The organism is Agathobacter ruminis, from assembly GCF_002735305.1.
Classification (GTDB): Bacteria; Bacillota; Clostridia; order Lachnospirales; family Lachnospiraceae; genus Roseburia; species Roseburia ruminis.
In genome coordinates this window covers 1-99,048 of sequence record NZ_PDYG01000135.1, presented here as the reverse complement: position 1 = coordinate 99,048, position 99,048 = coordinate 1, and the positions used below count along the sequence as shown (strand labels likewise).

75 protein-coding genes, 2 tRNA genes and 1 riboswitch are annotated in these 99,048 nt (G+C 45.6%); of the genes, 16 read left to right on the top strand and 61 right to left on the bottom strand.

Going from position 1 to position 99,048, the window contains the following annotated elements; genetic code table 11:
* Window positions 1-332 precede the first annotated feature (332 nt).
* The 11 genes from CSX02_RS13380 to CSX02_RS13335 all read right to left on the bottom strand — a co-directional run bounded on the left by CSX02_RS13380 (window position 333) and on the right by CSX02_RS13335 (window position 10,789).
* Entirely contained in the window at window positions 333-1,526 is a 1,194-nt protein-coding gene (locus tag CSX02_RS13380; protein WP_099387042.1) for a homoserine dehydrogenase, read from the bottom strand.
* Window positions 1,527-1,534: 8 nt separating this feature from the next.
* Window positions 1,535-1,999 (bottom strand): ACT domain-containing protein, encoded by a 465-nt coding sequence (locus CSX02_RS13375; RefSeq protein ID WP_051637957.1) that lies wholly within the window; start codon window positions 1,997-1,999, stop codon window positions 1,535-1,537.
* Window positions 2,000-2,226: 227 nt separating this feature from the next.
* A protein-coding gene (gene prfB, locus CSX02_RS13370; RefSeq protein ID WP_099387041.1) for a peptide chain release factor 2 occupies window positions 2,227-3,367 on the bottom strand; the annotation gives its coding sequence in 2 pieces (ribosomal slippage) (window positions 2,227-3,291 and window positions 3,293-3,367; 1,140 coding nt in all).
* Between the two features lie 68 nt (window positions 3,368-3,435).
* The gene (locus CSX02_RS13365) at window positions 3,436-4,767 is read right to left on the bottom strand and encodes a S41 family peptidase (RefSeq protein WP_099387040.1); all 1,332 of its coding nucleotides are present in this window, start codon (window positions 4,765-4,767) and stop codon (window positions 3,436-3,438) included.
* Window positions 4,768-4,813: 46 nt separating this feature from the next.
* Complete coding sequence (ftsX, locus tag CSX02_RS13360) at window positions 4,814-5,722, bottom strand: permease-like cell division protein FtsX (RefSeq protein WP_031544486.1); 909 nt, start codon at window positions 5,720-5,722, stop codon at window positions 4,814-4,816.
* Window positions 5,712-6,395: a cell division ATP-binding protein FtsE gene (gene ftsE / locus CSX02_RS13355; protein ID WP_031544485.1), complete on the bottom strand. Its 684-nt coding sequence runs from the start codon at window positions 6,393-6,395 to the stop codon at window positions 5,712-5,714. The genes ftsX and ftsE overlap by 11 nt, the downstream gene beginning before the upstream one ends.
* Window positions 6,396-6,420: 25 nt before the next feature.
* Window positions 6,421-7,506 (bottom strand): PucR family transcriptional regulator, encoded by a 1,086-nt coding sequence (locus tag CSX02_RS13350; protein ID WP_099387039.1) that lies wholly within the window; start codon window positions 7,504-7,506, stop codon window positions 6,421-6,423.
* 139 nt (window positions 7,507-7,645) lie between these two features.
* Window positions 7,646-8,533: a YitT family protein gene (locus tag CSX02_RS13345; protein ID WP_330399616.1), complete on the bottom strand. Its 888-nt coding sequence runs from the start codon at window positions 8,531-8,533 to the stop codon at window positions 7,646-7,648.
* 5 nt (window positions 8,534-8,538) lie between these two features.
* Entirely contained in the window at window positions 8,539-9,150 is a 612-nt protein-coding gene (locus CSX02_RS13340; RefSeq protein ID WP_189281597.1) for a WecB/TagA/CpsF family glycosyltransferase, read from the bottom strand.
* Between the two features lie 4 nt (window positions 9,151-9,154).
* Window positions 9,155-9,475: a hypothetical protein gene (locus CSX02_RS13440; RefSeq protein WP_143248196.1), complete on the bottom strand. Its 321-nt coding sequence runs from the start codon at window positions 9,473-9,475 to the stop codon at window positions 9,155-9,157.
* Window positions 9,476-9,586: 111 nt separating this feature from the next.
* A complete protein-coding gene (locus tag CSX02_RS13335; protein ID WP_099387036.1) occupies window positions 9,587-10,789 on the bottom strand; it encodes a C40 family peptidase in 1,203 nt (400 codons plus the stop codon).
* Between the two features lie 571 nt (window positions 10,790-11,360).
* Between CSX02_RS13335 and CSX02_RS13330 the strand changes: the two genes are divergently transcribed.
* Window positions 11,361-11,555, top strand: coding sequence for a YjfB family protein (locus CSX02_RS13330; protein ID WP_031544474.1), 195 nt, complete (start codon window positions 11,361-11,363; stop codon window positions 11,553-11,555).
* A gap of 51 nt (window positions 11,556-11,606) precedes the next feature.
* Here CSX02_RS13330 and CSX02_RS13325 read toward each other — a convergent pair whose 3' ends face one another.
* From CSX02_RS13325 to CSX02_RS13305, 5 genes are all read right to left on the bottom strand, one after another.
* A complete protein-coding gene (locus tag CSX02_RS13325) occupies window positions 11,607-11,981 on the bottom strand; it encodes a RidA family protein (protein ID WP_099387035.1) in 375 nt (124 codons plus the stop codon).
* A 39-nt stretch (window positions 11,982-12,020) separates the two neighbouring features.
* Window positions 12,021-12,857, bottom strand: a complete 837-nt coding sequence (locus CSX02_RS13320) for a CvfB family protein (RefSeq protein WP_031544470.1) — start codon at window positions 12,855-12,857, stop codon at window positions 12,021-12,023.
* 58 nt (window positions 12,858-12,915) lie between these two features.
* The gene (locus tag CSX02_RS13315) at window positions 12,916-13,623 is read right to left on the bottom strand and encodes an acyl-[acyl-carrier-protein] thioesterase (protein WP_031544468.1); all 708 of its coding nucleotides are present in this window, start codon (window positions 13,621-13,623) and stop codon (window positions 12,916-12,918) included.
* Window positions 13,624-13,682: 59 nt separating this feature from the next.
* A tRNA-Gln gene (locus tag CSX02_RS13310) sits at window positions 13,683-13,755 on the bottom strand.
* Window positions 13,756-13,833: 78 nt separating this feature from the next.
* Complete coding sequence (locus tag CSX02_RS13305) at window positions 13,834-15,960, bottom strand: L,D-transpeptidase family protein (RefSeq protein ID WP_099387034.1); 2,127 nt, start codon at window positions 15,958-15,960, stop codon at window positions 13,834-13,836.
* 133 nt (window positions 15,961-16,093) lie between these two features.
* Between CSX02_RS13305 and CSX02_RS13300 the strand changes: the two genes are divergently transcribed.
* A tRNA-Ile gene (locus CSX02_RS13300) sits at window positions 16,094-16,167 on the top strand.
* Window positions 16,168-16,216: 49 nt separating this feature from the next.
* On the opposite strand, the gene CSX02_RS13295 is transcribed toward CSX02_RS13300, so the two are convergent.
* From CSX02_RS13295 to CSX02_RS13210, 18 genes are all read right to left on the bottom strand, one after another.
* On the bottom strand, window positions 16,217-16,510 hold the full coding sequence (locus tag CSX02_RS13295) for a hypothetical protein (protein WP_031544464.1): 294 nt from the start codon (window positions 16,508-16,510) through the stop codon (window positions 16,217-16,219).
* A gap of 28 nt (window positions 16,511-16,538) precedes the next feature.
* Complete coding sequence (locus CSX02_RS13290) at window positions 16,539-17,420, bottom strand: transglutaminase domain-containing protein (protein ID WP_099387033.1); 882 nt, start codon at window positions 17,418-17,420, stop codon at window positions 16,539-16,541.
* Between the two features lie 90 nt (window positions 17,421-17,510).
* Window positions 17,511-18,737, bottom strand: a complete 1,227-nt coding sequence (locus CSX02_RS13285) for an MFS transporter (protein ID WP_099387032.1) — start codon at window positions 18,735-18,737, stop codon at window positions 17,511-17,513.
* A 40-nt stretch (window positions 18,738-18,777) separates the two neighbouring features.
* Window positions 18,778-20,742 carry an oxidoreductase gene (locus tag CSX02_RS13280; RefSeq protein ID WP_099387031.1) on the bottom strand — a complete coding sequence of 655 codons (1,965 nt, stop codon included), beginning with the start codon at window positions 20,740-20,742 and terminating at the stop codon, window positions 18,778-18,780.
* Between the two features lie 74 nt (window positions 20,743-20,816).
* Complete coding sequence (locus CSX02_RS13275) at window positions 20,817-22,856, bottom strand: BglG family transcription antiterminator (protein ID WP_099387030.1); 2,040 nt, start codon at window positions 22,854-22,856, stop codon at window positions 20,817-20,819.
* A gap of 2 nt (window positions 22,857-22,858) precedes the next feature.
* On the bottom strand, window positions 22,859-23,287 hold the full coding sequence (locus tag CSX02_RS13270) for a DnaJ domain-containing protein (protein WP_099387029.1): 429 nt from the start codon (window positions 23,285-23,287) through the stop codon (window positions 22,859-22,861).
* Between the two features lie 11 nt (window positions 23,288-23,298).
* Window positions 23,299-25,497, bottom strand: coding sequence for a glycoside hydrolase family 3 N-terminal domain-containing protein (locus CSX02_RS13265; protein ID WP_099387028.1), 2,199 nt, complete (start codon window positions 25,495-25,497; stop codon window positions 23,299-23,301).
* Between the two features lie 111 nt (window positions 25,498-25,608).
* Window positions 25,609-26,049: a Zn-ribbon domain-containing OB-fold protein gene (locus tag CSX02_RS13260; RefSeq protein ID WP_242970490.1), complete on the bottom strand. Its 441-nt coding sequence runs from the start codon at window positions 26,047-26,049 to the stop codon at window positions 25,609-25,611.
* A gap of 10 nt (window positions 26,050-26,059) precedes the next feature.
* Window positions 26,060-27,349, bottom strand: coding sequence for a thiolase family protein (locus CSX02_RS13255; protein WP_099387027.1), 1,290 nt, complete (start codon window positions 27,347-27,349; stop codon window positions 26,060-26,062).
* Window positions 27,350-27,351: 2 nt separating this feature from the next.
* A complete protein-coding gene (locus tag CSX02_RS13250) occupies window positions 27,352-27,588 on the bottom strand; it encodes an acyl carrier protein (RefSeq protein ID WP_031544447.1) in 237 nt (78 codons plus the stop codon).
* A 27-nt stretch (window positions 27,589-27,615) separates the two neighbouring features.
* A complete protein-coding gene (locus tag CSX02_RS13245) occupies window positions 27,616-28,944 on the bottom strand; it encodes a carboxylesterase/lipase family protein (protein ID WP_099387026.1) in 1,329 nt (442 codons plus the stop codon).
* A gap of 67 nt (window positions 28,945-29,011) precedes the next feature.
* Window positions 29,012-30,580, bottom strand: a complete 1,569-nt coding sequence (locus tag CSX02_RS13240; RefSeq protein ID WP_099387025.1) for an extracellular solute-binding protein — start codon at window positions 30,578-30,580, stop codon at window positions 29,012-29,014.
* A 56-nt stretch (window positions 30,581-30,636) separates the two neighbouring features.
* Window positions 30,637-31,260, bottom strand: coding sequence for a YesL family protein (locus CSX02_RS13235; protein ID WP_031544441.1), 624 nt, complete (start codon window positions 31,258-31,260; stop codon window positions 30,637-30,639).
* 7 nt (window positions 31,261-31,267) lie between these two features.
* Window positions 31,268-32,167, bottom strand: coding sequence for a carbohydrate ABC transporter permease (locus CSX02_RS13230; protein WP_031544439.1), 900 nt, complete (start codon window positions 32,165-32,167; stop codon window positions 31,268-31,270).
* A gap of 11 nt (window positions 32,168-32,178) precedes the next feature.
* Entirely contained in the window at window positions 32,179-33,513 is a 1,335-nt protein-coding gene (locus tag CSX02_RS14085; protein WP_330399614.1) for an ABC transporter permease, read from the bottom strand.
* 239 nt (window positions 33,514-33,752) lie between these two features.
* On the bottom strand, window positions 33,753-34,865 hold the full coding sequence (locus CSX02_RS13220; protein WP_031544435.1) for a Gfo/Idh/MocA family protein: 1,113 nt from the start codon (window positions 34,863-34,865) through the stop codon (window positions 33,753-33,755).
* A gap of 36 nt (window positions 34,866-34,901) precedes the next feature.
* Entirely contained in the window at window positions 34,902-36,350 is a 1,449-nt protein-coding gene (locus CSX02_RS13215) for an FAD-dependent oxidoreductase (RefSeq protein WP_099387024.1), read from the bottom strand.
* 25 nt (window positions 36,351-36,375) lie between these two features.
* Window positions 36,376-37,338 carry a flavodoxin family protein gene (locus CSX02_RS13210; RefSeq protein WP_099387023.1) on the bottom strand — a complete coding sequence of 321 codons (963 nt, stop codon included), beginning with the start codon at window positions 37,336-37,338 and terminating at the stop codon, window positions 36,376-36,378.
* Window positions 37,339-37,552: 214 nt separating this feature from the next.
* Here CSX02_RS13210 and CSX02_RS13205 point away from each other — a divergent pair, with 214 nt between their 5' ends.
* Window positions 37,553-39,937 carry a GH39 family glycosyl hydrolase gene (locus CSX02_RS13205; protein WP_189281595.1) on the top strand — a complete coding sequence of 795 codons (2,385 nt, stop codon included), beginning with the start codon at window positions 37,553-37,555 and terminating at the stop codon, window positions 39,935-39,937.
* Window positions 39,927-42,296 (top strand): GH39 family glycosyl hydrolase, encoded by a 2,370-nt coding sequence (locus CSX02_RS13200; RefSeq protein WP_099387021.1) that lies wholly within the window; start codon window positions 39,927-39,929, stop codon window positions 42,294-42,296. Before CSX02_RS13205 ends, CSX02_RS13200 begins: the two co-directional genes overlap by 11 nt.
* On the opposite strand, the gene CSX02_RS13195 is transcribed toward CSX02_RS13200, so the two are convergent.
* From CSX02_RS13195 to CSX02_RS13140, 12 genes are all read right to left on the bottom strand, one after another.
* Window positions 42,293-43,342, bottom strand: coding sequence for a sugar phosphate isomerase/epimerase family protein (locus CSX02_RS13195; protein WP_099387020.1), 1,050 nt, complete (start codon window positions 43,340-43,342; stop codon window positions 42,293-42,295). The two genes, CSX02_RS13200 and CSX02_RS13195, sit on opposite strands and share 4 nt — an antisense overlap.
* A 12-nt stretch (window positions 43,343-43,354) precedes the next feature.
* A complete protein-coding gene (locus tag CSX02_RS13190; RefSeq protein WP_099387019.1) occupies window positions 43,355-43,813 on the bottom strand; it encodes a C-glycoside deglycosidase beta subunit domain-containing protein in 459 nt (152 codons plus the stop codon).
* 35 nt (window positions 43,814-43,848) lie between these two features.
* On the bottom strand, window positions 43,849-45,192 hold the full coding sequence (locus tag CSX02_RS13185) for an MATE family efflux transporter (protein WP_099387018.1): 1,344 nt from the start codon (window positions 45,190-45,192) through the stop codon (window positions 43,849-43,851).
* A gap of 188 nt (window positions 45,193-45,380) precedes the next feature.
* Entirely contained in the window at window positions 45,381-46,448 is a 1,068-nt protein-coding gene (locus CSX02_RS13180; protein ID WP_099387017.1) for a Gfo/Idh/MocA family protein, read from the bottom strand.
* A gap of 100 nt (window positions 46,449-46,548) precedes the next feature.
* Window positions 46,549-48,306 (bottom strand): ATP-binding protein, encoded by a 1,758-nt coding sequence (locus tag CSX02_RS13175; protein WP_099387016.1) that lies wholly within the window; start codon window positions 48,304-48,306, stop codon window positions 46,549-46,551.
* Window positions 48,299-50,002, bottom strand: a complete 1,704-nt coding sequence (locus CSX02_RS13170; protein WP_099387015.1) for a diacylglycerol kinase family protein — start codon at window positions 50,000-50,002, stop codon at window positions 48,299-48,301. The genes CSX02_RS13175 and CSX02_RS13170 overlap by 8 nt, the downstream gene beginning before the upstream one ends.
* The gene (locus CSX02_RS13165; RefSeq protein WP_099387014.1) at window positions 49,999-52,197 is read right to left on the bottom strand and encodes a diguanylate cyclase domain-containing protein; all 2,199 of its coding nucleotides are present in this window, start codon (window positions 52,195-52,197) and stop codon (window positions 49,999-50,001) included. Before CSX02_RS13165 ends, CSX02_RS13170 begins: the two co-directional genes overlap by 4 nt.
* A gap of 62 nt (window positions 52,198-52,259) precedes the next feature.
* Window positions 52,260-54,056, bottom strand: a complete 1,797-nt coding sequence (locus CSX02_RS13160; RefSeq protein ID WP_099387013.1) for a bifunctional homocysteine S-methyltransferase/methylenetetrahydrofolate reductase — start codon at window positions 54,054-54,056, stop codon at window positions 52,260-52,262.
* A gap of 1 nt (window position 54,057) precedes the next feature.
* A complete protein-coding gene (locus tag CSX02_RS13155) occupies window positions 54,058-56,514 on the bottom strand; it encodes a homocysteine S-methyltransferase family protein (protein ID WP_099387012.1) in 2,457 nt (818 codons plus the stop codon).
* A gap of 36 nt (window positions 56,515-56,550) precedes the next feature.
* Window positions 56,551-57,312 (bottom strand): vitamin B12 dependent methionine synthase, activation domain protein, encoded by a 762-nt coding sequence (locus tag CSX02_RS13150; RefSeq protein WP_099387011.1) that lies wholly within the window; start codon window positions 57,310-57,312, stop codon window positions 56,551-56,553.
* Between the two features lie 4 nt (window positions 57,313-57,316).
* Window positions 57,317-57,895 (bottom strand): histidine phosphatase family protein, encoded by a 579-nt coding sequence (locus tag CSX02_RS13145; RefSeq protein WP_099387010.1) that lies wholly within the window; start codon window positions 57,893-57,895, stop codon window positions 57,317-57,319.
* 140 nt (window positions 57,896-58,035) lie between these two features.
* Window positions 58,036-59,760, bottom strand: a complete 1,725-nt coding sequence (locus tag CSX02_RS13140) for a methyl-accepting chemotaxis protein (protein ID WP_099387009.1) — start codon at window positions 59,758-59,760, stop codon at window positions 58,036-58,038.
* Between the two features lie 256 nt (window positions 59,761-60,016).
* Here CSX02_RS13140 and CSX02_RS13720 point away from each other — a divergent pair, with 256 nt between their 5' ends.
* Together CSX02_RS13720 and CSX02_RS13135 are read left to right on the top strand one after the other, a co-directional pair.
* Window positions 60,017-60,169, top strand: a complete 153-nt coding sequence (locus tag CSX02_RS13720; protein WP_189281593.1) for a hypothetical protein — start codon at window positions 60,017-60,019, stop codon at window positions 60,167-60,169.
* Between the two features lie 13 nt (window positions 60,170-60,182).
* Window positions 60,183-60,920, top strand: coding sequence for an ion transporter (locus CSX02_RS13135; protein WP_099387008.1), 738 nt, complete (start codon window positions 60,183-60,185; stop codon window positions 60,918-60,920).
* 21 nt (window positions 60,921-60,941) lie between these two features.
* Here the strand turns inward: CSX02_RS13135 and CSX02_RS13130 are convergent, their stop codons facing one another.
* From CSX02_RS13130 to CSX02_RS13095, 8 genes are all read right to left on the bottom strand, one after another.
* On the bottom strand, window positions 60,942-61,328 hold the full coding sequence (locus CSX02_RS13130; protein ID WP_143248195.1) for a P-loop NTPase family protein: 387 nt from the start codon (window positions 61,326-61,328) through the stop codon (window positions 60,942-60,944).
* 137 nt (window positions 61,329-61,465) lie between these two features.
* Entirely contained in the window at window positions 61,466-61,693 is a 228-nt protein-coding gene (locus CSX02_RS13125) for a Lar family restriction alleviation protein (protein ID WP_031544398.1), read from the bottom strand.
* Window positions 61,694-61,695: 2 nt separating this feature from the next.
* Window positions 61,696-62,985 carry a dihydroorotase gene (locus CSX02_RS13120; protein ID WP_099387006.1) on the bottom strand — a complete coding sequence of 430 codons (1,290 nt, stop codon included), beginning with the start codon at window positions 62,983-62,985 and terminating at the stop codon, window positions 61,696-61,698.
* 212 nt (window positions 62,986-63,197) lie between these two features.
* Window positions 63,198-63,326 carry a hypothetical protein gene (locus CSX02_RS14005; protein ID WP_278278654.1) on the bottom strand — a complete coding sequence of 43 codons (129 nt, stop codon included), beginning with the start codon at window positions 63,324-63,326 and terminating at the stop codon, window positions 63,198-63,200.
* Between the two features lie 15 nt (window positions 63,327-63,341).
* Window positions 63,342-63,968 (bottom strand): ABC transporter ATP-binding protein, encoded by a 627-nt coding sequence (locus CSX02_RS13115; protein ID WP_099387005.1) that lies wholly within the window; start codon window positions 63,966-63,968, stop codon window positions 63,342-63,344.
* Window positions 63,969-64,007: 39 nt separating this feature from the next.
* Entirely contained in the window at window positions 64,008-66,719 is a 2,712-nt protein-coding gene (locus tag CSX02_RS13110) for an Ig-like domain-containing protein (protein WP_189281591.1), read from the bottom strand.
* Window positions 66,712-67,968: a L,D-transpeptidase family protein gene (locus CSX02_RS13105; RefSeq protein ID WP_189281589.1), complete on the bottom strand. Its 1,257-nt coding sequence runs from the start codon at window positions 67,966-67,968 to the stop codon at window positions 66,712-66,714. The genes CSX02_RS13110 and CSX02_RS13105 overlap by 8 nt, the downstream gene beginning before the upstream one ends.
* Window positions 67,969-68,005: 37 nt before the next feature.
* Window positions 68,006-70,873 carry a fibronectin type III domain-containing protein gene (locus tag CSX02_RS13095; RefSeq protein ID WP_099387001.1) on the bottom strand — a complete coding sequence of 956 codons (2,868 nt, stop codon included), beginning with the start codon at window positions 70,871-70,873 and terminating at the stop codon, window positions 68,006-68,008.
* 1,019 nt (window positions 70,874-71,892) lie between these two features.
* Between CSX02_RS13095 and CSX02_RS13090 the strand changes: the two genes are divergently transcribed.
* Genes CSX02_RS13090 through CSX02_RS13075 form a run of 4 tightly spaced genes read left to right on the top strand, consistent with a single transcriptional unit; the run spans window position 71,893 to window position 76,081 of the window.
* Window positions 71,893-73,062 (top strand): transglutaminase domain-containing protein, encoded by a 1,170-nt coding sequence (locus tag CSX02_RS13090; RefSeq protein ID WP_099387000.1) that lies wholly within the window; start codon window positions 71,893-71,895, stop codon window positions 73,060-73,062.
* A gap of 19 nt (window positions 73,063-73,081) precedes the next feature.
* Window positions 73,082-73,609 (top strand): DUF4358 domain-containing protein, encoded by a 528-nt coding sequence (locus tag CSX02_RS13085; protein WP_099386999.1) that lies wholly within the window; start codon window positions 73,082-73,084, stop codon window positions 73,607-73,609.
* The gene (locus tag CSX02_RS13080) at window positions 73,596-74,987 is read left to right on the top strand and encodes an MBOAT family O-acyltransferase (protein WP_099386998.1); all 1,392 of its coding nucleotides are present in this window, start codon (window positions 73,596-73,598) and stop codon (window positions 74,985-74,987) included. Before CSX02_RS13085 ends, CSX02_RS13080 begins: the two co-directional genes overlap by 14 nt.
* Window positions 74,988-75,004: 17 nt before the next feature.
* Window positions 75,005-76,081, top strand: a complete 1,077-nt coding sequence (locus CSX02_RS13075) for a DHHW family protein (RefSeq protein WP_099386997.1) — start codon at window positions 75,005-75,007, stop codon at window positions 76,079-76,081.
* 62 nt (window positions 76,082-76,143) lie between these two features.
* Here the strand turns inward: CSX02_RS13075 and CSX02_RS13070 are convergent, their stop codons facing one another.
* Window positions 76,144-79,371: an InlB B-repeat-containing protein gene (locus tag CSX02_RS13070; RefSeq protein ID WP_099386996.1), complete on the bottom strand. Its 3,228-nt coding sequence runs from the start codon at window positions 79,369-79,371 to the stop codon at window positions 76,144-76,146.
* 143 nt (window positions 79,372-79,514) lie between these two features.
* A riboswitch (cyclic di-GMP riboswitch) is annotated at window positions 79,515-79,590 on the bottom strand.
* Window positions 79,591-79,851: 261 nt separating this feature from the next.
* Between CSX02_RS13070 and CSX02_RS13065 the strand changes: the two genes are divergently transcribed.
* The gene (locus CSX02_RS13065) at window positions 79,852-82,344 is read left to right on the top strand and encodes a CHAP domain-containing protein (RefSeq protein WP_099386995.1); all 2,493 of its coding nucleotides are present in this window, start codon (window positions 79,852-79,854) and stop codon (window positions 82,342-82,344) included.
* A 256-nt stretch (window positions 82,345-82,600) separates the two neighbouring features.
* Here the strand turns inward: CSX02_RS13065 and CSX02_RS13060 are convergent, their stop codons facing one another.
* The 5 genes from CSX02_RS13060 to CSX02_RS13040 all read right to left on the bottom strand — a co-directional run bounded on the left by CSX02_RS13060 (window position 82,601) and on the right by CSX02_RS13040 (window position 89,414).
* Window positions 82,601-84,283 carry a right-handed parallel beta-helix repeat-containing protein gene (locus CSX02_RS13060; protein WP_189281587.1) on the bottom strand — a complete coding sequence of 561 codons (1,683 nt, stop codon included), beginning with the start codon at window positions 84,281-84,283 and terminating at the stop codon, window positions 82,601-82,603.
* A gap of 342 nt (window positions 84,284-84,625) precedes the next feature.
* The gene (locus CSX02_RS13055; RefSeq protein ID WP_099386993.1) at window positions 84,626-85,078 is read right to left on the bottom strand and encodes a hypothetical protein; all 453 of its coding nucleotides are present in this window, start codon (window positions 85,076-85,078) and stop codon (window positions 84,626-84,628) included.
* A gap of 11 nt (window positions 85,079-85,089) precedes the next feature.
* On the bottom strand, window positions 85,090-86,643 hold the full coding sequence (locus CSX02_RS13050; protein ID WP_189281585.1) for an LCP family protein: 1,554 nt from the start codon (window positions 86,641-86,643) through the stop codon (window positions 85,090-85,092).
* Between the two features lie 69 nt (window positions 86,644-86,712).
* Window positions 86,713-88,836 carry a hypothetical protein gene (locus CSX02_RS13045; RefSeq protein WP_099386991.1) on the bottom strand — a complete coding sequence of 708 codons (2,124 nt, stop codon included), beginning with the start codon at window positions 88,834-88,836 and terminating at the stop codon, window positions 86,713-86,715.
* Window positions 88,833-89,414 carry a hypothetical protein gene (locus tag CSX02_RS13040; RefSeq protein WP_099386990.1) on the bottom strand — a complete coding sequence of 194 codons (582 nt, stop codon included), beginning with the start codon at window positions 89,412-89,414 and terminating at the stop codon, window positions 88,833-88,835. The genes CSX02_RS13045 and CSX02_RS13040 overlap by 4 nt, the downstream gene beginning before the upstream one ends.
* Window positions 89,415-89,621: 207 nt before the next feature.
* Here CSX02_RS13040 and CSX02_RS13035 point away from each other — a divergent pair, with 207 nt between their 5' ends.
* The gene (locus CSX02_RS13035) at window positions 89,622-89,996 is read left to right on the top strand and encodes a helix-turn-helix domain-containing protein (RefSeq protein ID WP_031546022.1); all 375 of its coding nucleotides are present in this window, start codon (window positions 89,622-89,624) and stop codon (window positions 89,994-89,996) included.
* Window positions 89,997-90,163: 167 nt separating this feature from the next.
* On the opposite strand, the gene CSX02_RS13030 is transcribed toward CSX02_RS13035, so the two are convergent.
* Entirely contained in the window at window positions 90,164-94,396 is a 4,233-nt protein-coding gene (locus CSX02_RS13030; RefSeq protein ID WP_099386989.1) for a glycoside hydrolase family 16 protein, read from the bottom strand.
* Between the two features lie 185 nt (window positions 94,397-94,581).
* Between CSX02_RS13030 and proB the strand changes: the two genes are divergently transcribed.
* The 4 genes from proB to CSX02_RS13010 all read left to right on the top strand — a co-directional run bounded on the left by proB (window position 94,582) and on the right by CSX02_RS13010 (window position 98,226).
* A complete protein-coding gene (gene proB, locus CSX02_RS13025; RefSeq protein WP_099386988.1) occupies window positions 94,582-95,355 on the top strand; it encodes a glutamate 5-kinase in 774 nt (257 codons plus the stop codon).
* 13 nt (window positions 95,356-95,368) lie between these two features.
* The gene (proC, locus tag CSX02_RS13020; protein ID WP_099386987.1) at window positions 95,369-96,172 is read left to right on the top strand and encodes a pyrroline-5-carboxylate reductase; all 804 of its coding nucleotides are present in this window, start codon (window positions 95,369-95,371) and stop codon (window positions 96,170-96,172) included.
* Between the two features lie 22 nt (window positions 96,173-96,194).
* The gene (locus CSX02_RS13015) at window positions 96,195-96,776 is read left to right on the top strand and encodes a xanthine phosphoribosyltransferase (RefSeq protein ID WP_031546011.1); all 582 of its coding nucleotides are present in this window, start codon (window positions 96,195-96,197) and stop codon (window positions 96,774-96,776) included.
* A 79-nt stretch (window positions 96,777-96,855) separates the two neighbouring features.
* On the top strand, window positions 96,856-98,226 hold the full coding sequence (locus CSX02_RS13010; protein ID WP_099386986.1) for an NAD(P)/FAD-dependent oxidoreductase: 1,371 nt from the start codon (window positions 96,856-96,858) through the stop codon (window positions 98,224-98,226).
* Window positions 98,227-99,048: the final 822 nt, after the last annotated feature.

Genomic DNA, 99,048 nt, shown 5'->3' with positions numbered 1-99,048 from the left:
GGCGGTATCGAGTACTCAAAAGCGGCTTCGTTGTTTTACTTAGCAAGTGGACAGTGTTCCATACCGGTCTATATGGACAGGAAAGCGATTTGAAACACTTCAAGGTGTTTGCGACGAAAAGACCGTGCAGGAGAAGTGCAAATAGTTGAAAGAACAACCTCAATCAAAGAAGCAGTGTGCGGCTTTGCTGAGAATCTTGCTTCCGAAATGCCGTGTGTGAGGCATGGCAGAGGGTGGCGGAGCTGGAGACGGCGGAATGCACAGAAATGGGCGTGGGAAGGAATGCAAAAAAGCCGGTCGCATAAGCGGCCGGCCTGGTGGTTTGTGTGAAATTATCCGAGACGAATGCGGTTGACTACATGGATGTGCTCCGCAGCAGCTGCGAAATCTTCTTCGGAGAGTGGTCCTACGGTAAATGCGACTTCGCCGTCTACCAGTGACGGAACCTCCTCAATGCTTCCAAAGGCGCGCTTTGCATCCGCCAAATCAGATGTCGTGCGCACGAAGAATGCATTTCTGCTGTCCTTGTAATCGACGATTTGCATCTTTTCTTCGCTCCAGTCGATTACAATATGCCGATTGGTATGCTTGACCATATCCACGACATCAGCGACAACTGCGCTTGCTGTCGGAAGCTTGCCTGCGCCACTACCGTAGAACATTGCATCGCCAAGGACATTGCCATGTACGAAAATGCCATTGAAAACACCGTTGACTCCGCAAAGCGGATGCTCTGCCGGAAGCAGATACGGTGCAACCATACAGCTGTAGCTATTGCCTACTTTCTTGCTGGATGCAAGCAACTTGATGGTGCGATTCATTGCCTTTGCATATGCGATATCTTCCGGAGTGATCTTTGTGATGCCCTCACAGTGAATCTCTTCAAAATCGACCTGCTTGCCACATACCATGGAAGTCAGGATTGCAATCTTACGACACGGGTCGTGACCTTCGATATCTGCGGTAGGATCTTTCTCAGCATATCCTTTGTTTTGCGCATCCTTTAATACTGCATCAAAGTCTGCACCTTCATCGGTCATCTTGGTCAGCATATAATTGGTCGTGCCGTTCAAGATACCTGTGATTTCTTCGATCTCGTCTGCAGTCAGACATTTATTGAGTGGTCGGATAATCGGAATACCGCCTCCAACCGATGCTTCAAACTGGAAGTTGACGCCATGTTCTCTTGCAATGCGAATCAGTTCGGCGCCTTTGGCTGCCACGAGATTCTTGTTGGAAGTTGCGACCTGCTTGCCGGCTTCGAGCATTGCTTTTACAAATGTATATGCAGGCTCTACGCCACCCATGGTCTCGACAACTACCCCGACTTCCGGATCATTCACGATTGTCTGGTAATCATGAATGACACATTTTTCCATTGGATCGCCCGGAAAGTCACGCAAGTCGAGAATATATTTTACGGATACTTCTTCACCTGCTGCCTTTGCAATCTTGTCATGGTTGATTTTCAAAACATCTACAACACCGGAACCGATGGTTCCGTAACCCATCACTGCAATCTTCATTTCGCGTCTTACTCCTTAGCTAGTACTTTTACATAATGAACTCCATCGAGTTGCTCGATGCGGGATGCCAATTCATCCGGCGAGACAGAGTCCTGTGTCACATCCAGCGATAGAATCAACGATGCGATTCCATGAACAGGCACGGACTGCTGAATGGTCAAAATGTTCACATTCGAGTCACTGATGGTGCGCAATACACTTGAGAGCATGCCGCGCTCATCATCAAGCTGCATGACCATATTGGCTGTGCGTCCTCTGGAATTTTCATGAAACAAAGAGATATCATCTTTGTATTTATAATATGAACTGCGGCTGATTCCAACCGCCTCTGTCGCTTCCTGAACAGACTCCGCTTTGCCTGATTCCAAAAGGCGGTTGGCTTCTGCAACCTTGATCAGGACTTCCGGCACTGCATGTTCACGCAATACATATAAATTCTCTTTTGTCGTTCTGTCGCTTACATTTGTCTTCATGTGGAATACTTTAACATAGTTAGCCCACTCTATCAAGTGGAAGTTTTAACTAGATTCTGCTCCCCTTTTTTCGGATTGTTGTGAAAGTTTTTTTAACTCAGTCGGGGTACAAGCTCCGACTGAGTTAAACGCTCCGCGAGGATGCGCACGGATTCGGACAGGAATTTGTCTGCTGAAGCAGACCCGAATCCGGCGCGCAAGACTCGCGAGCGAGTCTTGACAACGGATTAGTCATCCTCATTTCCGCCAAGGCCTTCCGGACAGCCCAGTGACAACCATTTCAGATAACCGTTGATAAACGGATCGAGATCGCCGTCCATCACTGCGTCCACATTGCCCGATTCAACACCTGTACGGCGGTCTTTGACCATCGTATACGGCTGCATGACATAAGAACGGATCTGGTTTCCCCAGCCGATTTCGGTCACTTCGCCACGGATACCTGCAGCTTTTGCCGCCTGCTCCTCCTGCTTGAGCATATACAGCTTTGCTTTTAACATCTGCATTGCTTTGTCCTTGTTCATATGCTGTGAGCGCTCGTTCTGACAGGTAACCACAATCCCGGTTGGGAAATGCGTGATTCGGATTGCCGAAGAAGTCTTGTTGATATGCTGTCCACCTGCACCGCTTGAGCGGTAGGTGTCGATACGAATGTCTTCGTCTTTGATCTCGATGTCGATATCGTCCTCGATATCCGGCATCACATCGCAGGAGACAAACGAAGTCTGGCGTTTGCCGTTTGCATTGAACGGAGAAATACGGACAAGGCGGTGTACACCCTTTTCGGATTTCAGATAGCCATATGCATTTTCTCCGCGCACTTCAAATGTGATGGATTTGATTCCTGCTTCATCACCGTCAAGTGAATCAAGGACTTCCAATGCAAATCCTTTTTTGTCACACCAGCGTGAAAACATACGGAACAGCATCTGCGCCCAGTCACAGGATTCCGTTCCGCCGGCTCCGGCATGTAACGATACGATGGCATCATTGCGGTCGTATTCGCCCGAAAGCAGAGTCTTCATATGAATCTCTTCATAGACCTGCTTAAATTCGTCCATCATCTCCTGAATTTCCGGAATCAGTGAGGCATCATTTTCCTCATATCCCATTTCAATCATGGTTTCAATATCGCTGTAGGCCTCCTCGAGACGGCGATATGTCTCCATGTCATCCTTCATGCTTTTTAACTGTTTCATCTTTGCCTGAGATTTCTCAGGATCATCCCAGAAGTCCGGCGCTTCCATTTCGCGCTCAAGCTCCTGTATTTTTTGCTCCTTGTTCAGGAGGTCAAAGTGAATCCCTCACTTCCTGTAATGGATTTTTGTAGCTTTGCAGCTCAGTCTTGAATGCATCAAGTTCTACCAACAGGATCACCTCTTTCCTTTTTGTGTATTTGACATGAAAGATGGCCGACCAGTGCCGACCATCCCAAGTTATTTGCCTTTTGTTAAATATTCCTGCGCACGAATCAGCTGATTGTCAAGGGTCTTGTCATAGGCATCTCCCTCTTTGCCCAGGAACTTGTATTCCAATTCGATATCCGGTTCAATTCCTACCTTGTGAATAAAATTGCCCTTCGGTGTAAAATAATTGGCAGTGGTAATCTTAAGTCCGTCACCATTGCTCAGATTAAAGATGGACTGCACAATTCCTTTTCCGAATGTCTTGGTACCAATCAGAGTGCCATACTCATAATCCTTGATTGCACCCGCAAAAATCTCGGATGCACTGGCAGAATTGCCATTCACCAGTACCACCATCGGATAATCGATACATTTCTTGTCGGAAGAATAGGTTACTTTTTTGCCCATCTTGTCTTCTGTATATACGATGGTGCCTTCCGGAAGGATGCGGTCACAGATGTTGACTACCGAATCCAGCAGTCCACCCGGATTATCGCGCAAATCGATAATCATTTTTTCCATTCCCTGCTTCTCAAGATCTTCGAGTGCTTTGTCAAACTGTTCGTCAGTGTCCGACTGGAACTGTGAAATCTGGATATAGCCGATTTTGTTGTCGAGCATGCTGTATTCCACACTCGGCAGGACAATATTCTTTCGCTCAACTTCAATGGTAAAAGTTGAATCGTCACTCTTGCGATAGACGGTCAATGTCACCTTGGTTCCCTCTTCGCCACGAATCTGTGAAACCAGATCGGAAAGTTCCTTGGTCGTCGAATCAATCTCTCCGACTGTCACAATCTGATCTCCGGCTTTCAGTCCCGCTTCTTCCGCAGGGGTTCCCTCATATACTTTTACAATGGTCACTTCCTTGGTTTCTTTGTCCTGAGAGAGTGTCGCACCGATTCCGGCATATTCTCCGGTATTGCTGACCATAAAGTCTTTGTATTCGGTCTCATTAAAATATGCGGCATACGGATCGCCAAGGGAGTTTACCAGACCATGCAGCATGCCGTCACGCTCCTGATCCGCCGTATATTCACCTGTATAATACAGGTCAATATAGCTTGATATTTCGCTGATTTTAAAAGCAGTTTTTTCATCAATCAGACCTTGTTCGTCCTTATTTTGGACAACACTCAGGTCTCCCACGCCGATTGCGATATAGCTGTGTGTCACCTTGACATAAATCACGATTGCCACGGCTGCAATGACAAGAGATGATACGGCTCCGATGATTGCGCCAAGCCCCATTCCTTTTGCAAAAGTGCGCTTCGGTTTTTGTTCTGTAATATTTTGTTCTGTAATATTTTGATCTGTAATATTCTGATCAGTAGTATTCTGATCGATATGATTCTGATCCACGATATTCACTTCCTACAATAATACTATAATAGATATTCAAGTCTCGCTATACACGAAGGTGTTTGCGTACGGTAAAATAACTTCCGACCAGACCGATTCCAACACCCATAATCAGTGAAATCGGAATCAGCTGACCAAACAGCTGTGTGGTTGGAATGAAATTCAGCATTGCACCGATGAAATTGAATTTGGATGCCACAAAAGCGATAATCCAGTCATAGAGGAAATAAATCAATACAAGCGGAATTGCCGCTCCGATCAGTCCAATGATCATTCCTTCGAAAATGAATGGTGCACGCACCAGATAATCGGTCGCACCAATCAGTTTCATAATCCCGATTTCTTCGCGTCTCACTGAGATTCCGACCGTAACCGTATTGCTGATCAAAAAGATTGATACCGCAAGCAATATAAAAATAATGGCTCCGGAGATATAGGTCGCCAGGCGGTTGAATTCCGCCAAAGTATTGGCTACCTGCTCGGATTTTTTGACATTGCGCACGCCATCCATGTTTTGGATGTAGGTGACAAGTGCATCCTGCATCTCCACATCATTCAGATAGATTTCGTAATGCATGGAATTTGCAACCGGATTGTCTCCCTCAAATGCTGCGATGAGCTCTTTGCGTCCTTCGAAATAATTCTCTTTGACATATTCCCATGCGTCATCTGCCGAAATGTATTCCACTTTGGAGACCTCAGGTCTCTTTTTGATATCATTACCGATGGTATTGATCTGCTCATTCGTGATATCTTTGTTGAAATATACTGCAACAGCCACACCTTTTTCAGCTTCCTTTAACATGGAGTTAAAGTTTGTAACCACTGCAAAGAACAGACCGAACATAAAGATACAGGCGCCCATTGTTGCCACAGACGCCAGGGAAAACATTTTATTTCGGAAAATATTCTTGATTCCTTGTTTGACGGTAAACCAAAATGTACTAATTCGCATTTTCATCACCCATACGAGTGTCAGAGACAATCGTTCCTCTCTTAATGGTAATGACACGCTTTTTCATCACTTTTACGATCTCAAGGTTGTGCGTAACCACAACTACGGTGGTGCCGCGGTTATTGATTTCTTCGAGGAGTTTCATGATTTCCCATGTATTGTTATTGTCCAGATTTCCCGTAGGCTCATCTGCAAGCAAAATCTCCGGTTCATTAATCAATGCCCTTGCAATCGCGACGCGCTGCTGCTCTCCACCGGACATCTGGTCCGGGAATGATTTGTATTTCGGAGCGAGACCAACCATGGAAAGCATGACCGGTACACGCTTTTTGATATGTTTATTGGATTCACCGATGACTTTTTGTGCAAAGGCGACATTATCATAAACATTTCTATCCTTTAACAAACGATAATCCTGAAATACCACACCGATTTTGCGGCGGAATTTCGGGATTTGTCGTCTTCGTATTTTGTTCACATTGCGGCCGTTGACCGTAATGACTCCTTCTGTCGGATCAAGCTCCTTGAGCAGGAGCTTGATCAATGTAGATTTTCCTGATCCACTGTCGCCCACGATAAAGACGAATTCGCCTTTGTCGATATGCAGGCTGACATCGTTCAGCGCCGGAATACCGGCTGTATATGCCTTGCTGACATGTTCAAGAGTAATCAAAATCTGTTCTCCTAACTTTTGTCCTTTAATAATCTAAGGTTTCCATATATTTCATATATTTGACAACCATCAAAGCAATCTTGAATGTAATCGCATCCTCAAAAACACGCAGGTCCAGTCCCGTGCTCTTTTGCAGCTTGTCGAGACGATAAACCAGAGTATTGCGGTGAATGTAAAGCTGACGTGATGTCTCGGATACATTCAGGCTGTTCTCGAAGAATTTGTTGATGGTGGTAAGCATTTCTTCATCGAACTCATCCGGTGATTTGCCATCAAAAATTTCGCTGATGAACATCTTGCACAGCGGAATCGGAAGCTGATAAATCAAACGGCCGATGCCGAGTTCGGAATATGGAATGATATCCTGCTCTTCGAAGAAAATCTTGCCGACATCGAGTGCCATGCGTGCTTCCTTGTATGAGCGGGAAACATCTTTTAATTCATTGACGATGGTACCGAATGATACATGCGCATGGGTCTTTGCATCGCCCTTAAACAGATTCATAATGGATTCTGCTGTCTTAACCAGATCTGCCTGCGCTTCATTGTCCGCAACTTCTTTTACCACGATGACATTCTTCTCATCCACCGCGGTGACAAAGTCTTTCTGTTTTCCGGTGAAAAGACTGCGGATACGCTCTAATTCATTATCTTCACGGTCATGATTGGTCTCAACAATATAAACCACACGGCGCTGCTCAATCTCGATATGAAGCTTCTTCGCGCGATTATAGATATCAACCAGCAATAAATTGTCCAGCAACAGATTCTTGATGAAATTATCTTTGTCAAAACGCTCTTTGTATGCAACAAGAAGGTTCTGAATCTGGAATGCGGCGATTCTGCCAAGCATTGCATCGTCGGTATCACCGACAGCAATAATAATATATTCCACCTGCCGTTCATCAAACACTTTCATGAACTGGCATCCATTTACCACCTGCGAGTCTGCCTCCGATGCAGCAAATGATTTAACCGTATCTCCATACTTTTCCGCATCAAGAAATGTGGAAGCCATCACCTTTCCTTCCGGATCAGTTACGCATAAGTCTGTTTTTGAAATGTTTTTGAGTCCATCAATCGTATTTTGAAGTATCTGATTGGAAATCATAATCCCTCTCCTTTTCACTAGTATTTGCATATTGCATAAATACCTTAACTCATTTTAATGCAAAAACACAAAAAATGGAAGAGCAAATGTACATTTTTCACGCATTTTCTCTTCCATATTTTCTAAAACTTGTCTAATTTTACTGATGGTCCTGAAATCCCTCACCTAAAACTTCGCGAACATCGGATACAATCACAAATGCATCCTTGTCCACTTCAGCAACAATCTCTTTTAATGTCGGAATCTCTTTTTTGGCTACGACACAATAGAGCATGCATTTCTCACTATCGGTATACATTCCCTTTGCATGGATTCCGGTAATACCACGATCCAGATCGCGGAAGATCATTTGTGAAATTTCTTCATAGTGATCGGAAATAATAAATGCCCCTCTCGAAAATTTGAAACCTTCGAGAATCAAATCTGAGGTCTTTGTCGTAACAAAAATTGCGATTACCGCATACAATGTCGGCCGGATACCGAATACCAGCAGACCGATGATCACAACGATACCGTCGATAATCTGCATGATTTCTGCCACATTATAATGGCGGATAAATTTGCGGTGGATGATTGCGGATACCATATCCGTACCACCTGTCGTCGCATTCGCACGAAGCACCAGTCCGATTCCGCCTCCCGAGAAGACACCACCGAATACGGCGGCAATCAATAAATCGTTTTGCGGGATGTCATAGACCGGGATGATATACAGCCATGCCGACAACATCAATGTGCCGAATAAGGTTCTTCCGATAAAACGCTTTCCGAGTACAAAATAGGCCACAATAAAGACCGGAATGTTGAGTGCGAAGTTCGTAAACCAAAGCGGTATACCGTTTTGGAACATCGCAACCGGACAATCCTTCAGCAATGGCCCCGTCACATATTTAATGACAATGGCAAGACCTGAGAATCCTCCTGTTACCAGATTGGCCGGATCATAAATGGTCTGGATTCCGAATGCCATAATTCCTGTGCCGATAAAAATCAGCAGGAACTGCCAGATATGTCTTTTTTTAATCACACTTTTTATTTTGCCCATATTAACTTTTCCAGGGCCCTGCGCTGACGCCATTTGGAAAGGCGCTTCATCAGCCCCGGTTTTCCCTCCGATGGATCAATTTCGCCCATTCCGTACCAGAAGTTCGCCGAAATCTTCTCCTTGTGCTCCAGCAAAAAAATCTCCTGCGACGGTGATGGAAGCAGGCATATGATGGCATCGGGAGAAAGGCTGTTGATATGGTTGACCAACGCCTCGTCGGTTCCAATGCAATCCTCCAATGCACCGGTACCTGCGATTTGAATTTTTGGAAATTTGGCAAGAATCAATTGCACGCGCTCCGCAATCTTCTCTTTTGATTCCCCGAGTAAAAAGAGACGCTTTCCATTGCGTTCGAGCCGCTTCATCAATTCGTAGAAGAAGGTATGATCCTCTATCTCGAATTTGCGCTGCATACTCCCTTGATTTACAGCCTGCAGAATCGCATTGTCCGCGATCACCGTGTGATCGAGCATCTGGATTCCGTCAGCCACTTTCTCGTCCTCCTCCGCGGCGAAAAGTGTATGCATCGTAATCTCTTCCATTGCGACAAACCCCTGATCCGCAATGGCCCGCTCAACAAGCTGAATTGATTCACGCACCGTATTATTGTTTAGTTGTAGCTCCCCAATATGTAGTTCTTTTATCATAGCGAATCATAGTATAACAAATATATTTTGCTTGCGCAAGTGACCTTATTCCCACTCCATTTGTAACAAAAAATTTACGATTTGGAGTAAAGTTTATTGTTTTTTTACAAAATTTTTGCGTGGATAACTTTTGTGTTTCACGCCCTATCCACATTAAAAAGGCGTGGATAATGTGAATAAGTTCGTTTATAACTTGTATTTTCGCCCCCTTTTCACGAGTGAAAGTGGATAAATCGCATCCACTTATCCACTTGAGCCTTCCTTTTCCGTGAAACATTTCTCAATCTTTGTGCAACCTGCTATATTTCATTTTTCACTTGACATATTTTAATCAAAAAAAGAGATTTGCAATCTGCAAATCTCTTTTCAGCATTTATTTTTGTCTCAATTAGAAAATACGACGAATGGTAATCAATGATCCTTCATTAACTGATGAAACAATAATTCCGGTTCTGCTTGTGCTGGCATGAACCATGTCTCCACCACCGATATAAATTCCTACATGTCCGCTAAAGCAAAGGATATCTCCCGGCTTTGCATCACTTAAGTCGCTACCTACGGAATATCCACATGAACGCAAGCTGTATGAGCTGTGTGGCAGGCCGACACCAAACTGTGCGTAAACACTCATAACGAATCCTGAACAGTCTGTACCGTTGGTCAGGCTGGATCCACCATATACATATGGGTTGCCTACGAACTGCAATGCATATCTTGCAACAGCTGATCCGTCAGATCCATCCGGTGCATCATATGAGCGCTCGCTTCTTGAGCTTGAGCTTGAAGATGAACTGTTTGAACTGCTGCTGTTTCTGCGTGCACGTGCTTCTTCTTCGGCTTTCTTCTTTGCCTCTGCCTCTTTCTTGAGACGAGCCTTTTCTTCTTCCTTTGATTCTGCTACTTTAAAGTAGGTATGAAGTTCTACAAATTCTGCAGAAACATATCCCTTTTCTTCGCCAACCTTAACTTTTACCCATCCATCTTTGGACTCGTCAAGCACGGTAAGCTCTTCTTCTGCATCTACATATTCTACGATTTTCGCATCGGTAGATGGTTTCTTACGCACGCGCAAGGAATCAACTCCAACCTTTGCAATTCTCTTGCTGATCTTCTTGGCAGCTTCTTCATCGCCGACAATCAGATACTCTGATTTAATATATCCTTCACATCTTCCTGATGTAATATGATACCAGCCACCTGCTACTTCTTCTACCAGGGTAGCTGCTGAGTTTGCATATAACTTACCAACCACTTCACTGTCGGTATCTGCTTTGCTTCGAATGTTTACATAATCTTCTACATTCGATACTGCGATATTTGCGAATTCACTCTGAGCAGTGGTAACTGCTTCTTTTTTATTCTCAGATACATTTGCTTTTGAAGCAACCTGTACTTCTTCCTCTGTGTCAATTGCTACCTGCATAACCGTTGATGCGAATCCGGCTGTCGGCAAGGACGCCGTTGAAAGAACAGATGCTGTATAACTAGTAACTCCAGCTGTTGGGGTGTCTGCCAGTGCTGCGATTCCAGATCCTGCTGCCATAGTTGCCGCAAGCAACACTGCTGTTACCTTTAAGCTTCTTGTTTTCATGATTGAAATAACCTCCTAATAAGTCCGTTGAAACAATTTGTTTCGAAGTTCTCATTATATTGTTACGAATTTGTTACATTTATTACGAACCCATTATAACAAAGGGGCCATACGATGTCAACCCCCACATTTTCCCGTTTAGTGTCTGTTACCATTCACCGTCTTTGACATTACAGAAGCATCCTCACCCATGGCCCGGTAAGCCCTGAACCATTTTGCGAATATTTTAGGTTTTCACTATGCAAAAGGCGAGCATCACACATGTGTCTTTTGATTCAAAATTGTACAGGCATTCAAAAGACATATGGTAATCAGGATGCGAGCTTTTGCATATTAGAAAACCAAAATATTCTTGCAAAGTGAAGGGCTTACCGGGCCAGGGGTGAGGATGCCAAAAAAATGCAGACTGTGAATGGTAACAGAGCACTACAGGAGGGGGGTAGTCAATAAAATAGGGAAATAGGATAAAAGGATTAGCTAGTTTGAACAATTGACATCTATGGCGGAGGATGTCATAATAGGATAAAAGAACTATATACTAACAAGTACTATGAGAAGGGAGCTGATGCACATGAACATCGCACCAATCAACAGTGCCTTAAGTGCAGTTCAGACAGCGACCCCAACGAGTCTGACCGGAAAGGTCAGCATGGAAATGCTGGACAAAACACTCGAGAGCACCGAAAAAGAGAATGCCAACCTTGTAAAGATGATGGAGCTTTCCGTTAATCCGAATGTTGGCAGCAACTTCGACTTATCGGTTTAAAACTAGTTCAAAAACAAAGAGCTGTGCATTACACAGCTCTTTTTGTTATATCTATTTGGTTGCAATGGCTTCAATCTCAAGCATTACATTTTTCGGAAGACGCGCTACTTCCACGCAGCTTCTTGCAGGATATGGTGCCGGGAAAAATTCTGCATAAACTTCATTGATGGCAGCAAAGTCGTTCATCTCTTTGATGAAGACGGTGGTCTTGATGACATTTGCAGTGCTTGTGCCGGCAGCTTCCAGCAGGTTGCTTAAGTTTGTAAATGCCTGACGCGCCTGTGCCACAGATCCTTCCGGAATGTTTCCGGTGGCAGGATCTACAGGAATAACACCTGAGGTATATACCATGTTGTTGACTTCGATGGCCTGTGAATAAGGTCCGATTGCTGCAGGAGCCTTATCGGTTGCGATTACATTTTTCATGTTGTACTTCCTTTCTTATCTATGTTGATTCCAATAGTTTTATCTGTTCAAACGAATCTTTCCGTCGTCGAGTGTAATTTTTCTTTCTTTATATAAGTGTCCGATTGCACGTTTAAATGCAGCCTTTGACAGTCCCGTTTCTCTTGCGATGACTTCCGGCGATGCTTTTTCGGTAAACGGAAGCACGCCTGCGTATTCATTTAATAAAGAAAGAATCTTGTCTGCATCCGTATCCATTTGAATATATGCTTTCTCGCGCATGGTCAAATCCAGCTTGCCGTCCTCTTTGACAGCAACCACCTTTGCCTCAATGATATCACCGATTTTGAGATCCTGATGTCCTTCATGCTTTGGAATGCGGGCAGAATATTTGTCATCCACTGCCACGAAGGTTCCAAAGTTGTCCGAAAATTCATAGACACGGCCGCGAACCATATCGCCGGCCTCATAAGGTGCACGCTGCGAAAGCAGATGGTACAGGCCACGCATGGTTGCGCAGAGGCGTTCACTCTTGTCGATGTACATAGAGACAAGCACCTCATCTCCGGCATCGATTCGTCCGACCATCTGTTTATATGGAAGGAAGAGATCTTTCTCGAGTCCCCAATCCAAAAATGCACCGATCTTTGTGATTTCTTTTACTTTTAATACGCCGAATTTGCCAATGGTCAAAAGCGGCTCGTTGACCGTTGCAATCAAGCGGTCCTGAGAGTCTTTATATAAGAAAACTTTGAGTCGCATACCGAGCTTTGCATCTTTTGGCAATTGTTTTGCCGGCAAAAGCACCTTGTCTGCAGTATTGGTTTCCTGTGCAAGATATGCACCAAAATCCGTCATCTTAATAATGGTAAGTTCCTGAAATTCTCCTAATTTCATCATGTTTCTCCTTGTCTTTCCGTCCAATGTTTTTCCGTCCACTGTGTTTCCGTCCTTTTTACGATTGATACAGAAATTGCATGGTTGCATAAATGCCGCCCTGCGCATCTGCCATGACAACCGTATATTTGTCTTCTTCCCTGGCAATCTTAGGGAAAAACGTATCTCCCTCTCTTGCCTGTTTCTTATATTCTGCACGAACTTCCATGACATTGCAATCCTCCGGCAACAATTCCATTGCCAGTTCCACATAGCGTCCGTTGTTCACATGTCCGTTCGTGTCTATCAAATGTCTGGTCACCGGAATCGTCTCACAATCTGTCATTTCTTCCGGTACCTGCAATTTGCGTGCGCAATAGTTCATCTCGATACGTTCGTCAAATTCATAGACATCAAATTCCGGTGTCACTTTGGTCGGCAGATTGCGCTCCGTATCGATGAAGGTCCAGATGCTGTTCGCATATGCCAGACATTCCCCGTCAAGCGACTCCAGAATAAAATTACGGTATCCGAAAAAGCCTTTGATTTCATACGGTCTGGTCACAATTCGCACCTGCTCATACAGACGCGGCATCCGGTTTAGACAAATCTGCCATGCATTCAGGACCCATGCACGCTTTCGCTTTGCGAGCAAATCCACTCCCACATGCAGACTCTCCGATTGAAACACGGAACTGTCCTGAAAATAATCAAGCAGCTTGACCCATGTTAACTTTCCTTCCAGATCCACCTCGCTGTAGCGAATGCGGCTTTCAAAACTGTACATGCATTCTCCTTTATATACCACAAAACCCCAGCGATTACTCACTGGGGTCTGTCCATTAGCTGGCCCACAAGGATTCGAACCTTGGAAATGACGGAGTCAGAGTCCGTTGCCTTACCGCTTGGCGATGGGCCAATGTTGTCAACAAATGGTATTATACATACCTTCCACACCAATGTCAACAACTTTTTAAAATATTTTTTATTTTTTGCCTTATGGTATGACTTCCTGGACCATGACCGTGATGGTTACAGTGGTGGTCGCAGCTTTGTATTTGTTTGTGGCTGCAGATTTGATTGTGATGGATATGGTTGCACTCTCTCCCGGTGGCGCGTCAGCATCAATGGAGACGGAGCCGTCTGTTCCCACATGCAGCCAACTCTGACTCGGGGTTCCGATGGTATAGGTCACGGCTGCGCCGCTGTTGACCGATGCGGAGATGACAGTGGATTCGCCCGGAGCCAATGTATAATCTGTGGAAACGGTAATTTTGGCTTCTTTTAATTTTGGCTTATCCTTATCCTTGTCTTTATCCTTATCTTTATCCTTGTCTTTCTTGTCGTCCTGTTTCTTTTTCGGATCTTCCTGTACATGGATGGTCACTTCAAAATCAGAGGCTGCATATTTGTCAAATTCTGCCGCATGAACCGTAATGGTACAGGTACCGGCCTTTTTCGGTGTGACAACGCCGTCGGCGCTGACGGTTGCAACTTTCTTGTCCGAACTCTTGTATGTCAACGGTGCATCGGCATTGCCGGTGGTATCTGCATCCAATGCAAATGCCTTGCTGCCTTCCTTGACCGTGTAGCTGGCGGTACCACTCCAGGTCTGCTGCAGTTTGTCGACATATTTCACTCCGCCATGGCAGACAACATAGGTGCCGATCTCCACATTGTTATAGAGTGCCTCTGCTGCCTCAAGCGGCATATTGATGCAGCCGTGGCTGCCGCCGTAAAGATAAATACTACCGCCAAAATTGCTGCGGTAAGTTGTATCATGGAAGCCGATGCCTCCGTTAAATGCACAGAAATAATGTACCCACACATGCCAGGTCGGTCCGTTCAGATAGCGGCCTTTGTCATGGGTAAAAATCTGGTAAACACCCTCCGGCGTGGTTCCGCCGTTTGCAACGCATCCGGTAACCACATCGGTATCTACCACAAGTTTATAGTCTTTATAGACATATACATGCTGGTTAGTCAGATCAACTTCACAATAATTGCCTTTGAAATCAACAATTCCATTGGTTGAGTTGTCTTCTACGGTATGATATACCGCATCGATTGTCGCATCTTTTTTGTTTTCGATGGCCTCTTTGAGTCCGTCATAAAAGACGCTCGCATCAACTACAATTCCGTCCACCGGCGCATCAATGGAGATTTCATCTCCAAGTGTTGTTTTGAAAATCCGGTCGGACTTTTTGGTCCGGTTGTGTTCCTGCGCAAGATTGCTACAGAATTCGGACAGCGCATCCTCGGATACGATAACCTCATCGCCGGTTCGCGATACGGTCAGCCAGCTTGCGATGGTATCTTTGTCAAAATCAATTCCGACAGGGATATATCCCTCCGGGGAAAAATATACACCCAGATGTAAATTCAAAAGTGCATTGGCATTTTTGACGCCTTCCGCAACATTCGGATAATCTGCTGCCTTCAAAGCCGGAGCCGAAACCGTCTCGGTCGTCAAATTGATGGCCGTGGTCAATTGTGCAGCCTGCTTGCAGAACGCCTCTGCCGCAGATGTATAATCGAGTATATCGCAGGCTTTGCCGTTGCAGGCTTTAAAAGCATGCTTTTTGCTGTCATATTTGATATACGGACGGTTGCTGACCAGACATGCTTCCAGCGCAATCTCCGCCTCGCTTTTTTCTTTTTTTGATTCTTTGTCTTTTTTCTTTTTACCGTCTTCGGACTCGGATTCCTCAGCCTGTCCTTCCGTAGAGACACGCTCAGAGAGCGCCTCGTAATAAGCCTCCGACAAAGCAGTCTGGAGTGCATTGGCATCGATATCTGCTTTTGCAACAGATACCTGAATATCCTGCCCCGGCTCCGCTTCCTTCAATAATTTTGTCAAATCCAGCGAATCATCATAAGTCAGGTTCAGCGCGTCTTCGCCAAGCGTGATTTCATATGTGTTCATCGTGACAATTGCAGAATAATCTGCAACCGCATCGGTCAACGCTTTCTTCGCTTCCGTTTCATTCATACCGCCCACGTCAACTCCGGAAATATGGTAGTTCTCCGGAAACGTCTTGTTTTCCGTGCTCTTTGCCGCGCAACCTGTACCCCCTAATACAAGCAATGTCAAAAAAGCACAAAGCATCCATCTTTGTTTCATTTGTTTCTCTTTTCTAACTTTCTATAAATTTTCCCTTTTCTAAACCATTATAAGCACATTTTATAATTTTGTAAATGAAACCACTTGACTATTTGTCCGGTTTCTATTATGATATCTTTCGTTAGTTCCATATGGGCTTGTAGCTCAGCCGGTTAGAGCGCACGCCTGATAAGCGTGAGGTCGGAAGTTCGAGTCTTCTCAAGCCCATTATCATAAAATGCCACAGGAAATCCTGTGGCATTTTTCTTACTATATTTTACATCCATTCCGTACTCATCTTTTTGTCCGGCCATTCGGCCTTTCTCGATTCGTATTGCTCATTGATCCAGTCCACCGCCGCTTTTCTGCCTTCATCGGTAAAAGGAAACTTTGCATCCGTCTTTTTGGAATCATCCGTCTTGTCAAAGATATACGGTCCGGGCCAAACCCATGCGTGAAATTCGTCCGCCTCAGGCTCCTTGCCCAGGACAAACCGCATTCCACCCATCCAGCCGGTAAAGTCCGTCTTCTTATAATAGTTCATATTTAATGCATCATCATATGTCAGCATGTAAACACCTGCCTTTTGGTCTCATTCCTTATTCATCCCCGTAAGTTTTTGGTCCATAGATGATCTTCGTGGCACGCTGTGGATATTTGTCTTTGTCAAACTGATAAAATTCATGACATTCTTCGTCCCATGCATCATACGAATCCAGCTGCGCATCGGTCTGCATAAAGCAGGTAATCCGATAATTGCTGCTTCCCGGACCGGTATCGCAATGATACCATCCGTCACCGTAATTGACCAGATTCCAATAATGGTCACTCGGTCCGTTCACTCTCGTAACGCATTGATTGTCGATGCCTGCTCTCGTCAGCAATGCCGCATAGATTGCATAATAGGTAAAGCAGTCGCCGCGTCTGTCCTTGATTGCGGTATACGCACCTTCCCAGATATTTTCGGTATCGGAATCCACTGCAGAATAAGAAATATTATTCTTGCACCACCAATACAATGCGGATGCCACTTCATACTTGCTCATGTCATCCGTTGTTTCCTGCGCAATGATTTCATCGACAAGCGGCCCGATTTTTTTCTCCGAAAATTCCGGTGCTTCCGTCACCGTCATGGTCACAGTCACACTTGATTCGTTGCCTGCCGCATCCTTTGCGATATATGTGATCGGATAAGTGCCCGGTGTGTTTGGATCCGCCTGACTGTTGTCCACCGTAATCTCAGGGTCCATGCCGCTGTCATCCGTCACTTTCACATGTGATTTGTAAGCTACGCTGTCGCCTTCTTCAATTGTAAAATCCTCTTGAAATGTAAATACCGGTGCCGTTACATCTGTTTCCTGCGTCTGTGTCACTGACTCAGTCGTATGATCCACACGATGTACCGCATTGCCGCATCCGGTTAGCATCTCCATCATTGTAAAAGCCATCGCCATGGCCATTACATTAGTTCGTTTCTTCATGGATGACCTCCGTTTGTCACAGTATTTACATTTTACACTATCTGACCAAAATAAGGCAAATGGTAATTTGTCTATCGATTAAATGTGTCTTTAATTTTCATCCTTCTGGTTCGTATTTCTGCTATCTGTCCGAATCAGCCGAACCACCAACAAGGTGGAAAGCAATAAAAATGCATAGATCAGATATGCATATCGCACCTCACCCAGCAACTGTTTACACGCTGCAATCAATGCAAAGGTCAGCTGTCCGATCAATCCCGAAATCGGAAAGACAATGGCATTGGCCTTTTTAAAATCATCGGTTGCAAATGCAGACAGTACAAAAAGCGGCATAAAGATCTGAAACAGTGTGATGATCAGTCCAAACATCACCACCGAAATATAAACCGGTACCGCCAAATTGGTAAAATTCAAGATCAATGCCACAACGAACCATACCACCAGAATGCAATATGCTTTTCGCGTGCCCATACGATGTGCAATGGTTCCGGCAAGCATACTTCCAAAGATGCCAAGAATGGCACAGGCCGATAGCATCCAGGCCGCCCCGGATTCAAATGCAGTACCCTTGTATCGCACGAGCCACTGTGCCATCAATCCCGTCTGAGCGATGCTGCATGCACCGATGCAATAGATGATTGCCCAAAGCGATCTGGATTTGAGCAAGTCCCGCAGTGTGATTTCACTCTGCGGTTGTTTCGTCTGATGCCCGGTCACATGCGCGGTCGTTTTGTCCGGGTACTCGCGCACGAAGAGCAGACACAGCACAGCCACAATCAGCAGGACCGCCACAACCGTATATACACCGGCTGTGGCAGAATATGTGCGCGTAATTCGTCCCAGCACGGAAACCATCACAATGGTTGCCACCGGTGGTCCCATTGTGATAAAGCCCATTGCCAGTCCTTTTTCCTGTGCAAACCAGTTGGCAACCAAAGTGTTGACGCCCAGATAAAAAATACTCTGTCCGCAGGAAATCGTGCCGATCAGTCCGATGAGCAGCAGGATATAATTCGGTGCGGTTCCATAGAGAAATGCGAATCCCGCCGTTCCGACCAGACATACAATCAGCAGCCATTTCGCCCCGATATGCTCGCAAAGCTTTCCCAGCAAAAGATTTCCGAACACGCTGACAACTCCGGCAATCGATACAAGGCTTAGTACACGCCCATAATAATCCCATCCGTTCGCCTCTGCCAGAAGCGGCAGAAGCACATTCTCCGAATCGGAAGTCGACGCATTTGCCAACAGCGCCAGCAGAAAGCAAAATACGATTGTAATATAGTGTCGTACAGTAAAATTATATTTCGATTTCATTCATCATCTCTCATTTCATATTTCTTATTGCGTATTATTTTTATAAGCGGTATGCGCTGTGATAGCCATTGTCCATCGCCTGGTAAATCATACCCACTTTGTTGCAGTCACCGATGATGCGCGCATCATCCACGCAATCGCAAAGTGCATCCACCAGAGGATATGGTGCGCGGAATCCCAATGCACATACAACGGAATCTGCCGGAATGACAAATTGTCCCTTCTCTTCGTTTTCTACCAGGACACCTTCCGGAACAATCTCAAGCACCTTTGTCTTTACATAACAGGTCGCACTCTCATGCACATGCGGCATCAGGCCTCCCCGATAGAAAGAATTCACTTCGAGGGCCACATCATCTTTCATCTCGATGATGGAGACTTCATGCCCCTCATGCGCAAAGCTGCAGGCAGCTTCCGCGCCGACAAGTCCTCCACCCATGATTGCGACACGCTTGCCAAGTTTTTCCGGATGCAGCTCCGCCTCGATTGCCATGCATACATGCGGACTGTCGATGCCTTTGATTGGCGGTTTCAGCTCGTTCGAACCGATTGCAACAAATAATGTATCAGGTGCAAATGCTTTTACATAATCCGGCGTCACCTCAGTGTTGAGGATTACTTTGACTCCTGCACGATCCACACGGCGCACGAGCACTTCACACAATTTGCGAATATCCTGCTTAAAGAATGCACTTCCTGCCGGATGCAGGTTGCCACCAAGGCGATCCGATTTTTCCACCAGTGTCACATCGTGCCCACGGTTTGCAGCTGTGATGGCCGCCTCCATGCCAGCCGGGCCGCCGCCTACGACGAGTACTTTCTTTTTCTCCGTTTCCGGCACTTTGCATTTGATTAATGGTGCATTTAATTTTTCTTCCAATTGATGTCCCTGCGTTGGATTAACCGTACATTTGATCATTTCCAGCTGACCGGTTGCTCCAAAACATTCATAGCAGCGCAGACATGGATTGATATCATCCGCGCATCCGCATTTCGCTTTGTTTGGCAGATACGGATCTGCGACCAGCGCTCTTCCGATTTCAACCAGGTCTGCCTGTCCACTCGCAATGATTTCTTCCATTTGCGCCGGATCGTTTAATGAGCCGACACAGGCAACCGGATGCTTGACATGTTTTTTAATTTCCGCTGACAAATATACATTGACGCCGCGCGGGAAAAATGAATTCGGATGCGTACGACAGAACATCGCCGGATCTTCATGATTGCCGCATGAGATATTAAACAAATCAACCTTGTCATCGACAAGCTTTGCAACCTCGATATAATCTTCCAGCGACAGTCCGCCCTCCTGGAAATCATCTCCGTTCAGACGCAGTTCAATCGGAAAGCCGGGTCCAACCGCTTTGCGCACTTCGTCCAGTGCCAGCATCAAAAAACGTGCCCGATTCTCGAGACTTCCCCCGAATTCATCGGTGCGATGATTGAATACCAGCGAAAGAAACTGGTTGAACAGCCAGCCATGTGCCGCATGCACCTGCACCATATCATATCCGACATCCTTGCAAAGTTTCGCAGATTTACCATAGGATTCGATGATTTCATATATTAATTCCTTTGGCATCTCCTCGACATGTCCGGCAGGCATCTCCATTTCGCTCGGTCCGTATGCCTTCGCACAAGTGCCGATGTCTCCGCCGACAGATGCCAGACCACCGTACATACCGCCATGTGACAACTGGATATTGGCCAGACCTCCTGCATTATGAATCATGCGTGTAGATTCCGTCAGTCCCTGACGGACACCAAATGCATCCAGCTGTAACTGCTTGTTGTGACTTTTTCCGGTTGCGGAATGAACGATTGCCTCGCCGTAAGTCACCACTGCACAGCCGCCCAATGCTTTTTCTTCCAGATAAGCTGCCATTTCAGGCGTAAAAAAACCTTCTGTTGTAATCATACTCGGACTCGTCGGTGCCGCGATGATACGATTCTTTAATCTTAAATTGCCAATTCGAATTGGCTTGAATAAGTTTGGATATACCATAAAAAAACACCCCTTTCGCTACTATCAGTATACGAAAACGGGGTGTACCTGTTCAACTTTGCTTTTTCCGTTAGTTAACGGAAATTCTCTGTGATGTTGCGGCTGATATTAATCGTCAGATCTTCCAATGATTTGCCGGAAAAGACCGCTTTTAATTCTTCCGGATACTGTGCAAGTTCCATCGCAATATAGTAAAACCACCCCAGCGTCGGACGCATGGACTGCGGCATCTGCATATACATCACCGTGCGGATGTTTCGCGCATAGCGACAGGAGGTCTCTTTGCCCAGATCTACGAGGCTTACAACACTTTGCGCCAGACGGTTATTGATCTGATAATAGAACAAAAATCCGTTGGTCAGCACGCAAAAATAGTCACTTTCCATATTGATTTTGGAAGGGCACGGATAGCCGGTTTCTTTTTCCAGCCGTTCTTTAATTTCCGCTAGTAGCGGAAGTATATTATTTTTGTTTGTCAGGCGGTAACACAGACTGTTCGGGAAATATTCCGCCATAGGCAAAAGCGGTGCCTGATACAAATATCGGTTCTTCAGACTGTATAGATACAAATCAATTCCAATCTGATCGGACGCATCCAACAGTGGAGAGACTTTTAATACCGGCACGCGGAAGGCCTGATATAATGCATCAGCGCGCACTGTGCTCACAATCAGGGATGCATTCTTCTGGTCAATCAAATTCCTCTCATGTAGCGTGAATGGTCCGTACAAATCCAAAATCGCGCCGTAATGCTGCTTCAGCTGGTTCATCAGGCACATTGTAGTGCTGTCATTAAAATGGCTGATGACCGCTGTCGGGATTCCGCTTCCACGCCGTTTTTGATAAAGCGCAGACTCCGCCAGAATCATCGGCGGCAACAGATAATTCTCCTCCTGACTGCCCAGAGACATCTCACATCGCTCCTCCAGGAATCTGCGCATGAAATGCACCATTTCTCCGAGGAACGGATATTTCTTGCGCAGCTCTTCTCCAAGCACCCGGTTCGGCCGTGGCGGCGTCATCATGCCTGTTCGGATTCCCTGCACATGTCTTGTTAAACCGACATATAACATATCGTCCTCTGAGAAATCAATTCCGTATTGCGCATTCAGTGCTTCGCGCAATTCATCCACGATTGCACGGCTCGTCTCATCGGTACGGCTTAGGAAAATGAAATCGCGCTGAGTATTCTTTTCACATAGAAATACAAGCTGCTGCTTGATTTCGGACAGATAACGATATTCGCTTTTGGAGAATTGGATCTCCCAGATGCGCTCCATCTCCTGCAACAGTATTTGCATAGACGCATCGATTTCTCCGGTAGGCTCCGTAATGCGGGCAGCTCCCAGCTGCGCCTGCAAAAATGACGCCGGCGCCGGAACAACCGACTCCACCGGTTCCGACATATCCTCTATCGTAAATCCGTTGCGGTTGCGCAGATACATTACCACCACTGTCATGGTCAGATAGACAAATGCATAATCGTCCAGATAGGTGTCGGTCTGTGTTAATTGTTCATTTAACAATTCCTGTATCTTTGCCAATTGTCCGGATTTAAAATCATCTTTCAGCAGAATGATTCCCTCTTTGGAATCATAATCCCAATTCTCCACATAAGTGCGAATCAAAATACTGCGTTTCTTTTTTTCATCATCTTCAATCCGAATCTGATTGCCTTTTCGCTCAATCTTTAAATACGGATATTGTTGACTGTAACGATGGCGAATGGATTTGATATCTTTTTCCATCGTCGCATGGCTCACATGGATTTCATCCTCAAGCTCGCCGAGATTTTGCCATCCGACTTTTGCAAGCAGTCTCAAAATCAGTGACAGTATGCGGTCCTCCTTGGTCTGATAATTTTCCATTGTTGCAAACAATTCCAGCAGGTTCTTTGGATTTTGCACGGACAGGAGATACCCCTTGCTGTGCACTGCTTCAATTTTGATTCCATAACTTTCAAGTTGCCGGTTGATTTGGGTAATATCCGTGCGCAAAGTCCTGTCAGAGATTCCCATTGCCGAGGACAGTTCCTTGCCGGAATAGACTGTCTGTCGGGCATTCAGAAGCCACAGGATCTGCTTTTGTCTAGATGTTAAATTTACATTTATCATGTTTACTTCTTATCCTCCCGAATCAGCGCCTTGATTGCTTCTGCCACGCGGATGGCATTGATTGCCTCCATCGCTTTGTCATATTCTTCTTTTTGTTTCTTTCGAAGCATTTCCTCTTCCTGCTCTTTTTGCATCTGTTGCTGCAAATGCTCCGCGCGCTGTTTTTCAAACCAGCGCGCATAAGCGTCCTCCTCTTCGCGACGTCGTTTCATATCAGGTGTGGTGCCCAGTATCCTGCCGGCATCTATCTGCGTGCCATTCATCAGAAATTCATACGCCTCGCGTGCAATATAATACTGCTCTTTTGATCCACCCAGTGCATCCGGATGAAAGCGCTTTGCCATATTCTTATATGCAGATTTTATTTCATCCTTTGTTGCAAGGATTCCGACTCCCAGAATTCGGCAAGCCTCTGCTTTACTTCGTATCATATTGCTTCCTCTTAGAACTGCACAGTAATCTCTTCACACAGGCAGTCCCCGGAACTGCCACCCACATAAATACGGAACAATCCATCTTCACGTACATATTCTTCCGAATTGTTATAGAATCCCATCTGCGTCTTGTCCAGTTCCAACATCACTTTTGTGCGCTGTCCTGCGGAGAGCGTCACTTTTTGGAATCCTTTTAATTCTTTCACCGGACGGACAAGACTTGCAGTTACATCCTGCAGATACATCTGTACCGTCTCTGTCGCTTTGCAGTCTCCGGTATTCTTTAAACTGACACTCACTTCAAATTTGTCTCCACAGTCTTTGACCTGCAGATCATGATATTCAAATGTAGTATAGCTGAGTCCATGTCCAAACACAAATGCGATCTCATGTCCCGCATCCAGATAGCGGGAAGTAAATTTGCCTCTGGTGCCCGGGCGTCCGGTATTCGGATGGTTGTAATAAACCGGACACTGACCTGTCATAAGCGGCATGGTGACCGAAAGTTTTCCCTCCGGAACCTTTTCGCCAAACAGTACATTTGCAACTGCATTTCCCATTTGAATGCCCAGATGCCATGTTTCGACAAGCGTCGGGCAATGTTCTTTTTCCCAATCGAGGGCGAGCGGACGACCGTTTTGGAGCAATACGACAACCGGCTTACCGGATGCCTGAAGTGCTTCAAGCAGTCTGCGCTGCTGTCCCGGAATCGTGATGTCTGCACGGCTTGCTGCCTCGCCTGACATGGCAGTCGTCTCTCCAACCAGTGCCACGATGACTTCACCGTATGCAATTGCCTGTGCAACCTCATCTTCGTTATAATCGCCTTCCGGTCCCGCACAGCGGAAATATTCGAAATTGGCTTTTTTGTTTTCCAATCCCATTTTCAAAGAGACACAGTCTTCCGGCTGCCAGCTCAAAGCCCATGAGCCGACCACTTCTTCCGGCATATCTGCCAATGCGCCAACCAATGCAATCTTTGTATCTTTTTTCAATGGCAATACATGATCGTCATTTTTCAAAAGTACAATTGATTTCTCTGCCGCTTCCCGTGCGAGTTCCACATGCTCGGCCGGCAAAGTGTCATAGCGATGCATCAGTTCTTCAGGAACATACGGATGTTCAAACAATCCCAGCCATTTCTTGACACGCAGGATTCTGCGCACGGCATCATCAATCACCGATTCGTCCACCAGTCCTTCGCGCACCGAATCTGCGAGATGATTGCGGTAAATATTGGTGCCCATATCAATATCCAGTCCGGCAATTGCAGCCTGCCTTCCGGCATCCGCATTGTCTGCTGCGATTCCGTGAATCACACATTCGCGAATTGCATTCGCATCGCTGACAACCAGTCCGTCAAACTGATATTCTCCCTTGAGGATTTGACGCAGGGTATATTGATTGACGGTGCACGGAACACCATTCAAATCATTAAATGAAGCCATCACAGTCATTGCCCCCTCATCCACTGCAGCCTTAAATGACGGCAGATAGACATTGCGCAAAATGGATGGAGACATTGTCGTCGTATTATAATCGCGCCCTGCTTCGCACGCACCATAAGCAACATAATGCTTCAGGCAGGCTGCCACATAATTGTCCGTGCATGACCGGTCATTTTGAAGGCCACGCACCTTTGCCCGTGCAAACAAGCTGCCCAGATACGGATCCTCGCCCGGGCCTTCAGAAACGCGTCCCCATCTGGCATCGCGTGCAACATCCAGCATCGGTGCGAAATGCCAGTTCACACCTTTCGCACGGGATTCTTTTGTCGCCATCCGTGCGGTGCGCTCAAACAGGTTCTCATCAAAGGCGCATGCCTCCGCAAGTGCAATCGGATAGATACTGCGGAATCCATGGATGACATCGAGTCCGATTAAAAGCGGAATTCCCAGTCTTGTTTCCTCCACCGCAATATGCTGCAATTCATTGACCTTTTCCGGATCCTGGCACATCACAGATCCCACCAGTCCGGCTCTGATATCATCCTCATGATAATCACGCTCTGATGTACGCATCAATTCTTCAAATTTTTCCTGTGAAACGCGGCCGTCTGTCACCATCTCAATCAATTCTTCAAACGGAACATCAAACCCTCCGACCAATGACACGGATGCCTGATTCATCTGGCCGATTTTTTCCTCCAGCGTCATTTTGCCAAGCAGTTCTTCCACGAATGCTTCTGCAGTTTTTTCTAATTTCATAGTTGTTTCCTTTCTCCTTATCATCTGATAATCCTATTATAACGCAAAAAAGAAGCATGGCATATGCTCCTTTTTTTGCAATTTCCATTCTATATGGAGTTAAATGAAAAATTAATTTTCATCCAATTCAAAGAACAAGGTCGTGTAGCGGCCCATGTCGTAAAATACAGGGTGAACGGGAAGGGGAAGTTTGTCCTGTATCTCACGCCCTTTCTTTTTATTTATTCCAAGGATCACCGCATTAATCGATACTCCTTCTTCGAATTCCACTTCACCGCAGACATATTTGAGTCCACGGTCCTCGAGTTCAAGACGGGCATTTAATACACCTGTAAAAACAAAGCTTTTGAGCATTGCCTTACCACTCATCTGTGTCCACTCGGTTTCGATATATCCGCAACTGTTGCATGCCAAATGTGGCGGAAACTCAATTGCACCACACTCAGGGCATTTGCGCGCCAATATTTTGCCTTCTTTTAACCCATTCCAGAATTTTTCGACAATATGTTCCGGATTCCAGAATTCCTCGGTTGTCATTGTATTTTGATCCATATTATCCCTCCTAAAATCCTGCTTTTAAGATGATGGCACGCACATTCTGTGCACCACCAAATCCACGCAAAAATGTATATTTCGGTAATTTTTTCACCTGTCTGCTTCCGGCTTCGCCGCGCATCTGCGTAACAGCCTCAAATACATCTGCAAGTCCGGATGCGCCAAATGCATGACCATAAGAAGTGCGTCCTCCATTTGGATTGATTGGCTTATCCCCATCAAAGGCGGTTCGACCTTCCAGTACATACTTCCAGCCTTCTCCTTTTGGCAGATATCCGATTTCCTCTGCGGCAAGGAATGCTGACGAACCGATAAAGTCGTTGACCATGACCAGATCGATGTCATCCGGAGTCAAACCGGTTGCGTCATAGACCTGTTTTGCGGCAATTGCCGTTGCCTTCTTTTCCAGATGCGGCACAATCGCATCGAGTACCGATGCACCGATCGCCAATACTTCGATAGGTTTATCTGTAAATTTGTGCGCGATTTCGGTCGGAACGACGATGCAGGTAGCAGCTCCGTCTGCCACACAGGAATCACTCGAGGTGCGCAGATATTGTGTCATCTTCGGGTTATATGGGCTCTTCATGTATTCCCAGACATCATCATATCCCGCTTCTTTTGCCATCTCGTCAAATGTCTGACGCCGGATTGCTCGCGGATTCAAAGCGCCCGCGCGACGCATATGATACGATTGATGATTCAGAACATCATCCACCTGCTCCGGTGTCAGATGATTCTCATGCGCATACAGATTAATCCAGTCATCATGATTCATACCAGGTCCGCCGCCGAGATAACGGCCGTATGCACGATCAAAGATCGAATCGAGATCCGGGAATAATACTTCTGTCGACAATTCCACACGCATATGATCCGGTGTATTGCCATCCGGCATACCGGTACCACAATCACAGGCGCCGGTCAATACAATATCATACGCGCCGGAAGCCACAGCAAATACCGCTTCTTCCAGTGCGATATATCCGGTACAGCATCCTTCGGAATGGGAAAGCGATCCCTTTCCGCGCATACCAAACCAGTCAGCAACCTGTACATTCGGTGTGATACAGTTATTCAGAACATGCGGGTTTGCAGAACCATGGAAAAAATATTGTACATCACGAGGCTGTACATTTGCATCTCGCATCGCATCAAGCGCGGCACGGCCAAATAATTCTCCATTGGTCAATCCATGATATGTCTCATTTTTAATCAGATTCATAAAAGGTGTTGCACCGATTCCAACGATGGAAACACTTCTCATATTTTTTCCAAGCTTCACATTCTCGACCATAGTTATGCCTCTTCTTCGATATAATCTGCCAACTTGCTGATGGTTTCAAACTGTCCGAATCTGGCAACCGGAATCATCACATCAAATTCATTCTCAATCGATGCTGTCATGGAAACACGCTGCATGGAAGCGGTTCCAAGCTCATTCAGGTTGGTGTCCTCACTCAGTGTAGAAGCATCTACTTTAAATGCAAGTGAAGCAAACTCTATTAACTTTTCAATAATTTCTTTTCTTTCCATTTGGATTCCTCCTCTTCCTGTTTGTTCTTATTCAAATACCTTTACAAAAGGCTGAGTTTTCGTATATTGTTGCCAATCGCTTCCAGGGACGGATGTTTTCATAAACGCCGTCCACGCATCCAGCATGGATTCCGATAACGAGCGGTCATGCTCGTCCATCTCCCTCCAGCAGCGATCGTATGTGCCAAAGGTATACCACAATTCTGCAGAATGAAATGCAGGTTTGGTCTTACCGTCTTCATCATGTAATTCATGTGGCATATAATAAACATATGCCGGAATTCCAAGTGCATCGCATTTTTGTGCGAATGCTTCATTTTCCGCATACAGCGGACCTTTTTCTTTTGCCCGGACCTGATCCGGAGTGCATCCCAGATCATCAATCACGCATCCAAGCATATAAGGGATATGTTGAAATTCTCCTTTGCGGTAACATTCCTTTACCGTATCTTTCAACAGGATGCCGTCTGCATTTGGGACAAGGCACAGGCCCACCCCAAGATCCATCGCAGCCGCATCAAATTTTTGTTTGCAGGCAAGCACTTTTTCCCACGGAAGTGCCCGCAATTCCTCGAGATTGGATGCACCGGTTTCACGTACAAACAATTCTCCCACCTCTTCCTCCTGTGCGAGAGTAGGTGTAAATAAAAGCTTTTGATTCTCTGCGGCAATTCCGCTTTGCATAATTGCTTTTCGAATCATTCCTTTTGTCAGATCAGAACTGATCAATACCTGTGTGCTCATGCTTCCCGCAGACTGTCCGAATACTGTGATATTGTCCGGGTCGCCTCCGAATGCCTCGATATTTTCGTGCACCCATTTGAGCGCTGCAATCTGATCAAGGATTCCGTAATTGCCGGAAGTATTCGTCTTAGATTCCGCATCCAGCCAAGGATGTGCCAAAAATCCAAAGATATTCAGTCGATACTGAATGGTTACAAGAATCACGTCACGCTTGCAATATTGCGCGCCGTCAAATTCCATCTCACATCCGTATCCGCCTCCGAATCCACCGCCGTGAATCCAGAATGCAACAGGTAATTTTTTGTCATCCTGTGTATTTGGAGCATAGATATTCAAATACAGACAATCTTCATCCATCGGCACATTGTAGGCCGGGTCCGCATAAAATTCACGATAAAAGAATCCGCCCCATGGGGTATCCGGGCTCACTTCCTCCTGCGGACATTTTGCCGCAAATTGTTTTGCTTCGAGCACACCATCCCACTTTTGCGGTTCCTGTGGTGCTTTCCAACGAAGCGCGCCTACCGGTGGTTTTGCATAAGGGATTCCACGATATTCTGTATAACCCTCGTGTTCTATTCCTTCAATTAATCCATACTTTGTCTTTACCATATTTCAATCCTGCCCCGATTTTGAAAAATCGGGCAGGGCAATATGCCCTGCCCGCAAAAAATACATATTATTTTACAAATGAGTCAACCTTCTGCTGATAGTAATCAATCAAAGTCTTGATGCCTGCAGATTCACATTCCTTTAACAAGGTTGCATTATTATCTGCATATGATTTAGAGCCTGCCTCCATTGGAAGCTGATACTTCTGTAATACAGTGTAAACTGCGGTTACGGTATCAGATACTTCAGAGGCATCAACTGCCAATCCGTAGAATTCTGAGAACGGAGCGTTCTTCATGTTTTCAAGTGCCTTCTCACGGAAGTCTGCGCCGTTTCCTGACTTAGGAATTGCATTGAACTGGTTGCCATAGAAGAAGTCTGATGACATATATTTTGCATCCTTACGAACAACAGCCTGTCCATCCACTACATCATAGTCAGTTCCTTCGATACCATATACCAAAAGGTTTTCGATATCAGGATCGGTATACATCAGGTTGAGGAATGCAACTGCTGCTTCAGGATTCTCTGATTTTGCAGGAACAGCCCAGCTCCACTGACGACCGGTCTGTGTGGTAATCGGAATGGATGCGATTTCGATGGTGCAAAGTTCTTTTCCGATTTCTGCTTCCTTAACGGCATCCTGTCCGAATTCACCGGTAGAAAGATATGCGAAGTATACACCGTTTCTGCATCCGGTATCACCTGAGTTATCGGTATCTGCAAGTGCATTCTTGTAGATCCAGCCCTTTGATGACCACTTGTCCAGACGCTCGATGACCTGCTTGTACTCATCTGTTTCGAACATGTTCTTTACGGTATGAGTTGCTGCATCGGTGTAGATATATTTGTAATTGTCTCCTAATGCGTCAAATCCGATTGCATCGCTGAATTTGTCACCGCATAAAACGATGCTTCCAGGTGTAAGCATGGTTCCCTGGTTATCAGTTGGTCCAAACAGTGCAGATACCTGCATATCGCTTGGAAGTGTGTCTAACTTTGCATAAACTTTCTCAAAGAGTGCTTCCACTTCTGTCCAGCTGGTAAGCTTCTCAGCTTCCTCTGCAAGACCGAGCTCGTTTAAGATGTCCTGTCTCATCTCAAGATAGATATTTGAGTTGTACTGTCTGTAGCATGGCAACGCATAAATCTTTCCATCGACTGTGGTAGATGGCAGATACTCGCTCAAGAGTTCCTTTGTCTCCTTTGCATAGTCATCTACATACTCTGTGATGTCCATCAACTGGCCCTGTGCCTGCATTGTGGTAAATCCACAGGTTGGGATTGCAGTACACATAACAAGGTCAAATTTTTCGCCGGATGACATCATAAGTGGCAACTGCTCAATGTAAGATCCGATATCAAGCTGATTCAGTTCAACCTTAACATTGATTTTTTCCTCGGAAATCTTGTTGATTGCCTCAGTCACTGCTGTATTGTCGTTGCTGAAAGAAGTGTTCATCTGGTAAAGTTTGATGGTCTGTAATTCATCAAACTTATCCGGAGTTTCGTTTTCTGCCTTTGACTGATTGCTAGTGTCATTTTTGTTGTCCTCTTCTTCGGCAGCGCCGCATCCTGCAAAAAGAGATGCTGACATTGCGCCCACCATCAGGAGCGACAAGAGTTTTTTCTTCATACGTTTTTCCTCCTTAATACATTAACCTAATCCTTTATAATCATGCAAAATGCAAATTATAAACCCTCCGTATCCTCCGGCTGATAACGCCGAAAGACTTTTTGCATTCGATATCCTATCAGCCAGATCCCCACAGCCGGCATCAGAAATATCAACGGCCAGATCAGCCAGATTGTGAATGCAGTAAATGCTATGATAACTGCCGTGTAAACCGTTGTCGGCAGTTCTGCGAAAAACAGTACCAGACTGTTTCGCATGATGTTTTTCAAACTGTTTTGGAATAATGCGATTGATGCAAAAACCCAGATTGCATATAACCAAACCAGTCCAAGCAATATCCAGAACAAAACTGAAAAGCCTTCGTTGATTTTGCCGCTCTGTGCCATTGTCCGGATGATCGCGTCATCCGCAAACAATACTGCTGAGATTGCCAGAAATATCACCATGGCAATCGTGGATTGTTTCAGATTGCTTCGGAATCCTTCCCAGAAGCATGGAATCGTATATCCGCGATTGTCCATCAGATTCTTGTGAATCGTATGATACAATGCCCCCAGCGATGCCCCAGCGGTAACCACCGGGATACATCCGATGATAAACATCGCATTGACCAGGATCAACAAAACCAATTTGGTTATCCCCGTAAAAAACCAATTGTCTGCTTTCAAAAATCGTTCCATCAAATGATTACTCCTTTACTCCTCCAAGGGAGATTCCGGCGATAAATGCTTTTTGGAAAAATGGATACAAAATCATAACAGGAATGACTCCGACCACCGCCATCGCCATACGGATGGATGTACCAGGGAGTTTTGCTGCCGCTGCTCCCGCCTGCGAAATCGTCTGTATGTTTTTGATATTGTCGATGATACTCTTCAGCAACTGTTGCAATGAATAGAGTTTTTCATCGGTGATATAGTACAATCCGTTTGCCCAGTCATTCCAGTATCCAAGGCCTACCATCAGGCCGATGGTTGCCAGAATCGGAAGGGAAAGCGGAAGAATGACTTTGAAATAAATGTACCATTCTCCTGCACCGTCAATCTTTGCGGCTTCAATCAAAGCCGGATGGATATTGGTTGCAAAGTTGTTCTTGTACAGGATGATAAAGAATCCATTGAACAACAGGGTCGGGAAAATTAATGCCCAGATGGTGTTCTTCACATGGAAGGTCTGCGTCCACATGATGTAGGAAGGAACAATACCTCCGTTGAACAACATGGTGAAGAAAACCAGGAATGTAATAATTTTTGCTCTCTTATAATCTCTTCTGGAAAGCGGATATGCCAACATTGGTCCGATCAAAAGAGAAATTGCAGTTCCGATTACCGTTACGACAATGGTAATTCCATAAGAACGCATGATTCGTCCGGCGTTGGAACTAAACAAATAGGTATATGCATATGCCGAAAACTTTCTCGGCCAGAAATTGTATCCAAACCTTGCGAGTGTGCCATCCTCTGTCAGCGATGAAGCCAAAAGAAGGATAAACGGCAATACTGCCATCAAGGTCAGGATGATTAATATGATATTGATTAAAACTTGGAAGCGTTTCTCTCTTACGCCCTTTACACTTGAATCTTCCATATTGCCTCCTCCTAGAACATTGCTGATTCTTTGTCTACTTTTCGTACAATCAGATTAACAACAAGTACGAGGATGAATCCGACAATTGCCTGATAGGTGCTGGCTGCGGATGCAAGCGAAATATTGTTGTTGACCATCAAAGCTCTGTATACAAAAGTATCAATGGTATCGGTTGCATCATACAGTGCACCCTGGTTCAACGGTACCTGATAGAACAATCCGAAATCTGAATAGAAGATTCGTCCGCACTGCAGAACGAACAAGGTAATAATGGTTGGTTTCAACTGCGGAATGGTAACATATACAATCTGTTTCCATTTGCTTGCCCCATCGACGCGGGCAGCTTCGTAAAGGCTGCGGTCAATTCCGACAATGGATGACAGGAAAATAATGGAATTGTAACCAAGCTGTTTCCAGACATTAATGAAAATCAGGATAAACGGCCAATACTTCGTATTGGAATAGAAATCCTCGAGTCCGGTCATCTGGCTGACCATTCCGACTTCTGCTGCAAAGAATGCATAAACAATATAAGCAACAATGACGAATGAAATCAGCTGTGGAAGCAGAATCAATGTCTGATAGGTTCTCTGCAGGAATTTCTTTGCCACTTCCGACAAACAGATTCCGACGATGATACCGGTTAAGATTCCAAGGATGATAAATGCCGCATTATACAAAAGTGTATTGCGCGTGATGATCATCAAATCTCTTGACCGGAACAGTGTTGCGAAGTTGGATAATCCAACCCATGGACTCTTCCACAATCCAACGGAATAATCTACTTTTTTAAATGCAATATAAATTCCAAACATCGGAATGTAATTGTTAATCAGGAAGTAAATCATACCCGGAAGGATCATAAAATCAAGTGCACATAAAATCTTGTGATCCGATAATTTCTTGAGTGCGAAAATAAGAATGATCAGGTTCACTGCTGCAATGATATACAGTCCGTATCCTGCCTTTACACTCTTTAATCCATCGAGAACGCTTGCCATCTTGGATGCGAGAACGGCAGGAACTGCGATTCCGATGATTGCCGCAATTGCCTGTACCTCAGCGACCACCTTCTTTGCTTTTCTTCCCAATGTCAAAAGTAAAACTGCACAGACAGTGATTGCAACAACCGCAATCCAGAGTGCAATGTTTGGTTTTAGTACGACGCGGCCTCCACCAAGTGTTTTTCCCTCAAGTAATGAGGAGCCCAACAGGGAATAACTCTTAGCACGATATTTGTAAGATGCTGCCGGAAAAAACAAGCCCACCAGGGAAGCCAGCATCAGGACGGCTAAAATGATATCCCACAAGAGGCCTTCGCCAATCTTGTTTTTGCTCTTCTCCATAAGTCCTCCTTCAATAAAAACCCTTAACTTATACGATGATATTAACATAGTTATGGCATTGCCCCTTTTCGTTTTTTGCTCTATGAGATACGATTTTTTAATATTGTTATAGTGTGCACAACTTATCTTGTCTAAAATATTAATTTTTAGTCTCTTTTTTTATGCTGCATTTTTTGCACCAAAAAAGGGGTCTTTTCCGACCCCTTTTTGGCTTTTGAACTTGGTATTTGGAATGATATTTAGAAGAAAACTTCTTTTCCGGATTCTGCAGACTTGTAAATGCCTTCAAGAATCTGGGTAACTACAAAGGCCTGCTCCGGCTTTACCAGAGGATCCTTGTCGTTTAAGATTGCATCGAGCCACTGATCCTGCTCGCGAACAGCTTCTGCGGCAGCTCCGCCTTCAAAGAAATCAACCTTTCCTGCAGGGGAAATGATCTTTTCCATCAGCTGGTTGTGCTCGACGGTGTTGTAAATCAACTCATCTTCCGGATAGCTTCCGCCGTGGTGAATTTCTGCACCGGCGCGTGTTCCGCAAAGAGTTGTGGACGCTTCCATAGACTTCAGAACATTCAATGCCCATGAAGCTTCAAGATAGATCACAGCGCCGTTCTTCATCTTTACAAGACCGAATGCTGAATCTTCTACTTCAAAAGTCTTTGGATCCCATGGACCGAATACATTTCCTTCCGGGCCATGCTCATCTCTTCCGAGCTTGTAGAATACCTGTCCGGAAACGGATTCCGGTTCATAATTGTCCATCATCCATAAAGTAATATCCAATGCATGTGTTCCGATATCAATCAATGGACCACCACCCTGGAGGGATTTGTTCGGGAATACGCCCCATGTCGGAACAGCACGGCGACGAAGCGCATGTGCTTTTGCCATATAGATTTCTCCGAGTTCTCCGCTTTCGCATGATGCATGAAGTGTCTGTGTATCATCACGGAAACGGTTCTGATATCCAATTGTAAATTTCTTGCCGCTCTTCTTCCATGCGTCAATCATCTTCTGTGCATCTGCTGTGCAATGTGCCATCGGCTTCTCGCACATAACATGCTTGCCTGCTTCAAAAGCAGCAACGGTAATCGGGCAATGAGCCACATTTGGTGTACATACATGTACTACATCGATCTCGATGCTCTTATCCGCAAGCATCTCCTTGTAGTCCGTATAAACCTTTGCATCAGCAGTACCGTAATCTGCCTTTGCCTTTTCTGCACGCTCCGGAATGATATCACAGAATGCTACCATTTCAGCGCGCTCCGGGAATTTTGCAAGAGAAGGCATATGCTTCTGATTTGCAATTCCGCCACATCCCACAATTGCTACTCTAACTTTCTTTGCCATAGTCATTTCTCCTTTGTATCTTTCATTGTAGTGCAATTATTCTTCCACATATTCTGCAGCCTGCATTCCTGCAATTCGTCCGGTATTCACGGCAAATCCCATGGAGTTACCCGGCAACAGGAACATATAGCTGTCGTCGTAAATATTACATGCATCCGCACCTGCTGCATACAGACCCGGAATCGGCATGAAGTCCTTGTCGCAGCATTCGCAGTTTTCGTTGATTCGAATGCCTCCAACCGTGCCGTATCCGCCCGGATGAATTGCTGCCGCATAGAACGGTCCCTTGCGCAGCTTCTTCAAATAGCGATAATTCTTGAAGAATTCTTCATCTCTGCCATCGCAGAAATCATTGTATTCATCAACGGTCTCCTCAAGGGTCTCCGCATCGATGCCAAGCATTCCCGCAAGTTCTTCGATGGTGTCGGCCTTGAAGAAATTCTTTGATCCGTTTGCAACCAACTCATCAAAATCATCAAAGAATCCCGAAACATCCGGATCAGGTGTAACAAGTGAGGTAACATCTACACCATTCTTTACATAACCCTTTGCGGTTGCAGTATCACAAATAGCATAAATTGTCTTGTCTTTTTGATGATTTGCCACATTGCCGAGGTAGGTGGTATTCTGTGAAAATTCCTCGTTCATGATACGCTTTCCGAATTTGTTGACAATCAGATTCGGCTGTTTCATCACATTGATGACATTTCCGGAAGCTTCCTCACCTCCACCGAGGTCAGCCGCCTGCTCGATGCGTACCGGCAGATGATCTGCGCCTGCAGCCCATGCCATCTTTAATCCGTCACCCATGATTCCCGGAATTGCGAAATTGTAAATTTCACGTCCCTGTTCCAATCCAATCTCATCCTGGATAAACTGCTTATTTGCGCCGGCTCCTCCGGTACAGATAATTGCAGCTTTACATTCGATGACAAATTCTTCACCCTGTGCGTTCTGTGCGCGTACGCCGCAAACCTTGCCTTCGTCATCCTTGATAATCTCAAGTCCCTTTGTCTCCAAAAGAACATTGACGCCTCTATCCTGCGCATCTTTCAAAAGCGCTTTATTCATATGACCGGCTGCGCGAGGGCCGATTTTGTTACCGGTCTTGACGATATGCCATGTTGCCTCGGACTGTGGGAAATAGCGGAATGCGCCTTCGAATTCCACACCTTTTTCCTCGAGCCATTCAATGGTCTCTGCCGACTGTTCGAAATATCTTTTTACCAGTCTGGCATCCACATTATAGTGGGTGTAATCCATAAACATATTGAATGCCTTCTCAACGGTCACATCAATCATCTGCTGCTGCTGGTAGCGGGTACCGATTCCAAGCGGTCCCATTCCCATATTGGCTGCGCCTCCTGCCACATTTGCCTTTTCGATTACAATGACATCTGCGCCGTCCTCAGCAGCCTGACATGCGGCAGACAAACCTGATGGTCCTCCGGCGATGACCACAATCTGTGTCTTTAAGTTTTCCATACTGTATCCTCCTTCGAGCTCCGAATTATACCGTTTTGATATACTCATCGAAGTTTTTGTATTTCTCCATCTCCGCGTCGATAAAGTCTTTATTATCCTGAAGCTTCGGCACGCAGACCGGAATCATATTCTGGATCTCGTGATAATGCTCGTAAATACCAATCTTGGTATTGCGCGCACGCGCCTTTTCCTCTTCGGAGAAGGTTACCTTAACCTTGTCTCCTTCTACGGAAAGCTTGCCCCAGATTCCGCAAATCGGACACTCCACATCTGTTGTTCCGTTGATTGACAGAAGCGGATTATGACAAACAGGGCAAACGCCGTCTGCACCTACCCATGTATCCACTTCTTCGTATGGCTTTCCGATTGCTTCCGCAACTGCGCTACCAAGCTGTGCACAGGTTTCCATCAATTCACGGTTCAATACCGGATGGCCTGTACGACCCTGGTCATAAGCATCGATATGTCCCACACACTTCATGCACTGTGAGAAATCGTTCAAATGAAGCATCGGCAATCCAAGGGCCACCCAATTGTGTGTGCCGGCTCCGCCGACTGAAATATATCCGGTGTAGCGATCCTTGAAATATCTCTCATCCAAAAGCGGCTTGCCTTCTTTTTCGCGCTTCTTGTTTTCTTCGATCAAAGCCGCACGATCATGTGACGGTCCGAAGCGATCGACGAAATTCTTAAACTGTCCTACAATACCAACTGCATATACCGGAGCACCAATGATGATGCCGTCTGCATCCAGAACTGCTTCTTCCAAAATATGATAATCATCTTTGAAACAGCAGTGAATTTCCGTGTCACCGTTATCTTTGCATCTGCTGCAATAGTCGCAGGCGCGACAATGTCCGATATTCAAACGGACGGTATTGATGAATTCCACATCAGCCCCTGCCTTCTTTGCTGCAATTAAAGCTTCTTTTACCATTACGTCGGAACGTTGATTTAATCTACCAAATGAAATTCCTAAAACTTTCACGAATATGACCTCCTTACCATTAACCTTCCTAGCAATATCATCATACTGAATTTATATCTCTTTTACTTTTCATGTTTTGCTCCATTTTCTATTTGATTTAATTATTTACGCAGACTATTTTCCCATTTTTGCATCTTTATCTTAATTTTGTATATATTTTTTTAACATGACGCGTTATAATCAAACTATACTTGTAATGGGAAAGGAGTTATTCATGTCATTTATTTCTCTGGAAAAACCGGTTCAGGAAATCGAAATCTACAAATTAGACAAGCCGCTCTCCTATCGCCATCAGGATTTTACCATCCTGTTGCTGCTCGACGGACAAGCGCTGATCCGCAATACCTATTTCCTGCCGGAAGATCTGCTGCTTCTGCCACCGGGTGTGGAAATCAGCATACAGCCGATCAGTCAGGTCGTTTTGGCGGTCATCCGTCTCAACAACTATCTGCTCCTGTCATCTTTGGATCACTTTACTGTTTTTTCATCCATTCATGACAGTCCCACCAATGTACGTTTAAAAGAATGCATCGGTTCGCTTGAGAATCTGATTCGCAGCTATCGCACCGGTCTGGTCTCACATTACTATTTTCAGTTCATCGATGATCTGATGCGCATTTTCCCGGCCGAGGATCATATGCCGGACCAGGAGCTGACCAATTCGACAAACGAGCAGATTTTGCAATATATCCATGAAAATCTTTTGCAAAACATCAGCCTGAATCATGCTGCGGCATCCGTGCATCTGACTCCGCAATATCTGGCTTCCTTTTTTCAAAAGAAATACGGTTGCACCTTCAAGGATTATGTCAATGCGCAAAAAGCGACACTCTGCCTGCCTTTGCTGCAATATACCTCTTTTTCGGAGGAGGCACTCGCAGGATTGCTCGGTTTTCACTCCGCGCTGTCCATGAACAAGGCATTGCAGAAATCTTACGGCAAAAATGCAAAGCAGATTCGAAATGAGAGTTTGCTTCCTTGCGAAATACTGCCTTTCCCGGAAGAGAATCGACTGAGCAACTTTGACCGGTATTTGTCCAATGCCGTGCATCAGGCGCAAAAAACCGAATCCAATCAAATTGCCAATATTCAGGAGTATTCCACTTCCTACAGCACCGACTTCGGACAGATGCCGAATTCCTGGCGTCAAATTCTCAATATCGGTCGTTGCGCCAATATGGAAAATCCGCAGTTCCGCAATCAACTCATCTCTTTGCAACACGAAATCAATTTCAGGTACGCGCGTATCATTGATTTGTTTGATGAGATGACCATCCATGAAATCAACGGACAAATCTTTTATGTATTCGAAGAAATATTCCAGGTGCTCGATCTGTTTTTGAGTCTCAATCTGATTCCCATGATTGTTTTGGGTAATCATTACCGTCATATCGGGCACGGAACGGGCGACAATTATCTGATTAATTCCTCTGAGAACTATCAGAGTTATTATAAGAAGCTGCAGCGTGTGCTCCCGGTTTTCATCCGTACCTGTCACAACCGGTACGGATTGCGCGAAGTGTCACGCTGGCATTTTGAAGTCTGCTATGATTTTGCCAATCGCAGCAGCTCGCGCCAGACACCGTGGCAGTTTCTGACCACCTACCAAAAAATAGAAGGCATCATTCACGAATATGTCCCAGACTGCAAAGTCGGTGGTCCCGGATATCAGTCTATCCTTCCTTTGTCGGAGTTTGAAGGCATCCTGAAAAATATCCAAAAAGAGCAAATCCGTTTTGACTTTATCAGCTTTTTTGTCTACGGCAACAAGGATCTGTCCCCGGATTCCGGCATCATGCCGACCGGTTCTATCCTGGTTGACCGTGCGCGTGAAAGCACGCTTCTGGTGCGCAAATATTTCCGCGACATACCGCTCTATATGACAGAATTCGGACCGTTTTACAACAAACGCAATTTCTTAAACGACTCCGTCTTTCTCGCATGTACCCTGTCATGGTTTATGACAACACACCTCGAGTCAGTCGATGCGTTGGGATATTGTCTGTTTTCCGATATCAGTACCGAATATGCCGATTCACGCGGATTGTTGTTTGGAGGTTCCGGTATTTTTACTTACCTGGGTATCCGCAAGCCAAGCTATTATGTATTTCATTTTCTCAATCAGCTGGGTACGCAAATGGTCAGCACACATCCGGGTCTGATCATGACTTCAAGCAGCAAATTCTCTTATCAGCTGTTGCTTTATCATTGCCCCGGTCTGACATTGGAAGCAACTGCAAGCCGACACTGTAAAGAATTGTTCGAGTCCGACGAGTTCGTCTTTGAGCCGCTCGCACCAAAACAGCTCAACATTTCCCTGACACAGATGGTGCCGGGCCGTTATCTCGTCAAATCTTACCGGCTGAATCAGCATTCCGGTAATCTGCTGCATGAATTCAGCAAGATCCGCGATGTGACCGACCTTGCGCAAACCGATATCGACTGTCTTCAGGCGCTGTCGATTCCGCATGCAGAGCTGGAGGCGTTGCAGGTGAAAGAAGACGGCATTTTGTCACTTTCCCCGACCATACAGTCGCTGGAAGTGATTTTTATCCAAATTGATTACAATTATAAAGTGGAGAAAGCTTATGAATTATAATTCTGATTTCCCGATTTCATTCTTAAAACAATACCATCTGTCAAAGAGTATCCCGTACCAGAGCGACACTTTTGACATGATTTATATCATATCCGGCACGCTTACCATCACCTCCGAGAACGGTGACAGCATTGAATATCCGCAAAACAATGTGACGGTTTTGCACAGCAACCATGCCTATCGGTTTGAACCGAGCAACGACAATATCATGATTCATTTCGGAATCAATTCCGGTTTTATGGTGCAAAACAATTGTATTGATGCGCAGATTCTCTGTGATTCCATCCTCGAGCCAAACCGCAATTATATCCAGATCAAAAACCTGATTATGAATATTTCATCGCAATATCTGGACAATTCCGATTTGCATGAGCTTTCTTTGCTGGGTCAGATTTATCAGTTGCTCGCACTGCTGCAGACAGATTATTCCATCACCGTCAGCGATGCGACAAACGACGGTGGCAAATACCAGGAACGCATCTCGCAGATTCGCACTTACCTGCTCGAAAACTATCGTCAGCAGATCACGTTAAGTAGCCTGGCCGACTCGATGTTTTTGACACCACAATATCTGTCCAAATTTTTCAAACGGCATTTTCATGCGAATTTCAATCAATATTTGAACCAGCTTCGCATCGAGCATACCCTGCGCGACATCATGTATACCAGCAAAAGCATCACTGACATTGCCGTGCAGCACGGATTCCCGAACATTTCGACTTTCAACCGTCGTTTCAAGGAAATCTACCAGATCTCGCCGCGCGAATACCGCAAAAAAGCGACTTCTGCCCCGCCGGTCACCGCTGAATGGCTCAGCGAAAATCGTGAATTCGAAACGCCACTGGCAGTTGAGAATATTAATACCAGAGAGATTTCCGCATTTGTCGGGCTTAAGACGCAGATGCCGCATAATTTCACAAAACTGATCAATGTCGGTTACGCACACAATCTGCTTTCTCAGGGATTCGTGCAGCGTCTCCTCAAAGCCAATCAGGACCTGAATCTCGATTATTTGCGCATCGAAGGCATGATCAGCAATACCATGATCCCACGTCTTGCCGGTCGCAATGATTACTATTTTGCAAATGTGCAAACTGTGCTCAATCTGTTATATGAAAACGGGCTGACGCCGTTCATCGAATTGGGCAAAAATTCCTTTGACTATCTGAATTATTCAATGGCCAATGTCCCAATGCGCATCTACAGCAACAAAGAACGTTTTCTGAACATGTTTGAGGCATTCCTTGCTTTTGTCACCGACCATTATGACGCTGAATGGTTGGACCGATGGCATTTTGAATTGTGGAAAATCCCACGCGAATCGGACGATGACTATTTCGAGGGTTTTAACAAAATCAATCGCCTGATCAAAAAATATCTACCAAATTCGAAGTTTGGCGGGCCGGGACATATCACCTCGATGAATTCAGACAGTCTCATCCATCAGTTAGAAGAATTCCGCAACCGTGATCTCCATCCCGACTTCATTTCCGTGCACTTCTTTACCTTGCAATATACGCTTGACGAAGTTGGCAACATCGATTTGTCCGCCGTTGCGCGCGGATTGCGAACACAACAGTTGTGGATTCTCGACCGTATCAAAAGCATTATGGGACATGAGATTCCATTGTATATCACGGAATTTAATTCCTCGCTGATTCCACAGACCTATATCAACGAATCATGTTTTCAGGCAACTTTCATCACCAAAAACCTGCTTGAAATGCATACCGATTCCGATATGATCGGTTACTGGATGCTCGATGACAGTTCTTTTAAATCCAAGGATCTGAGCATCTATCTGGTCAATGGCATCAGTCTGATCAACAAGAACCAGATTCCGACACCGGCCTATCATGCATATTCATTTTTGAATCGTATGGGTGAATTTTTGATTGAACAGGGAGAAAATTATTGCATCACGCAGAGCAAAGACGGGAATTATCAGGTGCTCACCTACAACTATGCGCATTTTGCAAATGTAGAATCACTGGTAAAGAATGTGAAACATTCGATTTTGGATGTCTATCATTATTTCGAATCCGTCCCGCCGATTACGATGAAATTCACACTCAGCGGTCTGACTCCGGGCAAATACCGCGTACATCGGCATCTGCTCGACAGGGCGCACGGCAGCCTGCTCGATGTGCATTTGGGCGGATTCCGTGCAAGTATCATTGACGAAACGGAATATATGTACAAAATACAAACCCCGGCGCGCGCAGATGTGGATTATCTCCGCAAAACCTGCGTGCCCGAGGAACGTGTTATTTTCCTGAATGTCGAATCAGAGCTGACGCTTTCCATCACACTCAATGCACACAACGTATGCTTTTTCGACATCGCAAAAGAATATTAACTTAATCTGGCCAGCATCTCATGGTGTCTGCGAACCTGCTCCCGGCTATCCGGCAGATTTTCGTAGCCCATGTCCTGCTGGTCTCTTTGACCTTCATATTCGGAATTGATATAGCCGTCAAATCCTTCTTCTTTCAAAATTCTCATCGGCGTTTCATAATCAATGCAGGCATCTTCATACTGCCCAGGCTTGCCCGCGATTTCCGTCATCTCATAGAATTTGCCATGCATGCTTACAATATAAGGAATAATCTTTCTCAAATCTTCCGGATTCGCAGACATCTCATGCAAAGCCATTCTGTCAACCGCATTGAGCGGCAGGTCATGATTCGGATATTTTTCTCTGACAATCTGATGGATTTCATCCGGTCCGTAATTTGCTGAATTTTTCAAAATAAAATCTACTGCCTCCGGCGTATTGGTGTGGCGCTTGGTATATGCAATCGCCACAGAAGACGGCTTGTATTGGAAGATACCAAAATCCGGTACGATGCCAACATGTTTAGAGCCTGTGCGATCTGCCAGTTCTAAAATCTGTTCTGTCATTCTAAAATCCAATGCTGCCGCCATTCCCGTTGTCGGCTGCGGCTTATCGCCTTTAAAAATCGGAAGCGGTGCATGAATCTCTTTTCCCATACGGACATTGCACTCTTCCGCAACAGGCAGTGCAGCCTCGATGACATCAATCGGGACCAGACAAAGCGGTCTGACATTCTTAAAGCCAAGCTTTGCGGCAAGGCGAATATCATTCTTTAATCGTTCAGCCGCCTCTGCATGGGTCATCACATGATCACGGAATTGATGCACATCCAGATAGACATCCATGGTCACTGCATTCATATTATAGCGCGCCATTGTATTGCGAAAATCAAAGCAGAATTCCTCACTTGGGAACGGATAATCTCTGATGACCGCCTCGTCGATGATTTCGATTCCATCTGTATGCAGATTCTCACGCACTTCCCGAATCTGATCCTTCCAGCTCATCTGTCCGAAGAACTGCTCCTGCTGATAACTGTATAGTGATACACCTCTTTTGATTGCCATAGTTCCCACCTCCTAGCATTCCTGTAATTCTAAATCAAATTGACAAATGGTTTCTGTCTTTCCGGCGCCTGCACCGGAGCCCGGAACCGGTGGATTCTTCACCCATTCCTCATCCCAAGGCATGTATCCATACTGGGCCAAAATCGACTGCTGCAAACCAATTTTATGCATGCCTTTCGACAATCCGCCTTCCTTTGTCACGTAAACCCAACCTTCATCATCATAATTCCAATGCTCCCAACAGGCGGTCTTGATTTCCTCGAAACTACGCGGCGCCTTGCCGTTGATTTCGAATCGCTGCAAATTGCGCGGATATTCCGTGCCATCCACATTGATGTAGTAACCATTGTGCAGAGAGAGAAAACATCCTCTGTAATCTGCGATGCGAACCGCAAACTTAAAGCCGGTGACTTTTCCATCTTCTGTCACATTTTGTAAACTGTCTTTTCGAATCAAATACTGGTCAAACATAAAAATACCTCCCTTGTTTTATCATTTAATTTTTATTATTCATATTCTGACTTTAGGATTGCCTTGTCTTTCCATGTCCCTGAACGATATCGAATGAACCCCAGCAACAGGGATGCGCTCCATCCCACAGGTGTCGCCCACCAGACACCGAATCGTCCCCAAAGCGCTGCAAAAAGTACTGCAAGCACTGCACGGGAAATAATTTCCATCAGACTCATCCAAACCGTCGGTGCCACATCCCCTGCACTCTTCAGGAAATTCTGGAAAATAAAAACCAGCCCCAATACCGGGCCAAACGACATCGTTACATAGATGACTTCCTCCGCCACTGACGCCACTGCCGCACTCTGTGTAAAAGTTCCCACAAACGGACGCGCAAAGACAATCACCAGCACCGAGACGACTGCTGCATAGCAGAATCCGATCAAGCATCCAATATGCAATCCCTTTTTGACCCGGTCGTATTTTCTCGCGCCAATATTCTGCCCACAGAATGTTCCCGTTGCCATTCCAATGGCATAGGACAGACACATCCCGATCTGTTCTGCTTTGTTGCCGACCGTATATCCGGTAACTGCCACATCGCCAAAACCATTGATGGCCCGTTGCATAAACATGGCAGAGAGTGAAACGCCACAGGAAGAAAGTGCCGACGGGACACCGATTCGGATAATCTCGCTTACAACCTGTGCATCAAGACGACAGTCCCGGATGCCAAAACGAAGTTCCGGAAGTCGGATCAAAACATAGACGATGCATGCGACTGCCGAAATCAGCTGTGCCAGAACCGTCGCCAAAGCCACACCTGCGACACCCCAGCCGAAAACAATCACAAACATCAAATCCAGCACCACATTCAAAAGACTCGCCGCAATCAGTACCACCAGCGGTGTGATGGAATCTCCCAGTGCCCGCAGCACCGCCGACATGCCATTGTACATGCAGTTTGCCAGAATCCCTGCGCACATCACAGTCAGATAAGTGGTCGCAAACCCAAGCTGTTTGTCAGGCGTATGCAACAATTTTAACAGTGGGTGTGAAATCCAGATTCCAACAGCCGTCAAAAACAGGCCCACCAATAGATTGACAATCGTCGACGAGATAAAAATTTTGCGGACCATTCCCTCTTCTTTTGCCCCGAATGCCTGCGCCATAATCACAGATGTTCCGCCCGTCAGACCGGTCAAAAGCGCAATAATGAGATTAAACGTAGGCGCGCAGGAGCCGACTGCTCCCAGTTCTACCGAACCGACAAAATTTCCCACCACCAGCGTATCGACCATATTATAGACTTGTTGAAACAAGGTTCCGATAAAGAGCGGTATTGCAAATAATGTCATCGCCTTAACCGGGCTCCCTTTCGTCATATCGTTTACCATAAAAATGCCCCCGTCATCTTCTCTACTATTCCATTTTATTAAAATTCATTCACGAAAAATATTCCACAGTTATCCTTTTTTGACTTTTTTACAATCAAAAAATATTCTTGTTCATCATAAAAAGCTCAGATTCCTGCAGGCAGGAGTCTGAGCTTTCAGTCAATTCATATTCAGCTATGATTTCTATGTTATTCAAAATCTACGGATTTCATTGTGCGAGCAGATTCTCTTGCCGCATCCATCACTGCGAGCACACGCTTTACCTGAGGAATCTGAACCAGGAATTCCTCTTCGCCGCGATATGCTTTCACATAATTTTCGAAATACATTCTGTGATTTGTCTTTGCAGCCTCGATTGGCTCTACCACAATTCTTCCTTCCGGTGGCGGTCCAAAGGATCTGGTCGGGCCTGCAGCGGTCATAGTACGCTGTCCGCCTACATTTGTAAGCAACTGGCTGGTGGTGCACTTCTTTCCGATTGGATCAAAGCCATCCACATATGCAGTTCCCTTGTTTCCACCCATGAACCAATGGCGCTCAAACCATTTGTTCTCGCTGTTTGGATCTTTTAAGAAATAAGTTCCCAGCTCTATCTCTGCTGTAATTCCGCTCTCAAAGCGAAGCAGAATCTTAAAATAGTCATCTACCTTTTCGTTGATGACATTGCGCACGTCCGCAAATACGGATGTTATTTTGCCCGGAATCATCCAAAGCATCTGATCGATCAAATGAACACCCCAGTCGTAAAGCATTCCACCGCCCTGTTCCGGATAAACATGCCAGTCATGCATATTTCCGTTGAAGCCGTATAGCTTGGTCTGAACGGTGTAGATATCTCCCAATGATCCGTCATCAAACACCTGCTTGATGGTGCGGAAATCCGGATCAAATCTTCGTTGCTGATGCACGGTAAATTTCACACCGTTTTCCTTTACCACCTTTTCCATTTCTTCCAGTTCAGCCGCAGAAAGTGCAAGCGGCTTTTCGCAAATGATATCTTTCTTTGCCTCGGCTGCTGCCTTTACCAGCTTCAAGTGCTGGTTATTGTTTGCAACAATCAAGACCACATCCACATCCGGATCTTTCACCAAATCATTTGCATCCACATATTTCTTTATTCCGTCCGGTACATCATCCAAAAGGCCCGGCGCATTATCGCAAATGGCAACTACATCAATTCCGTCGAATTCCTGAAGCATAGACAAATGTTCATGTCCCATAAATCCGAAACCGATTATGCCGAATCTGATACTCATAATACATCCTCCTTTGTTACTCTTTGTAATCAGTATACCGATTTTATACATGAATAACTTTTCGATTTTTGTTATATTTTGCGTATTTTTTTATCCATAATTATTCTGAAAGAATAATTTTGTCCTGCGGCAGCCATTTCATGAAGCACTTTTCCAAATCTGCACCCGAAATCGGTTTGCTCAGATAATCCGAAAATCCCAGTGAGAGATATTTTTCCCGTGAGCCTGCGATTGCATTTGCGGTAAGTGCAATCACCGGAGTCTGCTCCACCAGATTCTCCGCTTTCATAATCTTGAGCGCATCCACACCATCCAGTTCCGGCATCATATGATCGAGCAATACCAGATCAAACTGCTGCTGTCTGAGCAGTTCAACCGCCTGCCAGCCGCCTGTTGCTTTTGTAATCTGCACTTTATTATGCTTGAGCAGATAGGCAACCACAGTCAGATTCATCTCGTTATCGTCCACGACGAGGATTTTTGCATCCGGCGCCACAAACATTGCATCATATTCTTTGCTCTTATTCTTCTTGAGCTTGATTCGCTCAGAATAATTGCCAATGGTCTGCTTTTCCGTCACCACTTGCGGAATTCTCACATAGAAGACAGAACCACGACCGTACTCACTCTCGACTCCGATTACACCGTTCATCAATGCGGTAAAATCACTCGCAATCGCCAGTCCCAGTCCTGTTCCTTCGATATTGCGATTTTTCTTTTCATCAACACGACGAAATGCATCAAAGAGATGTTCCTGATCCTGCAGACGGATTCCCCGTCCTGTATCAATCACTTCAAAGCAGATACGCACATTTCCACTCTTGCCACGCATCTCCGGGTAGACCTTCAAAGTCACACTACCCTCATCCGTATATTTGGCGGCATTTGTCAGCAAATTGGTCAGGATCTGCTTGATGCGCATCTCATCGCCCATCAGGCATTCCGGTGTCGTCGGATCGACATCTACGATAAAATCCAAATGCTTCTCCTGTAACCGGTTCGATATCATATTAATCAGATCATTTAAGACTGCACTCAAATGATATTCGACATAAACCAGCTCCATTTTGCCCGATTCCACTTTGGAAAAATCGAGGATATCATTGACGAGCGACAACAGCATATTACCGCTTGTTTCGATATTCTGTGCATATCTGCGGATGTTCTCATCCTTGCATTCGCGCATAATCATCTCGTTCATGCCGAGCATCGAATTGATCGGTGTGCGGATTTCATGTGACATATTTGACAAAAACGCCGATTTGCTCTTGGTTCCCGCACGCGCCTCGTCACACATCACTTCCACAATATGTAGCATATCGTCGAGGCTTCGCTCCTGCTCCGCAAAACGCTTTTCCTGCGTCTGAATCAAATCAACAACCTCGCAGACTGCCCACATGCTGATCAGGATTCCGATGATCAGTACAGCAAATTCCATCCATTTAATGAAATGGATGATTCCAAGCAATTCTGCCACAGCAAATTGCATCAGCGTAAAAATCATCGCCAGACCGATTACAACCGCGCTTCGTTTCAATCGAAAACAGATGACCACGATGCATTGCACCATATATACCACAACGATCATGGCGAATGTCTTGTAAATATATGTCAGCACCACCGCATTCACCAGAGATGACAGACAGGTAAAAATACAAAATGCAAATGAGGTAACACCTCTTTCATTTGTCATGCGCGTGATTTCCCAAAAGGTGATGCACCACGCCACCAGCAGGCATACCGGTATCCAGTTATTCACTTTTGGATCCACAGTCAAAGCCACTGTTACAAATATTCCCTGCACGACATAAAGGAAAATTGCGATGAGGCGCCCTGCATGATAGTTCTGATCAACCATGAGATTCCACCTCCTTTGGGATAATAAAATTCAATCCTTGATGGACAACAGAGGCTTCGCACTCTGTATAGCCATATTCAATTTCGCCATCCAGATTAATTGCAATCGGGCTGCCATCTTTGTGTCGAATCTTAAAGGTCTCGGCATTGCCCATAAATCCCCGTTCCGATACACGATCCATGTCCGAACTCATCAGAGCAAGCGCTGTGCGCCAGGTGCCAATGTAACGGGATTTGTCCGCCATGAATACAGAGGCATATCCATCACGATATCTGCCTTTTGGGGCAAAATGAAACAGACCTGCAATTACACAGCCGTTTCCGAATATCACCTCCGGATGCTTTCCGGTATAGGTCTTGCCGTCCACTTCGATTTCGTATTCCTTCATTCCGGTATGGAACATACTCTGTACCACCGCCATAAAATAAGGCATTCGATTTCCCATGCGGCTGAGCGCGCGATATCGTTCAAATGCGTCCATCAGGCGCTGGTCCTTTCCAATCGACAGTGCATTCAGTGCAATCCCGTGATTCGTGCGAATATAGTCAATCGGAATTGCTTCCCCGTCAATCAGATTTTCGATATGATGAAATTTTTCTTCGTCCTCTCCAAACACTTTCAGAAAATCGTTGGACAGGCCACATGGATAGAATCCAATCTCCACTTTCGAGAGATCATCGATTCCTTCGATAACATTGCGCAAAGTTCCGGATCCACCGCAACAATAAATGCGCAATTTGTATCCTTCAAAATAATGCATGACTCTGCGAATCAGTTGTGTTTCGGATTTTGGTCCGCGCGTCGTGAAGACAAAATAATCATCTTCCGGCAGCTTTGCAATGATTTCACGCAGTTCTTCCACTTTTGTTGCAACTCCGGCAAACGGATTCACGATAAAAATATGTTTGATATTGCCTTTTCCCAAAGAAGCGCGGCGCATTCTCTCATCCAACATTTCATCGTCGGCATGACCTCTTTTGGCGCGTTCAAGCGCAATGCGCAGTCGCGCCTCGCGGACAGCCTGTGACCGCGAACTCATCCGCTGCCCGAACAGCATCAGTGCCGACAGAACCAGTGCAATATTGACAAATCCGATTCCGTAATTCAAAGTCTGTATCACCGTCGCAATTGCCGGAAAAACCACATACGAAGCCAGTGCCAGTGTCTCAAATGTTCCAAGCATTTTGTGATAATAAATCATGCATGCCAAATACAGCGAGATAATGACAACCGGTCCCACATTGGACAGCAGATACCACGAACCACGCGTATAATGATTTGTCTCATCAAAATAATAATACCAATCTGTAAATTGTGAAATTGTCAGAAGGATCAAAGAAACGAGGCCGATAAGTCCCATTACAAATGCCCATCTGCGCGGAATTTTGCGTCCGTGGTCTCCGATGGTTTCGAGCAAAAAGGCAACCGAAAACATGGATATCACAATGAACAATGCAAACACCAGATAATTGGAAATACGCGTTGCCCACCATCCAATGGTTGTCGTATTGCCGCGATAATAGATTGCGAATACATCCGCAATTAGCAGAATCATCATCAGAAAAAACATATGCCTCAAAGTCCGCGTACTTTTCGGTTCTTCCTTGCGGATGATAAAAAGGCTGACGGCAAAGACCGCACATAGTACGGCCGACCACAGCTCAATATAAATTTGAATCAGTTGAATTGTTGTCATGACAGTTCCTCACACGACTCTTTCATAAATAAAAGCACATAAACAATGCTTCCATGATACTTGCTTTCGACAAGACGCTGCATGTCAAAAACCCTTTTTACCGTCCCCTTTCGCGTGACAACACGATAATCCCTTTTGCTGCGCAGAATCGGAAGTCCCGCAGCATTCTGAAGCGACAGGTCCTCCATCAGCCAATCATAATCCTCCTCATGAATAAACCCGCGACAATTTAATCCCGCATACTGCAGGAAATCATTCAAATCCGTACAGTCAAACATGTCCACAGCCTGATTGTTTGCAAATAGGATGTGTCCCTCCGCCTTTGCCTCATGCACAATCAATGCACACGGAATATTCTCCACGATATCATTCATGTTGAATCCAAGCTGTTTCCGGTCCTCTTTTTCCATGCCTTCTTCATAGATATGTGCACCGTTCTTGCCATTCAATTTAACAGCATATAATGCAATATCCGCTTTTTTAAACAAGTCCTGAAGTCCGTTTGCCTGTTTTGGATATTCCACATATCCGGCAGACACCGTCACCATACAGTGGCCTTCTTCAAACTGAAATTCCATATCCATATGGACCAGTCTGTCAATATACGGTTCGGCCTGCTGCGCAGTTACATTTTTCATAAAAACCAGAAATTCATCGCCGCCGTTTCGCGCGATCAATGCCTCTTCCGGAAAAATCTTTTTCAAATTATTTGCCAGCGTGCAAAGCACTTCATCGCCTGCCAGATGGCCAAACATGTCATTGACATATTTGAAATTGTCGATATCCAGCATAATCAGCGTACATGGCATCATCTCATGCGCATAAATATATTGATCCGTATAGCGATCGATTCCATGACGGTTCAACAGTCCCGTCAGCGCATCCCTGTTGCCGACCGTGTCGAGTTCATCCACCAGATCGTGATTGGTAATGCGGAATGACACATAATACGAAATCTTGTTCAACACCTGCTGAATATCAAGCACATGATCGTCTTCATAATTTTCGACACAGATGATTCCAATCGGTCGTCGATTGCTGTAAAGAATCTTAATCGCCAGATTTTTCACTCCGCGTGCCTTCATATTCTCATAAACAGAATTATCAAATTGCTTAAAATCGTCCACCTCATACAGCGAGACGCTGCGATGCGTATTCATAAATTCGCGCATACGCAACAGGACATGCATCGGATACTTAGGCGGACATTCCAGATCCTCTCCGGAGCGGCAAGTCCATTTGAAGGTGGTCTCCACCATATTGTTGTTGACTTCCATCAAAAAAATACGATCTGCATGAAGTGTATATCCAAGTGTATGAAACATCTTGTTCATCGCGGTCTTGTAATCGCGCTCCGAATTCAGGACCGTGGTGCAGTAAATGACCGCTTCATTGGTCTCAAACTGTTTTTGCTCCTCATCCGAATTGATAAAAGCAAATGCGCAACAGTCCTTCTTGGAAACAGGTGCACAATTAAACGAAACCCATGCGCCCATCTCCGGAGCAAAAACACGACCGTAACTGCTTTTTCCCTCTATCATCACTTCCTGACAGTTTTTCAGCCAATCATCATTCGTACGTTCAAACGTTCCATAGATTGTCTGCCCAATCAGTTCTTCCGGTGCTTTCCCCGTCCATTCGCAATATTTTTGATTCACGAAGACAAATTCCATATCCCGGACCTGCGTGTGTGACTCATCATAAATTGCACGCAGGACCACATATGCCACCGGCATATCTTTTTCAAAATCCATCTGTGAACTCATCCCCACATCAACAACACGCGTCGTAAATAATACTTTGCGCAATTTGCCGGTAAGGGTTCTGCTGATAACAAAAAAAGACGCACGAATCCAGCCATGAATGACACCTCGAAAATCCACCTCCAGATTGTCGCATTCGCGCAGCTTTTCCGTAATCGTCTCAAATTCCACGAATGAAACCATTGACTCACGGGATTCCGGTGTGGTCATCTCTTTCATGACTGCAGGAAAACACTCGGAAATCTTGCCTGTCGAGCCGACATAGTCATGTATTTCCGGTGTTGCCTGAATTTCATTGTAAACGTCTTTTTCAAAATCCAATAAATGTATGCTGTTGTAAATAGAGGTAATCGCATCGAGCATGCTTCGCTCCGACAACATATCCTTTTGCCGGATTAACCCCTTGTAAATTTGTTTTGCCCTCTTGTCCATTTTGCCCCATTGTTGAATCCAAAACTAAAAAAGTAAAAATCCCTCATTCCAATTATAGAACTTTAGTCACAGTTTTTCAACAAAATGGTCTGAATTATTTGTGAGATCAAAGAGACTCTTCCAAACGGTGTCATGAAATAAAAACCGTCTACAAAAGGTGCAATTTTTTCTGCAATCCGGCAGGAAAATGTGATTCCAAGCCGTTCGCCTTCTTTCCTGTCGGCGCCGACATATGCATCGATCATTTCCTGTGGAATCGTGATGCCATTGATTTCTTCGTTCATAAAGCGTGCATTGCGCTCACTGACAACCGGAATAATGCCTCCAAGGATATATGCGCCTTCGAGTGTTTTGCGCGCCAGGCGGATATTTTCCATCGACTCCTCCGTCATCACAGGCTGTGTCAAAAATCCGATGCAACCCTCCTGCATTTTCTGCTGCGCACGCTTTAATTCCACATCAAAATTCACCGCATTCACATTCAAAGCGCCAAACATTGCCATCGGTGCTTCCGCGAACAATTCATCATTTAACGAATTGACATATCCCATCATTTTGCGCGAATTGAACTGATATACCTGCTTGACTTCATCGCGCTGCGCGGTCGGAATCGGATCTCCTGTGATAAACAAAACATTGCGAACCCCCTCCGCATGTGCCCCAAGGAGCAGGGCCTTTGTGGCATTGGTATTGCGGTCTCTGCAAGTCATATGCGGAATAATATCCAAATCCAACTCCCTTTTCACTTTGCACGCAAGCAGTGTGGAATCCATGCGTGCAACCGCAATCGGGCAGTCTGCGATTGTCATTGCGTCAATTCCGCTTTGCTGCAGCTGCGCTGCCGCTTCCATAAATTTGCTGACATCCGCATTCTTCGGAGAATCAAATTCAACAGCAATCACTTTTTTCCCACTTTTGAGTTTAGCCAGCAGTCTGTTGTCAGGCGCAACTTCCACACGTGTTCTCACTTGCTGCTTTTGGTTTGCTTCCAACTCGTCAGCTATGGTATATTGTTCCATTTGCGCCAATTCGCGTGCAACTCCCGCGATATGTTTCGGGGTCGTACCACAGCATCCTCCGAGAATCGGAATCCCTTTTTCCGCAAGGATTCGCATCTGTTTTGCATAATAATCGACACTGCCGTCAAAGAATGTGCGGAACCCGCGCACCACCGGATAACCGGCATTCGGCATCAGCGACATCCGTCTGCGCTCTTCCACAGACAAACGTTCCACCAGCATTCCCAGATGTTTTGGACTCGACACACAGTTCAATCCGATATAGTCCACCAGACCGGATTCAAGGAATTCGCGCATCAGGCTCTGATAATAACAACCCTCCGCCGAATATCCATCCGGCATGACACCAAACGATACGAGCACAAAAGCGTTTGGCTGCCGCTCTTTCAAATAAGCGATTGCCGGGAGCAATCCATTGTTTGCAGATTGTGTCTCAAATAAAAAATTGGTTGCACCCTCTTCGAGAAAAACATCGATTGCAGAGGTAAAGTATGCCTCACACTGCTCATTGGTCTCACCCTGTGCAGGTCCGAAGTCTGCGAAGATATATACATCTTCACCGGATTCCTCAACTGCTTCTTTCGCAATTGCATACGCGCGCCGAATCACCTGTTCCTGCATCTGTCTGTCCTGATCGAAGCAATGAAATGTATTGGTCTTAATTGCCCTTGCGCCGGCTTCTATATAAGCACTGTGTACACTTTTCACCTGCTGTGGGTGAATCAGATTTTCTTTCTCGCAATTTTGAATATCTGTCTGAAAGCGTTGTGTATAATAAGTTCCGAAGCCCCCGTCAAACAACAGATTATGTTCTTTTATATATTCTCGAATTTCCTGCAATTTATGCTCCTCCAAATACTTCTTTTGCGACAGCCACCGATGCTCTTGCATCGACACAATAATAATCTGCGCCCATTTTTTGTGCGAATTCCGGAGTCAGAACCGCACCGCCTACCATAATTTTGACCTCCGGCACTTCACGATGAAGCGCCTCAATGGTTTCTTCCATTGCAGGCAGTGTGGTTGTCATAAGTGCAGACAATCCAACCAGCCCGGCTTTGTGTGTCACGGCTGCTTCCACCACCTTTTCCGGCGGAACATCACGTCCGAGATCAATCATGCGATATCCGTAATTTTCGAGAATGACTTTGACAATATTCTTGCCGATATCATGGATATCGCCCTTTACAGTACAAATAACAATGGTTCCGCTCGAAACGTTTTCTCCGTCATCCTTTGCATGTATGCGTTCTTTAATCATATCAAAAGCCGCGGTTGCAGCATTCGCGGAACTGATCAGCTGTGGCAAAAAGATTACCTGCTTTTCATATAATTCCCCGACATGATCCAATGCCGGAATCAATTCTTTGTTGATGACTTCCTCTTCCGTATGCGTCTCAAGCAGTTTTTCCGCCAATGCTCGCGTTTCATTTTTTAATCCTTTGAGCACCGCTTCCTCGATATTCATCTCCGCATTCGAGGCCTGCGACTCTGCAGTTCCGGTTCCCTGCTGTACGATGGTCTTTTCATTGCGATTGGCAAAGCGCGCAATATAAGATTCACAATTGACATCTTCCATCGACAATACCTTAAAAGAAGCAACCGCATCCATCAGTGCAAGCACATTCGGATTGATAATCGGAAAATCCAGTCCGCATTGCATCGCCTGAATCAGGAAATTCTCCGTAATATGGCTGCGCGCCGGCAGACCAAATGAAATATTGCTGACACCAAGGCAGGCATGTAATCCCATCTCATGTACCGCCCTCAGGGCCTTTAAGGTCTCAATCGCCTGATTCTGCTGTGCCGATACAGTCAAAGTCAGACAGTCAATCAGAATATCGGATTTCGGAATGCCGTATTCTGTCACCCTTTTTGTGATATATTTTGCTTTCTCAATGCGTCCCTCTGCGGTCTCCGGAATGCCATCCTCATCGAGACACAAACCGACCGTTGCGGCTCCGTATTTTTTCAATACCGGCAGAAATGCATCCAGGCGTTCGTCATCGGCATTGACCGAGTTGACAATGGCACGCCCCGCATATACGCGCAAAGCTGCCTCCACCACATCCGCCTCTGCGGAATCAATCTGGAGCGGCACGGAAATCACGCCCTGAAGTGCTTTCACCACTTCTACCATCAGTGTTTTCTCATCCGCCCCCGGCACACCGACATTCACATCGAGGATATCCGCACCGGCCTCCTCTTCTTCAAGTGCAATTTTACAAATATAATCCATATCATGGTCGAGCAAAGCCTGCTGGAACTTTTTCTTTCCGGTCGGATTCAATCGCTCCCCGATGACGCGCACACCACCATACTCTGCCACATTGGTGGAAGAGCAGATTCCTCGCCTTGCACCGGTGCGCGGCTCCGTAAACAGTCCGGTTCCGTCAAATTGATATGCGCCACTTCCCGTAAGCGGGATTCTTGCGATATCGTTTTGCTGCATCTGTGCATAAAGCGCACGAATGTAATCCGGATTCGTGCCGCAACAGCCACCCATTGCAATCAGCGGAAGTCCTTTGTATTGCATCATTTGCTCTGCAAAATCTTCGGCTCCAAGGCGATACTCCCCTGTTTCCGGATCAGGCAGTCCCGCATTTGGCTTGATGACGATTGGCAGATTGGTCCATTCGCTCAGTTCCCTTGCCAAAGGCAGGATTTCATTCGGGCCGAGAGAGCAGTTGATTCCGACCGCTTTCACGCCGAGCGCCTCCATGGTCAATGCAAATGCAGCGATGCTGGTACCTGTAAAGGTACGTCCGTTTTGCTCGAATGTCATGGTCACCCAGACCGGAAGATCTGTATTTTCCAATGCGGCAAGTGCTGCCGCTTTTGCGTCGAGCAAATCGGTGAACGTCTCTATTACCACCAGATCCGCACCGGCCCCGGCACCTGCAATCATTGTCTCTTTATAGGATTCATATGCATCTTCAAAACTGACCGTTCCGAGCGGTTCAAGCAATTCGCCGATTGGGCCCACATCCAGTGCGACCGCAACCGGCTCATGATACATTTCTTCACCCTGTTTGGCAGCTTCACGCGCTGTGCTCACAGCTGTCGATACTGCGATTTCGGTGTCTATCGGACACCCTTCGAGCTTGCGCGGGTTGCCGCCAAATGTGTTTGCGTAAATCACACGGCTGCCCGCATCAATATATTTCTTATGAACATCTCGCACCACATCCGGATGCTCATATCCAAAGACTTCCGGATGTTCGCCCGGCGCTAGGCCTGCTGCCTGCAGCATCGTTCCCATTCCGCCGTCAAGAATTGTAAATTTCTGGTTGCTCATGTTTTGCTCCTATCCGTTTCTAATCTTCGCAACATGCTATTCTCCGCAAAGCACGCCATGCTTGCGGAAGCGACAATGTGCATTCATATTGCAGCTGTCGCATGACCGATGTTTTTCTCCAATCTCATGATCCGCTATCCCGATAATCGCGGTCACCGATTTACGGGGAATCATAATATGTTCCGGCGTCACCGTCAAACCGATGCGGCGCGCTTCGATTACATCTGCATAATGGTTTTGTATTTCCAGCGGCAGATCTCCGTATCCCGGTGAAAAGCGCGTTGTCAAATGCCAATGCTCTTCCCCGTCCCGATATCTGCGACGCAAAATGGCTTCAAAATGATCGCAAACCGACTCAATCAATGTGCTGCCACAGGCATCCATCAAAAGTGCATGCACCGGTTCACGCATCTCCTCCACCCTAATTGCACGGTCAATCGAAGCGCCGATTGTCGCACCAAACAGCAGGACTTCCCTGCATTCTTTTAAATGGGTATGAATATCCTCTCCGGTCAAAAAATTCAGACTCTCCGGCCATTTATATTCCACGATCACATCTCCGACCACAACCGGCTCACATTGAAACAGCGTTGCAATCAAACGCGGCTGCGCCACGGCATTTACCTTTTCCATGCAAATTTGCAGTTGGCTCTCAAATTCATCCGTCAACGGCTGTCCACTGTATCCGACATAACGCAGTATTTCGCTCCGGTCATCCATGGTCAGTCGAATCGAGTCAATCTCTTTTTCTTCCCATGAGAATTTACCCGCATCTTCATTTTGATGATAATTGTTCATCCTATTATCTCCGATATTTCTCGATAAACCGATGTGTTCCATTCACACTTTCGTAAACGCGGATTTCGCAGTTGTGTGCCTTCGGGCGCCATTTGATATGATTTTTGCGGTCCTCAAGATATCCGCACAGCGCACGAATGATTCCGCCATGGCAGACAATCAGAACATTTTCATAATCACAAGCTTCAATCTCCTGTAAAAAAGACCGGCTGCGTGCTACCATGGATTCAATGGTCTCCACGGTCTTCGGTGCCGGAAACAGCTCCGGGCAGGCCCAGTACAATGTCATCGCCGGTCCCATTTTCGTATATTTGCACTGCTCATAGCGTCCAAAATCGGTCTCGATAATGCGCGCATCCACATGCACTTCGTCGCGATCGACTCCGCCGATGATGGAAGCAGTCTCGATCGCACGATCCAGCGGACTTGCAAATACGGCATCAAATTTGATCTCGCCAATCTGTGCACGCGCCTCCCGCGCCTGAGCGATTCCTGTTTCATTTAATTTTGCGTCGGTCAGGCCCTGCATCAGTTTTTGTCGATTCAAATCGGTCTGACCATGTCTGGTAATCCATATCTTCATAGTTTGTTCCTTTTCTTCTTCGCTATCTTATCACATTATAGTCCCGAATTCCACCGTTCGAGCACGAAAAAAGACCCGCGAATCCTTGTATAATCCTAAGATATCGCGGGTCATTATTTCAAATTATATCAGCGTATATTTTATACCTGGAATTTTCCGATTTCTCCGTCGAGTCCGTTAGAAAGACCGGCAAGTGCATCAACCTCATTCTGAAGATTGGTGATTGTCTCTGCAAGCATCTGCATGCTTGAAGAAGTCTCCTGTGTGCTGGCTGCATTTTCTTCTGAAATAGCTGCCAACTGCTCAATAACAGAGGTGAGGACATTCTTCTGATCATCCAGATTGACGGTCTGCTCTGAAACGCTTCCGGAAGCACCTGCAACAGATCCAACCTCGCTGTCAAGCTTGCGGAATCCTTCGAATGTATTCTCGAGCTTCTCGCTCTGCTCGATGATGTCATCGCTTACGCTCTGCATCTTCTCTACAGATGTCTGTGAGTTCTCAATCAATTCGCTTACAATTTCTTCAATCATGCTTGCTGATTCTGCAGAAGATTCTGCGAGCTTACGGATTTCATCCGCTACAACCGCAAATCCCTTACCTGCCTCACCTGCACGTGCAGCCTCGATAGAAGCATTCAGTGAAAGAAGGTTGGTCTGACTTGCAATATTGGTAATTGCAGCGGTTGCTTCACGAATCTTGTTTGCGGAAGCATTGGTCATATTGGTCTGATCTGCCACTTCACGAATGCTTGAAGCGGTACGCTCTGTGATATCTGACAGTTCCTGAAGTGTATTGTTCAATTCTCTTGAGATGGATGTCATTGTATTGACTGCGGTATCCATCTGCTGTGCGTTCATGGAGTTCTTCTCGATTACGCCGCCCATCTGCGAAACCTGATCGCCTGCGCTTGCGGTTTCCTGAGCCTGTGAAGTACTGCCTTCTGCGATTTCTTCTACTGCATTATTTACATCATTGATGGTATTTACCATTGCACTGAAGTTGTCAGTAAATTCCTGATTGCTTCGTGAAAGTGCAATTGACTGCTCACGCATGGTTGCCAGAGTCATCTTCAGCTCGCTGACAAGCTTTCTCAATGCTCTTGCCATCACACCGATTTCATCTTTTCTCTTTGCCATCTTGCCGTTGATCTCGATACGCAGATCCAATCCTGCAACCTGATCAATCTGATCAGAAATCTGATTCAATGGTGCGGTGATTGCACGCTTCAGGAAGAAGAAGAAGCATACGCTCACAAGAATGATCATACCAATCATGAAGCCGATCATGAATAAAATGGTATATGTAACCGGCGAGAAAATTTCCTTTTTGTCGACAGTAACAAGCAGGATAAATTTTTCAGTGTCATTAATATTTCCCACATAATATGATGCATATTTGGTCGTGCCCTTAAAAACATATTCCACAACTTCTGACTTTTTGCTCATGTCAAAAGAGCCGTTTTCAAGTTTCTCACAAATGCCAAGTACGACAGAGTTTTCAACCGGATTGCCGATTTTGTCAGCTGTCGGATGCCACAGCATGGTTTTGTTCTCATCTACAAGATAAGCATAACTGCTCGCTGCTTCGTTCACATGCACATTTGAGAGTAAACCGGTCATCTCTTCCGTTGCATCCGGAGTCAGACCATGTGCAAAGTTATTCTCAAATTCAACCCCGAGAATGTCTACTTCGCTCAACAGATAGTTCTTTGTGATTTTGCTCATTTCTTTGTCAAAAGAAATGCTTGCAACCGTCACAAGAACGATACCTAAGATCAGCATACCAACCACTGTAAACGAAGTGATTTTCATCAGTACACTTTTGCCAAATGATACTTTGTTACCTTTGTTTTCTGTAGCCATTTTATAGCCCCCTTATTAAAATTACTAGCTTAATGCCTATTTCATTATAGCACTTTCTTCCTATATTTCAAACGATATTTTTCTTGCTATTACGACAGTTTTGAGTTCAAGCTACTCAATTATTAATTTGTCAATCAATTAGTTATTTTGAACTAAAAATGCAGACAATTTTTGTGCAATAAACTTACTTCTGCGAATATTCATTTTTGATTATAATTTATTTAACACATACATACTGTTCGGAAAGGATTTGCCTATGAGTCGATTTCAAAAAAGTACGCAGGTTATTACGGATACCGGCATTCGTGAAAAAATGGATATCGCAGGACAAATTGTCGTGCTGGTTTGCCTGCTGGTAATTGCCTTTCTTGTTTTTCTCGGTGTCATGGCAATCATTCACATCGTTTAGACGGAGGTATACTATGAACCGATTAGATAAGGTAAAAAAACGCATCTACGAGATTGTAGAAGCCTCCCAAAAGGGTGATTATGCCAGCAAAGCTTATGACATCATGATTCTGACAGCGGTCATTGTCGGCATGATTCCCCTGACCATCAAAACCGACAACTTTTATACCCGCATGATTGACCTGTCGACCGTCATCTTATTTCTGATTGATTATATTCTGCGTGTCTTTACCGCAGATTACAAAATGGGAGTCAAAATCTACAAGGCCTATGTGGCATATGCATTTTCTCCAATGGCAATTGTGGATCTGCTTTCCGTCATTCCAATTTTGTATTTCCTGTTTCCGACTATGACTTTCTTTGGTCTTTTCCGAATTTTTCGCGTATTTCGCATGCTCAAGCTTGCGCGATATTCCAAGACCATGCGCATCATCGAAAATGTCATACGACGCGTACGCCATCAGCTGGTTGCAGTCCTGATTCTGACCATCATATATATTGTCTCCTCTGCAATGATCATCTTTCAGGTTGAACCGGATATGTTTGATACCTTTTTTGATGCAATCTACTGGGCCACCATTTCCATTACCACGATTGGATACGGAGACATCTCGCCTGTAACCGGTGTCGGGCGATTGATTACCATGCTTTCTTCGTTGGTCGGCATTGCTGTCATTGCACTCCCGTCCGGCATTATCACTGCTGCATATATGCGTGAAATCACAAAGAAAAAAGGTGAACATGAATTATAAAACAAAAAGGGGCTGACGCCTTTAGCTGCGTTTGCCCCGTTTTCTTTTATCTTTCTTATCTTTGCTGTTTCGTTTGTATTCTTCTCTCGTAAAGAATCGCTGTGCTTTATAGGTCACCTGAATCTGCAGGTCTTCCATACGGTAAAGTCTTAAAATCCCACGATAAGTGATCACCCCTGTACTGCGCGTAACAAGCATGCGATCAATGTATATATGGTAACTGTCATTGACAAAACCTCCGATCACCAGCTTTGCTGTCGCTGTTCTGTCAGTGATTTTACCGTCTAATACAAGTTTTTGAAATTCTGGTATCGTATATGTCTCGGTGTGTTCCTGTGTATGTACCACAGAGCTTCGATCAATCAGATCAAGCATTTCACCCTTCGATAATGGTTGGCGTGAGTCCACGATATCGTCCTTTTTCCTTATCTTATATCACTTGATTTATCTATTTTGTATCCATCAGCTTCCCTTTTGTTAAAATTTTAGAGCACTAGATACTATAACACACACTTTCTATAATTACTATACCATAAATGAAATAGTTATTCCCCCGGACTGCTAGAAATTACTTTTCCGGCATTCCACAAATCAATTGCGCGTCCGGCAGCATCTCTGCGCTGCTCTTCATTTTTAAAATCGATTGTGACAGTATGGCATCCGCAATCCAGACACATCACATAATATCCGCAATTGCACTCTTCCTCCAGCAATGCACCGCCGTCACAGAGCGGGCAATCCTGAATATCAAATAATTCTTCCATTGATTCCATGATTATTTCTCGCCTTCCTGATATACAATCTGTCCATTGCAGATTGTCATACATACTTTTCCGTATAGCTCCATTCCGATAAACGGAGAATTGGTCGCTTTGGAAGCAAAGGTCTGCGGCACGGTCCACTTGCACTCCGGATCAAACAATACGAGGTCTGCAGACTTGCCTTTTTGGATGCGACCGGCCTCCAGGCCGTACAGCTTTGCCGGATTGCAGGTCAATGCACGCAGAACCTGCATCAGCTCTGCTTCCTTGCTGCGCACGGCATAAGTCATCACCAGTCCCAATGCTGTTTCGAGTCCGATCATACCACTCGGAGCCTCTGCAATCGGTCTGGCTTTTTCTTCTGCACTGTGTGGCGCATGATCAGTTGCAATCATATCAATCGTGCCATCCGCCAGTCCACGAAGTAACGCCTTGCGATCTGCTTCTGTACGCAGAGGCGGGTTCACACGGGCCAATGCGCCGCGTTCGAGCACCAGTTCCTCTGTCGCAGCCAGATGCTGCGGAGTCACCTCGCCGTATACGCGAATGCCTCTCGCCTTTGCATCCCGCAAAAGCTTCACTGTTTCGGCACTCGAAATGTGCTGAATATCCAGTTTCGCACCGATTGTTTCATTCAGCGCAATATCGCGCTTTACCATTGCTGTTTCGGCCTCAGCGGATGCTCCGCCGAGCCCCAGCTGTTCAGACACAGTGCCCTGATTCACGCCGGCGCTGCAGATATATTTGGGATCTTCCTCGTGCACCGATATCGGAACATCGAGTTCTTTACACACACGCAGTGCCTCTGTAAAGAGTTTCTCATCCATCACCGGAACACCATCATCCGTAAAACCGACTGCTCCTGCCCGATGCAGTGCCTTCATGTCGGTCAGTGTTTTTCCCTGCATTCCCATGGTAACATTGGCTGCCTGCAATACATGAATCGGAAGCTTTTGCTCACGCATTGCTACTTCCTCAAATACTTCCACGCAATCGATTGTCGGCTTTGTATTTGCCATGCATACCACAGTTGTATATCCACCGGCTGCCGCTGCCGCAGCACCCGTCACAATATCCTCTTTATATGTCAGTCCCGGATCACGAAAGTGCACATGCACATCGACAAATCCCGGTGCAAGAATCTTTCCCGCACCCTCAATCATTTGCACCTGCTCCGGATCCACGGATTCCGCCAATCCCTTTCCCATCTCCGCAATGGTTCCATCCTCTGCAATCATCACATCCATGACTTCATCCAGATTCGTTTCCGGATCCATGACTCTTGCGCTTCTAATCACTAACATAGGCTTCCTCCGTTTTGTTCAACATCACTGCCCATTATACTGCTTTTCGACCACAAAATAAATACAAGGGCTTCATTTCATACATTTTCCCTCCGCCCTGCATTCCCCTTCGGCCTCCCTGTCCTCTTCCCCCGCCCCCGCCACTGGTGTCGACCGGGTCTTCGGCCCTGACGCCGCCTGCCAGTCGGTCAGGACACAATAGGCGCGGAAGCTTAGATTCTCCAAAGCCGTACGCGCCAACGGCGGCTGCGGGAACGGTTGCCACCGCATCCAAACAGACAAACCAGACGCTTCGGCTGTGTAATCGGTTCCCCTGTCATAGGATCAAATTTTCTTTCCATTTTCTTTCTGTCTCCTTAATGAATATGATTTGTAGTCGCCTTCCCATTTTCAATGAACACATGTGTTCCGCAAAGGCTGATTTCCGCATCTTCATGCGTGGACATAATCAAAATGCCCCCCATCTTTTGATACTGACGCATCCATTCGTGGATGGATTGTTTGAAATAAATATCCAGCGCGGTCGTCGGCTCATCCATAAATAAAATAGAAGGGATATGATGTACCGCGCATGCAATTGCCACACGACGTTTCATGCCACCCGACAGTTTGCCGACCGGCTTGTTCAAAATCGGTGCAAGTTCAAACGGACGAAGCAATTCATCTTCCACAATTGCCGGATTTGCTCCGAACAATTTGAGATTGTCCCGCACGCTCAACTCTTCCATCAAAGGATTCGATTGCGGAACATATCCGCACAATTCCCGAAATACTTTCGGATCTTTGCGCGGATTGCGATGATAATAATTCAATTCGCCACTGTCCGGCGGCTCTATTCCCGCCAGGATCTGCATCAGTGTTGATTTTCCGCAACCATTGCGGCCAATGACGGCAACACATTCGCCCGGCTGTGCCTCGAATGAAATGCCATCCAAAATCAACTGTTTTCCATAGCTCTTTTTTATTTCACTAATCTGAATCATAAAATAAGTATAGCGAATTGCACTTTTTGGTGCAAGTCGTCATTTTGTGCGAATTGCAATTGCCTTGCTTGCGGCCGCTCGATAGGTCTGATTCCCTGTCTTGTAGGCCACAATCTTGAAATAGTATTTCTTGCGCGATTTGAGTTTTTTATAGGTATATGCTGTCTTCGAACAGCCTTTGAGTGTCGCCACCTTTTTGTATTTTCCATTCTTGGATGTCGCGACATATACATAATATCCGGTTGCACCGGAAGATTTTTTCCATTTTAGTTTGATTGAAGTGCGTGTCGTTTTGACTTTTTGAAGTCCTGTGACTTTCGCCGGTTTTGTCACCGCTTTTGTTTTGCTCGCAAGTGTCGGATAAAACAGCAGTGTACTTCCTTGCCAAAATGCGGAACATACCGCAAAATAATAGGTTTTGCCCGGCTTGATTTTTTCGCGCACACCATCGGCACGCACCACTTCCGTGATGCTGTACGAACGGCTACGGACACCTGCCACATACTTCTGGCAGACATAATCGCCGTTGGCAGAAGGCGCATAACAGATTTCATATCCATCGATGAAATTCAGATTGACCGGATTCCATTTGAGGTTGATCCGGTTTGTCGTTGCCGATGCCTGTACCACAATCGGATCGTAAAGACTTCGGATCTGGACTTTGCATTTGACCGTCTTGCCTCCGCATTTTGCAGTGATGACCGCAGTTCCCTGACCGACACCGGTCACTCTTCCCTTTGCATCGACCTTGGCAACATAGTTATCCGAAGTCGTCCATGTCACAGTCTTTAAGGTCGCATTGGTCGGTGCAATGATTGCTTTCAAACTGCGTGTCTCATTGACACGGAATGTCATCACATCTTCCGAAAGTGTAATTTTGGATACCGGAATGCAGACGCGCACATTGCAAACTGCCTTCACACCCGGAATCGCCTGACCGTTTTTGTCGAGCGCCTGCGCTGTAATTTTTGCGGTCCCGGCCACCTTTCCGGTGATGGTTCCGTTCGAAACGGTAGCGATGCTATTATTGGAACTGGTCCATTTGATTTTGCTGAAATTGATCGCATTCTTTGGCGTTACCACCGCAGAGAGTGTTGCCTTTGCACCTTTGTTCAGATTTAACGAAGTCTGCGAAAGTCGAACGGCTGCCGGCGCACCATTTAAGCTGTAATCACTTGTAAATGCCTTGATGCGCAAATTGCCATATTTGGTATCCGGCAGCTCTTCTACGGTAAGTTCATTCCAGTCTGTTCCGTCATACAGATAGCTGCTGTCATTCGGAACGGCAACCGAACCTGTCATTCCGGCCCATCCGGTATAGAGGCTCTCACGATCCGGCTGATAATAATAATATCTCGTTCCATCTTTTTTCCATGCGGTTACAACAACGGCAAAGGAATCCCCGTGATTGAGAATTACAGGATTCTTTAGAGGAATCGTATAAATGCCTGCATAGCTGGTCTTACCGGTCGTCGTGGCTGAGGACACCAGCCTGCCGCCGGTCGGATTGGACGAGTCGGTCGGATTCACATAAATTTCAATCCTGTAATTCAAATCCGTCACATCGGTAAAGGTCAAATTCACTGCCGAGAGCATCTCCGCTTCCGTCCGTCCCTTCGCCTTGAATACATTGGCAGATTTTGGCGCATTGACTGAGACCGGCTCTGCTGCTCTTGAGCCAAAGTGGCCGGCAGTCGCACAATTGGTCCCATCATATTGATAATTGTGATCATAATCCGTGGCCGGCGCAACCGAGTAGGAAAATGCCTGCCAGTGAAGCGATTTGTCACAGTAGGACATCCAGAAATAACTCTGGTTCGAATAAACCGATTTGTTTGACCAGCTGTTTCGCACCAGCCATGCACCTTTCTTTGCCGGCTTCTTGTTGAATTTGCCGGTAGAAAAATTGTCATCCCAGCCTACGATTACAGCTTCATGGTCGATTCCCAGATTCTGTGAACAATAATAACTGTTATATTTGCTGTTGTAGGCATTCGCGTCCGCCCCCTGGTGATAGCTGACCGATACGCTGCCGTTGGAAAGAATGGCGGCTTTGACCGCCTTTGGGTCATCGAGGATATTTAAGATGCGTACATCTGTGACCAGATAATCATTGTCGTACGCCTTGCTTTTATCCACGCCCGCATTCAGATCATCCGGCGTCGGCACCTTCTGAGCGGTTGTCGCAGCAAGCCACTGATTCATGGTATGCATCGTAAAATTGGAATTGTGGCCGGCAGCATACCAGGATGAATTCGTAAAGCGATAATTGTCTCCCTTTGTGCCGCCGAGCGGGTCTTCCACAAAATGTGTTGCATAATATCCAAAGGCATATTCGCTGAGATCGGTTGACTTTCCTGTCTTAATCACGCCGTTTGTGATACCGGAAAATTCGATATTTGCCACTGCCGCAAATGCCCAGCAGCTTCCGGAAAACTGCAATCGCGTGGACGGATATTTGCCGGTCAGATACGCAAGTGCATCGCCCGACGGATAGGTTGCCGCATAAGCCGCATTGAATTGTGTGGAGGACAATTCGAAAAACGAATCAGACTCCACTGCATCCGAAAGAGAGCCCTCATATTCCGCACCTTCCGGGTCCACATCGATCGGTACATAATCAAAAATGGCCGCAGTATCCCCCTGATCCGTCTGCTCCGTTTCAAATGCATAACATTCGGTCGAAACAGGCAGATCAGAGAGCGACACTGCCGCCATTAATAAAATTGCGATTCTTTTTGAATTACTCATCATAAATATAAATCTGTGTGCGGGTCGGAATCGTATCATAAATCCATTTTGCATGATCGATATCCAGACGCACGCAACCGTGCGAAATCTTGACTCCGATTCGTCCGTCCAGCAAGGTTCTCGTGCCCTGACGATAGGTTCCGGAATGAATCAGATAATTACCAAGTATCTGCGTGTAATAATAACAGCTGAAGCCGCGTCCAAAGGAATATCCCTTGATTCCGACTTTATAATACCCGAGCACGGTCGGTGTCGACGGTTTGCCCGGACTGCATCGCCAACATCGGATTGGCTTCCAGTCGCCGGCTTTTCCTTTAAATACAAAGAGCCAGCAATGATCGGTATCGATTACAATATAATAATCGGTCTCGCTTTCCTTTTTGGCTATGCGTTTTGCAGCGGTATGCAGATCATTATTTGCAAATTTCTGCTTATATTTCTTTGTGTCATAATAATACCATTTCTTGCCGGTCTTGTGCCATCCGGTCTGACAAACGCCTTTTGAATTAAAGAAATAATAATTCTTGTTGATTTTTTTGCGGCCGACAAGCGCCCGGCCGTATTTGTCAAAATAATAGCGTTTCTTGCCGACGGTCTTCCATTTAGAAGTCAGGGCACGGCCATATTGATTGAAATAATGATAATATTTCTTGCCGCTTCGCACGACCGGATAAATCCGATTCGTAACCGCGCGTCCGTTTGCTTTGAAATAATAATAGTAGGCTTTGCCTTTGATTACGAGCTTGCGCAGACGGCTGGTATATGCCCGGCCTTTGGAATCAAAACAATAATAATATTTGTTTCCGTCCGATGCCTGAATCCTGCGCAATCCTCCGGTAAACGCATGTCCGTTTGGCAGAAAATAGTAATAGCGAGCCACGCCACTGACCGTCAGACGATGCAGTCCGTTTCGGTAAGCATACCCATTCCGGTCAAAATAAAAATAATACGCTGTGCCATTTTCCGTGATTTTCATCAGACGGCTCTTCACCGGCTGATGTGTCTGCGGATCGTAATACATAATCTGTTGATTGTCCTTGCGAACCAGTCCGCTCGGCAACTCTTCCACATCCGGATCAGTTGGATCTGTCGGATCGGTCGGATCGGTCGGGTCTGTCGGATCCGTCTGTGTGGTCGGTTCTCCGTTATCCTCCGCTCTGACAGTCTCCGGCGCATTCAAAAGCAGCCCTGCGCATATGCAGCCCATGCATAATACGGACCAGAGGATTTGTTTCAAATGCACTTTCATGATAATCGCCTCCTATCGGAAATGAATATGAATATGGTTATTCAACTGTAACAGAAACAATGCTGCTCGCTGAGCCGATATAATTCTTTTTTGCAAATGTACGATATGCCGCCACGCGATAGTGATATTCCTTGCCGGATTGCAGGCGGTCGATGGTAAATGTCAGATCTGCAGTTGTGGCAATCAATGTGGATTTTTTTGCGTTCGGGTCATATTGATAAATCCGATATCCGCTTGTGCGCGCAGTCTTTGTCCATGTGAGTGTCAGTTGCTGACCTTCTACGGTCGCCTCGAGTCCCGTCACCTTCGTCGGCTTTGTAATGGATTTCAACAAATCACCGCATGCTCCGTATACTTTCTTATCGGTTGCATTTTTGTAGGCACGCACCTTGAAATGATATTCATATGCCGGATTCAGATTTTCCACCGTATATCCGGTCGTTTTGACAAAGGTTTTAAATACCAGCACATCCTTCTTATCATATACGAGCACCTGGTAGCCCTGTGCGCCGGACACCTTTGACCATGTAAGTGTCAAAGAATGATCGGTTCTGTCCGTCACCCGCAGGTTCTGCAATTTTGCAGCTTTTGTTGCTGCCACATATTCCGCCGAATATGCGCCATAATAGCGAGTGCCATTATATGTCTTATAAGCACGCACTTTATAGCGATAACGCTTGTTGGATTTTAATCCGGTGACAGTATAAGCAGTCTTGGTTGTATATGCAAGTGTCTTATATTTCGCTGTCTTGGTATCATAGACTGCGATCTGATATTGGGTCGCGCCTGTTATTTTTTCCCATCCCAGCGTAATCTTGCCCGTCGTCGCTGAGGTTTCCGTCAATTTAACAGGCTGGGCCGGCTTGGTCGTCATCTTTGCTGCGACACAGACTGCATACCATCGCGCACTCTCTCCTGCCGGCACAAAGTATCCGCGAATCTTAAAGGTATATTCTGTTCCGCTTTTAAGTCCCCTGACCACCGCCTGTGTCTGCGTCTTGTCAATGATTATTTTCTGCTCCAAAGTGGAACCGCGATAAACCAGCAACTGATATGCATCTACAGACTGCGCAGACCATGAAAGTTTGACTGCGGTTGCCGAATTCGATAATACCCGGAACTGTTTGATTGTGTCCGGTTTGGTAAATGTAGTACATTTTTCGGATGATAATCCGACGGTCTTGGTCTTGCCATTGATATAATTATAGGCACGCACGCGATAAACATAACGCGTCTGCGGTTTTAAGCCTGTCAGTGTAACAGTTGTCGCAGTGGTCTCCTGCAATGTCACATATGCGCTCTTCGACGCATCCCAAAGGCGTATCTGATATCCCTTCGCACCGGTCACCTTCGACCACGAAAGCGTCAGTCGGTCCGATTTGATATTTTCCAAAGCACTCGAAAGATTCTGCACCTGTGCAGGTCTTGTGGTCGCTGTCAGCACCTCGGAATATTTGCCATACAGATTCGTGCCGTCAAGTGTATATGCGGCATCATAATATGCGCGCACCGCAATCTGATAGGTGCTTCCGGCCTGCAACAGAGCATTGCCCGATTTGTTTAATTTCGTAAGCGTCAATGAAGTATCTGCTGTCTTTCCGGCAGAAAGTACGGTTCCCGCTTTGTCCGTCACGCGATAGTAATAACCGTCGGCCAGATCCACTCTCTTCCATTCAAAGGTGATGCTGTCCTCCGTGCTCGCGGTCTGTTTTAGTCCGGTCACCTGTCCCGGTTTGACCGGAATATATGCTACATCCAGATCTGTCAAATGTCCCGCAATTCCGGAGACTGTTCCGCTCTCCGAATATTGCCACATATTATATTTTCTCGAGGTACCTGTGCGGTCAAAATAACGCGCCAGCCAGATATAATATCCTTTTTGCTCAAATAATGTCGTATCGACTCTCGTGCCATCCTTTGAATCAATCGGGAATGGTCCGTTTTTGTCTTTTGCGCTGTAATCGTAATAGCTCGAATAAGACGAATATGTGCCCGGCGTATATCCGGCCGCCTTAATCGTGTCGCAGAAAGTGCACCATACTTTCGTGCGTTCTGCCTTCGTAAAATTCGCCTTTGAAATACGATAGTCGCTGTTTGCCTCTCCTTCCATATCATAAAAAACAGGATAGGTGATAAACGAACGATACGGTTCGATTTTGTTGATTACATAATTGGCAGATGCCTTTGCCTCCGTTGTATTCATATCCTGTGAAAAGAAATAAATACCTATTTTTACACCGGCTTCATGCGCACCTTCAATGTTATGATAATACTCACTGTCATAATAAAGACTGCCATCATAAACACTTCTGCCGCCAACCTTAATAATTGCAAACTGTACGCCCGCAGCCTTTGCTTTTGTCCAATTGATGCGGTCCTGCCAGTGCGACACATCCACACCATATACTCTTTTACATTTTTGTGTCTGACTCTCATGAATCAGATTCTTATTTGCAATGGTCGTATATTCGGTTCTCAGTGGACGCATCATTTCTTCCGGCACTTCAGCCTGAATCAGGCGAACGCCGCCTGCCTCTGACATCTGTGCCTCCGATTCCCTCTGTGCGCGCAAGGTTTGCTCCACTTCGTCGCTTTCCTGCATCGCTTTTTCAATTTCTTCCGGAGTTTCCACCGCATTCTTCAAGTCCTCGATAATTGCAAGCGTTTCTTCATCATAGGATGCTTCATTCTCTTCCACATCATACCGCTTCACATCTATCGAGATGGTCTTCTCATCATTGATAATTGTCTGTAAATCCGCTTCCTTTCGAATCACTTCTTCCGGTTCACGAATCTCTTCCTCTGCTGTCACCTCCGACATCTGTGGATCCTCGGTACGCACCTTCGCAAATATTGCAAGCGCCAAGCCACATACCATCATCATGCTGACTAATTTCTTTTTCATTTCTAAAACCAATTTCTTTCAATACAAATATTACTCGCCATACACAACTGCAAGTTGCGCATAGTTCCAAATATATTATAACATTTCTAGTACTTTTTTCACAAGTCCTTTCTGCAAGTCCTTTATTTTCGAGTGTTTCCCATCTGCCCTGGCACCGCCCACCACCTACCGGACCACACACGATAAGCACCAAGGCTTAGATTCTCTAAATCGCTTTCCTGTCCTATATAGACCGGTACGGAACACTGTCCATTTGCTAAGTAAAACCACGAAGCCGCAATATAGACCGGTACGGAACACTGTCCATTTGCTAAGTAAAACAACGAAGCCGCTTTTGAGCGCTCGACACCGTCTCAGAGCGTCCATCCGGGACGCCATCGACTCTCGCCGCCGTCCGTGGCGGCTCGTATCGAGCGCTTCGCAAAAGCGGCTTCTGTTTTACTAAGCGCATTACCAATGATGTTCCTCTACCGGTCTATATGGCCCAGGAAAGTGATCAGGAATATTGGGTGTTTGCGTGGAAAAGACTGTGCAGGAGAAGTGCAAATAGTTGAAAGAACAACCTCAATCAAAGAAGCGGGCGCGCCTTTGCAGAGAATCTTGCTTTCGAATGCCGTGTGTGCTGACCGGTAGGTAGAGGCCGGTAAAGCGGCTTCTGTTTTACTAAGCGCGTTCCCAATGATGTTCCTCTACCGGTCTATATGGCCCAGGAAAGTGATCAGGAATATCGGGTGTTTGCGTGGAAAAGACTGTGCAGGAGAAGTGCAAATAGTTGAAAGAACAGCCTCAATCAAAGAAGCGGCATACGGCTTTGAAGAGAATCTTGCCGTTGGATGCCGTGTGTGCGGTCCGGTAGGCGGCGGGTGGTGCCAAGGCAAATGGGGGACCCCCACAAAATAGGGGGCAGAAATGACTCTTTAAAGAGACTTAAGGAATCTTAAGAAAGTCTTAAAGTATTTTGGAATGGAAAATGATATAGTTAAGTTATCAAAACAAGTCAACCAAGAAGGAGAACAATTATGGAAACAAATGAAAGAGAATTTGAAAAAACAGGGGGTAAAAAAAGCAAATCTGTTGTGGTACTTGCAATTTGCGTAGCATGCCTGCTGGTCGTAAATATCGGCCTTGTCGTTTTTCAGGTAATTACCGCAACTGCTGCTCAGAAAGCTGACAAGAAAGTCAGCCAGTTCATCGATGATGAGCGTGAGCGTCAGGCCAAAGAGCTTGAAGGCGAAGCTTACCAGGAAGATGGATTTTCGGTTGGCGGACAGTATGAGATAAAGAGTACAACCGCAATTTCCGATGCATACAAATCCAATGACGACTCACAGTTAAATGAGCAGGAAGTGGAGACCCTCAAGCTTGCTTCAGATGTAATCAAGGAAGCGGTCAAAGACAACATGAGCGATTACGAAAAAGAAGTTGCTGTCTATGACTGGATGTGCAAAAACATCAGCACTTCCGAAGGTGGTTCCATCAGTGTTCCGGGTGTCAACACCACAGAAGCGGTTTCAACCCCATATGGTGTTTTGACCGGAAAGCAGGCAGTTTGTGTTGGTTATGCAACCACATTCCGTTTGCTCATGAACATGCTTGGAATTGATTGCCACATTGTACATAATGATTATCACAGCTGGGATCTCGTACAGATCGGCGAGCATTGGTATCATGTAGATATCTATTCTGATTCAAGCACCGGAAATTACGCAAACTTTAACATGTCTGATTCTATGGCCCGCAACGGACACGAGTGGAATGATAAGGGTGCACTTCCTGTTGCAGATTCTTATGAATACTGCTATGCATATCAGAATGCTGTCGAGACAAAAGATATCAGCACGATTCCTCAGACTGTTTACAGTGCCACCTACGGTGTTCGCGAGAATGCAGCATTCTATTTCAACATCGGTGCTTTCGATGCAACAAAGTCACAGCGTGTATCGATTATGGCAGAGATTATGAATCAGGTATTTGAATCCGGAATGGATGACAATCTGTCCGGCAAATATATCGACTGTTCATTGATCAATGTGGATGAGAATACAACAATTGTATGCTACTCCCTGACCGATTCCCGCGCCGGTGAAGGTGGAGAAGGTGAAATGAGCTACGATGAAATTTATCAGGAAATGCTTGAATTGATCAATAAGACCTTTAAGATTGATTTTGCCGGCGGATACTCAGGCTAATGTCCGGAAAGAGTGAATTATGAGTAAAATAAATTTAAAAAAAATCGCAGTAACTGCTGCACTTTCCTTTTCTCTTTTGACCGGTTGCGGTGCAAAAAACGCAGACCATGCGACCGGCGCAGAGCTCAATAAAATTTTGAATGAAATCGGAACAGCAGTGGTCGAAAAAGATTCCTCTCTGTCTGATATGACAGTAGACACTTCCGATAGCGACGATGCTGAATTGAATTTCACTGCAGTCTGCTCTGTTGATTACGATCGTGTCGACGGCTATTATCACGCATATGCCAATGACGGTACTGCGGGCGAGGTGACCATTATCTGCGCCAAAAGCAATGATGATGTAACCGCGATTATGAATGCATTAAAGGATCATATCGATTCGCGCCGCGGAACGATGGAGAATTATACTCCGGAACAGGTCGAAATTGTAGACCGTGCATTATTGACCCACAATGGCTGCTATATCGGGCTGTTTATCAGTACCAACAGCAGCTCGGACAAATCCAATTTTAATGCGGAGTTGAAGAATCATGGTATTCAGTAGTATTACTTTTTTATTTTTCTTTTTACCACTGACCCTGATTGTCTATTATATTTGCCCCGGAGCGTTAAAAAACATCTGGCTTCTTCTGGCCAGCCTTGTCTTTTATGCCTTCGGAGAGCCATTGTATATCCTGCTTTTGCTCGGCTCCATTTGCATCAATTATGCAAGTGGAGTCCTGATTGAACACATGCGGCAAAAATCATCTGCTGCCGGGATGAAACTGGTCCTGATTATCAGCCTGATTCTAAATCTCGGCGCACTGGCCGTGTTCAAATATCTGGATCTTGGCATCGCGCTTGCCTCCTCGATTGCGCAGCTGTTCGGGCAAACCGGCTTCATGGCAGTGGGACTGGCACTTCCGATTGGTATTTCTTTTTTCACCTTCCAGGGATTGTCCTATGTGATTGATGTTTATCGGGGCAAGGTCGGTGTACAGAGAAATCCACTTTATTTTGGAATGTATATCGCGCTGTTCCCACAGCTGATTGCGGGACCAATCGTGCGTTACAGCGATGTGGAAACTGAGATCAACCACCGTACCATCACGGCAGATATGCTTGGCGATGGCATGGAGCGTTTCATTCTCGGTCTGTGCAAAAAGATTTTGATTGCAAACATTTGCGGAGAAATGGTTGCCTCCATCCAGGCAAACAGCAGCACCGTTTGCCTGGCATGGCTTTCCGCAATTGCTTATATGTTGCAAATCTATTTTGATTTTTCCGGTTATTCGGATATGGCCATCGGAATCGGTCTGATGATGGGATTTCATTTCCCGGAGAACTTCCTCCATCCATATGAGGCAACAAGTATTACGGAATTCTGGAACCGTTGGCATGTGACATTGAGTTCATTTTTTAAGGAATATGTATATATTCCGCTCGGCGGCAATCGCAAAGGCGTTGCAAGACAGGTTTTCAATCTGTTTATCGTATGGGTTCTGACCGGTCTGTGGCATGGCGCCGGTGCGAATTTTATTGCATGGGGAATCTATTATTTTATTTTCCTCGTATTGGAAAAGTTTGTGCTCAAACGGTTTTGTGCCAACTGGCCTCGCATCCTCAAGCATCTCTACACACTTTTTGTCGTATTGATTGGCTGGGTGCTCTTTTCAAATACCACATGGGACGGTCTGGTGGCACAGCTTTCAGCCATGTTCGGCATCGGTGCTTCGTTGTTTAACGGTGCGAGCGCCTTTTACGGAATGGAATATGCGTTGTTGCTGGTGGTGTTTGCATTTTTTGCGACCTCCTATCCAAAGAAATGGTATCAGAAACTGCCATCTCCAATCCGTCTGTTTTTGGGACTGCTTGGATTCGGATTATCCGTCGCATTGTTAATCAACGGCAGCTACAATCCTTTCCTTTATTTCAGATTTTAAGGTTCTAAGGAGTCTTTATGAAAAAATTATATTTCGGTCTTTTTCTCGGCCTGATGGTGCTTGGTGGCATTAGCATCTTTGCCACGGGTCAAAAGACCTTTTCTGAAAATGAAAACAGATATTTAAAAACCGTCTCCTCCATTTCATCCACTTCGGATGTGGAGAGTGTGCTCGCGGATCAATTTCCGCTTCGCGATCAGTGGCTTTCTCTCGCATCATCCATGCGATACGCATGCCTTTCACGCGAAATCAACGACACCTATATCGGCACGGACGGATATCTGTTTGACAAATGCAGCGAGGGTGATTTTAACCTTCGCCAATATAAAAACAACCTTGCTTTTATCAATAAGTTTGCGGATGCTTACTCCGTAAACGATTTTGATGTGGTTCTGGTTCCGTCTCCATACACGATTTTGTCGGATTATCTTCCTGGCAATGCTCCTGTATATGATGCAGATGCCAAATATCAGCTTGCTCAGCAAACCCTGAACGATTCTGTAGTCCTTCAGGATTTGCGCAGTACGTTCCAACTCCTTACCAATTCGACACAGGTGTATTACAGGACGGACCACCATTGGACCACGCGTGCCGCCTATGCGGCTTTCCGAAAGATCATCGACGGTCGCTCTGATGCAAAAGCAGTTGAAGATGCCATCAACGCCGATATGACAACCGTGACGGACCGGTTCCATGGCACTCTTTATTCACGCGTGTTGCTCCGCAACGGAATCTATGATGCAATTGAAGCGCCTGTCGTTTCATCCGGACAGAGTGATTCCGATATTTTATATGACAATGCCAAGCTCGACACCAAGGACAAATATGCTTACTTTCTCGGCGGTAACATTGGCCGGCTGGACATTGACGGAACAGGCGACGGCAACCTCCTCCTAGTCAAAGACTCATTTGCCAATTGTATGGTTCCGTATCTGGCTCAGAAATACAAACATATCACCATCCTTGATTTGCGATACTTCAATGAAAATATCGCTCAGCTGATGAATGAAGGTCATTTTGACCGCGTGATGGTTTTGTATGAAATGAGCAATTTTGCCGACGATGCCAATCTGTTTAAGTTATCACGCAAATAAGTCGGGCGTCAAAAACGCGAGTCGTAATGACTCGCGTTTTTTCATGCCTGTTTCACTTTTGATTATCGATATACAGCATACAGACTTACCGTCCTGCCTTCTACATTGGCAAGATTCTTATAAGACTGTCCTACACGATATTTTACTTTTCCTCGTTGTGCAAGACTTGCAGAAGTCGCAAACCCGAGGAATTTTTTGTTCGAACTGCCTGCGCCCGGATCTGCCACTTTGACGGATTCGGTATATTCCAGGCTCTTCTGTTGTACGACATTTCCGTTTGCACCATAGATCACGACGCTGTAACGAATCGGTACCCATTTTGCATAAACTGTAAGATTTTCTGCTGCGCCAGCGGTCGTGGAGATTGCCTGCCTGAGCTGTGCATCACGATACCAGCCGACAAATCGATATCCGGTTCTGGTCGCTTTTTTCAGTGTGACTGCTTCTCCATAATAGTAATATTTTGCACTGCCGCCTGCATTTTTGCCGCCGCTTAGCATATATTTGATGGTATAACGGCTCTTGGTCCAATGTGCATACAATCTGGTTCCGTTTTCTGCTTTCCATGCAGTGGTTGCTGTGATTTTAGTTCCCGCCGTCGGCTTCGTGAACCAGCCGCCAAACGTATATCCGGTTCTTCTGACCTGTGGCAGTGTGCCAACCTTTTGTCCTGTTTTTACCGTAATCGATTGGTTTGCGGAGATTCCGGAGCCACCGTTTGCATCAAATGTGATGCGATAGCTGTTTGCATCCCATCCTGCATACAAGGTCAGCTTTCCAACTTTTCCACCCTTCGCCTTGATTTCCGCGATGCTGAGCAGGGTAAGTTTTTTTGTCAGGTTCTTGTCCAGATACCATCCTGTAAATCGATATCCGCTCCGAATGGCCGGCATCAGAGTCGTTCTTGTCTCCACGCTGTACTTTGTAGGGTTCGGATTGTTTTTGTCCTGCTTTCCGCCGTTATAGGAATACGTAACCGCATAGGTATTGGCGCTCCAACGCGCATAAACGGTCATACCGGTGCGCGATTTGTAAAGCGTATTCGGTGTATACTGCGTGCCGCCGCTGGTTTTGGTAAACCAGCCCGTGAATGTATATCCATCCCGCTTTGGTGTCGGAATGGTTCCGATTCTCTTATTGAAATATACCGCAAGGCTGCTCTTGTCGATGCTTCCTCCGTTTGGATTCAGATAAAGCGTATAACCGGGTATGCCCCACTGCGCATACAGTGTGATTTTTCCGTGATAAGTACATGTGGATGACGCAGTTACCGGTGTTCCTCCGGTTCTCTGTGTGAACCATCCCAGGAAGATATATGCATCTTTGATTGCGAGCGGAAGTGTTCCGAATGTGCTGCCATAGGTCACGAGCTTCGTTTCACTGCCCTGCAGAGTTCCGCCGTTTGGATCAAACTTTACCTCTGTTGTTTCTGCTTTCCATTTTGCATACAGATGGAACTGCTCACCGGCCGCGATACCGGTAATATTTGCGTTGACTGCATAATTTTTACCGGTTCCGTCAGCCTTTGTATTCCATGAAACAAATTCATATCCGTCGCGCTTAAATGGATTTTCCGCAGCTTTTGCCGTTGCATTCGCCGCATAAGATTCCACGCGTGTGTCATCTTTTCCGTCATTGGAATGATAGATGACTTTAGATTTTGCCGGAACAGCTACGCGCTGTTCAACCGTGAATGCCTTGATACAATAATTGCCCGTCACTCCAGACTGTGCGTTTTGCGAAAAAGTCTGCCAATTTTGGTTGCCGTAATCGTAGGTATAGCTCTGTCCGCTTTTTGCCGCTACGGTCGAGGTCATCCAGTCCCAGCCGGTATATGCATATTCTCTGTCCGGCTGGTAATAGGTCACAGAACCGTTGTTCTCCGACCAGGTGGTTACCACCACTGCAAATTTTTCGCCCTTGCTCAGGGATACCGGGGCATCCAGCTTGACGGTATAAATGCCCGGATAGGTGGTCGTGCCATAAGTGGTTGCCGCATCGACAAGCGTTCCACTGTTCGGCGAATCATTTTTTAAATTCTTATAAACTTCAATCTTATAATTGCAATCCGAATAATACTTATAGGTCAGATTGACTGCGGTTAATGTTTCATCTGACGCGCTTTGGTTTGCCGTAAACACATTGGCTGCCTTCGGCGCTCTCGCCCCAAGACTCTGAGATGCCTGCAGTTTCATGGATGGCTGGCTGTAGTTACCGCCATCATACTGATAATTATGTGCATATCTGCTTTGCAGATCAAAATTCAATGCGTAAACATTCTCATTGATTGATTTATCATAATAAGACAGCCAAAAATAGCTGTTGATGGAATATTCCGTCTTCGTCGACCAGCTGTTTCTCACAAGCCACGCACCGTTTCCGGCCGGTCGTTTCTTAAAATTGCTTGCCGCATACTGATCATTCCATCCCACAATCGCAACTGCATGATTCGATTCCTTTGCATTAGGGCAATACCAGTTTGCCTGCTGATTCTTATCCAGCGCAGCATACCCACCATCCGCATAATAAGAAATCGATACAATCCCGTTTGCCACGATTGCATTTTTGATTGCATCCTTCTCTGTTTTTTTGATTACACGCGCATCCGTCATCACCACATGATTACGATCGTGCGCCTTGTCTTCCGTCAGGCCCGCTTCAAGGTTCTGGCTCGGAGTCGGAATAATGGCTTCATCCGCAATTGCGTCCCACTGGTTCAATGTATGAACCACAAATGTCAGATTATGTCCCTTTGTCAGCCAGGTTTCTCTGCTTCCGCTTTTTGCGCGAAATGCATAGCTGTCTCCCTGCGTATCGCCATCCGGCGCTTCTGCCGAATGATATCCAAAGTAAGCAATCTGGTATTCGCTCAGGTCTGTATTGGTTCCGGTCTGCAGCACACCATTCTTCACACTGTAAAATTCGGCATTTGCCGCAATCGAATGTGCCCAGCAGGTTCCCTCAAACTGTCTTCTTGTTCCCGGATATGTCTGCTTTAAATAATCAAGCGGATCCGCTGATGGATATGCCGATGCAGCCGCCTGTACGCTTTCCGCCTTTGTCAGCGCAAAGAACTCGTCCACCTGTTGCAGTTCCTCTGCATCCCCGCCATATGCCAGTGCCTGTGGCTCATCATCCACCGCAACATAATCTCCGCTCGCTCCGCTCGGCTCCAGCAATCGCTCCAGCTCCGTCGTATCCACATATTCAATTTCGCTGGCCAGCGTCGTCATGCTCGGCATCGTCAGCAGTAATGCTGTTGCCAGGATTGCACTGAATGCTTTCTTCATCTTCTCTCCTTTGGGGACGGGGGTCAGCGGATAGTCGGGTGTCCCTAACGTTCTAGTACCCCGTCCCTAAAATGCACAAGGGTGTCCCTAACGGTAAAAAAATAGACATCATGGGCATTTCCCGCGATGTCTAATACCAAAATTTCTGCAACTGACTACCATGTAAAAGGCTCTAGAGCTTTGCGTCACATGATTTCTCATGTTTTGCCCAAAACATTATTCAAATTATATAGTCCTAATTTACTATATTATTTTCCTTAAGTCAAGACTTTCTTACTACAATACATCACGGTTGAACAGACATTTTCCCTTTAGGGACACCCTTCTTTCCTTTGGGGACGGGGTACTACACCTTTAGGGACACCCAACTATCCGCTGACCCCCGTCCCCAAAGGAAAAAAGGTTTTCAACACACACAACATCTGATAAAATAGGAAATAAGTAATATTTTATTTAGGGTTTTTACAGGAAAGGAAGTTTATGTTAAGAAAAAAAATTATCGCGTGGGGGTTAGTTCTTACGCTATCTGCCGGGCTTGTACCATCCCGGACCAACTACATATATGCAAATGAACAGGATTCTGCTACAGAAGCAGTTATAGCAGAAGAAAGCGAAACAAACTCTACGGAGGCAGGGTCTACGGAATCAGGGGCTGAGGAGGCAGCATCCACAGATTCGAAATCCCCTGAGAACGAATCTTCTGAAGCAACCGGTAGCATTTCTGAGAACAATCAGATTGAAAATGCTGAAGCGACCAACAAAGATAACAAAACAAACGAGGCAGAGGAAATATCTGTCAATTCCAACAATGTTACCGTATCTGCTCCACTTTTTACCGTTTCTTATAATAACAAAGGGAAAACATATTCTGTTTTAAATAAGGCAGGAAAATATATGAGCAAATGCTATCTGCTCATTAATAAAGAAACAGTAACCACTCCAAAAAAAACCACCATCTACAGTGTAGTCGATCCAAGTAAAGCTGCGGATTATCCGAATGCTGTGGTTGTTTACTTTGGAGCCCCAAATACAGATGGCACCTGCACCGGAAAAATATATCAAAATGACGGTACGAGAAGACGAAAAATATACTGGAAAGAAGGCAATACAACCAAAAGCGCCTACTATTTCATCGACAAATCCGGAAAAATCAAGACCAGCAGTGCCCCTTATTATTTAGTGTATGGCAAAACCGTTTACCGTGCGCTAAAGAATGGTAACGCAGAACATAAATTTACAGGATTTTATCAGAATCCAAAAGACAGTAAATATTATTTTGCCATCGACGGTACTCCGCAAAAAAACCAAACATTGTTGGCGCATTATGAAAAAACATATAATCCAAAAACAGGCGAAAAAAAATATCCATTTTACACGATTGTCTCCATTGATGAATTAAAAAACGGAACCTATTCGGAAGCATTCATTTACATTCTTGATTCCGAAGGGGTATGCACACGTCACAAAAATTATACCGGCGTAATGTCTTTCCATGATCAAAATCAGACCTATGATGAAAACAAAACATATTTCTTCTCAAACGGACAAATTCTGACCGGAAAGACGCAGTATTGTCTGGACAGGCAGACTGCTTATAAGGTCACCAAAACCGGTGAAGCATCCATCTTTTCCGGATATTTCAAAAATGCATTGGATAACAAAGCATATTATGCCTATGACGGAAACATTCTGAATTCACAGTATGTCCTGTTAAACCGTTCTTTGACGGGCAACAATCAGCTGATTTCAGCTTCAAGCATCACCGCACGTCAAAAGGCCAAAATATATTGTCTCGACGATACCGGGGCAGCCACAGCATATAACAGTACGGGCATCATCCCGCTGTATACTGTGAATGGTCCGCAATTATATTCCGTTGCAAACGGTCTAGTGCGGAAATTCACCAAATCACGCACCTATCAGTTTTACAATAAAACCTTGTTTACCGTGAACAAAAACGGACTGGCTACAATTTTCTCCGGTATTTATAAAAAATATTTTTACCGCAACGGAAAGGTAAAAACAGCCGGCGAAGAATATTTTGTTTATTACAACAAAAAGCTCTATAAAGCTACCAAGGCCGGCAAGCTGTCCACTTATAAGAACGCCAGCAAAAAATCCTACTATTATGCGTATGCAATGCAGCCGGATGGCGCATACTATTATGTTCGTGTTGCCAAGAAATCCACCAAGGCTGCCATTGTGAAAAACACGAAAAAGACCGGTTCATTTTTCGTAAAGCTCAACGGAAAACTGATGCGGGTCGCTTATCAGACCGGACGCGCAAAAATTTTCACCGGCGTATACAACAAATACTATTATTCATCCGGTAAAATTTTAAAGAGGTCATCCAATTACTACCGTTTCTATAACCAGATCATTTACAAAATGAACAAAAGCGGAAAGGTCGTAGCCTCAAGCAAAGGATTTGGAACAGGTCTCTCCGTTGTTGGCGAAGCATTGAAATATCTTGGTGTGTTGGAAGGCAGCGAAAAACATCATGAAATCATCGATATTTACAATAATGCAATCGATGATTTCCGGGATACATACAATTCCGGAAGCAGCAATTACAAAGTCAAATATACCGATTCCTGGTGTGCCACCTTCGTCTCCGCCATGTTTGTAAAAGCAAAAGTACTATCCAAAACCGTGATGGAATGTAGCTGCGGACGACAGGTTGCATTATGGAAGGAAATGTCCAAAACCCAAAACAAAAAAATCTGGATTGAGGAAGATGATTATGTACCAAAGCCGGGCGATATCATCTACTATGATTGGGCTGACAGTGATAACTATTACAAGACCGATTGCGTCGGCTGGCCGGATCATGTAGGCATCGTCATAGATTGCCAGGGTGGCATCATTACCGTCATCGAAGGAAACAAAGGCGGCAATCCTGACAGTGTCGGCAAACGCGAAATTCCTGTCAATGGGCGATACATTCGTGGCTTCGCCTCTCCCCTTTACTAATTTTACCTTTGGGGACGGGGGTTAGCGGATAGTCGGGTGTCCCTAAAGTGCAGTAAGGTGTCCCAAAAGGTATACATGTTTTTTGTATCAGGAAAAGCCAAAAGAGGAACTATGTTAACCATAGTTCCTCTTTTTTCGTTTCCATCAATTTGTTTTTTGTTCAAGAAATAATAAGCAAATTATGCCCTTTTCGCGCCGTAAATCATGCATAACCTGCACATTTTCGCATCCAAAAAGCATGCGCAAAGCCTTGATTTTACTGGCTTTTTACCTTTAGGGACACCCTTCTTCCCTTTAGGGACACACGACTTACCGCTGACCCCCGTCCCCCAAGGGTAAAATGGTAGGTCGACGGCAATTCTGAATAGATTTCATCAAAGTGCTTTGAGTAGCATACATTACCTGAAAAAGTAAGTTTGCCAAGGCCACCGGAAGCAACAATAGCACGGTCGCACTGGAAGATTGGGAATTCAGTGTTGTTCTTGTAAAAACGGTTATTTTTGATGGTGATATCGGTGCATTTTGCAAACAAAATCTCGCCATTGTAGCCACCGTCATTGTTTTTGAAACCATTCTCTTTCAATGTGTTTCCGGAGATTACAACCTTTGCAACCACACCGGTGTAATATCCGGTTTCCTCATCCATTTGGCCAACCGGTGTATATCCGCCGACATGCACGCCGCCATCGGAATTCGAATAGATTTGGTTGCTCGTAATTTTGATATTTTTCACCTGGTTGTCCCGGTTGTTGAATGAATCTTTCCAGATTTCTGAGCCGGCCTCAATTCCATAATAATTATGATGCACTTTATTTTTTGAAATAGTGATATTTTGTGCGCCGTCCACATAGATTCCGGCATTCTTGGCATAGCTGCTCTTGCAGTTGTATACCTCATTTCCGGTTGCTTCGCAATTGCGCGGATGGTCAAGTGCATTCACTTTGCAATAGCCGGCATTTCCTGCAAAATCGATTCCAATATTGGTATTGTTATACACCTTATTGTTGACAACCCTGACATTCTCGCAGTTTGCCGAAACAGAAATATTCTCTGACCAGCCGTTCTTGTTGTCATGTACTTTATTTGATTTGATCAGCACATTTTTGATTGGCTTTTTGGATTCACCAAATAAGAGAATGCCGTTTGCCTCCCCGTCTCCATCCTGTGGATGCGTTGTGCTGATATGATAAATATCATTGTTGGAGATGGTCACATTCTGTTCCCCGCCACGGAAAACAATACCATAAGCGACCTGTCCCCTGATGTCTTTGATTTGCAACCCGTTGATTTTGATGTAGGACTGACCATTCATGTCAAATCCGATTGCCTCATGCGCTGAATTTTGCTTATCGGTGACCACCGGTTTTTCACCCTTCAACGTTGTGATTGTGATATATGCGTTCTTTTTGCCGGATTTCGTAAAAGTAGTTGTGCCAACATAGGTTCCGCTTCGCACAATAATCGTCTGCCCGGGTTTCGCAGCTCTGATTGCGCGTTGTATGGTCTTAAACGGCTTTGAAAATGTGCCCTTGTTGGTGTCTTTGCCTTTGGTTGAAACATACAGATAATTGCTACCTGTCGGGGCCCATTTCGCATAAAACTTTTTGTTTCCTTTTGCATGAGCCGGAATTCCGGACACTTTGGTCTTGTAAGAAGATGATGAATACCAGCCCATGAACTTATAGCCCTTGCGTGTCGGATTCTTCAATTTGATTGTGCGATTGCTGCTCGTATAGGTCGACGGATTCTTCGCATTATTTTTGCCATGATCAAGAACGTATGTGATTTTATATTTCGTCTTGCTTTTTTGCGCAGCCTGAACGCTGCCGTCTCCCTGTCCATTTCCGTGCATTACGGTTCCAAATCCCGCAAGTGTAAAACAGAGGACAAATACCACGGTCATTTTGGCGATTGTTCGATTCCAAAAACTCATTTTCATAATCAAAGTTCCTCTTTTCATCTAAAATAAACTAATAACATATACAAATTAAATTTCAAGTCTCGCTCGCATTCACAACCGACAAAATATGTCATGATTGCATATTCTAAATTAGGCAAATCATATACGCTTTGTTATAAATACAGTTTATTATATCACACGAAAGTACTATATTTCATCACGAAAGATGCACAAAAAAAGAAAGCGCATCACGCGCTCTCTTTACAAGAAGCATAAAATAATATGTTTCAAATCTTATAACAGATATCATAAACACCTGACTATCGTCAATGATTTCTTTATAATCATAATCGATAATTTCTGTAACCGGCCTCATAACATCTAGTCATCATCGTAATCATCGTCATAGTCACGGCTCAAATCATCATCTCTGTCATCTACCGGACCGCGCACCACATAGAGAATGAAATGAATCAGCAGTCGTACGATATCAAAGATGGCGAACATCAGGATGAAGCCGAACAGTCCAAACTCGATATCTGCGAATTCCATCACTCCGGTGTGCGTCACTTTTTGCCCGATTTCGATGGCAAATGTAATGACCACAATCAGCGTAAATACATAGACAAAGGTGATTGCCATCACCTTCTTGTGCTTTGCGAGCAAAAGAAAAATCGGATGAATCACAATCACAAGCAGCATTCCCAGAATTCCAATCACCAGAAAATGCAGATATTTGTCGCTAAAATGATATTCATATGCATCATTCCATGTCAGAATGAACTGATGCACTCTGGCCATCAGACCGACCAGACCATACAAAAAATTCTCCAAAATGTTCCCCTTTATTTCATATTTTCTTCGATCAGTCGCTTTGCCTCAGCAATCATTTTTTCGTCCTGAAGCATGACGTAGGTGCTGCGTCCCTTCTGCGAATATGCATCGGTGCTTCGTGTTCCCTCGCCTTCGAGCGTGAAGGACTCAACCTGCCAATTGGTTCCTTTGTCCAGCTGATAATTCACAAGAGAATAAATCGTCTCGGAAGGCATATCCGTCTGGAAGCTGTCAGCCACGGCATCGAGCACCTTGCTGTAATTTTTGAGCATCGCGGTGGAGGTCATCTTTGAAATCATCGCTTTGATCACTGCCATCTGATGCTTTGCACGCATGATATCACCTGCGCGGAACGCCTTACGCTCACGGGCAAAGTACAACGCAGCCTGACCATTCAGATGCAAATCTCCGGCTTCAAAATACATACCGTCGACCGAGGTAAAGGATGACTCATTATAGACATCAATACCGCCCAGCTCATCGATAATCTTCATGAAACCGCTGAAGTTCAGGCGCACATAATAATCAATCGTGAAGGTTTCGCCGTAAAGATGTTCCAGCGTATCTTCCGAACATTTGATTCCGTACAATCCGCAGTTGGTCAGCTTATCATATGCATAATCATGTAACGGACATTGCACATAATAATCACGCGGCGTGCTGATCAATTGCATCTTGCCTGTCTTTAAATTGACAAAGGCAATAATGTTGACATCACTTCGGCTTTGTGCAGTCACATCTCCGTAGGTATCAATTCCGCTGATATAAACAACGAATGTATCGCGATCTCCAAGTTCCTCCGCACGCCTTGTCTTTGATGCGGTCTTTATTTCAATGGTTCCAACTATACGAATGGAATCAGCAAAATGCGCCAAATCTTCGGAGTCGGACAACATTTCAATCGAGGCCTCGCGGATCAGAATCGCCTGTGTGCGTTCCTCAAGCAACGAAGTTGCCGCCATGGATTCGTTGTCAAAAATCTTGTAGGTCAGAGAAGGAACCTGCTTGCCAAGCTGGTTCTTGGCCTCTGCGGCATTTGTGTCATCCTTGGAATAACCAATGGAATAACCCTTGATATCGGACATGGTCTGCGCAGGATCACTCTTTCGCACCGCAACGGCATATGTTGTCGTAACATAATGCGTATCGCTCATCTTGTTCAGCGTATTGTCCACTTTTGCGATTGCCGTCGCACCATATGCAAACACTGCACAGAGCAAAACCAAAACAACAATCAGCGGAATTGCCCCCTGCTTTCGAATATTAAAGAATACAACCAGTCCGTTGACAATCAAAAAGAGAATGAAAATGGCAATCAGATATTTCATCGGCAATATCTCCATGGAGATGACCTTGATGCCTATCATCATCGCCATTGCAATCTCACATGCCAACAGCAGCCATACGACCATTCTGAGAAGAATTGCCGGCAGACTGTTCTTATCCTTTTTCCCTTTTTTATGATTGTTGTCGCTATTGTTATCCGTGTCATGATCGATATCCGTATCTGTATTGATGTCCAGATTCAGGTCCATATCGACAAAATTATCTGTATGATTCTTCATAGATTCCCTCAAATTCATTTTATGTATTTTCATTCGTAAGATGATGCAAATATTATATCACAAATCTACTTACAGCACATCCCTCAAATCCGTCATCCTGTTAAAAAAAGGGTCCTCCACGGTCAATGCCAAAAAATCCTCCGCCGTCATCGGAAAATGATGGATGGCATGCAGAAGTTGCACCGATACCTCCTTCTCATCCGACCGTTTTGACGGCGGGACAACAGACAGATACTGTGCAAAATATTCTTCGATGGCATCCTGCATCCGCGCAACACATTCGAGGTCTTCCTGTGTGCGCGTCTCCTTGGCATAAACCGGCTTTCCACTCTCATCAAAGGCGAGAACCTGAGGATGCAAAGCGGTCAGGATGGTTTCCAAAATATAATAGCTCTCATAAATTGATGACTTCGGATCCGATGCAAAAAAGGATTCGATGCACAGCTGTTTATCCGCCATAGCTTCCGGTTCAAGCTGTAAAAAATAAAATCCGGTCAGGGAGCAATCCAGCACTTTTTGCAGATAATATTGCGTAGTTCCCTTCGCCACAAAATCAAAAAATCCACACTTTGTTTCCCTGCAGTCGAGCGATTCAAAATAAGTCAGATAATTGCGGCGCAGTCTCTTTGCCTCGTCCATAATTTTTGACTCGTCATCCACGCCAAAGCGCACGCGAAGCTCCTCCTGCTTCGTTCCGAAGAAATGCATGCCACTGACATAATCGAGATCCTGCGGAGTGCTGACGCCGGCACGAATTGCCGCCGTTCTCGATGTCAGAACATAGTATCCTTTTTTCTCCGGTGCAAGCATGTGCATCAGGCGAAGTGGCAAATAACCGTCACGCGCACCGAACCACATCGCCTCCGTCTGTGTCATATCCATTTTTTGTGCAAGCCAGAGCATAAAATCCGTAATAATCGGCGCACAAAACAGATAGGCCACCTGCTTTGCATTCCGAATATGTACCGGCATCGCAGGCTCAAAAAACGGATTGTTAAACAATTTTGCAAAAAACATGCCATATTTCACGCGGTCAGACAGTGCTGCGGATTCCACTGCATCCTCCATGCCAAACATTCCGGACGCCTCACAGCAGTCAGACACACTTGCAATCTTTGCCGCCCAAAGTCCATGCTCGGTGGCGCAGGTATAATCTTTTCGTGCATCATCTCCAATGTGCAGGATTTCATAGGCCCCATAAGCCTCCCTGACGCGATCAAACAGATTTCCATCCTTACCGGTTCCGTATTCGCATGAAACAAAAATATCCGCATATCCATTTAAGTCGAACTGTGCCAGGAGGTCAGCAATTTGTTTTTTCGAATAAAACATATCCGTTGTGATGACAACCGTATAACCCTGCAGCACCCAGTTTCGATACAATTCACACATTTCTGTCCGCTCGCACAGGACGTGCAGATCCTGCTGCCATTCAAATTCTGCAAGCATATTGGCAGCCGTTGCGATTCCGGTATGTTCTTTCGCACAATCTGTGTGCTCCACAATACTGCCGATTCCCGCATCCGCAAGGTGCTCGATCACTTCCGATTCATCTGCCTGCACATCCTGCAGCAGGCAATAATATATTTCTTTCAGACGCGGCGCCGTATGACGGGACAATTCTTTTTCGATTGCGAGTCGTTTCTTTGCAAAATCCGGAAAAACAATTCCCATCTCCTGCAATCTGCAATCAAGAATCTGATAAAAATCCTGTTCCAGTGTCATTCTGCACAATAATGTATCAAACAAATCCATGCTGATTACCTGCGCCAGCTGTGCTTTTTGCGTGAGTTCTTCCGCGGAAAAGCAAACCGCTTTTTCCGGCAGGTTGCGCTGCAGAATGACCGGATTCAGCAAAAATCCGGACTGTCTTTTGGCCAGCAGATCCAATCCATCAATCGAGAGCAATGCAATTTTATTTTCGCGGCAGAGCACGCCGATCCGTTTTGCAATCGCTTTGCAGGAGCCCGGTCGCGCCACCACCAGTACAAGTGGCACCTGTGCATCAAGCATCTCTGGGACAGAAAGAATGGGGTATCCGTAGATTGCCCCATTGTCACGATATCCATCCAAAAATCCGATGATGGAAAAATATTCACTTAACTCCGGCAACAGTCGCTCCGTCTCCGTTCCGATTCCGTAAATAACGATTTGCTGTCCCTGAAACTGCAAAAGAGATTCCGGTAAATTCATGCACGGTCCTCCTCATGTGACATTCGAATTGATTGAAACAAATGCGTGTAAATAATATTGATGGTGGAACGATCCAAAGTCTGCATGCCTTTTGAATGAATGATCCGATCTACATCGGATGGCTGGAATAAATATCTGCGACTCTTTTTCGTGCAATCACAGTCGAGCACAAAGATGCAAAATTTCAGCCAGATGGAAATACCGCACAGTCCAAGATATTTGTGAAGGACATACAGTTGACGCTTTCCGCGACGAAGCGCCTGTCTCATTTTTTTGTTTGTAAAACGGGAATAGGATCCGACATAAGGAATAATGATAAACACTCCGTTTTTGGTAATGATCAAATCGTCCAGATCCGCAGTTTTTCCGTCCACAGTCAGCGACAGACTGGTCAGCAGCACATCATCCGAGCGAAGCGCATTTTCGATCGTATGCGTTACACGCATTTCATCATCCATACTGATGCTGCGGTCGCGCGTTTCTTTGCGGTAGACATAATAGTCTTTCCAGATCCATTGAATATAGAATAAAAAGGCAATCAGTACACAGACTGCCAGGAAAATACAAAAATACTCCATAAAAACACAAACTCCTTAAAACTCCCACATGCTCATCATCAACTTTTCACAGCCTTTTGTCAATATCTTTTTTGCGGCGCAATTCCCGTGTCACGAGAGTATCGATTCCCCCGCCCGTTTTCGCTCCCTGATTTTCCCGCGTCACGAGTATTATTTGCTGAAATGTCATATCTTCGATACAGTCAAAATCGGAGGTTTTCAGCAATTATGTTAAGTGCATATGACATCGGTACACTGCTTCGTCAGTATCGTTTAGAAAAGGGATTGAACATCCCTGAGGTCAAACAAATTTTTACTGATAAATATCACACCCGGGTCAGTGAAAAGACCATCTACAATTGGGAAAGTGGTCAGTATAATATCAGCATGCAAAAATTTGTAATTCTATGTGAAATCTACGAGTTGCGTTCCATGGTTCCAATTCAGAAACAATCGCAAAAAAAGATTTTGACCATCTCGCCTCCCGAGAAGGCTTTAATCGAAGCCTACCGTGCCCATCCGGAAGTCCAGTCTACCATCCGTAAGATTTTGGATTTGCCGGACCCAAAGCCAAAAGACGAGGTATCAGAAGAAGACAAATAAAATACAGAGCGAAAACTCAGGCATACAAGATTTGCTCCGTATGAGATATCAAACATCATAGGGAACAGCTTGTATGCCTCTTTGTCGTGTATTCAAAGATTGGCCAACAAAAAGCGGTACATATCACAGAGATATGTACCGCTTTTGATTTTATGCTGTTATGCTTTTTATTTTTTGCTTCTAAACTTTAATACCGCTCCGGTTGCTCCGGCAATCAATGCAATTACCGCCAGTCCCAGCAAAGTCCAAAGCATCACAGGGTTTACACTGTTCTGTTCTACGGCCTGATCTGCAGCCTGACCTGCAGCAGGAGCCTGCCCTGCTTCAATTTCGGTTGTCACAGTCTTGTCATCCGAGCCCTGAACAGCTTCAGATTCAGAATTAGAATCCTCAGCCACAACAGCTTCCGGATCTCCTGCACCTGCGCGCTTGTTCTTTTTGTCCTTATCCTTCTTGTCCTGATTCTTTTTGTCCTTGTCTTTTTTATCATGATTTTTTTTGTCATGATCTTTTTTGTCATGATCCTTTTTGTCATGATCCTTTTTGTCATGATCCTGTCCGTCATCATTCTGATCGTCCTGATTCTGGTCATCCTGATTCTGATCATCCTGATTCTGATCGTCCTGATTCTGATCATCCTGATTCTGATTATCCTGATTCTGGCCGTCGTTATGATCGTCCTCATCTGCCGGTGTTTCTGCGTGCACCGGTACGAAAACAGAAGGATCTACTTCTGCGCTGTCATCTTCCGTGTCATCTCCGGATGTTTCGTCAGCCATGTTAACCAGTCTGATATCCGCATTTTTGAAAGTAAATGCATTATCACGGCCGTCTGCTGCGGAATTTCCGAATCCGAATACCACATGGCAGTTATCAAGTGTCACAGCACTGGTAAAAGTAACCTCATAATGGTTAAAGCCTGCTGCATCCGCATTGTCTGCGTCATAGGTGACGGTTTCAACATCTCTGACAACGGCCCATGAGCCGCCTGCTTCCTGAATAATATACTGGAATGTCTGATTGGTATTGCCGGTCATCTTGTAATCAAATGCAAAGCGATAAGTATATCCGGCACCAACGGTGAAGTTGGATGAAGGCAGCTGCCATGCATACCAGTTGGCTCCGCTCAAGATATTTTTCATTGTGACAGTACCATTGTCTGTGATTAAAGAAATGGTATTGCCATTGCCGTCATCACCGGTCCAGGTTGTATTCTCGTTCAACGGATTTTCATCTACCTGCACACCCTGATGTGCGCCTACGAGATGCGCATTGTCAAACTGTACATCCACATTCTTTGCAAAAGTATATACGATTGCAGCATTCGCAAGGTCTGTATCGGTGGTAAATGCAAATTTGTAATTCTTGACACCGTCTTCTGCGCGATAGCGATAAACTTTTGAAAGGACTTCTCTGTCTAAAACAAATCCGTCTTCTGTCTCTTTGGTCGCAAAAACGGATACTTTGACTGCAGTATCTTCTTTTGCATACAGATCGAAGGAGGCAGCATAATCATCTGCGCCCATCGCAAATCCGGTCTGATAAATCTGAGCCGGAGTATTTTCATCTGCAGAGATTTGTGCACGGCGCTCATAATATTTTTTGCCGTCTGCAATTGCTTCGTAGTTGCTCTTGGATGCCACATCAATAACGGATACATCATTTCCGGTCAAATCTTCTGTCGTATAACGCGGAATCACTACGGTTGTACCGTCTGCAGCAGTCCAGTATCCAAAATGATCATTGCCCTGATCAAAGGTGCTGTTGTACAAAAGCTCTCCTCCGGCAAGCACCTGACGTCCGCCGCTGACATCCTCGATGGTTGCAGGGTCAATGATTTCTACTTTCACGTTGGAAATGTATACTTCGCCGGTTCCCTGTGCACCGAGATTGAATTCAATACGGCAATTCTCAAAATTCTCGCCCTGGTTCCATGCAAATGCATAGCTTGACGGTGTGCTGTTCAGTTTCACATTGGAAACCGCATAGGTAGACCAGCCTGCGTATTCCTTTGCATCGCAGTTGACGGTCTTGCCGACCATGTCGCCTGCTGCATATGCATCAAAGCTTACTTTATAAGTATAGCCTTTTATGGCATTGAAATGTCCAATCAGCTGGTTGGAATAATCCTGTCCACCTGCTTTTGCAATATTAACTTTTGCCCAGGTCTTTCCGTCTGCATCAGTATATGCCTGCAAACCGGCACCTGCAGCATCATCCTGGTTTGAAAGATACCATTTATCAGCATCGGTTGCTGCATCATTGAGTCCACCACCGGTTCCCACAAGGGTATCCTCCGCGATTTCTCCAATCATGTTGCGGCCACTGTATGCTTCCCAGTCGGTCTTTGCATTTTTGTCCACGGTCTGCTTTGCTGACTTTGGATAACCTTCCGTCTTTTGGAAGCAGCGCACATAATCCACATACATATTGATATTGCCACCAAATGCTGCGCGGTTTGCTGCGCCACCGAAATTGCCTGAATCCACAGCAAGATTTAAGATTGCATAAAACGGCTGATCAAATGGTGCATCAAAGCTTAAGCTGTCCGATGCACCCGAAATGCCGCTTGCCCATTCTGTGGAAGTATAGATGACTTTGCCATCATAAATCCAGTCGATTTGACCCGGTTTCCAGTCAATCGCATAAGTATGGAAAAATCTCACATCACTGTCGAGTCCGACATATCCGCTTCCTTTATATACATGGTTCGGTGTGCCCCAGTGCAAGGTACCGCATACCTCATCCGCATGGGTTCCGGTTGTCTCAAGAATATCAATTTCTCCGGATACCGGCCATCCTCCGTAAATCGAAGTGCTCTCCGGAAGCATCCAGAATGCAGGCCATGCACCCTTGGTCTGTGGCAGGGAGATGCGTGCTTCTACATAGCCGTAAGTCGTATTGAACAATTCTTTCGACGGTGAAGTGGTGCGAATACGGGCAGAAGAATACTTCTTTGCACTCTCGCCTGCGTAAACAATTCCATTGTCTTCATAAGATGCTGTGATACGAAGCAGACCATCTGCCTGTCCGTCTCCCGTCAGATCCTCATTGACCGCAATATTCTTGGAATCTTTGGTATAGCATTGCAGCTCGTTGTTACCCCATCCGTAATTGCCGCAATCGGTGGTTCCGTCACCAAGCTGATATGCCCACTTATCCAGGTTCAGACCTGTCGCACGGTCCACGGTATCATTTCCGTAGTTGCCATCGAATTCATCGCCCCAGATCAGTTCATATCCTTCTTTTTCGATTCCCGGATCCGCATAATCATTGATGCGGTTGTTCTCGGTATCTGCAAAATTATATTCGCTGTCAGAATCCGGAGTGGTGTTCTCCTGCTCATCCTTTTCGCCGGCGATTTTGACATTTTCGATTGTGACGGTTCCCGCACGATTGGCATCTTCGCCGCTCATCTGTCCCAATGCAAAATATAATGTCTGATTTGCAAACGTACCTGATGTAATTGTCTTTACATAATGATATGTCTGACCTGCTTTGAGCGATACGGTGTCAACAATCATTCCTGAATCGTCCAACTTAATCAGGACTTTTTTGTCTACAGTGGAAGTCAGATCGGCAGCCACCGTATATTCCGTCTGGTCTCGCAGTCCGAGACTGTGAATCATATACTGGATTGCCCATTCTCCGTTCCAGCCGAAATTTCCTGCATTGATGACAGCTTTAGCGCCGTCCTCGGTCACTACCGCATTTGCACCTGCCCAGTCAGAACCGACATACAATTCCGTATCGGCCGCTTTCAGATTGATGGAAGGTGCATCCACAACCACATCGCTTCCGGTATTTCCATCCTGTCCTTCCTCTGTTCCTGTCTCCTGATGGGAAGTCAGTCCCATGATCTTCGCATTGGTCACAGAGATGGTCTTGCCCACATTCTGTGATTCCGCACCAAACATAATGGCCAGTTTACCATTTGAGACAAAATTGGAAGTTGCAGCTGCTGTTGTTGCAGTATAGTGATATACCTCATTCGCCTTCAGGTGAATCACCTGCTTGTCTTCCGGAAGAATCGAGCTCCAGCTTCCGGTCTCCTGCAGGTTCAGATGCACGATGGCATCTTCCGGACAAAGGAAATCCATGCTGATCTGGTATGTTTCCCCGACTACCATTTCAAGCGCATGCGTGTACTGGATTGCATAAAGCTGTCCTCCCGCAGCCGTCACAGACACGGCTGCGCCGCCCTCGATTTCACTCATGGAACCGGCACCTCCTTCACCGGTCCAGAAATCCCAGTTGCCAATCGACAAAAGATTTACCGTCTCATTTGACATTTCCTCTGCCGCTACCGCAGGAATGCTTCCGTACGGCATTGCCGTCGCCATCACCGTTGCTGCAAGCGCAGCGGCAAACGCACGACGTCCAAGTAACTTTTTCTTCATCGTAAAAACCCCTTTCTGATATTTTTAAGCACATTGGTTGCTCAATTCCTACTATATTTACTCGTTTTTCAAAATGTTAGGGTGCAAATTTTAGTGAGGTGTCATTTTTTTATTAGTGACTGTTTTCCTTTTCTGTGATAAAGTAATAAATGTGTTTTATTGTTCGATTTTTAAAGGGGAAAAACATGAAGATCACAATTAAAGTAGGGTCGTCAACTTTGACCCACAAATCCGGCAATCTTAATATCCGCCGGATGGAAAAATTAGTAAAAGTATTATCTGACTTAAAAAATGAAGGGCATGAAATTGTGCTGGTCTCTTCCGGCGCCATTGCAATGGGGGTCGGTAAACTCCCGATTACAAGTCGTCCGAGTGACATTCCCGGGAAACAGGCAGCCGCTGCTGTCGGACAGTGCGAACTCATGTATATATACGATCGCCTCTTTGGCGAATACAATCATGTCGTCGGACAGATTCTGATCACCAAGGAAGATCTCGAGGAACCGGAGCGACGCTGCAATCTCGAGAATACCCTGTTCAAGCTGTTCGAATATCATGCGATTCCGATTATCAACGAAAATGACAGCATCAGCACTGCGGAAATTGCAGTCGGCGATAATGATACGCTCGGTGCGCATATTGCCACTGCCGTACAATCCGATTTGCTGATCATCCTTTCCGATATCAACGGTCTTTATACTGCAGATCCACACAAAAATCCTGATGCAAAACTGTTGCATACGGTTACAGAAATCACACCGGACATCACCGCTCTCGCAGGTGGCGCCGGAAGTCATTTTGGTACCGGCGGTATGGCAACCAAATTGTCCGCTGCACAGATTGCAACCGGAAGCGGCATGGATGTGGTCATTGCAAACGGGAGCGATCCTTCCGTTTTATATGATATTGTTGCAGGGAAAGAAGTCGGCACACGATTCCTTTCTCATGTGAATGAATAAGGAGGTATTGATTATGAGGGATTTACACATTTCATTCATTGGCTGCGGAAACATGGCATCTGCCATGATTCATGGAATCATCAAGGCCGGAAAAGTTGCACCGGACAATGTCATGGCAAGCAACCGTTCCCGGGAAAAGCTGGAAGCCATCCACGCATCCTGTGACATCCGCACCACTACTGACAATTGCGAGGCAGCTGCGTTTGCCGATGTTTTGTTTTTGTCTGTCAAACCGCAGTTCTATGAACAGGTCATCTGTGAAATCAAAGATGACATCCGTCCGGAATGCCTGATTGTCAGCATTGCACCGGGCAAAACGCTTGCATGGCTGTCCTCTTTGCTTGGAACAGACAAAAAAATTCTGCGCACCATGCCAAACACACCGGCTATGGTTGGCGAGGGCATGATGGGCATTTGTCCGAATGAACGGATGACCGAAGACGATGTGCATTTGTTGCAGGATATCTGCAAGAGTTTTTCACGCACGCAGGTCGTAGGGGAACATCTGATGGATGTGGTCACCGCTGTAAGCGGAAGTTCTCCTGCCTATGTGTTTCTTTTTATTGAAGCAATGGCGGACGCTGCAGTTGCAGGCGGAATGACGCGTTCCCAGGCTTATGAATTTGCCGCGCAATCTGTGCTCGGAAGTGCTAAAATGGTATTGGAGACCGGCAAACACCCGGGTGAATTAAAAGACATGGTCTGCTCACCTGCCGGAACCACAATCGAAGCCGTACGCGTGCTCGAAGACAAAGGACTTCGCAGTGCTGTCTTTGAAGCAATGATGGCTTGTTTAGACAAATCCAAGGGTATGTAAATAATGAAATGAGGGACCAATAATGAAATTATTAGAAGAACGAATCCGCAAAGACGGAATTGTCCGCGCGGGAAATGTGCTGAAGGTGGATAGCTTTTTGAACCATCAAATGGACATTGAATTGATTAATGAAATGGGCAAAGAATTCAAACGCCTTTTTGCAGATGAGCAGATTGACCGCATTCTCACGGTTGAAGCTTCCGGCATCGGAATTGCCTGCATCGTAGCACAGTATTTCGGCGTGCCGGTTGTCTTTGCAAAGAAAAGCCAGACCAAGAATATCGACGGCGATGTCTACAGCTCCAAGGTGGAATCCTTTACACACGGCAGAATCTACGATGTGATGGTTTCCAAAAAGTATATTCACGAGGGCGATCGCGTTCTTTTGATTGATGATTTTCTTGCAAACGGCTGTGCACTGCTCGGTTTGCTTGAAATTTGTGAAGAGGCAAAGGCACATGTTGTCGGCGCAGGAATCTGTGTGGAGAAGGGGTTCCAGCAAGGCGGTGACTTAATTCGCGAGCGTGGTATTCATCTTGAATCACTTGCAATTGTGGATGCAATGGACTCACAAACCGGAGCAATTACCTTCCGCGAGCAGTAAATCACTTGACAGTTCAGCGGAATCGCGCTATATTTATAACTCCGCGTTTTCAAAAAATAGGGAAGAGAGAACAAAAACTATGAAATATGATGTAACCATAATCGGCGCAGGTCCGGGTGGAATTTTCGCCGCATATGAATTAATGAAGCAGTCTCCGTCCAAAAAGATTGCTGTATTTGAAGAAGGACATCCGCTTGCAAAGCGTAAATGTCCAATCGACGGGGTAAAAGTAAAGAGTTGTATCAAATGCCCTACCTGCTCTATCATGAGTGGTTTCGGCGGTGCCGGTGCATTTTCGGATGGAAAATACAATATCACCAACGACTTCGGTGGCACACTCTATGAACATGTCGGAATGGACAAAGCGACCGAACTCATGAAATATGTCGATGAAATCAACATGAAGCACGGTGGCGAGGGCACCAAGCTCTACTCCACTGCAGGAACCGGTTTAAAGAAGCTTTGCATGCAGAACAAACTGAAGCTCCTCGATGCTTCCGTTCGCCATCTCGGCACAGATATCAACTATGTTGTTTTGGAAAATATCTATGATGAGTTAAAAGACAAGGTAGATTTTTATTTTGACACACCGGTTGTCAAAGTTGAGGCAATGAATCCGGGCTATCGCATTTCTACCAAGGATGATACTTTTGAATCTGACGAATGCATCATCTCCGTAGGACGCAGCGGAAGCAAATGGATGGAAACCGTCTGCCAGGAAATGGACATCCCGACCAAGTCCAACCGTGTCGACATCGGTGTCCGCGTGGAACTTCCTGCAGTCATCTTCTCTCATCTGACTGATGAACTCTATGAGAGCAAGATTGTATATCGTACCCAGCAGTTCGAAGATGCAGTCCGCACCTTCTGTATGAACCCGAACGGTATGGTCGTAAACGAAAACACCAACGGAATCGTAACCGTAAACGGACACAGCTACGAAGGTGATGAATTAAAGACGGAGAATACCAACTTTGCACTTTTGGTTGCAAAGCATTTCTCTGAACCATTTAAAGATTCCAACGGCTATGGCGAATCCATCGCACGCCTTTCCAATATGCTCGGCGGCGGTGTCATCGTTCAACGTTTCGGCGACCTGGTTCGCGGAAGACGAAGCAACGAAAAACGTATCGAAGAAGGTATGGTTCGCCCTACGCTTGCAGCAACACCGGGCGATTTGAGTCTGGTGCTTCCAAAGCGTATCCTCGACGGCATCATCGAAATGATTTATCAGTTGGATAAAATCGCTCCGGGTACTGCAAATGATGATACCCTTCTCTATGGTGTCGAAGTCAAATTCTATAATATGGAAGTGGAACTCGATGAGCATCTCGAGACCCGCCACAAAGGATTATATATCATCGGCGACGGCAGTGGAGTCACCCACTCCCTGTCTCATGCATCAGCTTCCGGTGTATATGTAGCCAGACGCATTTGTGGGCTGGAATAAATAATTGATATGATAAAGTCTTCCGCATCAGGCCTCGGCCGATGCGGGAGATTTTTTTATCTCAGTCGGGATTACAATCTCCGACTGAGATAAACGCTCCACGAGCGCTGACGCAAATCTCGCGCCAAGTCTCGCGAGCGAGACTTGAATGAGCCGGGATGCTGTTGCTGGGCTGGGATGCATACGAACCCTAGGTTTTTTGGCTCGTTCGTATGCTTTTGCCGCACTGGAATGCGTACGAACCCTAGATTTTTGGGCTCGTTCGTATGCTTCTGCCGCGCTGGGATGCATACGAACCCTAGGTTTTTGGGCTCCTTCGTATGCTTTTACTGGGCTGGGATGCATACGAACCCTAGATTTTTTGGCTCCTTCGTATGCTTTTGCCACGCTGGCATGCATACGAACCCTAGGTTTTTTGGCTCCTTCGTATGCTTTTGCCCGCTGGGATGCATACGAACCCTAGGTTTTTGAGCTCGTTCGTATGCTTTTACTGGGCTGGCATGCATACGAACCATAGGTTTTTGGGCTCCTTCGTATGCTTTTGCTGCGCTGGCATGCATACGAACCCTAGGTTTTTGGCTCGTTCGTATGCCTTTGCTGGGCCGGCATGCATACGAACTCCAGGTTTTTGGGCTCGTTCGTATGCTTTTGCCGCGCTGGCGTGCATACGAACCCTAGGTTTTTTGGCTCGTTCGTATGCTTTTGCTGGGCCGGCATGCATACGAACTCTAGGTTTTTTGGCTTGTTCGTATGCTTTTGCCGCGCTGGGATGCATACGAACCCTAGGTTTTTGGGCTCCTTCGTATGCTTTTACTGGGCTGG

Bases quoted from the DNA above. Each gene is read 5' to 3' on its own strand.
- CSX02_RS13105 (WP_189281589.1), bottom strand. From the start codon at position 67,968: ATGAAAGTGCATTTGAAACAAATCCTCTGGTCCGTATTATGCATGGGC.
- CSX02_RS13280 (WP_099387031.1), bottom strand. From the start codon at position 20,742: ATGGTATATCCAAACTTATTCAAGCCAATTCGAATTGGCAATTTAAGA.
- CSX02_RS13140 (WP_099387009.1), bottom strand. From the start codon at position 59,760: ATGGCTACAGAAAACAAAGGTAACAAAGTATCATTTGGCAAAAGTGTA.
- CSX02_RS13045 (WP_099386991.1), bottom strand. From the start codon at position 88,836: ATGAATTTACCGGAATCTCTTTTGCAGTTTCAGGGACAGCAAATCGTT.
- CSX02_RS13265 (WP_099387028.1), bottom strand. From the start codon at position 25,497: ATGAAATTAGAAAAAACTGCAGAAGCATTCGTGGAAGAACTGCTTGGC.
- CSX02_RS13050 (WP_189281585.1), bottom strand. From the start codon at position 86,643: ATGAAGAATCATACAGATAATTTTGTCGATATGGACCTGAATCTGGAC.
- CSX02_RS13260 (WP_242970490.1), bottom strand. From the start codon at position 26,049: ATGGATCAAAATACAATGACAACCGAGGAATTCTGGAATCCGGAACAT.
- CSX02_RS13350 (WP_099387039.1), bottom strand. From the start codon at position 7,506: ATGATTTCCAATCAGATACTTCAAAATACGATTGATGGACTCAAAAAC.
- CSX02_RS13060 (WP_189281587.1), bottom strand. From the start codon at position 84,283: ATGAAAATGAGTTTTTGGAATCGAACAATCGCCAAAATGACCGTGGTA.
- CSX02_RS13115 (WP_099387005.1), bottom strand. From the start codon at position 63,968: ATGATTCAGATTAGTGAAATAAAAAAGAGCTATGGAAAACAGTTGATT.
- CSX02_RS13040 (WP_099386990.1), bottom strand. From the start codon at position 89,414: ATGGAGTATTTTTGTATTTTCCTGGCAGTCTGTGTACTGATTGCCTTT.
- CSX02_RS13135 (WP_099387008.1), top strand. From the start codon at position 60,183: ATGAACCGATTAGATAAGGTAAAAAAACGCATCTACGAGATTGTAGAA.
- proC (WP_099386987.1), top strand. From the start codon at position 95,369: ATGAGGGATTTACACATTTCATTCATTGGCTGCGGAAACATGGCATCT.
- CSX02_RS13335 (WP_099387036.1), bottom strand. From the start codon at position 10,789: ATGAAAACAAGAAGCTTAAAGGTAACAGCAGTGTTGCTTGCGGCAACT.
- CSX02_RS13065 (WP_099386995.1), top strand. From the start codon at position 79,852: ATGTTAAGAAAAAAAATTATCGCGTGGGGGTTAGTTCTTACGCTATCT.
- CSX02_RS13110 (WP_189281591.1), bottom strand. From the start codon at position 66,719: ATGAGTAATTCAAAAAGAATCGCAATTTTATTAATGGCGGCAGTGTCG.
- proB (WP_099386988.1), top strand. From the start codon at position 94,582: ATGAAGATCACAATTAAAGTAGGGTCGTCAACTTTGACCCACAAATCC.
- CSX02_RS13090 (WP_099387000.1), top strand. From the start codon at position 71,893: ATGGAAACAAATGAAAGAGAATTTGAAAAAACAGGGGGTAAAAAAAGC.
- CSX02_RS13195 (WP_099387020.1), bottom strand. From the start codon at position 43,342: ATGGCAATCAAAAGAGGTGTATCACTATACAGTTATCAGCAGGAGCAG.
- CSX02_RS13320 (WP_031544470.1), bottom strand. From the start codon at position 12,857: ATGAAATTAGGAGAATTTCAGGAACTTACCATTATTAAGATGACGGAT.
- CSX02_RS13380 (WP_099387042.1), bottom strand. From the start codon at position 1,526: ATGAAGATTGCAGTGATGGGTTACGGAACCATCGGTTCCGGTGTTGTA.
- CSX02_RS13175 (WP_099387016.1), bottom strand. From the start codon at position 48,306: ATGGTTGATCAGAACTATCATGCAGGGCGCCTCATCGCAATTTTCCTT.
- CSX02_RS13305 (WP_099387034.1), bottom strand. From the start codon at position 15,960: ATGAAACAAAGATGGATGCTTTGTGCTTTTTTGACATTGCTTGTATTA.
- CSX02_RS13030 (WP_099386989.1), bottom strand. From the start codon at position 94,396: ATGAAGAAAAAGTTACTTGGACGTCGTGCGTTTGCCGCTGCGCTTGCA.
- CSX02_RS13215 (WP_099387024.1), bottom strand. From the start codon at position 36,350: ATGGAAAACTTAAAGACACAGATTGTGGTCATCGCCGGAGGACCATCA.
- CSX02_RS13155 (WP_099387012.1), bottom strand. From the start codon at position 56,514: ATGAGCAACCAGAAATTTACAATTCTTGACGGCGGAATGGGAACGATG.
- CSX02_RS13010 (WP_099386986.1), top strand. From the start codon at position 96,856: ATGAAATATGATGTAACCATAATCGGCGCAGGTCCGGGTGGAATTTTC.
- CSX02_RS13315 (WP_031544468.1), bottom strand. From the start codon at position 13,623: ATGTACAGTTTTGAAAGCCGCATTCGCTACAGCGAGGTGGATCTGGAA.
- CSX02_RS13220 (WP_031544435.1), bottom strand. From the start codon at position 34,865: ATGGCAAAGAAAGTTAGAGTAGCAATTGTGGGATGTGGCGGAATTGCA.
- CSX02_RS13035 (WP_031546022.1), top strand. From the start codon at position 89,622: ATGTTAAGTGCATATGACATCGGTACACTGCTTCGTCAGTATCGTTTA.
- CSX02_RS13080 (WP_099386998.1), top strand. From the start codon at position 73,596: ATGGTATTCAGTAGTATTACTTTTTTATTTTTCTTTTTACCACTGACC.
- CSX02_RS13095 (WP_099387001.1), bottom strand. From the start codon at position 70,873: ATGAAAAAGAAATTAGTCAGCATGATGATGGTATGTGGCTTGGCGCTT.
- CSX02_RS13200 (WP_099387021.1), top strand. From the start codon at position 39,927: ATGAATTATAATTCTGATTTCCCGATTTCATTCTTAAAACAATACCAT.
- CSX02_RS13275 (WP_099387030.1), bottom strand. From the start codon at position 22,856: ATGATAAATGTAAATTTAACATCTAGACAAAAGCAGATCCTGTGGCTT.
- CSX02_RS13075 (WP_099386997.1), top strand. From the start codon at position 75,005: ATGAAAAAATTATATTTCGGTCTTTTTCTCGGCCTGATGGTGCTTGGT.
- CSX02_RS13720 (WP_189281593.1), top strand. From the start codon at position 60,017: ATGAGTCGATTTCAAAAAAGTACGCAGGTTATTACGGATACCGGCATT.
- CSX02_RS13375 (WP_051637957.1), bottom strand. From the start codon at position 1,999: ATGAAGACAAATGTAAGCGACAGAACGACAAAAGAGAATTTATATGTA.
- CSX02_RS13325 (WP_099387035.1), bottom strand. From the start codon at position 11,981: ATGAAAAATGTAATCGCAACCGATAAGGCTCCTGCAGCAATCGGACCT.
- CSX02_RS13245 (WP_099387026.1), bottom strand. From the start codon at position 28,944: ATGGTAAAGACAAAGTATGGATTAATTGAAGGAATAGAACACGAGGGT.
- CSX02_RS13145 (WP_099387010.1), bottom strand. From the start codon at position 57,895: ATGAAGATATGGATTACCAGACATGGTCAGACCGATTTGAATCGACAA.
- CSX02_RS13440 (WP_143248196.1), bottom strand. From the start codon at position 9,475: ATGTTTCACGGAAAAGGAAGGCTCAAGTGGATAAGTGGATGCGATTTA.
- CSX02_RS13250 (WP_031544447.1), bottom strand. From the start codon at position 27,588: ATGGAAAGAAAAGAAATTATTGAAAAGTTAATAGAGTTTGCTTCACTT.
- CSX02_RS14085 (WP_330399614.1), bottom strand. From the start codon at position 33,513: ATGGAGAAGAGCAAAAACAAGATTGGCGAAGGCCTCTTGTGGGATATC.
- CSX02_RS13120 (WP_099387006.1), bottom strand. From the start codon at position 62,985: ATGTTAGTGATTAGAAGCGCAAGAGTCATGGATCCGGAAACGAATCTG.
- CSX02_RS13205 (WP_189281595.1), top strand. From the start codon at position 37,553: ATGTCATTTATTTCTCTGGAAAAACCGGTTCAGGAAATCGAAATCTAC.
- CSX02_RS13070 (WP_099386996.1), bottom strand. From the start codon at position 79,371: ATGAAGAAAGCATTCAGTGCAATCCTGGCAACAGCATTACTGCTGACG.
- CSX02_RS13230 (WP_031544439.1), bottom strand. From the start codon at position 32,167: ATGGAAGATTCAAGTGTAAAGGGCGTAAGAGAGAAACGCTTCCAAGTT.
- CSX02_RS13125 (WP_031544398.1), bottom strand. From the start codon at position 61,693: ATGGAATCAATGGAAGAATTATTTGATATTCAGGATTGCCCGCTCTGT.
- CSX02_RS14005 (WP_278278654.1), bottom strand. From the start codon at position 63,326: ATGGAAAGAAAATTTGATCCTATGACAGGGGAACCGATTACACAGCCG.
- CSX02_RS13180 (WP_099387017.1), bottom strand. From the start codon at position 46,448: ATGAGTATCAGATTCGGCATAATCGGTTTCGGATTTATGGGACATGAA.
- CSX02_RS13295 (WP_031544464.1), bottom strand. From the start codon at position 16,510: ATGCTGACATATGATGATGCATTAAATATGAACTATTATAAGAAGACG.
- CSX02_RS13290 (WP_099387033.1), bottom strand. From the start codon at position 17,420: ATGAAGAAACGAACTAATGTAATGGCCATGGCGATGGCTTTTACAATG.
- CSX02_RS13190 (WP_099387019.1), bottom strand. From the start codon at position 43,813: ATGTTTGACCAGTATTTGATTCGAAAAGACAGTTTACAAAATGTGACA.
- ftsX (WP_031544486.1), bottom strand. From the start codon at position 5,722: ATGCGAATTAGTACATTTTGGTTTACCGTCAAACAAGGAATCAAGAAT.
- CSX02_RS13085 (WP_099386999.1), top strand. From the start codon at position 73,082: ATGAGTAAAATAAATTTAAAAAAAATCGCAGTAACTGCTGCACTTTCC.
- CSX02_RS13185 (WP_099387018.1), bottom strand. From the start codon at position 45,192: ATGGTAAACGATATGACGAAAGGGAGCCCGGTTAAGGCGATGACATTA.
- CSX02_RS13270 (WP_099387029.1), bottom strand. From the start codon at position 23,287: ATGATACGAAGTAAAGCAGAGGCTTGCCGAATTCTGGGAGTCGGAATC.
- CSX02_RS13150 (WP_099387011.1), bottom strand. From the start codon at position 57,312: ATGAACAATTATCATCAAAATGAAGATGCGGGTAAATTCTCATGGGAA.
- CSX02_RS13015 (WP_031546011.1), top strand. From the start codon at position 96,195: ATGAAATTATTAGAAGAACGAATCCGCAAAGACGGAATTGTCCGCGCG.
- CSX02_RS13235 (WP_031544441.1), bottom strand. From the start codon at position 31,260: ATGGAACGATTTTTGAAAGCAGACAATTGGTTTTTTACGGGGATAACC.
- CSX02_RS13240 (WP_099387025.1), bottom strand. From the start codon at position 30,580: ATGAAGAAAAAACTCTTGTCGCTCCTGATGGTGGGCGCAATGTCAGCA.
- CSX02_RS13255 (WP_099387027.1), bottom strand. From the start codon at position 27,349: ATGGTCGAGAATGTGAAGCTTGGAAAAAATATGAGAAGTGTTTCCATC.
- CSX02_RS13165 (WP_099387014.1), bottom strand. From the start codon at position 52,197: ATGGACAAGAGGGCAAAACAAATTTACAAGGGGTTAATCCGGCAAAAG.
- CSX02_RS13170 (WP_099387015.1), bottom strand. From the start codon at position 50,002: ATGACAACAATTCAACTGATTCAAATTTATATTGAGCTGTGGTCGGCC.
- CSX02_RS13285 (WP_099387032.1), bottom strand. From the start codon at position 18,737: ATGAAATCGAAATATAATTTTACTGTACGACACTATATTACAATCGTA.
- CSX02_RS13330 (WP_031544474.1), top strand. From the start codon at position 11,361: ATGAACATCGCACCAATCAACAGTGCCTTAAGTGCAGTTCAGACAGCG.